Source organism: Acinetobacter sp. ANC 4216, from assembly GCF_004331195.1.
GTDB classification, from domain to species: Bacteria; Pseudomonadota; Gammaproteobacteria; order Pseudomonadales; family Moraxellaceae; genus Acinetobacter; species Acinetobacter kookii.
Genome location: NZ_SJOC01000005.1, coordinates 115,343 through 213,674, shown reverse-complemented (window position 1 = coordinate 213,674; position 98,332 = coordinate 115,343). Strand labels below are relative to the sequence as shown.

The window sequence follows — 98,332 nt, the reverse complement described above, 5'->3', positions numbered from 1 at the left end:
CTACACGATTAGCTATAGCAACGGCAATTTAATTGTTAGCCCACGTGCACTGACGATTACGGCCAATGATGCAGGCAAAACCTATGGTGAAACCAAGACATTCAATGGAACGGAATTCAGCGCATCTGGGCTGCAAAATGGAGAAACGGTTGGTCAGGTTAGCCTAAACAGTACAGGTTCGGCTGCGACAGCGGGTGTTAATGGTGGAGCGGCATATGCAATCACTGCCAGCAATGCTACAGGGGGTACCTTTGATGCGAACAACTACACGATTAGCTATAGCAACGGAAAATTGATTGTTGCTAAAAAAGACATTACGGTGACAGCAAATAGTTTAGCCACTACCTATAACGGACAAAACCAAACGGTTTCAGGTTTTACCGCTTCTGGCTTGGTCAATGGTGAAGATGAATCTGTGCTTGAAGATGTCAGTGCTTCTGTAGGTGCTCGAAATGCTGGTACATATACTAACAAGGTAACGGGTACAGATGACAACTACGAGCTGACTTTTGTAGATGGATCCTTGGATATTGCCAAAGCCCAAATTGATCAGGTGACTGGCATTACAGCCAACAATAAAGTCTATGACGGCACAACAGTTGCGAGCTTAAATACCGCTGCAGCAGGCTTTACGGGTATGGTTGCTGGCGATGACTTAACTGTAGCCAACTCTACAGCTAACTTTAGCGATAAAAATGTAGGTGTTGGCAAAACTGTTAATATCACAGGATTACGCTTAGGGGGAGCAGATGCGCAAAACTACACCCTAGTTAATACCACAGCGCTGACTACGGCAGACATTCAGCCGATGATATCCGCATCTTATTTACAGGCGATCCAACTCAGACGTCCACGCTACTTACCAGAAACCAATAATGCACTAAATACAGTCAACATTGAATTACGCCAGGGTGGGGTAAATACCTCAGGCATCCAGACACTTGCAGGGGAGCACTAATTGATGAAACCACAACTGAACCTATTGGCTTTATCCATTGGTGCATGTTTAGCTTTATGCGCGACCAGCAGTCAGGCTGCACCAGCACCGAATGCCGGACAGTTATTGCAACAGCAGCAACAGGGACAAATACCAGAACCGCAAGCTGCGGTGGAGGTAGACAGCCCGGCTGTGGGAACGGCACCGACTGCTACGGACATACAAGTTTCGGTACAGAAAATTGAAATATCCGGCAACAGCCGCTTCAGTACAGCCCAGCTGCATCAGCTGGTTGCCGATGCAGAAGGCCAGCAGCTGAACCTGAATCAGCTGTGGCAGGTGGCACAAAGCATCACCCAGTATTATCAGCAGCACGGCTATGCCTATAGCCGTGCCTATCTGCCGCAGCAAAACCTGAGTCAGGGCATTGTCCGCATTCAAGTGCTGGAAGCCTATTATGACCAAACCGTCATCAATAACCAGAGCCGTACTCAGAACTGGCTGGTGCAACACACCGTTGCCCCGTTGAAACAGGGTGAACGCATCAACAGCGATCAAATGCAGCAACAGCTTAAACTGCTCAATCGCCTAAAAGGGGTAACTACCCGCAATGTCCTCACGCCTGGAGCAACCGTTGGCAGCAGCCAGCTGAATGTGCAAGCTGAAAATAGCGCCCTGCTGGGCGGCTATGTCGGAGCGGATAACTTTGGTAATGAATACACCGGTCGTGCCCGGGCTAATGCAGGAATTTCTGCCTATAACCTTGCCGGTCTGGGGGATGAACTCAGCCTTGATGTCATGACTGCCGGAGAGCGCATGAACTATGGCCGGGTGGGTTATGCCTTTACCTTTACCGGCATGGGCACACGGGCTGGGGCGAGTTATTCCTATCTGGATTATGAACTGGGTAAAGAACTGAAAACCCTGGGTGCAGAGGGAAATGCCGCACAAAGCAGCGTATTTATCAGTCAGCCTGCATTGTTGACCAATAATGCTGAAGTGCTGTTCACCCTGCAATATGACCATAAACAGCTGGAAGATGACATCAACCTGAATCAATATTTTAAACACCGTGATATTGATGTACTGACAGCACGGCTGGATGGTTCGCAATTTGATACCTTGATGGGTGGTGGGCTGACTCAATATGGCGCATCCACCAGCTTTGGCCGGGTAAAATTCAAAAATGCCGATGCGGCTGCTTTGGATGCACAAACGGCCCATACCGCGGGGGACTATTATACGGCCAGCCTGAACCTTTCGCGCTTGCAGAATCTGGGCAGCAAAGGCACGCAGGGCTATCTGGGCCTGTATGGCCAATATAGCCCGTATAACCTGGACAGTGCAGAACAATATCTGGGGGGCGGTCCATTCAACGTTCGCGGTTATGAATCGAGCCAGTTTGCCGGATCAACGGGCTATTATGCGACGGCGGAACTCAGACAGCGCTTATTTGCCGATGCCCAACATCAGGTGGGTGGAAAAGTCTTTGTGGATACGGCAGAAGTGACCCTGAATGCAGAAAAATGGACAGGGGTGACTGGAGAGAACACAGCGCGGCTCAGCAGTGCCGGGCTGGGCTTGAACTGGAGCAGTGCATGGAATATCCAGGCCAATGCCGAAGTGGCCTTTCCGATAGGAAATACGCCAAGTCAGCTGGATGACCGGGATGATCACCAGTATTGGCTCAGTATCCGTAAATATTTCTGATCAGACATGACTGAATTTACGCTATGGCTCATCCAGAGTGTAAATTCATCTGAAGACTGATAAAAATCAAGAGCGATCAAAGTGCCCTTTCCGCATAGAAAGGGCCTTGTTTTATCTGGCTTACTGGAAAGAACAGGAGAGATAAGTTCGGTCTACACATTTTGGAAGGATAGGGCTGAATAAGCCCGTAATGCGAACTAATTCTGGCAGGCTAGGGTACTGGAGTCATCAAAATTGAACGGCCGCAAACCGGTGATAAATTAAAGTGCTTAACGTCCAGGGTATTATTAATGGAGAATTGATGGTGAGCTGGCTTAATTCATCTGCTGGACATTTAATCGCTTCCTGTTTTGACCGAATTTGAATAAATTCGGTCTTTTTTATCAAGTTGATTTATTGGCCAATAATACCTGCTTGCATGGTCAGATTTCGCTTCAAGCGTTATTATAGCGGTCTTCAAGTCATTGGAACGCGCTATGAAAATTGTCGCAGATGAAAATCTGGCATTTACTGAATATTTCTTTGCGGATTTTGGAGAAATTCAGCAGGCTGCAGGGCGAACCTTAACCCATGCGGATGTGAAAGATGCAGAAGCATTACTGGTGCGTTCTGTGACCAAAGTCAATGCTGAGCTGGTTCAGGACACAAAATTAAAATTTGTCGGCAGCGCGACCATAGGCACCGATCATCTGGATATAACTGCTTTAAAACAACATAACATTGCCTGGTCGAATGCCGCCGGCTGTAATGCGCAGGCCGTTGCGGAATATGTGATTAGCGCTTTATTGTATTTAAAACCTAAACTGCTGGATGCCAATGACAGCTTTACTTTAGGTATTGTCGGTCTGGGCAATGTCGGTTCGCGTCTGGCTGTTATGGCAAAGCTTCTGGGCTGGAAGGTGATTGGTCATGATCCCTTTGTGCAGCGCGAACATGTGCAGCAAGTTGAATTGGAAGAATTATTGAAAACAGCCGATGCCATATCAATCCATGTGCCATTGATCAAAACAGGCAATCATCCGACTTACCATCTCATCAATGCTGCAGCTTTGGCGAAAATGAAACCTGCAGCGATTTTAATTAATTCGGCACGCGGCCCGGTGGTCGAAGAATCGGCTTTAATTGCCGATATTCAACAGACCCAGCGTGCAGTGGTTCTCGATGTCTTTGAACATGAACCTGAAATATCAGAACAACTGTTAAATCTGGTACGTCTGGTCACGCCGCATATCGCGGGTTATAGCCTGGAAGGCAAGGCACGCGGTACGCAAATGATCTACGATGCATTCTGCCAAACCTTTCATTATCCGGCTGAAAAGCAATTTGAAACGCAATTGCCTATCTGTGAGCCATATTTTAAAGACCGTGAGTTAAAGGCGGTGTTAAAGCAGCATTTAACCCAAATCTATGATATTGCCCGGGATGATGCGAACTTAAGGTCCTGCCTGAAAGATGGCAAGGTTGATCAAAAAGCCTTTGATTATTTGCGTAAAACTTATCCCTTACGCCGTGAATGGGCCGCACATGGGGGACCGAAGGCATGAGTCAATCTATTGCTTATCAACCGACTTGTGATTTAAAGGCCATGCAGGCACGGGCCAAAATCTATGCACAGATCCGGCAGTTTTTTGCCGAACGGAATGTACTGGAAGTTGAAACGCCAATCCTGTCTCAAGCGGGAGTGACGGATGTACATCTGGCCTCAATCCAGGCACAGCGACATGTACACGGCAAAAAGCAGCCCCATTATCTGCAAACCTCGCCCGAGTTTGCCATGAAACGGCTGTTGGCCAGTGGCAGCGGTCCGATCTATCAAATCTGCAAAGTCTTCCGTGATGACGAACATGGTCGTAAACACAATAGCGAGTTCACCATGCTGGAATGGTATCGTCCCGGCTTCAGCCTGAAAGATTTGATGTTTGAAGTCACGGACCTGTTAAATGTCACCCTTAAAACCCGGTTTGGAGAAGTCCGTCCAACCATTTTAAGTTATAAGCATGCCTTTATGGAACGTTTGAATATCAATCCATTACAAGCCGGCTTAAAAGAACTGAAAGATTGCTGTAACCGGGTTGGTCTCAATCTGGACTTGGGTGATGATCGCCTGGGTTATATTGACCTGTTATTTTCACACTTTGTTGAACCGAGCCTGGGTTTTGACACGCCAGTATTTTTAACCGATTTTCCACCCGAACTGGCGTCATTGGCAAAAACCAAAGTTGATGAAGATGGGGAACTGGTTGCGGCACGTTTCGAACTCTATATCGAAGGTCTGGAGTTGGCCAATGCTTATGATGAGCTGATTGATGCCGATGTACTACGTTCCCGTTTTGAAGCGGATAATGCCGAACGTGCAAAACTGGGCTTACATGTTATGCCGATTGATGAATATCTGCTTGCTGCATTACCGCACATGACAGAGTGTTCTGGTATTGCTTTGGGTGTAGACCGTTTGCTGATGGTGGCAACTGAGCAAATGAAACTTGAAAAAGTGATTGCTTTCCCGGCGGATGTTTCCTGATTTAAGTGATTACTTATATTAGTTGACCTCCTGAAAATCCCCCTAACCCCCTTTATGAAAGGGGGAGTCTCTCTTTGGAAAAGAGGGATTTAGGGAGATTGATAGGGATCAAAAAAGAGCCCTCAGGTTATTAGTGTTACAGAGTTTGATTTAAGTAGGCTGTGGATACACGAGTGTGGCAAGGATGCCACACGTTACCCATCATAACAAGGACGTTACTGTATGGGTAATAAAGGCTTTTGCTTACTTTTGGCCTCTCAAAAGTAAGACATCGCCTACACAAATGCCTTTCAATTTTATTGAAAAATTGCGGCAGTGAAAGCTTCTAACTTAAATAGGGTGATTTGAATTAACTATTTTCTCAAAAAATAGTCCTTAATCAAATTATGGGACAACAATATCCTTGGATACTGTTGATATCTACCCCACTACAGCAACTTACCGAGCTTTCAGTTCTGCAATGGCTTGGATTCTACGCTCAATCAGCATTTCGCCAATATCGGGTCCCTGAATATCAGGCGGTAAATCCTGTGCCTTGATATTACGTACCACCTCCATTGCCTCAAGTACATAAGCTGCCTGCGGATATTCACGATCTTCCAGACCTAAACGGCCACGGGAGTCACATTCACAAGCCTGTATAAACGCTTCAACACGTTCAGGGCGGCGCAGCACATCCAGACGTTGCAATAAACGCCATAAAGTACCCGGTTTCAGGCTTAAAGCCTGATGGCATTTTAAATGTTCTTTACAGACCGCAATCGCCAGCTGTTTGGTATTGGTCGGGACTTTCAGACGGTCACAGAGCTCAGTCACCGGTTTTACCCCGCGTTCTTCGTGCATGATATGGCGCGGTAATTCATCAGTCGGTGTTAAGGCCTTGCCCAAGTCATGCACCAGCACAGCAAAGCGCACATCTAAAGAATAGTTGGCTTTACAGGCCTGTTGTAAGGACATCATGGTATGAATGCCACTGTCAATTTCCGGATGATATTCAGGACGCTGTGGAATACCGTATAAAGCATCCAGCTCCGGGAACAGGACTTTTAACGCACCACAGGCACGTAAAACAGCAAAGTATTCATCGGCATGCTCTTCCATCAGCGCACGGGAAGTTTCTTTCCAGACGCGTTCCGGGATCAGCGCATTGAGCTCGCCTGATTCCACCAATTGTTTCATTAAAGTGAGGGTTTCTTCCGCTATGCTAAAGCCTAAACTTTTATAGCGTGCAGCAAAACGGGCAATACGCAGCACACGTAGCGGATCTTCGACAAAGGCATCCGAAACATGACGTAGAATGCGTTGTTCCAGGTCCTGCTGGCCATGATATGGATCGTAAATATTGCCATCATGATCCATGGCCATGGCATTGATGGTCAGGTCACGACGGATCAGATCTTCTTCAAGGCTGACGCTTGAGTCTGTATAAAATTCAAAACCGTGATAACCATGACCGGATTTACGTTCAGTACGTGCCAGTGCGTATTCTTCTTTTGTTTCTGGATGTATAAATACAGGAAAATCCTTACCCACCGGCTGATAGCCCTGAGCAAGAAGTTGTTCCGGTGTTGCACCGACCACAACATAATCTTTTTCGTGATAGGGATGCCCGAGCAAGTGATCTCGAACCGCACCGCCTACTAAATAAACTTGCATGAAAAAACCTCTATTCTTCAAGCAATCATGCTACAGAATAGAGGTTTTCTCAAGTCACAAAATGTGATCTAGCGGACTAAATCAAAGTGCTGACTTTTCGTTTTCCTGAATTTCAGCAACGGTTAATGCTGTCATGTTCACCAGACGACGTGTAGTCGTAGTTGGTGTCAGGATGTGGACAGGTTTAGATGCACCTAACAGGATAGGGCCAATGGTGACGTTATTGCCTGAAGTTGATTTCAACAGGTTAAACGAAATATTGGCTGCATCCAGATTTGGCATAATCAACAAGTTTGCAGAACCTTTGAAACGCGAATTCGGGAATGCGAATTGACGGATATTTTCGTCAAGCGCCGCATCACCGTGCATTTCACCTTCAACTTCCAGTTCAGGCGCGATTTCAGACAAGATGTCATATACTTTACGCATTTTTTGCGCGCTTAAGTCATCTTGGTCGCTACCGAAGCTTGAGTGAGAGAGAAGCGCGATACGTGGTGTTACACCAAAACGACGTACTTCTTCAGCAGCCAGAATGGTCATTTCAGCAAGCTGTTCAGCTGTCGGGTTGCGGTTGATATAGGTATCTGCAATGAACAGGTTACGGTCTTCAAGCATTAAGGCATTCAGCGTGAAGAATGTGTTATGACCTTCTTTCTTACCAATGACGTTGCTTACAAAGTCCAGGTGGATGTCGTAGCTTGAATACGTACCACATAACATACCGTCTGCAAGACCGTGTTTGACCAGCATAGATGCGATTAAGGTAGAGCGGCGACGCGCTTCACGTTGTGCATATTCCGGTGTTACACCTTTACGTTGCATGATGCTGTAGTAGTCATCAGCAAACATTTCGTAATGTGGATTCTTTTCTTGGTCGATGATTGTGATGTTTACACCATCTTCAAGACGTAGACCCAATTTTTTAATGTTTGCTTCAATCACTGCAGGGCGACCAACCAGAATCGGTTTAGCCAAGCCTTCATCCACCGCAATTTGTACGGCACGAAGTACACGCAGGTCTTCACCTTCAGCATAGGCAATACGCTTAGGATCGGTTTTCGCCTGAGCAAAAATTGGTTTCATCATGAATGCAGAGTTATACACAAACTCAGACAGACGTTGACGGTATGCAGAGAAATCCTTGATTGGACGGGTTGCTACGCCAGAATCCATCGCTGCTTGTGCAATTGCAGGAGCAATTTCAAGAATCAAGCGTTGATCCAATGGACGCGGAATTAAATAATCACGGCCAAATGATGCTGATTTTTCACCATACGATGCGGCATCTGCTTCAACATGTGCCATGCGCGCAATGGCATGTACACAGGCAATCTTCATTTCTTCGTTGATGGTGGTTGCGCCAACGTCAAGTGCACCACGGAAGATATAAGGGAAGCAAAGTGCGTTGTTCACCTGGTTTGGATAATCTGAACGGCCGGTTGCCATGATCACGTCATCACGAACTTCATGCGCATGTTCAGGCAGAATTTCTGGATCCGGGTTTGCCAAGGCAAAAATAATTGGATCGGCAGCCATGGTTTTCACCATTTCTTTGGTGAGAATACCGGCAGCTGACAGACCCAGGAACATATCCGCACCTTCAAGTACTTCACCGAGCTGAGTCGCGGTGATGTCTTGCACGTAGGCTTTTTTAGATTCATCCAGACCTTCACGCTGAGTGGTTAACAGACCGCGTGAATCGGCAACGATGATATTCTCTTTTTTAGCACCCAGGGCACAAAGAAGATTTAAGCAAGACAGTGCTGCTGCGCCTGCACCTGAAGCGACAATTTTAATCTCTTCAATTTTTTTGCCGTTTAACTGTAATGCGTTTAGAAGTGCAGAACCCACGATAATAGACGTACCATGCTGGTCGTCATGGAACACTGGAATGTTCATGCGTTCACGAAGCTTTTGCTCGATATAGAAACATTCTGGTGCCTTGATGTCTTCAAGGTTGATACCACCAAAAGTAGGTTCTAGCGCAGCCACGATATCGACAATTTTGTCAGGGTCGTTTTCAGCAATTTCAATATCGAATACATCGACACCGGCGAATTTTTTGAACAGTACGCCTTTACCTTCCATCACAGGTTTAGAGGCTAGAGGGCCAATGTTGCCTAATCCTAGAACAGCTGTACCATTACTGACAACGGCCACAAGGTTACCACGAGCCGTATAAAGGGCAGCAGTTGAAGGATCACGTTCAATCTCTAAACATGGTGCGGCAACACCTGGAGAGTAGGCAAGCGCTAAGTCACGTTGGTTGACCAGTTGCTTGCTAGGCGTGACGCTGATTTTTCCTGGTGTTGGGAATTCGTGATAATACAATGCCTGTTGTTTTAAAGATTGATCTTCCATCTGTATCTCGTATGTTACTGGAGTAATTCAGCAAAGATGCTGGTTTCTGCTTGGTTCCATCGAATATAACATTTGTTGCGACCTTATCACAGTCGCGGATGTGTCTTTTTCAAGCAAAGTTAGGGGGGCGAGAGGTTGACTTATATCAAGAAGGTATAAGTCGGTGCTGTTCCAGGTATGTGGTTGCTTCTTTTTCAGGAAGCGGCTTGGAAAAGAGGAAACCTTGAGCAATATCACATTCCAGGTCTTGCAGATACTCTAGCTGTTGCTTGGTTTCAATGCCTTCTGCAACGACCATCATACCCATGGCCTTGCCCATGGCAATCATGGCACTGACAATGGCTTCCTGTTTGTTTTGTCCGATTTTGGATACAAAGCTGCGATCTATTTTAAGTATATCAATTGGAAAATCGGCAAGATAAGCCAGGGAAGAGTAGCCTGTGCCAAAATCATCGAGCGAAATGTGAATTTTACGTTTTTTAATTTCATTCAACAGGTTTTTCACCGTAACCGAATTTTCCAGTAACGATGATTCGGTAATTTCAAGTTCGAGGCTGGAACCGCAAATGTTATAGGTGTGGATGGCATGATCCAGGTCTTCCAGCAACTGTCCGCGTTGTAGTTGCTGTGCAACCACATTGACGGATACGCAAATATTGTCAAAGCCGATATTGTTCCAGTAGCGGATTTGTTTGGCAGTTTGTTGAATCACAATCCGGCCAATATCCGAAATTAAACTGGTCTGTTCTGCCAGGGGAATGAACAGGTTCGGTGGAATAATTCCCTTGCTTGGATGATTCCAGCGAACCAGGGCTTCAAAACCGTAAATATTTCGATCACTGAAATTAATTTTCGGCTGATAGTAAACGATCAGCTCATTATTATTGATGGCATGGCGCAAATCGCGTTCCAGATAAATGCCTTGCTCAATTAAAGCGGTATTGTTATTGGAATAAAAACGACAGGTATTGCCGCCCAGGTTTTTTGCTTCAGCCAAGGCCTGCTCAGCGCAATTATTCAGATAATCCAGCTGGCGTCCATTTTCTGGATAGAATGCAACGCCCATGGACAGAGTAATAATGTGGTCCTGACCGAAAATGTTAAACGGTAAGGAGAAAGCCTTGCTGATGTGCTCACAGTGTTGTTGAATCGACAGGTGAATAGGTGAAATTTCATACACAATTGCAAAATCATCGCCATTCAGATGTGCCACAAATAAGGCTTCGGCATTGGTCAGTCGCAGTCTCTGTGCAACTTGGCGTAACAGCTCGTCGCCGCCGCTATTGGTTAAAAATTCATTTAAAGGTCTGAAACGGTCGATATTCAAACGAATCACGGCCAGCTGCTTAATTGAATCCTGTTGACTGACTAAATATTGGTGTAATTGGTAGTTGTAATAAAAACGGTTCGGTAAATCTGTTAAAGGATCGTAATTCTCTAAGTAAGACAAACGTTGTTCTTGCAGTTTGCGTTCAGTTAAATCGGAAACGATCCCGATATAGTGGGTAACACGGTTCTGCTCATCGGTAATGGCATTGATGTGCATCCAGATGGTCTGTTCTTTACCGGAAAGGAATTCTTCATGCAGTTCACCATCAAACTCACCGATTTTTCCCAGCTGCTGAAGAATCGAGTAGTGGCTGCTTCTTTGTTGCGATTTATGATTCGCCGTAATATCAAATAAATTCTTGCCAATAATATGCTGGTGAGTAAAGCCGGTGAGCTGTTCATAGAAAGGATTGACATCGATATAGCATAGCTGATCATCAAGAATAAAAATGCCTTCAGCCGCTTGCTGAAGTACGCTGGCAGCTAATTTTAAGCGTTCCTGATCGGTACGTTCCTGATGAATGTCACGACGGATACCCACCATCCGTAACGGCTTTTTATTGACCGGATCACGCGCAATGACCCGGCCAATATCATGTACCCATTTCCACTTGCCGTTGCTGTTCTGAATTCGATAGCTTGCTTCATAAAGGGGGGACTGACCCCGTAAATGCTGTTTCATTGCATGCTTGAACTGTTCAATATCATCCAGATGAATAATATTTTGCAGCTGATAATGATGCAGTTTAGAGGGCTTCAGGATCTTTTGCTGTTTCGAGTCCGTCACCAGAATTTCACGATCTTTGATATTCCAGTCCCATGGGCGAAGTCCGGCAATTTCATGCGCCAAGACCAGATTCTGTTGCTGATTTTCCAGATCGGCATTCATTTTGGCAATATCAGCGGTTCGTTCTTTAACTTTTTGTTCCAACAGCTGATTGTTTAATTGTAATTGCAGCTCTATATCTTTTGATTTATTAATTTCAGCTTGCAATTGTCTGCATAATTCATCCGTCCATAACACCTGTTGTTTGGCATTTTCAACTAAACGGTTGTTTTTCGAATAAAGTGCAGAAATACGCTGATGAATACGCGAGGTGATATTGGCGCATAATAAAATGACAATCAGTGCAAAATTAATGGTTAGATGGAATAAAGGATCCGATGTTTCTGTGCTGATAAATTGTGAGGTCAGATAAGGAAAAATAGCAGGTATAAAGGCCAGACAAAAATAGGTTAAGCGCTGGGTTAAAAAGGTCAGTGCAAATGCCTGGCTCACAATCAGTAATAGTGCTGACAAAATTAAAGCATGAACATGACTAAAAGCAGGGTTGTATAGAGGTAGATAGTAATAAACCAGGCCCATGCCAGAAGCAATACAACTGCCAATCACTAAGTTTTGAACCTGTAGCCAGCGATGTGCATGAGCTAAGGAAAATTGATCGGGTTTAAAATAAACACTGTTAATCAGCAAACACAGGCAACACAAAAGTTCAGTGCCTATAAACCAAAGATTGAAATAGAAAGAAGGTTTTGCAAAATAAAATTGGTAAATGCCATAAACATATGCCGATACAATCAAAATACTGACAATAAAGAAGCGGCTAAGCCGAACCGTATTGTTAATTTGTGAAGCACTCACATGCTGTTTAATATACTCGTCTTGAATATCTGACATATAAGCAAAAACCTTATTATTGTTTTGCGAAAAATTACTTTATAAATATTGGCTGGGTTTAAAAACCTAAATTGTATTTTAAATATACATTTGTAACTTCAAATCAAGATTAATAATGTTATTAAAAAAAATCAATCAAATGTGGGGCTATTCATCCAAATTCTGATGAACTATACAGTTAAATTATAATTTAAAATAGATAAAGCAACGATCGGCGCCGTTTCTGTACGTAATACGCGATTGCCGATACACCAGTTTATAAATCCTGCATTGTTGGATAATTGTATTTCGGCTTCGCTTAGACCACCTTCAGGTCCAATTAATAGCACAATGTCTTGTGTCACATTTTCTAGCACATTCACTTGATCTTTATTGGGAGCAAGGACCAGTTTTGTGGTCGGAAGTTCACTGGCTAACCAGTCCTGTAAAGATACAGGCGCTAACACTTCAGGAACCTTGTTCATGCCGCATTGTTCACAAGCCGCGATGGCGATGCCTTGCCAGTGATCGATTTTCTTTTGGTCGCGATCATATTTAAGGCGCATTTCACAGCGTTCAGAAGTCAGTAGCTGGATTTTGGATACTCCAAGCTCAGTGGCTTTTTGAATGGCATAATCCATCCGGTCGCCTTTGCTCATCACCTGTCCAAGCAGGGTACTAAAAGCTGGAGTACGGTCATCCGGATTGAAGGAATCGACAGAAACACGGGCTGATTTTTTTGCGACTTCAATAAGCGTAACTTCATATTCACCACCCTGTCCATTGAACAAGGTGGCTTTCTCACCGGCTTGTGCACGTAATACTTTGACCCAATGATGAAAAACCGTTTCGGTTAATTCAACATGCATATCCACTGCCAAATCAGCTTCAATATAAAAACGCGGCATTTAAGTATTACTCACAAATCAGTTATAAAGTTAAGCTAGGCCAAGATCGGTCACGAGTTGACGTGTCGGATCTGTGGCATTCATGGTGTAGAAGTGCAAGCTCGGTGCGCCACCTGCAAGCAGGCGTTCACACAATTTCACTACGACTTCATGACCAAAGGCCTTGATGCTTGCCGTGTCATCGCCATAAGTGGCCAATTGCTTGCGAATCCAGCGTGGAATTTCCGCGCCGGTACCATCTGCGAAGCGAATCAGGTTGCTGGCATTGGTAATTGGCATAATGCCCGGCGCTACCGGGATATTCACGCCTTGTTTTTGAATGCGATCTACAAAGTAGAAGTAGGCATCCGGGTTAAAGAAGAACTGGGTTAAAGCGGCATTGGCACCAGCATTGGCTTTTTCAATAAAGTGTTGAATGTCTTTATCAAAGTTTTCTGCCTGTGGGTGCATTTCCGGGTAAGCGGCCACTTCAATCTGGAAGTGATCGCCTGAATGTTCGCGGATAAAACGAACCAGGTCCTGTGCATAAGGCAATTCACCCAGGCCAACCTGACCTGAAGGCAAGTCACCACGCAGTGCCACAATACGATTAATACCTTGCGATTTGTACAAATCCAGCAATTCTGCAATACGCTCTTTGCTATCACCAATACATGAAAGGTGAGGGGCGACAGGCGTACCTTTACCATTGAAATCAGCCAGTGTGGATAATGTACGTTCGCGTGTAGAACCGCCTGCCCCATAGGTCACAGAGAAAAACTCTGGATTAAGCAGTTGAAGTTCTTGATGAACCACTTTAAGTTTTTCCGCACCAGCATCAGTTTTGGTCGGGAAGAACTCAAAGGAAATCGGAATCTGTTTAGACATGTTTAAATCCTTTTTATAAATACTTATTTATATTTTTCACCTCTCCTAAATCCTCTCCTGAAAGGAGAGGACTTACCCTCAATAACATTCATTTTGTAACGAATATTCCCTCTCCCTATGGGAGAGGGTTAGGGAGAGGGATGAATTAATTAGTATTTATAAGTCTCAGATTTGAACGGACCTTCAACTTGCACACCTAAGTAATCTGCCTGTTCTTGAGTCAATTGAGTCAAGACACCGCCGAAACCGGCAACCATTGCAGCAGCAACTTCTTCGTCCAGTTTTTTAGGAAGCAGTTCTACACGAATCGCAGCCTGTTTCTGGTCTTCAGGAAGATCAGCAAATTTTTCAGCGAACAAATGCATTTGAGCCAATACCTGGTTGGCAAATGAACCGTCCATCACACGTGATGGGTGACCTGTTGCGTTACCCAGGTTCACCAAACGGCCTTCAGAAAGAAGGATCAGGTAATCGTTTTCATTTTCTGTACGATACACCTGGTGAACTTGAGGTTTAACTTCAACCCATTTGTAGCCACGTAAGTAGTTGGTATCAATTTCAGTATCGAAGTGACCGATGTTACAAACCACTGCACCTGCTTTTAATGTATCTAACATTGCAGAATCACATACGTGATAGTTACCTGTAGTTGTTACGATCAGGTCAGTATTTTGAAGAAGGTCAAGGTTGATGTCTTCTTTTTTGCCAGTTTGTACGCCGTTTTTGTATGGAGATACCACTTCGTAACCGTCCATACATGCTTGCATCGCACAGATCGGGTCAATTTCAGTAACACGTACGATCATACCTTCCTGACGAAGTGATTGAGCAGAACCTTTACCTACGTCACCATAACCAATCACCAATGCACGACGGCCAGACATCAACATGTCAGTACCGCGTTTGATCGCATCGTTTAGAGAGTGGCGGCAACCGTATTTGTTGTCATTTTTAGACTTAGTCACTGAGTCGTTTACGTTGATTGCAGGAACTTTTAAAGTGCCGTCACGTAACATTTCATAAAGACGTTGCACACCCGTGGTGGTTTCTTCAGTTACACCGTGGATTTTAGCAATCAGTTCAGGATATTTTTCATGAACAAGAGCAGTCAAGTCACCGCCATCATCCAGAATCATGTTGGCATCCCAAGGTTTGCCATTGACATTGATTTGCTGTTCAAGACACCACATGTATTCTTCTTCAGTTTCACCTTTCCAGGCAAAAACAGGAATACCGCGTGCAGCAATTGCAGCAGCAGCGTGGTCTTGAGTAGAGAAGATGTTGCAAGAAGTCCAGCGAACTTCAGCGCCCAATTCAACTAATGTTTCAATTAAAACAGCAGTTTGAATGGTCATGTGGATACAGCCGAGAATTTTCGCGCCTGCAAGTGGTTTTGCTGCTGAGTAGCGTTTACGTAAGCCAATCAGCGCTGGCATTTCTGCTTCAGCAAGCTTGATTTCTTTACGACCGTAGTCAGCTAGGGAAATATCGGCAACTTTATAATCTGTAAATGAAGCATTAACCGCGTTCATCACGATCTCCTTATAAAAACAAAAATTGATCATTCAGTTCGCGGATGCCGTTGTTGGTCTGTCTAGAAAAAGATAGACCGATCGTCGAGCCTGGCGCTTTTACATTTGGTACCTGTAAAACGTCGCAGCATCCCTCGACTAGCGAAGTATTGTACTTGGAAATTGATTTTGTTCCAATCTGAAATTGATTATTATCAGCACAATCATGTTTTTGAGTTTTTATTATGGCTTTAGAAATGCCTGAAGAATTAGCCCGTCTGGAAGCAAATGGCGGTATTTTTGCAGTATGGATGTTGCTGCAACATTTAGGGATTGATGCCGATATTCAGCAGCTGGTAGAGGTGTGTGGATATGATTCAGAAAATGGCACGACGACAATCGGCTTAGCTGTCGGTCTGAAAAAGTTTGGTTTTCATGTGCAGTTTTATACCGATCCTGACCCTGATCTTCAGGAGAGTGAAAAACTCAGTTATCAGGAAGCTGAACAGCTGAATTTACCCATTCTTCATGCGTTAAATTATCAGCAAATCCAGCAAGCTTTTGAGCAAAATAAATTTGTGATTGTTTATTACGATACCTTGGAAGGTGTGGGTAATCATTCCCTTGTTTATGATGTCAATGAAGATGAAATCTGTTTCTTTGACAGTTTCGATGCGATGCCTGCTTTAGTTTTTGAGCAGCAACGTCAAGTAGAGGGAATTTGTCGACAAGTGATTGTTGTCGAAGTAAATGATGATATCGAGCGTTAATATTTAAAAAATGTATAAAACAAAAGCCCATAAAATAATGGGCTTTTTCAATTTATTTTTCAGCTGCTTGTGCTTTTTCAGTCCAGAAATCCGCTTTTTCTTCATCTATTTCTATGCCTAGACCATTTTCATAGATAAAGGCCAAATCACGCATGGCTTGAACTTCACCCCATTCAGCAGCCTGTTTGACCAAAGATACGGACTTGGCCACATCTTTTTCAATCACATCACCACGGCGGAAATAACTCGCCAATTCTAAGGTCGCAGCAGGGTGCTTTTGCATATTGGCTTTGCTCAGCCAGTAATAGCCAAGTTCAAAATGGGCTTTAGATTCTTCCGGGTCTTCTTCAGCCAGGTCTTTGGCATAAACCGTATAACCTTCACCCAGCCAGTACATGGCTTCAACATTGCCATTTTCTGCGGCTTTTAGCGCCCATTCTTCGGCAAGAATAATGTCATCATCATGCTCGCTTTGCATATACAGCTCAGCCAGTTCAAATTGCGCTTTTGCATTTCCTGTAATGGCTAAATTCATCAGCGAGGCAGGTGGGGAAATTCGGTTAGACATACCTATATCCAAAAACTTTTGCTATAGCCTAAAAGGAATGAAATAAAAAAGCCAATCCGAAGATTGGCTTTTACAGTATCGCGACTAAAAACATCCACTCATGTCAGTGCATTTAGCACAGAGGGTGTTCACTAACACTTAGCTTTCTTGCTGAATACCGGCAACCAACCAGTCTTGATTAGAACCGGCAGGTTTTACAAAGTGCCAGATTTCAGTAAATGGTTGTGGCAAGCTATTTAAGTCTTCGCTTACTGTACCAGTGAAACGTACGCTAACAATGTACTGACCATTTTCAGTTGCAGAATCGACCACCATGGCATTCAGGTTAGAGAACTCGGCAACGTCCTGGTCTTGGTTCGCCATAATGTCGTTATACATGGACTGATACAGGTCCGGCGTTAAATAACGCTGAATTTCAGCAATATTGCTTGCTGTATTCATAGACTGAATATGGTTGAAGCGCTGACGGGCTACGCGCAGGAAAGCAGCAGGTTCAGTACCGTCTGGCAGCTGGTTGCCGCTTTGTGTTGAAGCAGCACCAAAAGGCGCTTGAGTTGCTGCACCTGCAGAACCACCTACAGACTGACCAAAAATGTTGGTGCTGTCATTTGAAGTACGTGGTGCTGCAGTTTGCTGACCAAACGGCGCTGTGTTACCCGCATTATTTGGCGCATAAGGGTTATTGGCTAATTTTTTTTTTGCTCCGAATTTACGGAACAAGAAGAAAGCGACTGCTGCTGCCAGAAGAATCCAGATCCAGCCCGGAATGCCGCCTTTTTCTTCCTCTTGCTGCGTTTGTGCTTCACTTGCAGCTTTGTCGTCTGCTAAAGCATTTGCCGCTACCGCACCAACTGCAGCACCAGCAACACCAGCAGCAACCATTTTACCTACACCTGAACCCGATTTTTGCTGGGTAGGGGCAACAGGTTGTTGAACAGGAGTAGCTTGACGCGGTTGTTGGTAAGACTGGGTTGGGGCAGCAGAACGGCTCATGCCATGGCTTTTACCGCCACCTGCACGTTTTGCTTCGGCCATTGGTGCAACCACCATAGCTGCCATTAAAATACCGGCCATCAAACCACGCTGTCGAACTTCCATCGATTTTTCCTAAATAAAAAAGTAAATTATAGCCTTATAGTTATGCAGGCATTTTCCCCGAATTTCAATATCAAATTGATGATTTTTTTTACATAACCTTTCATGTGTTTAAGCTTAAGCCAGCTCTTCACTCAAGTTCATCGCTTCCGTCAAGGCTTCATGCAAACGTGCTACTGAAATGATCTGTACATTCGGGACTGGTTTTTGCGGTGCATTGCCACGCGGCAAAATAATGTATTTAAAACCATGCTTAATGGCTTCTTTTAAGCGTTCCTGACCATTCGGCACCGGACGGATTTCGCCCGATAAACCCACTTCACCAAATACTGCCAGTTGTTGTGGCAGAGCTTTACCTCGTAAGCTGGATGCACAAGCCAGTAAAACGGCCAGGTCTGAACCGGTTTCGGTAATCTTTAAACCGCCAACAACGTTGACATAGACATCCTGCCCCGAGGTTTGCACCCCGCCGTGACGGTGCATGACAGCCAGCAGCATGTTCAGGCGGTTCTGTTCCAGACCAAGCGCCACACGACGCGGTTGTCCATGCGCATCATCCACCAGCGCCTGTACTTCAACCAACAGTGGACGGGTGCCTTCGCGGCTGATCATTACAATCGAACCGGGAATGGCTTCATCATAACGGCTCAGGAAGATGGCGGACGGGTTAGCCACTTCACGCAAGCCTTTATCGGTCATGCCAAACACCCCCAGTTCATTGACTGCCCCGAAACGGTTTTTCACGGCACGGATCATCCGGTAACGTGAGTCGGATTGTCCTTCAAAATACAATACGCAATCGACCATGTGTTCCAGTACACGCGGTCCTGCCAATGCGCCTTCTTTGGTCACATGACCCACAATGAACAGCGCCGTGCCACTATTTTTGGCAAAACGGGTCAGTAAAGCTGCCGATTCACGAATTTGCGAAACGCCACCCGGTGCCGACTGCAAGGTTTCGGTATATAGGGTTTGAATCGAATCCAGAATGGCCACGGCAGGGCGTTCTTGTGCAAGCACTTCGCAGATGCGTTCCACACAGGTTTCCGCCATGACTTTAAGATGTTCAGTTGGCAGCTCCAGGCGATGGGCGCGCAAAGCGACTTGCGACAGTGATTCCTCACCGGTCACATAGAGTGCAGAACTCTGGGCAGCTGCCATATGCGTCGCTGTTTGTAAGAGGATGGTGGATTTGCCAATTCCGGGATCCCCGCCAATCAGAACCACTGACCCGGTGACTAGACCACCGCCCAGAACGCGGTCAAATTCACCTATCCCCGTAGCCAAGCGTGTTTCATGTGAAACAGAAACTTTATTCAGGGTGGTGATGGTTGCTGCCTGACCAGCATAGCCGCCGCCCATTTTAGGCTGGGCACGGTGTGTTGTTGCGGGTGCAAGAGTGACTTCGAGCAGGCTGTTCCATTCACCACATTCTGAACATTGTCCCGCCCATTTCGGATGGTCAGTTCCACATTGTTCGCAACGGTAAACAGTTTTGACTTTGCTCATTTGAGTGGTATCTATATAAATCAGAAGATGGATGAAGAATGTAGCAATAGCTGTATGGAAATACAATTTTTTGAATATAATCTCGCCAAATTTTATCTTGGCACGTAAACTGCTAAATTGAAGGGAAATGCAAAAAAGGGATACAAAATGGACCGAAAGTGGATGAAAAAGCGACAAAAACAGAGTCGCACTTGAAAAATATTTAACAAACGCTCAAAAAACTTTATTTATTTATTTTAATTTGAGCTACTTTTATCACACGAAATTAAGAGACGAAAATAACAATGTCAAATGAGAATCATCGTTCATCGACTGAAGGTGGTGAACTGCAGCGGAGTTTGTCGAATCGGCATTTGCAGCTTATTGCGATTGGCGGGGCAATTGGTACAGGTTTGTTCATGGGTTCGGGTAAAACCATCAGCCTGGCCGGACCATCCATTCTGATCATTTATATGATTATCGGTTTTATGGTTTTTCTGGTCATGCGTGCGCTTGGCGAATTGCTACTGTCTAACCTGAAATACAAGTCTTTTATTGATTTTTCCACGGACCTGATCGGTCCCTGGGCGGGCTATTTTGTCGGCTGGACCTATTGGCTGTGCTGGATCACCATTGGTATTGCTGACTTGTCGGCCATTATTTATTACCTGCAATTCTTTAACGGAGGGCTGCCGTTTACGCCTGGCGAAGGGGTCATGATCAGTATTGCCGCCATTGTCTTTATTATGGGGCTGAATCTGGTTACCGTTAAATTGTTTGGTGAATTAGAGTTCTGGTTTGCTCTAATCAAGATTATTGCCATTGTGGTGCTGATTGCTGTTGGTTTGTGGATGATCTTTACCGGATTCACTTCTACCACAGGTCAAGTTGCTTCCTTTACTCATCTCTGGTCACATGGCGGTTTATTCCCGACAGGCGTGACCGGCTTCCTGGCTGGTTTCCAGATTGCCATCTTTGCCTTCGTTGGTGTGGAACTGGTCGGTACAACTGCGGCAGAAACCAAAGATCCTGAACGCAACCTGCCTAAAGCGGTCAACTCGATTCCGATTCGTATCATCATTTTCTATGTGCTGGCACTGGTCATTGTCATGTCCGTTACGCCATGGAACAAGATCGATCCGAACATCAGTCCATTCGTCAACCTGTTTAGCCAGGCCGGTATTGCTGCTGCAGCGATTATCATGAACCTGGTGGTGTTGTCTTCAGTCATGTCCTCTATGAACAGCGGGGTGTTCTCGACCAGCCGTATGCTGTTTGGTCTGTCACGTGAAGAGCAGGGCCCTAAAGCCTTCGGTCATTTGAATAAACGTGCTGTGCCTGCCAATGCGCTGTATTTCTCTGCGGTGTGTTTGCTCCTCGGCGCTGCACTTCAGTACTTTGTACCGAATACGGTTGAAGCGTTTACCCTGGCAACCACACTTTCAACCATCCTGTTTATCTGTGTCTGGCTGATGATTATCTGGAGCTATATCGTGTATTACAAAACACGTCCAGAATTGCATGCAAAATCGACCTTTAAATTACCGGGTGGTTTGTTGACCTGCTGGGTGGTGATTATCTTCTTTATAGGCATGATTTATGTGCTGTCTTTAGAAGCGGACACCATGAAAGCGCTGATGGTTAGCCCGATCTGGTTCATTATCCTGATTATTGGCTATTTTGGTTTCTACAAACCGAAACATAAATAATCAGGCTAAAAAATGAAAACGCCAGTTTGAAACTGGCGTTTTTTTTTATCTCACTATAATCTCTAGCGTTTAGTGCTTTGGTCATGTCCCATGATCAGGTTATACTTCTTCGAAAATATGAAATAGGTGGTCAGATGCGTCTTGTCATTTGCTGCATCAGTGTATTGGCGACAGGTTTTGCTTTAGTCGGTTGTGGTCAGTCCGGAGCTTTGCAGCTGCCGAGTGATCCGAATTACGACAAACGTGCAAAATATTTGTTATATCCCAATGTAAATTCAAACCAGCAATCCTCAAACAAGCAAGAAGCCGCTCCAGTAGCAGCAGAGCTTCCCGCTTCATCTGCTGAAACGAATTAATTTTCAATATCTAAACGCGTCATCGAAAGGATACATTCATGAGTTTTACCCGCATTAATGGGGTTTTGCATGCCGAGCAATGTTCTCTACAACAGCTTGCGCAGCAATTTGGCACGCCACTTTATGTTTATTCAAAAGCAACTTTTGAAAAGCATTATTTAGATATGGATCGTGCATTTAGCTTTATCGACCATCAAATTTGTTTTGCGGTAAAGTCTAACTCTAACCTTGCGGTGTTGAATGTACTGGCCAAGCGTGGCGCGGGCTTTGATATTGTCACCGGCGGTGAGCTTGCCCGTGTGCTGAAAGCCGGTGGTGATGCTTCTAAAATCGTGTTCTCGGGCTTGGGCAAATCTGAAGCAGATATCCAAAAAGCGCTAGAAGTGGGTATTGCCTGTTTCAATGTCGAATCTTATGCCGAGCTGGACCGCATTCAGAAAGTGGCGGCAAGCTTAGGTAAAAAAGCCCCGATTTCCTTGCGTGTAAACCCGGATGTCGATGCCAAAACTCATCCCTACATTTCAACCGGTTTAAAAGAAAACAAATTCGGTATTCCTTCCGATGCCGTATTTGAAACCTATCAATATGCAGCGTCATTGCCAAACCTGGACGTTGTAGGAATTGACTGCCACATCGGTTCGCAGCTGACTGAAACCCAGCCTTTTGTGGATGCACTGGATCGTGTCATTGTGATGATCGACAAGTTAAAAGAGATGGGCATCAATCTGAAACACATCGACATTGGTGGCGGTTTGGGCGTGACCTATAAAGATGAAACGCCTCCATCTGTAGAAGAATATGCCAATGCCTTGCGTCCAGGTTTAGAAAAACTCGGTCTAAAAGTGTATATGGAACCGGGCCGCAGTATCTCTGCCAATGCTGGCGTGTTGCTGACCAAAGTCGATTTGCTCAAACCGACCAATCACCGTAACTTTGCGATTATTGATGCGGCGATGAATGACCTGATTCGCCCTGCTTTATACGAAGCCTGGATGGATATTCAGGAAGTGACTCCGCGTACTGACGTGGAAGCGAAAGAGTGGGATGTGGTGGGTGCAATTTGCGAAACCGGCGATTTCCTGGGTAAAGAGCGCAAGCTGGCCCTCAAGGAAAATGATGTACTGGCCGTATTGGGTGCGGGCGCTTACGGTTTCGTGATGAGCTCGAACTACAACAGCCGTGGTCGTGCTGCTGAAGTGATGGTTGATGGTGATCAGGCACATTTGATTCGTGAGCGTGAAAGCATTGAATCTTTGTGGGAACGTGAACGCTTATTGCCATAATGGAGATGTCTGAGATGTTTTTAGAATTTACCAAAATGCATGGTCTGGGCAATGACTTCATGGTGGTTGACCTGATCAGTCAGCGTGCCTACCTGGATACTGTCACCATTCAGCGTTTGGCAGACCGCCACTTTGGCATCGGTTTCGACCAGTTGCTGATTGTTGAGCCACCAGACTTACCCAATGTCGATTTTAAATACCGCATTTTTAATGCCGACGGTTCGGAAGTGGAGCAATGCGGTAATGGGGTACGCTGTTTTGCCCGCTTTGTGCATGAACGTCAGCTCACCACCAAAACCAAAATCAAGGTGCAGACCAAAGCCGGTATTGTCGAGCCTGAACTCGGTGCAAATGGCTGGGTGCGGGTGAACATGGGTTATCCTAAATTCCTGCCCAATGAAATTCCGTTTTTGGCCGATGAACCGGAAAGCCTGTATGACATTGATTTGGCCGACAATGAAAAGCTGACTATTGATGTCGTGAATATGGGCAATCCGCATGCAGTGACCATTGTTCCCGATGTGATTACCGCAGATGTCGCACGTATTGGACCACAAGTAGAATCACATGAGCGTTTCCCGCAACGTGTCAATGCCGGTTTTATGCAAATTATTGATGAAAAACATGCACGTCTGCGTGTATTTGAACGTGGTGTAGGTGAAACTTTAGCCTGTGGTACAGGTGCCTGTGCCGCTGCGGTTTCCGGTATGCGCCGTGGTCTGTTGGCTAATAATGTTGAAATCGAACTGGCCGGTGGTAAGTTACAAATTGAATGGAAAGAAGGCGATGTGGTGTGGATGACCGGTCCAACAGCAAACGTCTATCAAGGTCGTATCGATTTGAGTTATTACCAAGGTTGAAATTAGAGCCCTGATTCGTCGGGGCTTTTTTATACCCTTAATAAATGAAATGATGGTTATTCAATATAATGAGAATACAACATGGAAAATAACGAAAGGAAATTAGAACATCTTCTTGTCAAAGCGAGTTCGGAGCCAAGTCAACGTCCGGAATTTTTAGAAAAATTATTGAACGCTGAGATTTATTGTATTGGATTTAGTGACAAGACCAGTCCACAGGGAAGTTCAGATGTACTTCCTGAAGGAAGCCAAGTGAGTTTGATACATTTTCAGAATGAAAAGGGTGAAACATATCTGCCTTTTTTCTTATCTTTAGAGAGTTTGCAAAAAGCGATTCAAGATGAACAATCATATTTACGTCTGCCTGCTAGAGGTTTCTTTGAACTGACTTTAGGGGCTAATTTAGTGTTAAACCCATACAGTGAATATGGGAAAGAGTTTTTCCCTCAGGAAGTGGAAGCTCTTTTACAAGGTGGGTATGGTTCGCTATTGGAAAGTTACGAGTATCAAGAGCAGAGGGAAGTATTGCTCGGTCAACCTGCAGAATACCCTCATGAAATGATTGATCAGCTACGAGTTTTACTTAAAACCAAACCTGAAGTCAAAATGGCATATCTTGCACAGATGCATGATCCAAAGCGTGATCAGGAACCTACATTGTTGATTGGTTTTGAAACAGATCAGACTATAAGTGATGAATCCTTTCAACGTTTAAAAAATCAGATTGGACACGTAGCGTATGAAAGCTTAGTGAGAAAAAGATTGATTGATCTTATACATTTAGATGATGTACACGCTACTAGCGGATTAGAGCATTACTTGCGTCAGGAAACAGCTCCGTTCTATGTACGGAAAAAACAGAAGGAAAAAGGATTTTTTGCTAAACTGTTTTCATAATTCAACTCATCATCTTGGAAACACAGTTTTAAATCTTTCTGTGCAAGTCTTTAAGCAGGGGCATCACCATGATCATTGATCAAAGTCAGTTACTTGTGATGTGGCTCAAAGAGCGGGAAATTCAAAATCAGTCCAGACATACCTTGCACGCCTATGAGCGTGATGTTTCCGATTTTTTAAACTTTTGTGAAGCTAAAAAACTGAATCTGGCCAATATAGAGACCACAGATCTGCGTGAATATTTGGCCTATAAAGTGGAACAGCAGCAGCTCAGCTCCAGCAGTTTGCAGCGCATGCTTTCGTCCATACGCCAATTTATGAAATGGGCCGAGCAGGGCCAGTATCTGGCGTTTAATCCGGCGGATGATTTTCAATTAAAACGTATTCCCAGACCGCTTCCGGGGATGGTTGACATTGAAACCGTGAACCAGATTCTGGATCAGCCCGCCCCTGAAAAACCCATTGAACAGCAAATGTGGCTACGGGATAAAGCCATTTTAGAACTGCTGTATTCCAGTGGCTTGCGTTTGGCAGAAGTGCAAGGTTTACGGATTAAAGATATCGATTTTAACCGTCAGCTGTTACGTATTACCGGTAAAGGCAACAAAACCCGGGTGGTACCTTTTGGCAGCAAGGCTCGAGATGCAGTGATGAAATGGCTGCAAGTCTATCCATTATGGTACGGTGATTTTGTCCTGGATGCCCATGTGTTTATTACCCAGAAGGGCAGTCCACTAGGAGCGCGGCAAATTGAAAACCGGGTGAAACTGCAAGCCCTGCGTGCCGGGGTAAATGTCGATTTGCACCCACATTTATTGCGGCATTGCTTTGCCAGTCATATGTTATCCAACAGTCGGGATTTGCGTGCAGTACAGGAAATGCTGGGACATAGCAATTTGACCACCACGCAAATTTATACCCATGTCGATTTCGATCATTTGGCTCAGGTGTATGATCAGGCGCATCCGCGAGCGCAGGTTAAAAAGTCGTAACTTAAAAAGTCGTAACAATGTTAAAATTTGAACCAAGCTGGCTTGGACTTTGCATAATTTTTTAGTGGCAGTCCAAGGAGTTCATTAAAGTTAAATGAGCATATGCAAAAATATCAGTCCATAAAGATGACATTTTGAACTATTGTCGGATAATAAAAAGTCAATTTATAAGGTATAAGAATCACCTCTAACCATACAGTGAATTGCGTGAATCATATATAGTGATGGAATGATTTATGTTTGCACTGCTGGTGGGTTAAATATTGGAAAGGAAAATGACAGGCGAATCAATGATTGCGGGAATTTTAGAGAAGTATGATCAGTTAACGGCTGCGCAAAAAGAAATTTTTGCAGGTTATGGACTTCGTCAAGTGAAACATTTTGTAGAAATTAGTTTGCCGAACATCGAACCGGTTTTACCTGCAGGTGCGCATGTACAAGGGATCAATTCAGAAGGTAAGGTACAGGCGATTAATGATGTGACTCACCAGACCTATCTATGGATTTCAGACCTGCAATGGCAAGAACGTCCCATTGCCACATCAAATGTAGATTTAAAAGAAGACTTTTTAGCAGTCTGGGAAATATTTAATCTTCAAGCTTACGATTTGATTGATTTAAGCCACATCCATCGTGACTTTTTGCAAAGCCAGCCTGTATAAGCAGCCTTTTAATTTGCAGACTTGATCAAGGGCTACCTGATTTCATGCGATATCATGAATGTAGCCCTAAAGTTTTATAAGATGATCAAGCGCAAAGCGAAGCAAGTTCTTGCTGCTCCACTTCAACTTTCTATCTAAGCAATAACAGATTTATGTGCACGGCAATTTTCAGCATGCTGAAAAATGATGAGCGTGCCTAAAGGTTATCAAGCGGTAATTGGAAACTCTGCTTAATAATCTGACTGGGTAAATCGGTTTTTACACTGGTGATGCCGTTTTTCTTGGTGAGATGCGCCGACTGAAATTTACGGTAACTTTCCAGATCGGGCACGACCACTTTCAGCATGGCATCGCATTCTCCCAAAATAATATAACACTCCATAACCTGAGGAAGCTCCTTCATGGCTTCAATGAAGGTATCAATGGTTTCGGCGTCCTGTCCGGTTAACCAGATTCGTGAAAACAGAATCAGCTGCAAGCCAATTTTTTGCGGATCGACCACAGTGGTGTAGCTCTGAATCACGCCTGCTTCTTCCAGTAATTTTACCCGCCGTAAACAGGAAGAAGGAGACAGTCCGATTTCACGGGCCAGATCGTTATTTTGCATACGGCCATTATTTTGCAAGGCTTGAATGATATTTTTATCAATGCGATCCAGTTTTACTGAAACAGACTTGGAAGATGGTTTCATAAATTAGAATATAATTCGAAAAATAATCATAATTATAGAATATTTGAAATCCTATTTTGTACTATTTATTCGATACTAATTTTCACTTTCAAGGCATGGAAAGGGAAAGGAAATGTCTGTATTTGCACTGTTCGCTTTAACGGTTATCCCGCTTATTTTCACCCCTGGGCCAGATATGCTGTTTATCCTGTCACAAGTGATGGGTAAAGATGCAAAAGCAGGCATGCTGGCCACTGTAGGGATTTGCCTGGGCTATTTAGTCCATTCTGTGTTGGTGGCTTTGGGTATTGCAGCCATTATTGTCTCGTTCCCGGTGTTATTTGAAAGCATTCGCTGGCTCGGGATCGCTTATCTCTTATTTCTGGCTTTTAGCCTGATCAAGTCGGTGTTCAGTCAAAATAAAATCACGATCGAGAAAAAATTGTCGTCCAGTCCGATCAAAAAAGGTTTTTTTACTGCACTCTTGAATCCCAAAGGCATGCTGATCTATTTTGCAATTTTACCGCAGTTTATTGATAAGACCGGGAACACGGTAAACCAGGGTTTAATCCTGTCCTTGATCTTTATTGGACTCATCTTTGTGGTGTATGGCAGTTTGAGCATAGTCTTTGCCAAAGTGACCCAAAAAGCCGATATTGATGAGCGTAAGCAGAAATGGATTGATGGCGCTTCAGGCGGCTTGCTCATGCTGGCGGCAACCTGGCTGATCATGAATTGATAAATGTCAGGGAAGCATGTTGTCGGCATGCTTCCCTGTAGGACAGGGTATTTATCTTTAAAAAGTAATTTGTTACATCTTTAACTTAAAAAAGCGCTCAATTTTAGGGCAAACGGGCTAAAAAAATTTGGGTAAGCTGTCTTAAATGACAAGGCATTAATTTGGCTATTTTGTCAGCCATATGCGCCAGACCCGCCAGAAACTCATCGAAAATATGTATTAAATCAGAACTTTTGATGAAGTTAATCAGATAAAAAAATACTAAAAATCAATGCTTAAAAAATAAATAAATATTCAGGAATTTCATCTTAATAAAAGTATTGGAAAAAAATATGAACGCCAAGTTCAAGGAAAATGATGCATTTTTACAGCTGTTTCGATAATTGTGACTTGACCGAAATGCCGTACACATTGCAAGATAGGGCACCTAAAAAAATTTAAGTGAAGAGTTATTATAACTTTTCTCAACATTTACATTTGCTAAAACAGCCGAGGATTACATGAAGGCTCTTGTTGCTGTAAAACGTGTGGTTGATGCCAACGTTAAAGTTCGCGTTAAACCGGACAACAGTGGTGTTGACTTAACAAACGTTAAAATGTCAATTAACCCATTTTGTGAAATCGCGGTGGAAGAAGCGGTTCGTTTAAAAGAAAAAGGAACTGTTTCAGAAATCGTTGTTGTTTCTATTGGTCCTAAAGAGGCGCAAGAACAAATCCGTTCTTCTATGGCACTTGGCGCTGACCGCGGTATCCTGGTTGAAGCTGACGACAGCCAGCTCGGTGCTTTGGAAGTGGCTAAAATCCTGAAAGGTGTTGTTGATGCTGAACAGCCACAACTCATCCTTCTAGGTAAGCAAGCCATTGATGACGACTCTAACCAGGTGGGTCAGATGCTTGGCGCTTTACTTGGTGCAGGTCAAGGTACATTCGCATCAGAAGTGAAAGTTGAAGGCGACAAAGTACAAGTGACTCGTGAAATTGACGGTGGTTTACAAACTGTTGAGCTTGCACTTCCAGCAATTATTACGACTGACTTGCGTTTGAACGAGCCACGTTATGCGGCTCTTCCAAACATCATGAAAGCGCGTAAAAAACCGCTTGATACCAAATCTCCAGCAGATTTCGGTGTTACTGCGACAACTAAACTGAAAACAGTTAAAGTTGAAGCTCCTGCTGAACGTAAAGCGGGCGTACAAGTGAAGTCTGTAGACGAGCTTGTAGAAAAATTGAAAAATGAAGCGAAAGTGATCTAATACAGAAGGATAAAAATCATGAGTATTTTAGTTATCGCTGAGCACGACAACAAAGCATTAAACGCTGCTACTTTAAACGTTGTTGCTGCGGCGCAAAAAATCGGTGGTGATATCACTGTATTGGTAGCTGGCTCGAACGCGCAAGCCGTTGCTGACCAGGCAGCTAAAGTTGCGGGTGTAAGTAAAGTATTGCTTGCAGACGACGCTGCTTATGCAAACCAGTTGGCTGAAAATGTGGCTAAACTTGTTGCTGAATTGGGCAAAGGCTATAGCCATATCCTTGCTGCTTCTACCACAACAGGTAAAAACATTCTGCCACGTGCAGCTGCGCTTCTTGATGTGAGCATGATCACTGACATTATCGCTGTTGAAGGTCCTAAAACCTTTAAACGTCCAATCTATGCAGGTAACGCAATTGCCACTGTAGAATCTGGCGAAGCAGTTGTTGTTGCAACTGTTCGTGGTACTGCATTTGATGCTGTAGCAAGCGATGGTGGTTCTGCTAGCGTTGAAGCTGCTGCGTCTACTGGCGATGCAGGTATCTCTAAATTCGTTTCAGAAGAAATTGTGAAATCTGAACGCCCAGAATTAACCGCTGCACGCATTGTGGTTTCTGGTGGTCGTGGTGTAGGTTCTGGTGAAAACTATCACAAGATCCTGGATCCATTGGCGGACAAGCTTGGCGCTGCTCAAGGTGCTTCACGTGCTGCGGTTGACGCTGGTTTCGTTCCAAACGACATGCAGGTTGGTCAAACGGGTAAAATCGTTGCGCCTGAGCTATACATCGCTGTCGGTATTTCTGGTGCCATCCAGCATTTGGCGGGTATGAAAGAGTCTAAAGTGATCGTTGCGATCAACAAAGATGAAGAAGCGCCAATTAACGCAGTAGCTGACTACTGGTTAGTTGGTGACTTGAACACTGTAGTTCCAGAATTGGTTTCTAAAATCTAATTCTCGAAATCAGTTTCAAAAAACGCTCTTGTGCAAGCAGTGAAAGCAATGCTTTTCTGCTCAGCTCGGGGGCGTTTTTTTATGGCTGGATTTCTTCATTTATTCATTTTTATGGCTTGAAGAGTCAAGCGATGGCGTAAATGTGCCCGAAGCTGATGAGCGTCTGTATGCGCTTAAAAAGGGTAATGTAGGGTGCTTGTATTTGCATAGCTGGGATATAAATGAGATTTGATTGATTTCTATCTTTTTTAAAGTGAAAAGTGCATTTTAACTGAATAAGCTGCATAAACATAGAACGCTAAATTTTTCGATTCAACCTCGAATAAAATGAACGAATTCACATAAAATTCCGACAAATGAAAGTGCTGAAAAAATAAACGATAAATTATAGAAAATTAACAAGATTAAGATAAGAGATATGGCACAAAAACAGCAGAATTTATGCTATAATTTATGGCTGTATTTAGACTTTAACTCAGCTTATTTTGGGTTAATTTTTTGCTAGATTGATTATATAAAACGAACAGTCTGAATGGCTGTTTGTAATAAGGAGTATGCATGAGCGTATCGGAAATCCGACCGATTGCCATTGAGGATGAACTCAAAAGCTCGTATCTCGACTATGCCATGAGTGTTATTGTTTCTCGTGCATTACCTGACGTGAGAGACGGTTTAAAGCCTGTTCATCGTCGTGTGCTTTTCGCTATGCACGAATTGGGCAACGACTACAATAAAGCATACAAAAAGTCAGCCCGTGTCGTCGGTGACGTGATCGGTAAATATCACCCGCATGGTGACTCAGCTGTTTATGAAACCATTGTCCGTATGGCGCAAGACTTTAGCCTGCGTTATCAATTGGTGGATGGTCAGGGTAACTTCGGTTCAGTCGATGGCGATAGCGCAGCAGCAATGCGTTATACCGAAGTACGTATGCGTAAGCTCACCCATGAACTTCTGGCTGATCTGGAAAAAGACACTGTCGAGTGGGAAGACAACTACGACGGTTCTGAACGTATTCCAGAAGTGATGCCGACACGTGTTCCCAACTTGCTGATTAACGGTGTGACCGGTATTGCGGTTGGTATGGCGACCAATATGGCGCCACACAACATGACCGAAGTCATCAATGCATGTTTGGCTTATGCGGAAAACCCGAATATTTCCATTGAAGGCTTGATGGAGCACATCTCTGGTCCGGATTTCCCTACAGGCGGTATCATTTACGGTAAATCGGGTATTGTCGATGCTTACCGTACCGGTAAAGGCCGTCTTCACATCCGTGGTAAATACCATATTGAAGAAGACCAGAAATCTGGCCGTAGCACCATCGTGTTTACTGAAATTCCTTATCAGGTCAACAAGGCAAAAACCATTGAGCGTATTGCCGAGTTAGTCAAAGAGAAAAAACTGGAAGGTATTTCTGAACTTCGTGATGAGTCAGATAAAGAAGGCATGCGTATTGCCATTGACCTGAAGCGTGGTGAAAACGCTGAAGTGATTGTCAACAACCTGTTCCTGAATACCCAGTTGGAAAATTCATTCAGCATCAACATGGTCTGCCTGGACAATGGCCAGCCGAAGTTGATGAACCTGAAAGACATCATTGCGGCGTTTATCCGTCACCGTCAGGAAGTAGTGACTCGCCGTACCATGTTCGAATTGCGTAAAGCACGTGAACGTGGCCATATTTTGGAAGGCTTGACTGTCGCACTTGCAAACATCGATGCGATTATTGAAACCATCAAGACCTCTGCCAACCCGGGCGAAGCGCGTGAGCGTTTACAGGCGGGCGAGTGGGCTGCGGGTGGTGTGGTTGCCTTACTGGAAAAAGCAGGTTCGGTTTCTGTACGTCCTGACGAGATTGAAGGTGAAGATCCAAGCCGTCCATTCGGTTTAGATGGCAGTGTTTACCGTTTATCTCCGTCACAGGTCGGTGCAATTCTTGAATTGCGTTTACACCGCTTAACCGGTCTGGAACAAGACAAGCTGCATGCAGAATACAGCGAAATTTTGGGTCAAATTGCTGAATTAACGGCAATCCTGAACGATTTCAACCTGTTGATGGGCGTGATTAAAGAAGAGTTGGCGCTAATTCTGCAACAGTATGGCGATGCACGTCGTACCGCGATTGTTGAATCACGTATTGATTTCTCTCGCGAAGATCTGATTCCAGAAGAACAGGTGGTATTAACCGTTTCTAAAACCGGTTATGCAAAAACCCAGCCGCTTTCTGATTACGCTGCACAGCGTCGTGGTGGTCGAGGCAAGTCTGCAACTTCAATGAAAGAAGATGATTATATCCAGCATCTGATTGTGACCTCGAACCACGCAACCGTGCTTTGCTTCACCGATGTCGGTAAGGTCTATCGTCTGAAAGTGTTTGAAGTGCCGCAAGCTTCGCGTGGCGCCAAAGGTCGTCCAATGGTGAACCTGTTGCCGCTTGAAGCCAATGAAACCATTACCGCCATTCTTCCGGTGATTGATGCGCCGAAGAAATTCAAAGAACGTCTGGCAGATTTCAAGGCATTTGTAAAAGCCAATGCTGCAAAACTGCAAGAAAATGAAATCATCAATGCGCACTATGCTGAACTTCAAGCAGCACTTGCTGAACTTGAAGAGGGTGCAGATGACTTGTCGGATGCATTACGTATTCAATTGAAGCAATTGGGCATTGAACTTTCAGCAAGCGATCTGGATGATGAAATCATTGCCGACTTTGCGCAGCAAGCCGAAGCGGTACGCAAAAACTTCTATGTGTTTATGGCGACCGAGTACGGCACGATCAAGCGTGTAGAACTTGAACAGTTCAGTAATGTCCGTTCAAACGGTTTGCGTGCCATTGAACTGAATGGCGATGACACTTTGATTGGCGTTGCGATTACCGATGGCGAACAGCAAATCATGTTGTTCTCGAATGAAGGTAAAGCAATCCGTTTTGCTGAAACCGATGTACGTTCAATGGGACGTTCAGCCAAGGGTGTACGCGGTATGCGCGTGACCATTGGTGCAGCGCAAGTTGAAGATGCCGAAGATGCCGATATCGATTCAGATGACGAAGATGCTTCAGATTCAGCCTTAATCAGCCGTATCGTTTCATTGGTGGTTGTCCCTGAAACGGGTGAAGTGCTGTGTGCTTCTGAAAATGGTTACGGTAAGCGTACCCCGGTAGATGACTTCCCAACCAAGAAACGTGGCGGTAAGGGTGTGATTGCGATCAAGACCTCTGAACGTAACGGTCAGTTGGTGGGTGCAGTTGCGATTGATGCCTCTAAAGAACTGATGTTGATTTCTGATGGCGGTACACTAGTTCGTACCCGTGCTTCTGAAGTTGCTCAAACTGGTCGTAACGCACAAGGTGTACGTTTGATCCGTTTAGGTAATGACGAGTTACTTGTAGGCGTAGTTTCGGTTGAAGCTGTAGAAGAAGATGAGTTTATTGAAGCAGTGGAAGGCGAAGAAGTTGTTGCCTCTACAGCTTTAATTGATTCTGAAACTTTGGTGGATGATGAAACGATTGCTGATGAAGCTGATAATGAATCGGATTTAAGAGATTCTGAAGACTAAGTTTTGATATCAAAAAGAAGGGCGCTTAGGCGCTCTTTTTTTTATAAAAGAAGATAATCTAATAAATATTAAAATGGTGGGGATATGGATCAAAAGACATTGGAACAAATAGCAGAGTTTATTTGTGGAACAGATGAAGAAATTTACCCTCAACGTAGGTCGAGTTCTCAACTAACTAGCTTCTTTTATCGAGTTGGATTGCCATTTAATCATGATGGTTCAACACGTGCTAAATGGGTATTTGAAAAATTAAATAGTTTAGATAAAAATCAATTAGCAGATGTTTTAAGAAGGTTAGCATCTCCTAAAGAGTATGGCGGGGACAAAGTTAAAATTACTAAAGCCCTGAATGTTCTTAATTCAATTTTGTATGTGGAAGGGTTTGAAATCTATTTAGATGAAATTTCTCCTAAGTTTAGAAAGATTCAAAGAGATTTTAATGAAAGCAAATTAGAAAAGGAAAGAGAACTAAAACCATTACCTGCACCTGATTTTCTTGCACTGGGTTTGGACGTAGGTGTAGGCGAAATTCTTCAAAATAGATGGAATGAAACTCAAAAATGTATAGAGTCAAAGGCATATTTAGCATCTATAATTTTAATGGGTAGTATTCTTGAGGGAGTACTCTTGGGTGTTTTTCAAAAAAATATGAAAGAAGGTAATCAAGCTAAGAATGCTCCAAAGGATAAGAATGACAAAATAAAAAATTTTGCTGAATGGAAGTTAGCAGAAATGATAGATGTAGCCCATCAGCTTGATTGGATAGGAATTGATGTTAAAAAATATTCACATTCTTTACGAGAGTTTCGAAATCTAATTCATCCCTATGAGCAAATGATGTATAGATTTAACCCAGATGAAGATACAACAAATATTTCTTGGTTGGTTGTACAAGCAGTTATTAATGACTTGGCAAATAAACTTAAGACATAAAAAAGGAAGCCGAAGCTTCCTTCTTTCGATTTATAAATTATGCTGCTTCTTTGATTTCAACAGCATAATTTTTTTGCTTTTCAGCATCGAACTGACCTTCCCATTTACTGATCACAAGAACAGCTAACGAGTTACCAATTACATTCAATACAGTACGAGCCATATCCAGAATACGGTCAATACCGGCAATAAATGCCAAGCCTTCAAGCGGAATACCCACACTACCCAAGGTTGCCAACAATACAACGAAAGATACGCCAGGCACACCGGCAATACCTTTAGAAGTAATCATCAAGGTTAACACCAGAATGATTTGCTGAGTCATGCTTAAATCAATACCGTAAAGCTGCGCAATAAAGATGGCTGCAATACTTTGATATAAGGTCGAACCATCCAGGTTAAATGAATAACCGATTGGAATCACAAAACTGGTAATGGATTTCGGTGCACCATAGGCTTCCATTTTTTCCATCAGGCGCGGTAATACTGTCTCGGAACTTGCAGTTGAATAAGACAGAATCAGCTCATCTTTTAGAATTTTAATAATTTCCCAAATACTGAAACCGCAGAATTTGGCGACAAGTCCTAAAATGACAAAGATGAAGAAGAAAATAGCACCATAAACCAGAAGCGCCAATTTCACTAATGGCAGCAGTGAGCTAAAGCCAAAGTTGGCAACGGTTGCCGCAATCAGGCCAAATACGCCGAATGGTGCAAAAAGCATGATCATATGGGTGACTTTGAACATGGTTTCAGAAATCGCATGCAATACATCAATCAGCGGTTTTCTGGTTTCTTTCGCCAAAGATCCCAAACCAATACCGAAGATCACGGAGAAGAAGATGATTGGCAACATATGCCCATCGGTCAGTGATCCAAAAATATTAGACGGGATTAAAGATAAAATGGTGTTGACCAGACCATGCGAGTGGCTACTCACTTCTTGGGTGGTTTGCTGATATTGGGAAATATCGGTTTGAGTTAGGCTCGACATGTCAATACCGGCGCCCGGCTGGAATATATTCGCAGCAACCAGACCGACAATAATCGCAACAGTGGTAATAATTTCAAAATAAACAATGGTTTTGAAACCCAGTTTACCTAGGTTTTGACCATGACTTGCATTTGCAATACCGAGTATCAGCATTGAAAGTACAAGTGGAACAACAATCATCTTAATCAAATTAATAAAGATTGCGCCCAAAGGGCTCAGCAGATTATTAATCAGAGTTTCACGATATTCGGGAGAATAATGTAGAAAGGAGCCTACAAGCACACCTAAAATGAGCGCAATGACGATTTGCCAAGCAAGACTAATCCTAATCTTTTTCATGCTAAGCCCTTAAAATCAAATTTTAATAAAAAAGCTGCTATAACACTGTCGATATCACATCGGCATGTTAAAGGGGAGCGTGGGAATGAATAATATAAAAAATATTCATGAAATATAAACAGGGGGCTATTTTGCATCGATTAATATATTCAATCTAACTTTTTTCTTCATAATTGATTCAAAAGGTCAAAAAAAAAGCAGTATTGGTATAAAAAACAATCAAATTGTAAGGTTTCATTTAATAAGCTTATAAGCTCATATCTAAAAGCTTACTTTATGTTAGATCGGGTCAGGCGAAAAAATGCCCAAATCAGACAAATACCGGCAAAGGTGGCCAGATAAATCATTTTTGGAATGACCAGCTGGGTATGCACTCCCATCTGGTTCAATTGAATAAACATCTGTATTCCTTGAGTAGAAGGCAGCGCTTGGCCTAGCCACTGCATCCACACAGGCATTGCGGCATGCGGCCACGCCGTACCTGAAAGTAAGAACAGCGGAATAGAGGTAAATACAATCACGTGACCTGCACGTTCCGGCATATCCAGAAAAGAGGCAATCAGCATGCTGAGGCCAATCACGCAGCTCACAAAGATAGGGACCGCAATGAGCATGCCCCAGAAGTTACCACCCCTTGGATAGTCATTCAGCCAAAAAGTAAATCCAAATAAATATAAACAGCCCAGAAAACCAATGGTCAAAATGGCACTGAATAATGCCCAGAATTCGGTTCGACTCGGTGTCCAGTGCTTTTCACGATAAGTCGCAATTAACATGCACAAACCCAGCAAAATGGTTTGATGGATAATCAGTGGGGCAACCGCAGGAAAAATATAACTGCCATAGCCAGACAGGGTATTGAACAAGGGAATTTGATGAATAGACAGCGCAGGGGAAAATTCGGAAATATGCTGAAATTTTTCGGCTTGTTCAACCAGCGCATATTCAACCGATGCAGCCAGTCCCAAACCAATCTTTTGGGTTTTCAAGAAATTGGCGGCACTTAAATATAAACCAATGCCCCCAACTTCACCTCGACGCAGACTGCCAGATAAGTTATCTGGAAGTAGTAAAATTCCGTCCGCCTGTTGCAGCCTGATCATCTGCTCTGCTTCGGCAAAATTCCCGGTGACTGCACGGATTTCAACATTGGGACTTTTAGCCACTTCGCCAATAATACTCGAGCTCACCAGGCTTTGTTCTTCATCGACAATCACAATCGGTAAAGATTCGGCATGTTCTGCCTTATAAGCCGTTGGGTAGAAGAAACTATATAAAAATACCGAAAGTACCAATGTGGTCAAGATCGAACTGTTACGTGCAATATCCTGAAAGGTTTTAAAATAAAAGTACAAAAAGTTTTTAAGCGTTTTCATGCCTGTACTCCCTTTACATATTTTTTAAGGAAGAAGTAGGCTGTGCCCAGATAAAACAGGCAATACACGGCTAAAATTGCAAGCGGTAACAGTGAAATGGATATGGGACTGCCCACCACCCATTGTTCCGTCTGTAATTTGGCATAAGGCGTATAGGGAATAATATTGGACCAGAACTGGGTGAATAAGGGGGCATTGTTCAGCGGTAAAGTCACGCCGGCAAAACTTAAAGATGACCCGCCATAGACCGCAATAAAACCAAAACTTTTCGCCAGATCACGGGTGGCCAAAACCACGCTGCTGCTGATCAGGGCATAAGCGCTATAGAGCAGAAATTGTCCCAATAAAATGGGCCAGAGCTGTCCCTGTACAAACCAGCCACGCATTTCAATCATCCAGAACATCCATAACCAGGTCCAGAAACTGAAAATCAGCACATAGGTCATATTTTTGGAAAGCAGGGCAAGCCATAAATTTTGACCATCGAGCCATGTTTTGGCCGTACCAAATTTCAGCCCCTGTCCTACGGCAAAAGCCACGCAACAGCAGAGCAATAAATGTAAAATTGCCGGAATCATGTAAGGTTCCAGATAGAACTCATAACTGAGCCCCGGATTAAACAGCGGCGAAATTTTGATATTGGGCGTTGGTGCATTCAAATAGGGAATCTGGTTTTCCAGATAACTGTGCCCGGTAAAATCGGCCAGTGCCTGCAAGGTGCTGACCAGCATCGCCGATGAAATGCTATTGCCGACACTAAAATAGCTTTGGTTATAGGCAATGCTGATTCCAGCATCCTTGGCTTGTACCAGGCGTTGTTCGGCACCTGCGGGAATAGTGATATAACCCCAGATTTTGTTTTGATTGAGTAACTGTTCAACCTCATCCTGACTGCTGGAAATACTGTTGATGCTCAGGGTGTGATTCAGACTGGCATGATGAATAATCGTCCGGCTCAGTTCGCTCTGGTCCTGATCAATAATTGCAATTGGCAGATGGCTCGGTTTCCCGGCAGAAAACATACTGGCAAACAGCACAATCACAAAGACAGGTGCAAGCGTGATCATGCACAAGTCCCACTTATGCCTGAGCAAATAGCCGAGTTCGCGCAGTATGCCCTGTAGCATGATCAAGACTCTTGTACTTTAAACAGCACACTCATGCCGACTTTTAAATCTGCAATTGGCTGGGCAGGGGTGAGCTGAATCTTGAAACTGCGAATATCATAGCCACCGGTTTGGCGCGTGGTTTTAATGGTGGCAAATTCACCCTCGGCATCAATCTTTTTGATCTTGAACAGGGCCTTTTTGTTTAATGCAGGAATAAAGCCTTCAACCGATTTGGCCTGATAGACCTGCGCGTATTGATCTTCACGGATATTCAGGCTGACCCAAAGCTCATCCTCCTGAATAATACTGACCACGGGTACACCCATAGCCACCAGTTCCGACACCTTGCCATAGGTTTTAGACACTGTGCCGTTGATCGGGGACACCAGTTTGGTTTCAGCTTCCAGTGCATTGGCTTCTGCAACGGCCGCTTTGGCAATCTCCACCTGGGCATCGGCGGAGGATTTCTGTTCTGGCGTGCTGCCGCGTTTGGCACGTGCATATTGCTGATAAGCCGCTTCGGTCATTTGTGCGGCAGATTGAGCCGCGGCGTGCATTTCATCGCGGCGCTGGCGTGAAATGACGCCTTCCTTAAACAGGTTGGCACCACGCTGATAGGTGGTTTGAGCCAGGTCTTGCTGGGCTTTCATGGCCTGCCAGTTGGCATATAGACTGTCGATATTTTCCTGCTGGGAACCGCGCTCCGCTGTGGCTTGCAAGGCTAAAGCAGATTGCAGGCTGGCCAGCGCCTGCTGTTTTTTAGCTTCGACTTCCGGACTAAACAAACGGACCAGTGGCTGGCCTTTAATCACTTTTTGTCCGTCGTGGATATATATTTCTTCAATGCGGCTCGGCACTTTGCTGCTGACATGGACAGTTTCAGCTTCAACACGACCTTGCAGCTCGACTTCCTTGGGCTGATAGCTTTTCCATAACCCAAAGCCAATCAGGCCTAAAAGCAAGATCAGTATGATGATGCCAACCATTTTAATGGTAGCTGAAGATTTTGAATCGGTATTTTCTGTGGCCGGCGCTTGTTCTGAATAACTGAAAAATGCTGAATCTGTAAGATTTGGCTGTTCGTGAGACTGCTCTAAAGTGTTCAATTCACTTTGCTGAGCGGATGGATTGCAAGCAGCCTCTTTTGATGAGGCATTTTCTACATCTTGATCAGGCCTGTTTTGATCTTGTGTCATGGTTTTCCCCATCAAAAATTAACGAATATAACTGCTATTGCTTTGGCTGACATAGCTTTGAAACTGCTCAATCGAGCCATGGCTTTGCAGTAAAGTGGCCAGTGACATAATGTATTTATAGGCATTCAGCGCCATTTCGCTTTTTAAAGCATTCAGGCTGTTTTGTGCATCAATCAGCTGGGTGGCCGTTCCCATATCTTCCTTAAAAGACAAAGTTTGAATACGCAGGTTTTCCTCGGCAGCTTTCATGTTTTGCTGTAAAAGCTGATGACTTTGCTGGGCTGAGGTCATTTCATTGTAAGAGCGATAAATGATGTTTTCGACTTCCTGCTTGGTACGCTCGGTTAACAGTTCAGAGGCATAGCGTTGCAACTCTGCTGCCTGAACATTTTTATTCTTGTCTATTCCGGAAAACAGGTTGTAACGCGCCGCGACACCGACAATCCAGTTTCGCTTTTCATCCAGACTATATTCGCCAAAGGCGAACAAATTAGGTTTTTTCGCGGCACTTTGCGCCTTGACATTGGCATTGGCCAGCTGGGTGTCCATCTGCATTTTGCGAACCAGGGAAGATTGGTCCGGGTAGCTTTTTAACAGCGCATTCAGGTTCTGAGTCTGGGTAGCGTTGACAAATAGGGGAGTGCTCAGTTCGGTAATCTGACTTTGCTGTAACAGGTTGTTGAGCTGAAACAGGCTCGATCTTAAATTGGCTGCTGCATTTTGCACGCTACGCTCGGCATTGTTCTTTGCCACTTCAAATTGCATGCGCTGTCCTTTGCTGATGAAACCTTGGCGTTCCAGCTTTAAAGCATTGCCGTAATGCATTTGCATGGCATTGAAATTGGACTGACTGGAGGCTAAAAGCTGCTTTTGCAGTTGGGCATTAAAATAGGCCTGAATCAGTTCAAAGCGTTGCGCATCTTGCTGTTGCTTGCTATTGAGTTGACTGCGCTGAGCCTGAATCTGAGCCATTTCCTTGGCACTTGAGGTCAGGCCACCGGTATATAAAGGCATAATGACGGACACGGTTGGACGTATCACCTGATCATCCAGGCGAACGGTTGACTCATCTGGAATTAATCCCACGCCATCATGTATCGGTTGTTTTAAACCCTCTTTCAACGGATCGGCAAAGCCACCTAAATTCAATTCATCAATCTTATTATTCAGGCCATTAGTCAAGGACTGTTCTAGATTGTTTTTTAAAGCCCCAAGAGGAAGATCCACTTCATTATGAAAAGCGTAAGCGCGGACATTTAAATCGACACGGGGCAGACCTAAACCCTTGACCGCTTCAGCTTGTAATTGTGCAGATTGTTGCAAAGCCTGACTGGCCTGCGTGCTATAGGAATCCTTTAAAATCGACTGTTCAGCCTGGGCATAACTGATACTTTCGGCGAATACTGGGCCAGCAAAAACCAGACTAGCCGTACAAATGCCAATACGAAAATTTTGTTGTATGAGGAGTGCAATTTTTTTGGGTTGTGCCTGTAAATGCAATGACATCACTCAGCTCTCAATTTCTTTGTAATAATTATATTGCATAGATTGAATTGTATGTCTAATCAATAAGTTGTTGTATTGTTTAATATGCATCTGTATATCAATCACCTGATCAGGTTTTTGATCTTGACGACTTGCATCGCCAATTTGAAAAGACCAGAAATAAGATGCAGTTGCTCCTTTAAGCCGAATGTCAGGGATTGTACAGGCTGTATTCAAATCCGCTCTTTATTGAGATTTTGACTTTAAATGTCCGACAGCATTGAAATATTTTCAGGATAATTTACTGCAAGCAACGCCTATCTGTGGTTAAATGCCATCATTTTATTGTGTTTCACTTTGAAAGGAAAAATCATGCGCGCGTACAACTTCTGTGCTGGTCCTGCTGCATTACCTACTGCCGTTTTAGAAAAAGCTCAGGCTGAATTGCTTGATTGGCATGGCAAGGGTCTTTCGATCATGGAAATGAGTCACCGTAGCAGTGATTATGTGGCTGTGGCAGAAAAAGCAGAAGCAGATTTGCGTAAATTGATGAACATTCCTGAGAACTATAAAGTATTGTTCTTGCAAGGTGGCGCTTCACTGCAATTCTCTGCCATTCCTTTAAACCTGTTGGGTAAAAACAGCAAGGCTGACTATATTCATACCGGAATCTGGTCTGAGAAAGCGTTAAAAGAAGCAAAACGCTATGGCGACATCAATGTTGTAGAAGCAGGTACCAGCATTAACGGTAAATTGGCCATTACAGAGCAAAGTACCTGGAACTTGTCTGACGATGCGGCCTATGTCCATTATGCAGATAACGAAACTATTGGCGGCCTTCAGTTTGCAGGTATTCCTGAAACAGATAAACCTTTGGTATGTGACTTTTCATCAAGCATTTTATCTGCGCCATTAGATGTATCCAAGTTTGGTTTAATTTATGCAGGTGCGCAAAAGAATATTGGTCCTGCCGGCTTAACTTTGGTCATTATTCGTGAAGATTTGCTTGATCAGGCGAAACCTGAAATTCCAAGCATTCTGAAATATTCAGATCAGGCGAAAAACGGTTCTATGGTCAACACACCATCTACCTATGCCTGGTACCTGTCTGGTCTGGTATTTGAGTGGTTGCTTGAAAATGGCGGAGTCGATGCCATGCATAAAGTGAACCTTGAAAAAGCCAAATTACTGTATGGCTACATCGATGCTAGCGATTTCTATGCCAACCCGATTGCAGAAGCCAACCGTTCTATCATGAATGTACCGTTTACCTTGGCAAAAGCTGAGCTTGAGAAACAATTCTTGAAAGAAGCCGAAGCGAATCATCTACTTAACTTGGCAGGTCACCGTTCAGTGGGCGGTATGCGTGCCAGTATTTACAATGCTGTACCTTTAGAAGGCGTACAGGCTCTGGTTAACTTTATGGATGACTTTGCCAAACGCAATGCTTAATTGCTAAAGCTAAAAAAGCCCATCACATGATGGGCTTTTTGTTGACTTGAATAATGTTAAAGATAAAATCGTTAAAATAGGCTTAAAAAATAAAGTGATGCAAAAGATAGGCAGACATAAACATACCCAGGACAAAAAACAGGCATGAGATGGTGTCTAACTGGAAGCGTTTAACCAGTTGATGTTCAACTGTTCGTATATTTTCTTCTTGCACGATTTTCATGGAAACTCTATTCCGATTTATTTATCGTTAATTTATATTGCTTGTATTTATTTTTATCATAAAAAATTGATTAAATAAAGTACTAAATAAAAATATGTAATTAAAATATTTATGGTATTGGACAGAGTATCTGATTATTTAGCAAATTATTGTCACTACAGGGTTGTGCTGGAGAAAAGACTTCAAAATGCCTCATAAAAATATAATCGGTGCACTATTTATTTAAAATAAAATTTTGAATTTAAAACTGTGGATAAGTGCATTTTAATTTGAATTTAAAATCGTTAAATATAATAGGCTTCTGTGGATAATTTTTGATCAGAATGAATGTGCAGATAATAAATACATAAGCATAAAAAAGCAGTGCCATAGCGTGAAGAGATAATCAGGCTATAGCACTGCTTTTTAGAGAGGATTATTTTTTAGCGTAAATATTCACTTGAATCCATAAATTGCCACGAATGAATTGGCCAATTGCAAAGTCTTTATACGCCGGATTCTTGGTGGCAATGCGAATCAGGGTGGCTTCCTGGTTTTCATCATGAATTAGGGCAACATCATACAGGGTGTATTCCTGATCCATAAATGACATGGAGGTTTTACCAACAATATTGCCTTGGAACCAGGCTTCATCTTCCTGTCCCATGTTTTCACCATACAGATAAGCGACCATCTTGGAAAAATCGACCGTAACCGGTTCTTTGTCATCTTCCGATTTGGGTTCCCAGGCATCAATCTGTTCTTGCAGGTTGGCAGGTGCCACGCCGTTATTGGCCGCCAGAATGTCATTCAAGGCACGGTGATGCTTGATTGAGGCAGGATCATCCACCACCAGGTGTTCATGGTCTGACACCGCTTCCAGCTCATAGGCCCAGGCATTGAGCTGCGCAAGATAGGGTTGATCTTTTTCATACTGGTCATGATTGACGCTATACAGTGTATCAAAGGCATAGACAATGGTATTGGCACCCAGATTCAAGCGCAGTACCGCCTGAGTGTTGGATTTACAGGTAATAATCCGTTCAATGGTGGCCTTGACTTTGTAGGGGCTTTCAAAGCTTGGAAATGCCGTTTTTAGCGCTTGGGGCTTGTTGTTTTCAACTGCAATCACCTGGGTCAATTGTACTTTTGCCTGCTTGGGCCCTTGAATGAGCCAGGCTGATGCGTCCATGTCGCATTCTTCTTTACATAAACCCATGGGCATGACCGGCGCATCAAGAGCCAGCCCCAACCACTTGGGCACATCTGTAGCCGGATTTTCTGTGAGCAGATTCCAATGTTCGACATGACTGCCAAAGTTCTGATCTTCAATGGTGATCAGTTCCGGTCTATTTTGATTTTTCATATTCACAATTGATGTTGGGCTGTATTTATCTATTAAATCGAGGGTTATTGTTAAATTTCAAGTCAAATGGCCAAATTTAACCATTAAAGTCACTGAAATAGACTCAAAATCCTGAATTTAGATGTGATGCGATCTGAAACTATGATGATTGAAGAGTAAAGCTAAAAACAAGCAAGAGGCACAATAGATTTAGCCATCCTCCTGTCACATGGAATTTGCTAAACTAGGCGCACTTCTTTTTTGACTATGGATGTGGTGTGCTGCCATTTAAACTTTGGGTTGATGCCGATGCATTGCCTAAAATCCTGCGTGATGTGATCATTCGCGCTTCCGACCGTTATCAGCTGGAAGTCACTTTTGTGGCCAACCAGAATGTGGGTATTACCCCGTCCGTACGGATTAACTCCATCCAAGTCATGAGTGGCGCAGATGCGGCAGATAAAGAAATTATCGAGCGCATGAAAGAGCATGATATTGTCATGACCCAGGATATTCCCCTGGCTGCTCAAGTCATTGAAAAGGGGGGAATTGCCATTCATCCGCGCGGTGAAATCTATACTGCTGCCAATGTAAAAGCACGTCTGCATCTACGTGATTTTATGGATACCTTAAGAGGGGCGGGTGTACAAACCGGCGGACCTCCTCCGATTTCCGAACGAGACAAGCGCGAATTTTCCAGTGCACTAGATCAAACCATTCAGAAACAGAAACGTAAAACCGCAGTCTAACTTGAGCTCTTCATGCCGTCAAAAACCAACATTATGTCCACGTATGCCTTATTGGTGTTTATTTGGGCAACCACGCCTCTGGCAATTGTCTGGAGTGTTTCAGATCTGCATAGTTTGTGGGCTTTGGCACTGCGCTTTTTTATTGCCTTGCCTTTAGCCTTGGGTTTGCTGGTTTTACTGAAAACCAAGTTGCCTCTCAATGCCATTTCCCTGCATAGCTATGTTGCAGGTGCCTGCAGTTTTATTGGATCGCAAATCTTTACCTATCTGGCAACGGCTTATTTAAGCTCAGGTATTATCGCCTTGATGTTTGGTTTGGCTCCGATCATGACCGGATTAATCGGACGTTTTGCTTTTAACATTCATTTACATCGCCTGCAGTGGCTGGGCATGTGCATTTCAGTATTGGGGCTGGGGATTATCTGTCTGGGTGGCAGTGACCAGCATGTCCAACCGATGGGCATAGGACTGATGTTGATCAGTGTTTTTGTGTATTGCGCATCCATTTTTTGGGTCAAAAAGGTCAATGCACCACTGAAACCCATGGCCCAGGCAACGGGATCGATTCTGGTCTCCAGTCTGTTTGCACTGGGCATGCTGCCGTTGATCTGGCAGCATGCGCCAGATCATATCCCGAATACCAAGGCATTGATCGGTTTGTTTTATGCGGTGATTATGGCTTCACTGCTGGCGATGTTCTGTTATTTCAAACTGGTACAAAATATTAAGGCGACAACCTTATCCTTAACCACAGTGTTAACGCCAATGCTGGCCATGCTGTTTGGAGCGATGCTGAATGATGAAAAATTATCGGTGATGGTTTTTGTCGGTGCTTTTATTTTATTGTTTGGCCTGTTTGTTTATTTCTATCGCGATCTTAAGGCGAGTCGGAATCTCGCCACCAAGATCAAGTCCAACAGTTAAATTTTTAGTCTTTATTTTTGCTGAGGTTGACACATTCGGCAAGTTTGACCCGGTCTTGTGGATGCAAGGTAATAAAATAAGCGCCGGTGCGGAACTTGCCGTTTTCTTCCGTTCGGCTATAGACCACCTGGGCAGTTGCAGCAATATGGAAGAAATTTTCAGGGTGACTTAAGGTCACATGAATATAGGTGCCTTCCTGAATAGGGTGATCACTAAAGAAACTGAAACCGGTTTCGGAAAAATTGACATGTTCCGGGATTGGTAACATGGATTGTACAATTGCATCGTATAAAGAGCCGGTAATGAGGTTTAACTTTTGGTTAAATAAGGATAATATTCTAGCAATTTGTTGATCTTTTTCATTTAATTGTTCTAATTCGTAGTTTACAGCGTGATCAAATTGATCTAATTCTGCGAGTAGTAGAAAATAGCGGGGCAGCACAAAGTTAGGATCATAAGGGTCATTAAGCGCGACATCATCAGAAATAATCTGATAATTTATTCGCAAAGCAGCATCGATACGCGACATAACGCGGCGTTCCTTATTGCCGCCTTGATGCTGTAAATTTTCCATAATTATTCCTCGGACTAAATGGTATGTTTAAACCAATCTCGCTGTACATCGGGTTGAGATATACTCGTGCACGGCGTAGCAACCACTTTATTTCTTTTATTGCTCTGGTTTCAATGATCGGTCTCACCTTGGGTGTGGCCGTACTGATTACAGTCTTATCTGTAATGAATGGCTTTGACCGCGAGCTGAAAAACCGTGTATTGGGAATGATACCTCAAGCTACTGTTTCTTCAACACAAATATTAACAAATTGGCCGGAACTTGCAAAAAAAGTTGAACAGCATGAGCATGTCAAGGGTGTAGCGCCCTTTACCCAGTTACAGGGCATGCTGACGGCACAGGGGCAAGTGGCCGGAATTATGGTCACGGGCATCGAACCTGAATACGAAAAGAACGTGTCCATTATCCAGAATCACATGATTGCGGGAAGCATTGATAGCTTGAAAAAAGGTGAATTTGGCATTGTTTTGGGTAAACAAATGACCGACTCACTGGGTTTGGGATTAAACGACAATATTACCTTAGTGCTGCCTGAAGCTACGCCGTCGCCTGCAGGGGTGGTGCCACGTTTCAAGCGCTTTAAAATTGTCGGTATTTTCAGTATCGGGGCGGAAGTGGATTCCATGATGGGCTATATCGCCCTGAACGATGCCTCCACTTTATTGCGCTTGCCGGACGGTGCCCAAGGGGTGCGTTTAAAACTGGATGACATTTTCCTGGCACCTGAAGTGGCGGATGATATTGTCAAAGACCTGCCAAGCAATTTCTATGCATCGAACTGGACCTTTACCCACGGCAATTTGTTTAGTGCGATTCAGATGGAAAAAGCCATGGTCAGCTTGCTGCTGTTCCTGATTGTACTGGTGGCTGTATTTAATATTGTGTCCTCACTGGTGATGGTCGTCACCGACAAGAAATCCGACATTGCCATTTTGCGTACGCTGGGGGCTTCACCTGCAACCATTACCCGGATTTTTATGGTACAGGGCACCATTATTGGCGTGATCGGGACAGTTTCCGGTGCCATTCTGGGAATTATCTTCGCTTCAAGTATCAGTGGCTTTATTGGCTGGTTGAATACAGCATTTGGTTTGAACCTGTTTGATGCCTATTTCATTAATTACTTGCCGTCTTATCTGCGCTGGCAAGATGTGGTGGTGATTGTCAGCCTGTCACTGGTTTTAAGTTTCCTGGCTACAATTTACCCGGCACTGCGTGCTGCAAAAACCCAACCAGCAGAGGCCTTACGTTATGAGTAATCTTGTCCTCGAAGCGAAAAATATCTCGAAAAGTTTTACCGATGGCAAAACCACCGTTGAAGTGATTAAAAACTTGTCTTTAGAGGTCAAAAAAGGCGAGTTTGTGTCCATTGTCGGTTCGAGTGGTTCGGGTAAAAGTACCTTGCTGCATGTGTTGGGCGGGCTGGACTGTCCAACAGCAGGGCAGGTGTTTTTAAACGGCAAGCGCTTCGATAATTTGGGTGAAGCCGAGCGTGGCTATTTGCGTAACCAGCATTTAGGCTTTGTTTATCAGTTCCATCATCTGTTGCCTGAATTTACCGCACTGGAAAATGTGGCCATGCCGCTGATGCTGCGCGCAGGAACGACCTATAAGCAATCTAAAGAGCAGGCTGAATATTTGCTTAATCGTGTCGGACTGTCGCATCGCATGACGCATAAACCGGGCGAGCTGTCTGGTGGTGAACGTCAGCGTGTTGCCTTGGCACGTGCTCTGGTGGCAAAGCCGGAACTGATGCTGGCAGATGAGCCGACAGGGAATCTGGACCGTAAAACGGCAGTGAAAATTTTTGAATTGCTGAGTGAATTACGTGATGAGTTCAATATGGCGATGCTGATTGTGACCCATGATGAACAGCTGGCCCAGACTGCCGATTCGATTTTGCATATGCAAGACGGTGTCTGGATTGATGATTAAGGCTTTGTTGACATTTCATAAATGGTTTGCGTTGTAAGCTCCAATTAAACAATGAGATGTATACAGCGTAAAAAATATTCGTTGTCACAAACAAGGATGAAGTGTCAACCAACCCTAGACACTGATCGATAAATTTAGAAAATGATTGAAGCTCACTCCGGTGGGCTTTAATATTGCCAAAAATAAAAAAAATTATAATCACAATGATTCAAATAATCTGTATCGGCTGGGTGCTGGGGATTGCCACAATGGGAAAAAACTACCCGATATTGCAGTCTTTACTCATTCCATGTATCACTCTTTTTATCGTGCTTTTCCTTTTAAAGCTGACTGTTTTCAAACAGGCGTATTCCTTAGGATTTAAGTTTTTACAGCTTTCTCTGGGACTGAGTCTGGGAATTGTACTCGGCTATAGTTATGCTGATCATCAATTAAATAAGCGTTTGCTGTTTCGGGAACAACAGCCTGAAGCAATCGAGGTGATTGCCTATATTAAACATATCAATGAATTAGGCGATCAGACCATCCAGCAAAAAATTCAGGTGTTGAATCGCCATACACAAGTGGTGCAGTGGCAGGCATTTTTAAAAAATGCAGCAGATTCAAGTTCATCTGCGGTACTTGAGCTAGGTCAATATTACCGTTTGCAGGGACAAATTCTGCCTGCGCATAGCTATGCCACTGAAGGTGTGTTTGATCAGGAACAATGGTATATACAGCAAAATATTATGTCCGGATTTAAAGTTTCATCAATCCACAAGCTGACTGAACAAGAAGTTTATGCTTTAGGGCATGGACGATACCTCAGGCAACATGCTTCTGTTTCCAGTCAGATTCAAATCTGGGTTGAGCAGCAGCGTTTGGCATTACGCAATTTTCTCCATCAGCAGCCCGTGCAGCATAAAGGTCTGATGCTGGCGTTATTGACCGGGGACAAGAGTTTGCTGGATACAGACACCGAGCAACTGTTTCAGCGCTTTGGCATGAGTCATCTGCTCGCCATATCCGGACCGCATGTGCTGATTTTTGCCGTACTGCTGTGTTGGAGTCTGCATCAGCTGATTGCTCATTATCGACCGCAACTCTATTTGAAATGGCCTAGGCAATATCTGCTGATCTGGCCCTTTTGCGCGAGTGTAGCGCTGTACTGTGCATTTGTGGGCTTTGAAATCCCTGCGCTGAGAACGCTGTTGAGCTGTGTATTGATCAGTGTATTTATCTTGTTCAAACAAAAGATCCGGCCGTTTAATATTTTGCTTTCTAGTGCCTCTATCCTGTTAATTTTTGATCCTTTCAGTATTTTATCGGCCGCGTTCTGGCTGTCCTATGGCGCATGTTTTGTGTTGCTGCGCATTTACCAGACTATGCAGCAGCAAAGCGGCACGGATGAGCTCAAGACTCGAACACACTACCTCAAAATGCAGCTGAAACTTTTAATCGAATCGCAGTGGAAAATATTTCTGGCCTTATTTCCCCTGATGGTGCTGTTCTTTAAACAGATGGCATGGATTACGCCACTGAGTAATCTGTTTGCCATTCCCTGGATTGGTCTGGTGATTGTGCCCTTGGATCTGTTGGCAGCGCTGTGCTATTTCATTGCTGAACCTTTGGGCGGACTGGTTTTTCAAATCAACGATCTGTGTCTTGCTGCCTTGCTGGGGTTGTTGCAACTTTTAGATCGGCTGTTTGCCCCGACCTTACAGCCGATTGCCATGAACTTTGCCGTGTGGCTCAGTGTGTGTCTGGGATTGATGATCCTGTTTTTACCGCGTGCTGTATTGCCTAAAGCGTGGTCTATCTTGTGCTTTATACCTTTAATTGCCCTCGATGCCAGTAAAAATGAATTTGAATTGAATGTCTTGGATGTTGGACAAGGACAGGCGATTTTTATCCGCGATCAAGACCAGACCATGATGGTTGATATGGGCGGAAATTATGAAGAAGCTAAATTCAGTGTGGGCAAGCAAATCATTTTGCCCTTTTTATCGGTGAAGGGTGTGAGCGAATTGAATCAGCTGATTTTGACCCACTTAGACCAGGACCATAAAGGCGGCTATGAGTCGATCAGACAGCAGTTCCCCATCAGGCAGGTCTATTCAAACGAGAAGCTGAAAGTCGCGGATTCCAGCAAGTTTGATTATTGTCATCAAGGGCAAAACTGGCAGTGGCGTGATCGCGTAAACATGACCGTGCTGTCGCCCAAAACCGAAAATTTGGCCTATGCCAACGCTGAGAAAAATGAAATGTCCTGTGTGATTTATCTGCAGGTGAAAAATGCCCAACCCTATCAAAATTTTTTGCTGATGGGAGATGCCGGTTGGCAAACGGAATATCAAATTCTGCAGGATTATCCCGATTTAAAAGTCGATGTGCTGGTTTTGGGACATCATGGCAGTCGGCATAGCTCGGCCTATGCTTTTTTAAAGCAGTTAAACCCGAAAATCGTAATCGCATCGGCAGGCTTTCACAATCGCTATGGACATCCCAGTAAAATGACGCTGCAACGTCTAGGGCAGCTGGATATTCCTGTATTGAGCACAGTACAGCAGGGCAGTATCCAGTTTAGCAGACAGGCCAATGGACAAATGCAATTACAGTATGCGCGTGAACAACGGCAATGGTTAAAACGTGCAGCAGTAAAGCTTAAATCCTAAGGCCTGATAATATGACCTGACTATATGACCTGTTCATTTTCTACTGGAATTGCAGGATTTTGAGCTGCAGCTTCTGCACGGACTTTAGCGACCAAGGCCAATGCCTCTGTTTTATTGAGATAATACAGTCCATCCAATTCAGGGCTGGCTTTAAAGCGTTTATAGCTCCAGTGGTAATGTTCAGGATAACGGCGGATCAGGTTTTCAATGGCTTGAAAAATAATGCCTGTGCCTTGATTGGTATCGACTGAATAGATGCGTTCATCAATTGCTTCAAAATATAGATCAAAGCCCTGATCCTCATTACGTAGTGCATATAAAAACAAGGTTTTAGCTTTGGTTTTTTGAATCAGTTTGGCACTTAAATTACTGGTGGCCAACGGCAGTCCAAAATAAGGAATCATTTCACCGCCAACGTTTGGGGTGTGGTCTGGCAAAATCACCGTTGTTCCACCCTGTTTCAAGGCCTTGAAAATCTGGCGAACTCCGGATTCATCGGTAGGGACCAAGGTTGCCTGTTCGCGACTGCGCGCGTTCCGGACAAACAGGTCGGCCGCCTCATTTTTGACCGGCTTGTACATGATGGTCATTTTGGTAAATTGGGCAATATAGGCATTCATGATTTCCCAGGTGCCAAAATGTGGAACGATTAAAACCACACCTTTGTTTGCGGCAAGTGCATCCAGCAGCAGCTGCTTACCATGCACTTTATGAATGCGTGCAAGATTGGCTTCATTGCTGGAACCCCAAATACTGAAAAACTCAAAATAAGAGATCAGCTCATTGCGGATGGCTTGAGCCGTAATTTTTTCCCGTTCTGCATCGCTCAGTTCAGGCAGGGCGATATTTAAATTCAACCGAATGGTTTCTGAAGTTTTGGAAATTTTGAGAGCATTGACCAGACCAGCTAAACCACGCGCTATAAATCGAGAAATTTGAATAGGTTGTCGGCTAATAAACTGCAAAAGACGATAGGTTGTATTCTGGGAGCTTCGATCGGTCATTGTTGTATTGTCAATTGCATCGTGAATGGAAAAGATAAATTTATTATAAGTGAAAACAGATAATTTAGACAGATTTAACCCGATCAGTGTATATAATGAGTCCAATTTAACTCAACAGTGGATCGTTTTCCATGTCCGATTGGCCACCAAAACCAGAAAATGAAATTCAAAATACACCACATAATTCACAAAATATAACTGGCAAAGAATGGCATATTTTAGAAAAAGCCGTTTTAGCCTCTGTAGAAGAACAGCGCCGTGCGCGTCGTTGGGGAATCTTCTTTAAATTTCTCACTTTTGCTTATATTCTTTTTATTTTGGTGCTGATGGCGAAAAGCTGCAGTACATCAACCACAGATCCTACGGCAACGACCAGTTCGCATATTGCCGTAGTCGATATTATTGGCACCATTGCTGCAGACAAGCAAAGTGTGAATAGCACGGATACCGTTAAAGCGCTCAAGAAAGCCTTTGAAAACAAGCAAAGTAAAGCCGTGGTTCTCAATATTAATTCACCAGGTGGCTCACCGGTTCAATCGGATGAAATCTGGCAAGAAATTCAATATTTGAAAAAAGCCCATGCAGATAAAAAACTGTACGCCATCATTGGGGATACCGGTGCTTCGGGTGCATATTACATTGCTTCTGCTGCCGACGAAATTATTGTCAATCCTTCAAGTCTGGTTGGCTCTATTGGGGTGATTATGCCGAACTATGGCGTGAATGGCTTAATGCAAAAATTAGGCGTTGAAGACCGTACTATGACGTCTGGTGAAAATAAGGCACTTTTATCAATGACTCAGCCGGTGGATGCTGCACAAAAAGCGCACGTGCAAGGAGTATTGGATAATGTACATGACCACTTTATCAATGCTGTGAAGCAAGGCCGTGGTAAAAAATTGAAGTCGAACGATCCTGCAATCTTCTCAGGTTTGTTCTGGACGGGTGAACAGGCCGTGAAACTGGGCATTGCAGACCGTACCGGCAGTTTAAATAGCTTGAAACGAGAACTGAAACTGGAAAAAGCAGTCAATTACACCATTGAATATAATCCTTTCGATTCAGTACTAGGACGTATGGGAAGTTCAATGGGGCAAGGTTTTGCCAGCTCAATTTCACAACAGGTCCAATCTGAACAAACGACAAAATTGCAATGAAACCCGTGATCCACTTTGCGCACGCCAATGGCGTGCCATCAAAAGTTTATCAAAAGCTGTTTGATGGACTGAAAGATGAATATGACATTATTTATGTGCCCTTGCTTGGTCCAGACAAGCGTTATCCCATAGACAATCACTGGAACAGCCTGACCAATCAGGTCATTGACAGTATTGTGCGACAGGCCAATGGCAGTAAAGTCATCGGCCTCGGTCATTCTTTAGGATCGGTGCTGACTTTTCAGGCAGCCTTAAAACGTCCAGAGCTGTTTCAACAGGTCATTATGATTGATCCACCCTTAATTATGGGTAAAGATGGCTTTGCTTTACATGTAGCCAAAACCTTGAAGCTAAAAGCCGTGGATAAAATGTCGCCAGCCTCTTTATCTTTACGTCGCAGAGATCATTGGGAAAGTCGTGAACAGGCGGCAGAATTGCTTCGTCCCAAAGGCTTTTATCAACACTTTGATGCGGACTGCTTTCAGGCCTATATCGATCATGCTTTAACTGAGGATAAGGTGCGGGGCGGTGTGGAGTTGACCATTGCAAAAATGGATGAGGTGAATATTTTTAGAACCAATCCATCATTATGGTGGCTGCCGCAGCCGAAACCTCAAGTGCCTGTCCAGCTGCTAATGGCGGAACAAGGGCCGTTTATTGGGCGGGGCTTTCCGCAAATCGCGAAAAAGAAGTTTGGTATTCCATATACGGTTGTTCCGGGAAGCCACATGTTTCCACTGGAAAAACCGCTAGAGACCGTCGCGTTGATCAAGCAACTGATTCAGCAGCCGGCAGTGTAATTTCTGCTCCAGTTAATGATTAAAAAATAAAGCAATAAAAAACGCATCCTCGGATGCGTTTTTTATTCTTTAAAACCTGCAGAATTGCACGGGCTCTTTTATTGCCTGACCACGATACAGCACACCCTGTTCAGTATGCTGGACTGCGCCTGTACAAATCCATTCCACCACTTGCGGGTAGATTAAATGTTCAAGCACATGAACCCGATTTGCTAAAGAAGTAGCATTATCATGCAGATTTACTTTTAGCACACCTTGCGCAAGTGGCTGACCTGCATCCAGTTCGGCAGTGACGTAATGCACCGTACAGCCATGCAGTACATCACCTGTGTTGAGTACCCGTTGATGGGTGTGCATGCCTTTGTAGTACGGCAGCAGGGAAGGGTGAATGTTGAGCATTTTCCCTTCCCAGGCTTTGACAAACTTGGCACTCAAGATGCGCATAAAGCCTGCAAGGACCACCAGATCAACATCCCAATCGAGCAATTGCTGATGCATCACATCATCAAAGGCTTCACGGTTAGGATATTGCTTGTGTTCAATCACTGCAGTTTGAATTCCTGCTTTTGCAGCACGCTCTAAAGCATATGCTTCCGGTTTATTGGAAATCACCCCGATAATTTGACCTGAGAGATTGGCATCAATCAGGGCTTGCAGGTTAGATCCACTTCCTGAAACAAGAACAGCAATTTTAATCATGCGAAGTACTTATGCAAAAACCACACGGATTTTTTCGTCTGCGCCTTCAACTGACTCGGCATTGTCAACGATATGACCCATGGTCCATGCTTTTTCGCCAAGGCCATTGAGGATTTCAACAGTTTTGTCTGCATCAGCAGCGTCAACAGCAAGCACCATACCTACGCCACAGTTGAATGTGCGGTACATTTCAAATTGTTCAACACCACCTTCTTTTTGAAGAAGTGTGAACAGTTCAGGCCATTGCCAAGAAGATTCATTAATCACTGCCTGAGCACCGTTTGGAAGTACGCGAGGTAAATTACCCGGTAAACCGCCACCCGTGATGTGTGCCATCGCGTGAACATCGACCTGTTTAAGCAATTCAAGAATTGGTTTGACGTAAATACGTGTTGGTTCCATTGCCGTGTCTGCAAGTGGACGACCGTCAACAATTTGAGTGAGGTCAACGTTTTTCACGTCAAGAATTTTACGAAGAAGAGAGTAACCGTTGGAATGTGCACCTGAAGACGCAACACCCACTAAAACGTCACCCGCTTTGACTTTAGAGCCATCAATAATTTTGCTTTGCTCAACTACACCTACACAGAAGCCTGCCAGGTCATAGTCTTCGCCTTCATACATACCTGGCATTTCAGCAGTTTCACCGCCTACAAGTGCACAGCCAGCAAGCTCACAACCCGCGCCAATACCTGTCACTACATTTGCTGCAACGTCTACATTGAGGTGACCCGTTGCATAGTAATCGAGGAAGAATAATGGTTCTGCACCACATACAAGAAGATCGTTGACACACATTGCCACCAGGTCCTGACCAATCGTGTCATGACGGTTCAAATTCAATGCCAAACGTAATTTTGTACCAACACCATCTGTGCCAGATACGAGAACAGGTTCTTCATAACCTTTAGGGATTTTACAAAGTGCGCCGAAGCCGCCTAGTCCGCCCATGACTTCAGGACGGGAAGTACGTTTTGCGACAGATTTGATACGATCGACGAGTAAGTCGCCCGCTTCAATGTCGACACCCGCATCTTTATAGCTTAAACCAGTGTTAGGGGAAGTTGAGTTGCTCATAATGAAGTCTCCGCATTCGCGCCGCGATTATACCCGAATATACGAAACTCTTATGTTATTTATGCGCTAAAATGCTATCTTTATTAAAATATTTTACTGTCTAGAACAAATAAACCGAAAAAAGGCGAGTTTCTATGGTCGATCGCACCTCACGACGCATTTTTATACTTGCAGCAATCGTATTCCTCCTGTGGGTTCTGTATCTGCTTAAACCGGTGGTATTACCCTTTATCGGGGCATTTTTAATTGCCTATTTATTTAGTCCTTTGGTGGATAAGTTACATAATATCGGTTTGCCGCGCTGGATGTCGATTAGTGTGGTCTTTATCGGTATTGGTATCGTGCTTACCTTGGCAATGTGGTATCTGGTCCCATTGGTCTGGAAACAGCTGATGTATGCTAAAACCAGTATTCCTGCAGGTATTCACTGGGTAAATTATACCTTCCTGCCGTGGTTATCCAATACATTCAATCTGGTGCCAATGGAAATAGATACCGAGCAGATGTCCTCGGCCATTATGGATTATATTCAAACTAATTATAGTGCAGACAGTATTCAGGCGGTCGTGCTGAAAGTTGCCCAGTCGGGTCTGAATTTTATTCAGATTGGCGGAACGATCATATTAATTCCAATTATTGCCTTCTATTTCCTGCTGGATTGGGACCGTATGCTAGACAGCCTGCGCCGCCTGATTCCGCGTCCCTATGAAAAGACCACCTTAAATATTGTAGCGGAGTGTCATAGTGTTCTAGGTGCCTTTGTTAAAGGTCAGTTCTTGGTGATGTTTTTGCTGGGCGTAGTGTATGCAGCGGGCTTGCAGCTGATCGGACTGGAAGTTGGCCTGATTATTGGCATGATTGCAGGGCTGGCCAGTATTATTCCTTATCTGGGTTTTGCAGTAGGAATAATCGCTGCTGTTATTGCGGCCTTATTTCAATTTGGTCTTGACTGGGTCCATCTGGCATTGGTCGGTGTGGTTTTCATGGTGGGTCAGGCTGTAGAAGGTTATATTCTGCAACCCTTCCTGTTAGGTGATAAAATTGGTTTATCTCCGGTTGCTGTGGTGTTTGCGGTATTGGCTGGTGCCCAGCTTGCTGGCTTCTTGGGAATGCTGATTGCCTTGCCTGTAGCAGCCATCATCGTTGTCCTGTTGCGTCACGCACGCGAGTGTTATGAAAAGAGCCATATTTATAAGCAATCTACACTGATCATACAAGATGCTGGAGCAAGCTCAATTTCGATTGAAGCTGATCAAGTAGATGTCGATATTGAAGTGAAAAATCAGGAATCAAAAAATCTGCAAGATGCTGAAAAATCGAGTAAGATTGAACTGATAGACAATAAAGAACCTTAAGGTTAAAGCTCATATATGCGTCAACTGCAACTCGATATAGAACCGCAACTGGATGCCAGAATTAGCGATTTTTCTGGGCCGGGATGGGGACATGTGATCGATGCAGTTCGACAACTCCATGCCGGTTTAATGAATCGCTTTTATGTCTATGGCGGCGCAGGATCTGGCAAGAGTCATTTGCTTTCTGCTATTTGTGATTCTTATCTGGAAATAGGCAAATCGGCAATTCAGGTTTCACTGCTTGAATTGCTGGATGCTCCTACTGAAGCGATTACCTCATTAGATCAATATGATCTGGTCGCACTGGATGATATTGAAGCGATTAGTGGTGTTCCACATTGGCAAAAAGCAGTCTTTCATTTAATTAATTATAATAATGAAGGTGGGGGGCAACTGGTTTTTTCATCCCGTGTTGCACCGATTGAATTGAAGCTTGAACTTCCGGATTTACAGTCTCGCTTGACTCAGGCAGTCAGTGTGAAGGTGCCATCGGGGAGTTTATATGCTGACCGTTATGCATTGGTGAACTCGGTATTATCGCGTCGGGGAATTCATATTGACCAGCAGATTATCGATTATTTGTTGGCGCATGGACCTCATCAGACTTCGGTTTTACTGCAAACCTTAGAACAGCTTATTCAACTGTTAAAAGGGGAAAAAACCAAAATCAGTCATGCGAATTTAAGACAAATTTATGCCCTGATCGATGAATATCGGTAAACAATAAAAAATCTTGAGAAATTATTCAAGCTGTGACAAAGTACATCAAAATAGTTCGATGTTGCAGGGATATTGCAACTAAAGAATAAAAAAAATTAAAGAATATAAGGAGAGTAATATGCTCAAACGGAGCATAGGTATAGGGATGTTATGCTTTGCAGGACATGCTTATAGTGCGGACATTATTGTAAATACCACTGAAGATACTAAAAAAGATGATAAAGAATGCTCATTACGTGAAGCAATAGAATACGTTAATCTGGGGTTGCCTAAACAAGGTTTTTATGGATGTGGAGGAGAAAACTCTACCTCAACTATTCTGTTAGATAAATTAAAAATCTATACGCTGACAAGCAAAATTAATATTACATCAGCACTTAATCTGAAAACTTATTATGAAACTAACGTGAGTGATACTGCTGTTGCCGGTTTAAACAACGCGATTATTCGTATGACAGGCCAAGATCAAATTTTTAATATTGATGATAATGCCAAAGAACGCGTTACGGTAAACATACAAGAAGTCAGTTTTGAAGGTTGCCAAAAGAGCGTCTGTGCCGATCGCGGTGGTATTTTATACAACAATGAAAACCTGGTTCTAAAGTATGTCAAACTCACGGGAGGAATAGCGCGTTTAGGAGGAGCTATCTATAATGTGGGTGAAAATGCCGATGCCGACGTATATAGTAGCCGTGTATCGATTAGCAACAGTTTGATCGAAAATAACGAAGCGATGAGTGGTGGTATTTTATACAGCCAACGTCCAAATTTCACCATCACGAATGTCGTTTTTAAAAATAATAAAACCACGTCGAGTACGGCTAATATTTTTAGCGAAAAGAATATTCTAGACCCCTCTAAACTGACCTTTCCCTCTAAGATCAATATGATTACCAATAGTACCTTTGTGAATAACACAGGCTATGCTGTTAACATTCGGGATGGGGTAGGCTTAAATAACCTCACCATTGTTGCAAATACCGCTGGGGTGCAATTTGAAGCACCAAATGCTCAAGGCTATATGGCTAACAGTATTGTGATTGGTAATCCAAACGGAACAAATAATAATTGCCAATTTAGTGGTGATGATAAAAGTATTTTGCAAAATAACCTGGTTACTTCTGAATGTAGAAGTGGTGATGTCAATTATCCGAATGAATTTTGGACTGGAAATAAAGTTTTTGCAGGAGACAGTAGCGAGGGCAGTTGTAAATCACTTATTGCAGACCAGGAAGCTTTACTTTGTCCTTATGCAACACCAAAAGATAGCTTTTTAGGATATATACGGCCACGTATTTTACTGAGTGCAAAGAACATGTTTGATACGCTCATTTTAAATAAAGGGCGAGTTGATTCAAATACTGAGCATGTTCAGGTGATCTGTGAAGGATTAGACCAGCGTGATATGAGCCGAACCACTGATAACAGCTGGTGTGACCGCGGTGCTATCGAGATTATTGTACCCACGACTATTTCACGTATTGGACAGGATTTAAAAGTAGGTGAAACAGCGAAAATCAATATTTTGCAATATCTGGGTGATAGCGATTTATATCCAAAAGAAAAATGTGAAGCGTTATTGGGTAAACATCCTGAGGGTGAACAATGGCAAGATGGCTGTCTATATGTTGATCAAACCTTAACGGAGAGTAAAGGTTCACTGACTTTAGATATTGATGGTAATTTGGTTTACACGCCAAATGGTAGTTGGCGCGGTGCGGATATTTTTGAACTGCGTGTCGTTACATCTTCTACACGTTTTAATGAAAATAAAAAATATCTGGTGCTTAGTGCAAATATCGTGCAAGAGCAAAGTAATGCTATGGAAAGCAAGAGCGTCAACACATCAGGTGGTGCATTGGGGCTGTTGAATATATTGGCTTTATTAGGTCTAATGGGTCTACGTCATTACAAAAAATAAGAAATAGGGAAAAGTGATGCACAATTATAAAAAAGGATTGCTCTGTGTGATGGTTTTATCCGCTATGTCATTAATGGCAGCAGAGGATAAAACCATTAAAGTCACAACATTTGTAGATGAAAATGGCGAGAACACAAATGCTTGTTCATTGCGTGAAGCAATCATTACTGCGAAAAAAAATACAGCTTATGGGGGGTGTACTCCCGGAAATACACTGAATGGTGTAGCGGATAAGATTCAATTAGAAGCTGGTACATATAGGTTAAATTCAGAGCTGGTGCCAGAATCGGCTTTGGTGATTAGTGGTATTTCACGTTTTAACTATGATGAAAAAGATAAACTGACGCAAAAATATCCTGCATTTGAACAGATCAAAACTATTATTAGTGGTGAAAATCGTTCAAGAATTTTTAATACCAGCGAGAGTGAAAGCAGTCTAACGCTAAATGATATTCAACTTGAAAAAGGTTATGCTGAAAATGGTCGGGGTGGAGCATTATTACTCGGTGGGACTTTAAGCTTCAATAAAGGTGCAATTCTAAACTCGAAAGCAGATATTGCGGGTGGGGCAATTTATAATATTGCGCAAAATATTGAAAAAGAAGTCAAGATAAGTAACAGCTTAATTCAAGGAAATCAGGCCAATAAAGGCAGTGTTATCGCAATGGATTGTTATAGCAATCTGGGTGATACCAAACCTGCAGTGACTATTTCTCAAAGCAGTATTATTCAGAATGGTTCGACCGCCAGTGCCAGTACATTGGATTTTTGTGGTGTTGCAAATATAAACTTATCTGCGAATACGATTGCACAGAATATAGCAAACCCAAGCAGCGGTAGCATTCTACGGGCAGTAAGCGACGGTTTAGATCGTTTTAGCCCTTATTCGACTTTTACTGCTATCAGTAATACGATTGTAGAAAACTCGGGATATAGCACGTTTTTATATGATGAGTCGGGCGCCAAAGTTTTCGCATTTAATATCTTAGCTTTTAATAATTCGGATAAATCTTGTCGTTATAACTCGGATAATGGTGTTCCGAGTGAAAAAATGATCTTTGTTGCAAGCAATAATGCCTTGAACTTGGCGACAGGATTAAATCAATGTGTGTTACCAAAAATTGCTTTAGAATCCACGATTGAAAGTTCGAAAAACTTAGATGTCTCTAATATCAGTTTTTCTAGCTTACTGTCTAGGATGACAGAATCATCAGCATATAATATGTTCTTGCCTTTATATTATCCAAGAGATAATCAAAATGCAGCAGATTTAATTGATGTCAATCGTTCAGGTTGCAGTGATTTTGATCAACGCGGTTTAAGCCGTTTTTTAGATACGGTTTTACAACTTGAACCAAGCAAAAAGAATAGCTGCGATATTGGTTCGGTTGAACGTATGAATTTATCCGCTATAGATATTACAGATTTAAAAAATAGCTCGATTATTAGTTTATTGGAATTTTATCAGTCCAATATTGATGAACTTAAGGCATTAATTGCAGAAGGAGTTAAAAACTCAACCGGGATCAATGATTTCAAAGAGGAATTAGTTCAATATGAAAACCTGTTGACATATACCAAGCAGCACCAAAAATACCGTGCAATTTATTTTGATCCATTTGTACTGGCGATTCCTACAGAAGAGCGGGTAAGTGATACATCGGGTGAAGATTATCGCATCAAGAGTTTAAATGCCGATAACTATACCGTTGAAGTTGAGCCTTATGGCATTGGCACACTCACCGTCACCGGTGGTAATGCTGTGCTAAAAGGTGGACTGGATGACTTAAAATGCGAATGGAATGCAGATTTTAAACAGATCATGATCTATCGCACACGCGGTGAATTGCTGAATCCTGCTGATTATGCCTACTGTAAATACACGCTTAAAGAGAAAGGTGGTGAAGCCAAGCAGTCTTCAGGTATTTTACAGGCAAGTTTTGTCAATATTACTCCTGTTGCAAAGAACGATATCTATTCAATTAGCTCAAGTTCTAATCTGGAAATAACCGTTAATCCTCTGGAAAATGATCATGATGATGGTGATGGCCTGACTTCTACTTTACCTGCAGCAAAACCAGCATTTTACCAGGATAAACAAGGACAAGAGATTCCAATCCAAATTGAGAAGTTACCAGCTGGGTTGACTATGACGGCAGAGCGTCAGGGTCCTTGTCCTGGTAATGATGTCAGCAATATATGTTATGGTGGAAAATTACATTTTGCAGTTAAGAATAATTTCAGTCAGTTCGATTATCCGGTGACTTATAAAATATATGATGCTGAGGGATTGGGATCGAATACGGCAACTATTTATTTAAACAACACTGCCCAGAATACCAATTCAACATCGAGTGGTGGGGGTTCATTCGGAGTGTATGGGGTATTTGCTCTTCTAGGTTTAACTTTATATCGACGTTATCGCATGAAGTGATAAAAAAGCCGCTGACTTCAGCGGCTTTTTTGACTTTAACTTTTTAAAAATAATCACATGATTAATGAATGGTAGTCGTTTGTGGGAAATATTTACTGATATATTCTTCACGAATGAGGGGGCGCTCTTCGGGTGTCGCCTTTTGCATACGGAGACCTAATTCTCTACGTTCCTGGCTGCTCATTTTCTGCCAGGTTTCACGCATTTTTTGTTTTTCTTGCTCTGGAAGCTGGGTAAACCAATCCATACGTTGCTGTAAGGTGGTACTTTGGGCTTCAGGTAATTCTTTCAGCGATTGGTAACGTTGAATGAGTGCACGTTGTTCACTATCGGATAATGTTTCCCAGGTTTCTGCAACTTGAGTATCGGCATCTTTGGAAAAAATCCAAAAACGTTCGAAACCAGCAAAACTGGTTTGTAAAAATCCGAGTGCACAAAAAGCAAATGCTAATTTTTTAGCTGCCATGTGGAACCTTATCCTCACCTAATACCAGTAACATTTCCAAATCTTCAACCATTTGAGGGGATAGTTTTGGAGTCACCACCACTTGATTTTGAGGTTTTGTTGACATTTCAAAGGAGTCTGGCAACACCACAAATCCAGCTATGGCTGCAGCAAGAGCAAAACCTGACATTTTCCAAAGACCATAACGGGATGTTTCCCGTGCTTGAATTTCTTCGATCACGTGATTCATCACCACAGGTTTAGCTTGGTGATGTTGTGCGAGCCCATCGAGTTTGGAAGTAACTTGTTTTAAGAAATCATCTTGTTTCATTCGGATGACCCTCCACGATATGGATTCAAATGTGCTAAAGCAGCCCGGAGACCTTGAATAGCACGGTGATAATGAGTTTTTACACTACCTTCACTGCACTGCATGATTTGTGCCGTCGTGTGTGTATCAAAACCTTCCCAGGCACGAAGCATAAAGGCTTGTTGCTGGCGAACAGGAAGCTGAGCGATGGCTTCTTTTATTTCTTCGGCCGTCACGGCTTGATCAAGAAAATCGAAGGGACTGGGAGTGTTTTCATCGACAATATCATTCAGCTCAATATCATCATCATCCAGACTAACTTTCTTGAAAAAAGAAAAAGGTTGCGCCCGACGGGCTTCCTTTCTGCGCCAGTCCTGCAGTTTATGGTTTAAGATGGTATAAAACAGGGGATACCATTCATCAGTCGATTTATCGGCATAGGCTTTGTGCAAGGAAATAAATGCTTCCTGTACCAAATCCATCGCAATGCCTTGTTGACCTTGGGTCGCACTTTCCATCATGACCAGGGCACGTCCAGTCACATCCTGCATAAAAATCTTCAGGCGTTGTTCAGCCGTACTCTTCAAAGTACTTAAATTTTCCGACTGAGACTGTTTCGGTGCTGAATCCATAGAGATGGAAAATCCTGTCATTGGATACCCACCATTATTTCCAATTTCATAATTATATAACGTTGGAAATAATGGTTTGGTTGACAAAAATAATATTATTTTTCTAGTGTAGTCTATTTTTAAACATCCACCAGTGATGTTTAAAATAAAGTAACGAAAGAGCTGTTTATAAACGCTGGCGAACCATCTCGAAGAAACAGACTGAACCGGCGATGGCAACGTTTAACGATTCCTGTCCGCCAGGCTGGGGAATTGAAACCGCCTGTGCATGTGCAAGCGCATATTCAGAAACACCTTGGCCTTCGTTGCCTAAAATCCAGACACAAGCTTGAGTCAAATCTTTCGTATACAAGCTTTCTGATTCATGTGAACTGGTTACGTATACCGGAATCTTGAATTGAGACAAAATATCTTCCAGTGCCACATTTTCATAAGTATGCAAGGAAAAATGTGCGCCCATTCCGGCACGGAGTACCCGTGGCGACCAGAGCGAAGCTGAACCTTTGGTGCAGACAATTTGGCGAATACCAGCGGCGGCGGCAGAGCGGAGTAATGTACCAACATTGCCCGGATCCTGAATATTTTCCAGAATCAAGGTGTCTGCTGTGAAATCGAGTGCATTTCGGGAGCTGGGTAAATCGACGATGGCAAGACAAGCCAGTGTGGTACCGAGCGTACTTAAATCCTTATACAGGGATTCACTAATAACAAAGACTGCACCCTGATATTGCTCGGCAATACGGTCAAAATCGGGATGGCTTAAAGCCTGTTCGGTAGTAAAAATAGATTTGATTTTTCTATCTTCTGCTAACCAGGCCAGACACAAATGGGTACCTTCAAGTACGGTTTGACCTTGTTTTTTACGATAAGAATTTTGCTCAATTAAGCCACGCAAGTGCTTAATTTTAGGATTGTCTTTTGATTCTAGAAAAATAGTCGGCATGGGAGAATAAATCCACGGAAGCAAGTCATGAGGACTTACTTCCGCTATAAAAAATTAATTATGATAGCCAGTTACGAGGTCAACTTCGTTTTTAGAACCAATCACAACAGGAACACGTTGGTGAAGTTCAGTCGGCTGTATGTCCAGAATACGTACACGCCCCGTTGTTGAAGCGCCACCAGCCTGTTCCATCAGCATACTCATAGGGTTGGCTTCATACATTAAACGTAGACGACCGGCTTTTTTCGGGTCTTTAGTGTCATATGGGTACATAAAGATACCGCTACGACAAAGAATACGGTGGATATCACCCACCATACACGCCACCCAACGCATGTTGAAGTCTTTTTCACGCGGGCCTGTTTTACCTGCAAGCAACTCGTCGATATAACGTTTTACCGGTGCTTCCCAATGACGTTGATTCGATGCATTGATCGCATATTCTTTGGTATCTGCTGCAACCTGAATATTTTCAGAAGTCAGCAAAAATTCTTTAGATTCTGGGTCGAAAGTAAAGAATACCACACCCGCACCTACAGTCAGCGCCATCATGGTAGATGGACCATAAAGAACATAACCTGCTGCGACCTGGTTGGTACCTGCCTGCAAGAAATCTTCTGCCTGGGTTAGCGCATGTTTTGTTGGAAGAATCGAGAAAATAGTCCCGACACACATGTTGATATCAATGTTGCTAGAACCATCAAGAGGATCAAACAATACCAGATACTTGCCGTTTTCTTGAGCTGGAGTGAATTCGTCCAATTCTTCAGAAGCCAGACCACCCACGTGTGGATGAACTTTTAGGGCATCAATTAAATAATCATTTGAAATAATATCAAGTTTCTTTTGTTCTTCACCCTGAACGTTTTCGTGTTGTGCACTCCCTAAAACACCAGCCAAAGCACCTTTTTGCAATAATTGATCGATGTCTTTACATGTATTGCCAATTGTTTCAATAACTTGAGCTAATTCAGGTGTAAGATTCCCGTTTTGTTGTTGTAAATACTGGGAAAGGGTGAGGTATGACATGACAGGAAAGCTCCAATTAGAAAATGATAAAAAATTATCAAAAGAATATGGGCAGCTATTTTAGATGAGAACGCGGCAAAAGAACAATTAAACTCGACTATTTGTCGCGATTTTACTCTTGTAAGTTCTGTGGAAAATGCTATGTTGGGGTCTATAGGTTATGGAAAACGTGATAGGAGCATAATTATGACAACGCAAAAGTTTGATGCGACTCCAACGCCAAATGAAGCTATGAGTTTAGATGATATTTCTGCCGAAAAAGTGAAAGAAGCGTGGAAAGCATATGAAGCTAAACCTGAATACAAAAAATTCAACAAGCATGATCTGATTGAATCCATGCAGCATCCGCAAGAAGCCTCTCAGGCATCTGAGAAAGCTTAAAAAAAGCGCTCGAAATTGAGCGCTTTTTTATTGGAACCCTTATTTTAATAGAGGGGGAACGGCTTCATAGTTGATTTCTACGCGGCGGTTTTCTTTCCATGCATTTTCGTCATGACCTGGATTAATCGGCATTTCCTTACCATAGCTCACGGCTTCCAATTGGGTTGCAGCAACACCGTTCGTCAGCAGGAAACTTTCTACAGCTTTGGCACGGCGTTCACCCAAAGCCATGTTGTATTCACGGGTACCACGTTCATCTGTATGACCGGTCAAAGCAACTTTTGAATTGGCATTGGCGACAAGAAATTGGGCATGTGCCTGAAGGGTTTGATAGTCTTCATTTGAAAGTTCACTGCTGTCATAGTCAAAGTGAACCACACGCTTGGCCAAGAACGCCTTGTTCGCAGCAGTGACCCCTTTAGATGATGCACCTGCCAGGTTCTGTGCATTCAAGGCTGCATCTTCACTTAGACCCTCAGTACTGACGCTAATGGCCTCACTCGGATTTTGCCCTGCCTGGATTTCAGCAGCCGGTTTGCGGCTGGCACATCCAGTCATCACCAGCGCTGTAGCAAGTACAGGAAGTACCAATAATTGAACTGCTTTCATCTTTATCTCCATGATTATCATTACTTTAGATTAATAAAATTAAATTGTTATTTTGGTGCCCAAGCCGGTTCGCGAACTTCGCCCTGTTCACTTGGCAAGTTCATGCGGAAACGGCCATCCAGTGACATGATGGACAATAAGCCTCGATTTCCTTCACGGGTTGCATAGACCACCATTTGACCATTTGGAGAGAAACTTGGTGACTCATCCAGACTGGTCGGGGTAAGAATGTTGGTAATACCGGTGTTGATGTCCTGAATGGCAACTTTGTAATTGCTGCCACTTGGACGATGGACCAAAGCAATTTTTTTGCCATCTGCACTTAATGTACCACGGGCATTAAATGCGCCCCGGAAGGTCAGACGCTTACTTGTGCTATTGGCAAAATTATAGCTATAAATCTGTGCTGAACCACCGCGGTCAGAGGTGAAAATAAAGGATTTACCGTCAGGAGCATAACGCGCTTCGGTATCAATGGCACTGTCACTGGTCATGCGCTGTAGTTCACGCGTATCCAGGTTCATTTGATAGATTTCAGGATTGCCATGCATGGAAGCCGTAAACAACATGTTTTTGCCATCTGGTGAGAAGCTCGGTGCACCATTCAGCCCACGGAAACTGGCCAGTTTTTCACGTTTCCCTGTAGCCAGGTCCTGTACGTAAATGGCCGGACGTTTGGTTTCAAATGAAACGTACGCAATTTTTTTCGCGTCTGGGGTCCAGGCCGGTGACAGGATAGGATCACGGGAAGTCAGAATGGTTTTCGGCTGTTCACCATCGGTATCGGCAATTTGCAGGGTATAGCGCTGTTCCGGGGTGGCAGGGTTACGCAGTACATAGGCGATACGACCGCTAAAATCACCTGGAATACCGGTTAATGCCTGATAAATGGCATCACTGATCATGTGGCCGGCTTGACGAATACGTGAAGCAGGTACAGTCAATAATTCATTTAATAGGTATTGCTGTTTTTCTACATCATAGAGCTGATAATGAACTTCAAAACTGCCATTGTCCGTTGTTTTCACTGTTCCGGTCACCACATAGGGAACACCGGCAGATTTCCAGGCTTCTGCATTTGGAGCATTCATGCTTGCTGTTGCAGGAAGATTTTTGGAAGCACTGGAAAATTTGCCGGAACGGTTCAGGTCGTTTTCGACGATTGGATAAATACTTTGATCATTATTAAATGGAATAATGGCAATTTTTGGTGCTTCTTCAGGGGCCTTGGCAATCTCCAGATGTAACTGAGCATGAGATTGGGTGGCTAATACCGGGTTTAAAGCGGTCAAAATGGTCAGGCAAAGTAGATGTTTACGCGTCATTTCCATCATCTGCTACGTACTCTAAAAGATATAAATTATTGTGAATTTGCTTGTGTCACATAATGGCATGATTTTGAATGATTGAAAGCACATCATGATGACTAAACTGTTATAAGACTGTGAAAAGTGAATAAAATTTTATCTGTTTTATCGGCTGTCCAGTTTAAATGCCAAAAAAAGCCACATCAATCAAAATTTGATGTGGCTTTTTATACTATTTCGCCATAAAGCTCGAAGTAAAGGTTCTTGCTTCACGTCGTGCATCTGGATCGGATGGCATAGGATAAGGTGCAGCTGCCCGAACTGCGGCTTCTACGCTGGCTTTCATGTCAGGGTCACTCGAGTTGACAATCACGGATTGAACCGAACCGCTATCACTTAAAGTCACACGGGCAGTAGCTTTTTGACCTGATGAACCACTTGGAATGTCCCATGCACGTTTGATTTTATTTTCAAAATCACGTTTTGCAGTTGAGGCAATTTTCTTTGCTTCAGCCTTTTTGGTTGCCGCTTCTTCTGCAGCCTGTTTAGCAGCTGATGCTTTGGCTTCTTCCGCGGCACGTTCACGTACTTCCGCATCTGCTTTCGCCTTTGCAGCGGCATCAGCCTTGGCTTTGTTAGCGGCCTCAGCTTTTGCCTTATTAGCTGCATCTGCTTTTGCTTTTGCAGCGGCCTCAGCTTTGGCTTTATTTGCTGCATCTATTTTAGCCTTGGCAGCAGCGTCAGCCTTAGCTTTATTTGCAGCATCAGTTTTTGCTTTCGCAGCTGCATCTGCCTTGGCTTTATTCGCTGCATCTATTTTAGCTTTAGCAGCGGCTTCAGCGCGTTGTTTATCCGCTTCCGCTTTTCTTAGTGCATCCGCCTTTAATTTTTCTGCTTTCGCACGTTCAGCCTGATCTATTTTGCGTTTGGCATCAGCTTCTGCTTTGGCAGCTGCTTCTGTCTTGGCTTTATTTGCCGCATCAGCTTTGGCTTTTTCAGCAGCCTCCGCTTTAGCTTGGGCTTTTAATTTATTCGCTTCAGCAACTTTTGCATTTTCAGCGGCTTGTTGTTCAGCTTTTTGCATCGCTTCTGCAGCCGCCTTGGCTTGCTGTGCGGCTTTATCAGTATCAGGTTTTACTGGTGCTGGAGTAGGGGGCGCAACTGGAATCACCGGAGCAGGTTCCACACTTGGTTCAGCCGTTTGGGTAATTTGCTCGGCGACATTTTTGTGGGCTGTTTCATCAAACTCTGTGACTTCACGTGTCATAGGTTTTAAATCTTCAGGTTTAACTAAAACCGTCGTGATTTTTTTGGGAGGCTCAGGTGGTTTACTCATGCCTAAAAAAAGTAAGCCAGTCAGTGCCACCACATGGACACCGATGGTAAATCCAAGCGCAATCGTTTTTTCTTTAGATTGTGGCTTTGTGAAATCTTTCATAAATTATTTTAATGGCTCAGTCAGTAAACCTACTTGAGTTAATCCTGCATCCTGTAAGGCAGACATGAGTTTCATGACTTCACCATAAGGACGAGATTCACTGCCGTTAATCAGTACACTCATCTGTTTTTTCTGTGCTGAAGCTTCGCGTTGCGATTCAGTCAGTACCGCTTTTAATTCGTCCAGTGTAAGTACATCATTATTATGTGATTTATCTTCAAGTTTAATGGTGCCATCCGTTTCAAGCGTAACAATGGCAGGGCGGTCTTCGGCCTGCATGGGTGTGCCATTGGCTTGAGGCAAATCAACTTTTACACCGGTCGTAATCATGGGGGCAGTGACCATAAAAATCACCAGAAGTACCAGCATGACATCAATATAAGGCACGACATTCATGTCGCTTTTTAACGGTTTTTTGATACGCTCAAAGCGTCCGGAACGTTGAATCGCCATCAGTCATTTTCCTGTGCAGAATCCACAGTTTGACGTTGTAATAGCGCCACCATTTCTTCAGCAAATAAAGCACGGTCTGAATAAACTGCTTCACCTTTTGCAGTGTAATGGTTAAAGGCCAAAACGGCAGGAATGGCGGCAAACAGGCCAATTGCAGTTGCAATCAGTGCCTCGGCAATACCCGGAGCAACAGTGGCCAGCGTCACCTGATCGACATCTGCCAGGCCAATAAAGGCATTCATGATGCCCCAAACCGTACCGAACAGTCCGACATAAGGAGCAACGGAACCAATGCTCGCCAACGCACCCAAACCCTGCTCCAGATTGCCTTGATCACGGCTCAAGCCAACGCGTAAAAGGCGTTCTGTGCCTTCAATGCTTTGCTGGGCAGGCGCATTGCGTTTTTTGAGTTTTAAAAATTCACCCAGGCCCTGATAAAAGATATCTTCCAGACCTACACGTTTGGAATTGAGCTGGGCATTGTTATACAGGGTGTTTAATTCGGCGCCCGACCAGAAGATTTTTTGAAAGTGTTGATCTTCGGCCTGGGCTTTTTTATAACTCATATGTAACTTAGCAATCAGATACCAACTATATAGTGATGCCAGAAGGAGCAGCAGCATTACCAGTTGAACGACAGGACTTGCTTGTAAAATAAGATCTGATACGTGTAGCGAAGATTCTAGTTGTGTTGCCATAGTTACAATGTGCCAATAAATTTTTTTAGTCTTGTCCTAACTCTTTCAGAATTAGTGAACGGATTTCCTCAGGAAGTCGTGTTGGACGCATGCCGTCTACACTGATACATGCCAATTCGACTTCACCAGATGCAAGCATGATTTCACCACGATAAATATTCTGTTGCAATACAAATGATGTCGCTTTACACGAAACTACACTCGCGGTAACAGTAATCAGGTCATCCATCAGGATAGGGCGTGCATATTTTACGTTAATTTTATGGACCACAAAGTGATAATCTTTTTGGTGCCAGTAATGTTCAACACCCGCCGCACGTAACCATTCAGTACGGGTACGTTCCATAAAACGAATATGGTTAGCATGATAGACAATGCCACCTGCATCGGTGTCTTCAATATATACACGAATGTTGAATTCGAATTTATTCGCCATGATGGATCCCATTTTTCAATTCAGTTTTATGGTTTTAGCTGTACTTTTAGCAGGTTAAAAAACTGTGAGAAATGACGTTTTTTCTGCCAAGAGTCAAGCTGTGTAACGCATTGCAGTTTATCATTCTGAGATTTGAGTCCAATGGCACAAGGTTTCAAATGAAATCTATTCTGTGTTCAATCGTCAAGACCTTTACATAGATGTAAAAAAAGTGAGCAAAGGATGCTCACTTTTTTAAAAATGGACTTTATTTTTTTGCAGCTTGCATCTTTTTCCAGTCTGCCTGTACCTGTTCGGCAACTTTTGGATAATCCAGGATAAAGCGCACATGGCTTTCTACCCCGGTTTTTAAGGTCGCATTATCGACGATAAATAACGGGTTATGGTTCGGCGCGGCTTTGGTCATGTCCTGATCGGCAGGCGTTGCGCCTACAAAGACAAACAAGGATGGCATCAGCTGACCATAATATGAAAAATCTTCGCTGGCACTGGCATTGTTGTCCAGCACATGCAGTTTGTCTTCGCCATTCACCTGAGCCAGTGTGGGTTGCATCAGTTTTGTTAAGGTTTTGTCATTGGTGGTCACAGGCGCGTATGGCGCAATTTCCACTTTTGCAGTGACATTATTTGCAGCAGCATTATGTTCTAGCATTTTAGGCAAATTTTTTAAAATGCCCTGGCGGACATCTTCACTGTTAGAACGAATGGTGCCGACCATATTCACCTGATCGGGAATGACATTCCCCGTTGTTCCGCCGTGAATGCTGCCAATACTGACTACGCCCATGCCTTTGGTCAAATCTGCATTACGGCTGATCAAACTTTGCATGTTGTTGATCATTTGCGAAGAAGCATAGATTGGATCGCGACCCAGCCAAGGCATGGAGCCGTGGACTTGTTTGCCATTCACTTGAATGCGTAAATGATCGGCACTGTTCAGAATCGCGCCATCTTTATATAAGATATTGCCGCTTGGCATACCTGCCATGACGTGCATACCAAAAATCACTTCCGGTTTTGGATTGTCCAATGCACCATCGGCAATCATTTTACGTGAACCGATTAAATGGCCTTGGCTAAAGTTATCGACATCGGCACCGCCTTCTTCAGCCGGCTGGAATACGAATACCACTGTACCTGCAATTTTATCTTTATTGGCTGCCAGGGCTTTGGCTGCACCCAGTAACATCGCGGTATGCGCATCGTGACCACAGCCATGCATGACGTGCGTTTCTGCACCCTGATACATGGCTTTGGCTTTGCTGGCATAAGGGAGTCCAGTTTTTTCTTCAATCGGAAGGGCATCCATGTCGGCACGGAGTGCCATGACCGGACCCGGTTTCGCGCCTTTAAGCACCCCAATTACACCTGTTTTGGCATAGCCTTTGCGCACTTCAAAGCCATAAGATTTCAACTCTTTTTGTACCAGCTCAGAAGTTTTGAATTCCATATTGCCAAGTTCAGGATGTTGATGAATATGTTCCCGCAGCTTAATGGTGTGGGCTTCTACGTTTTTAACGGAATCATCAATCCAGTCAGCAAGGCTGAGTTGGCTACAAAAGAGAAGTGGAAGACAAAGGGAAATCTGCTTGTACATGTTCATATCTTGGGAGAACCTTAAGAGTTTGAAATAGTTAAAGTGACTTTCTAGAATTGCATATTGTTTTAAATTTAATCAAAACCCTCTAAGTATTTGTTTATACTTTAAAAGTATATTAAGTATTAATGTTTGTTCTAAAAGGGCTTTATTCGCTTTTTTACATTGTAAAATTATGTATTTCATGTGAGAGTGAGTTTATAAAATTTGTATATAACACTTACTTTTTGAATCTATGCTTAGCGATTTCATTTGATTCAATCTATGGATGGCGCATTGCATGACGGGTAAATATTAGAGTTTAAAATGAACCGTTTTTTGAAATATCTCATCATTTTCGCCATTGGTTTTGCACTTTGGTCATATTGGCTGAAACCGGATAAAGGTATTTCAGATGCTGCTGATTATCAAACCACAGCGGGGATTCATCAGTTTAATGGCTATAGCATGACAAATTTGCAGCCTTATGCTGGCGAGTTTCGGGTTCTATCCAAAGAAGACTATAGTTTTGGGCGAGAGGCGGAACTCAGTCCCGTTGATTTTGCTTTGGGATGGGGCAGCATGACCAATCCTGCTGTTTATAAGCAGTTGTCGATTAGTCAGAGTAATCGCTGGTATTACTGGCGTTATGAAAATGCACCCCCTATACCTGTGAATGAAATTTCAACGCACAGCGCCAATACACACTTGATCCCGGCCTCGAAACAGATTGCAAAACAGCTGAAAGAGATTGATCAGGATGATTTGATTTATTTGAAAGGACAACTGGTTGAGGTCTCGGCTGCTGATGGCTGGAAGTGGCGCAGTTCTTTGAGTCGTGAAGATACAGGGAATGGTGCGTGTGAGCTGATGTTGGTGGAAGAGGTACGTGTCATCTCTAATTTATAAGTATCTAATTAATTTAAATTAAAAAGAAAAAACCTTTAAGATAACCCTAAGGAATATTTAAAAATAAGTTGGGGGAAAGATGGCAGAACAAGAAGGCAAACAAGCGTTAATGATCCAGCTTCCATGGACAGTACCGCAACAAGAAAATACACAAGCTATTATTTTGCAACAGCCAAATGGGCAGAAAGTGTATTTGGATTTAAATCATTCCACAGATACAACCGCAATTTCCTCTTTTGCACTATCGGTAATTATTGCCCTCATTCTTGGTGGTTTTGCAACATGGTTAGCATATTGGTATGGGCGGAGAAGTTTTGATTTAACGAGACAGTCTTTCGATACTGTGATTGCTCAAATTAAAAGTTCTGAACAAGTAGCTTTAGATTTAAATCAAAGATTATTTGAACAACAACAAAAACTTCAGAATGATCAAAACAAAAATGCTCAAAATACTGAAAATCTAAATTTATTACATAGTTCGATAGTAAGATTTATAGTAGAAGCTGAAAATTTTCTTTTGAAGATAACCTTGTTGGAGCAAAAGCATAAAGGATATGATTTTCTAGAAAAAATAGAACCGAATTCTTACCAAGATTTGTTTTTTAATGAGATTGGAAAGTCCTTTGAAGTACTAGGAATTGAACGATCAAAAATCATACTTTATTATTTGCGAATTAGTAAAAAGGATTATGAGGAAATAGCAAATACTCTTAAAGACGTTTATATGTCGGCTTTAGATGTTCGTAATTCTTTAATTAGAGGTAGAGATAATTTTGGAAATTATTCAATAGATTGTATGAAAAAAATTGAGAAAGCGAAATTTATACTGAATGAAATTTTAGAAATTTACTAAAATTAAAGCCCAATTAATGGGCTCTAAAATTACTTATCCTTCGGCTCTGGCGGTGTCATTCCAAACTGCAAATACGCCATATTAGTCGCAATACGACCCCGTGCTGTACGCATGGTATAACCTTGCTGAATCAAGTAAGGTTCAATCACATCTTCCAATGTACCTGAATCTTCAGCCATAGCGGCAGCTAAAGCTTCCACACCGGCAGGACCGCCATCAAAACGTTCTAACAGCATGCTCAAGTAACGACGGTCTAAAGTGTCTAAACCATCTTTATCGACATTCAGCATATCCAGTGCACGTTGTGCCATTTCCTGAGTCACTTCACCGGTACCTTTGACTTGGGCATAGTCACGCACACGACGCAGCAGACGGTTGGCAATACGCGGTGTACCACGTGCACGACGGGCAACTTCTTTAGCCCCTTCTTCAGTGATAGGCACATCCATTAAATTCGCTGAACGCGAAACAATATGGGTTAGGTCTGCAACCGAATAAAACTCCAGACGTTGCACAATACCAAAACGGTCACGCAGTGGAGAGGTAAGCAAGCCCGCACGTGTGGTTGCAGCGACCAAGGTAAATGGTGGCAAATCCAGTTTAATGGAACGTGCGCCAGGACCTTCACCAATCATGATATCCAGCTGGTAATCTTCCATGGCTGGATACAGGATTTCTTCAATTACTGGAGAAAGACGGTGAATTTCATCAATAAATAAAACATCGCCTTCTTCCAGGTTAGTCAGCATGGCGGCCAGATCGCCTGCACGTTCTAAAACGGGACCAGAAGTCGATTTTAAATTACCGCCCATTTCCCGCGCGATAATATTGGCAAGCGTGGTTTTACCCAGACCGGGTGGGCCAAAAATCAGGGTGTGGTCAAGTGCTTCGCCACGGCCACGGGCTGCGCCAATAAAGATTTCCATTTGCTCGCGTACCACAGGCTGACCAATGTAGTCTTCCAGGGAAGTGGGGCGAATGGCGCGATCAAAATGATCTTCGGGTTTTTCAGAACCACTGATGAGACGGTCTTGCATATCTATTTAACTTAATTTCTTTATTGGAGCTGTTTGATGCTGCATAAAGCACAGCCTCAACTAATGATTTGTGTTTAACTACCATTGTGTAGGCATTGTTTTACTTTTGAAAGATCAAAAGTAACAAAAATCTTTTGTTAGATTGAGGATATATCCTGAGCAAGCTTTAAGCACTGCTTTAAAGCGTAGCGCAAGTCAATCTAACGGCGACATCCATGTCGCCTACGTGTATCCAAGATTGTTGGACATTTTTATTTATTCATCGACTTTAATGCAGCACGGATAATGTCGCTAGCTTCAGTATAGTCAGCTTTAACGGCATTAATCAGTTTTTGTGCTTCTAAAGGTTTATAACCTAATGACTGTAACGCCGCTTCTGCCTCGGCGACAGCGGAGTTACCACTAAACTGGATTTGCTCTACGGTAGAATTGCCTGGTGTCGTGCCAGCTGACATGGCTTTGAAGCGGTCACGCAGTTCAATCATCAAGCGTTCAGCGGTTTTTTTACCCACCCCTGGAACTTTGACCAGGGTATTTACATCTTCATGTTCAACAGTATGAATGAGCATTTCTACACTTAAAGTCGACAGAATACCCAGTGCCATTTTAGGACCCACGCCGTTGACTTTCAGCAGGGTACGGAAGATGGTTTTTTCCTGTGCATTCAGGAAGCCATACAGAAGCTGCGCATCTTCACGAACGGCCAGGTGCGTCCATAGTGTAACTTTCTGGCCTTTTTGTAATTGGCAAAATGTTGAAAGCGGGGTGTCGATTTCATAGCCCACACCATTTACATTTAATAATACTGTCGGTGCTTCTAGAGCCAACACCTCGCCAATAAGACATCCAATCATGTTAATTTATTCACTTATCTATCGTTGGTTGCATAGTAGAGAGCATTTGTCATAAAGGCAAAATGCTCAGGCATAATGGTTTAAATTTAGCAGAAATTCCAGTCAGAATAGCTGCAACATCTTTACATCAAGCCGGCTTTATTGCCCTGTAACTCTTGCGACAGGTTGTAGGCCTGATGGTCTGAGAATTTAGAAATAATGTCCAGCACCTGCATAATATTTTCATAGTGGTTGCTTTGAAAATTGACACCGGCACGTTGCAGCATGGACATCAAGCGCTGTTCTTTAAAGCTTAAAGTCTTATGCGGTGTCGTCAGCGGAATAAAGGCATCCAGAATGTTTTGCAGACTTTGATGGGCGATAATTTCCAGACCCGCCTTTTGCGGATGTTCAAAAATCTTGTCACGCGCCAGGTTTTTTGCCCGTTCAATGCCATGTTCAATATCTTCTGAACAATATTGCAATAAACTGCCTTTCAGTTGACCCGATAAAATTTCAAAGTGATGTTTGGCAAATGCCGTGGTGACTTCATCCACCAGCCGTTTCATCACCCGGCCACGTAAAGCGGCAATTTTTTGCTGCCATGTGGTGGTTGGCATGGACAGTTCTTCGGGCTTGCCATAATCCGAGATTAAGTCGAGAAAAATCGGTTCGACTTCTTCATAGGACAGCATATTTAAAATAATGCCATCTTCCAGATCAATCAGGGCATAACAGATGTCATCGGCGGCTTCCAGTAAATAGGTGAGCGGATGTCGGCAATAATGATATTCACCGAGCTGAATTAAACCGAGCTGTTCAGCAATTTGTTTCAAGATCTCTCTTTCAGACTGGTAACAGCCAAATTTTGCCCGCTGACTGGCCGGGCGATCCCCTTGCGAGGCAATGGTTTTAGACAGCCACGGATATTTGAGATAAGCCCCTAATGTGGCAAAAGTCAGGCGCATACCACCGTCATTCGGATGGTAATCAATTTTGGTCAATAAACGTAGGCCTTGGGCATTGCCTTCAAACTGGCGTACATCGGCCTGTTCTTCCGGTGTCAATTTTTCCAGAAAATTGCCATGAGATACATCATCAAACCATTCACGAATGGCGTATTCACCGGCATGCCCAAAAGGGGGATTGCCAATATCATGCGCGAGGCAGGCGGCCTGAATAATGGCACCGACATCGGCAGGGGAAATCCACACAGGGAGTTGATCTTTAATTTTTTCCGCTGCCAGCATGCCCAGTGAACGGCCAATACACGACACTTCCAGCGAATGGGTCAAACGGGTGTGAATGCCATCGTGCTGAGTTAACGGATGCACCTGGGTTTTACGGTTTAACTGGCGAAAACTTTGTGAAAAGATAATACGGTCATAATCTTTGTGAAATGGGCTACGTGCCTGTTCTGAACTTTGTTTTTTGCTACCAATACGAACTGTCGAAAGCAGTTCCAACCAACGCATTTGTTCCATTTATCATTATTCAGTGAAGACCTGAATTCATCATGCCAAAAAAAAGTCTCACCGACTAGAGTAGGGCGACATGATTTGTCTTTCTAATAAAACAGTCTATAGATGGATTCATGACAAGTTATATGAAGGAGTCGACAGCAGGGTATTTGTTGAGATAAAAAATAAGATTCGAATACTATGCCTTAAAATCAATGGCCCATACAGGATTCGGAATAAACTCAAGTTGTTGCGATAATATTTAGAAACAAGATATTCATCGATTAAATCTTCATGAGTTTTAAAATTTTTATCTGAAAAATAAAATATTCTTCTCTGTTCTTGAGTGAATAGATGCCACATTCGTGAATTTCTATCTAGCTGATTTTACCAATACACAGTAGAATATGCGCTCTCTCTAAGTCACATTGGCGGTAGGGTCAAATAGACCTGCCCGTGGAGCCAAAATCAGCATGTTTATCGTGGCCGGTGCACCAGCACACTCTTCTTTTAAGAAAACTCAACTCTTAAACCGTCTTGCGTCAATGAGTTCTGTTCAATCAATTGAAAGTCAATGGATTTATCTGTTTGATCAAGCGCTCAACGAACAGCAGCATCAATCTGCATTACAATTATTAAATGATGGTGCTTCTTTTGAAGTTCGTCAGGCAGCAAGTGATGAAATTCAGATTCTTGTAACGCCACGTCTAGGCACGATTTCTCCGTGGTCTTCTAAAGCGACTGATATTTTTGCCAACTGTAATACTCCGATACACCGCCTAGAACGCGGTGTTTTGTTTACTTTAAAAGGTATCTCTGAAGTATCCAATGAAGTTAAACAGGTTTTACATGACCGTATGACTGAAAGCGTGTTCAATCATATTGATGACGCTGCGGCTTTGTTTGTCGAAACTGCACCAAAACCTTTAAATAGCATTGATATTTTAGGTCAAGGCAAAGACGCATTGGTTAAAGCCAACTCTGAATTTGGTTTTGCCTTGTCAGATGAAGAAATTGATTATTTAACCGCAGCGTTTAACAAGCTGGGTCGTAATCCGCACGACATCGAACTGATGATGTTTGCTCAAGCCAACTCTGAGCACTGCCGTCATAAAATCTTCGGTTCTGAATGGACCATTGATGGTGAAAAGCAGCCATTGTCATTGTTCCAGATGATCAAAAACACCTATAAAGAATCTCCAACAGACGTATTGTCGGCTTATAAAGACAACGCTTCTGTGATCGTGGGCTTTGACACGCAGCGTTTCTATCCTAAAAAAGACAATGAAACAGGTCATCACGTTTATAAATACAAGAGCCAGGCTGCTCACATTTTGATGAAAGTGGAAACCCACAACCATCCAACCGCGATTGCACCATTTGCCGGTGCTGCGACCGGTTCAGGCGGTGAAATTCGTGATGAAGGCGCAACTGGCCGTGGTGGTAAACCAAAAGCTGGCTTAACCGGTTTCACGGTATCTAACCTGAACATTCCAGGCTTTGAACAGCCTTGGGAAGAAAACTACGGCAAGCCATCACGTATGGCATCTCCACTTCAAATCATGATTGAAGGCCCATTGGGTGGTGCTGCGTTTAACAACGAATTTGGTCGTCCTGCCTTAAATGGTTACTTCCGTACTTTTGAACAAAACGTCAATGGCGAAGTGAAAGGTTTCCACAAGCCAATCATGATTGCTGGCGGTTACGGTAACATCCGTCCTGACCATGTGGAAAAAGATGCGATTCAACCGGGCGATTTGTTAATCGTGCTGGGTGGTCCTGCCATGCTGATTGGCTTGGGTGGTGGTGCAGCATCTTCTGTAGACAGCGGTAAATTGGGTGAAAACCTCGATTTCGCTTCGGTACAACGTGAAAATCCGGAAATGGAACGCCGTTGTCAGGAAGTGATTGATGCCTGCTGGCGCATGGAAGATTTCAACCCGATCGTATCTGTACATGACGTGGGTGCGGGCGGTATCTCCAATGCCATGCCTGAGCTTGTGAATGATCATGAGTTGGGTGCGGTGCTTGACCTGCGTAAGATTCCATCACTTGAGCCAGGCATGTCTCCAATGGAAATCTGGTCAAACGAAGCGCAAGAACGTTATGTCCTGGCAATTCGTCCAAGTTCTTTAAGCCTGTTTGAATCTCTTTGTGCACGTGAACGTTGTCCGTTTGCGGTGTTGGGTGAAGCGACTGAAGCACGTCACTTAACCGTTGAAGATCCATTGTTTGAAAACAAAGCCGTGGATATGCCAATGCAGGTGATGCTTGGCGGTACACCGCGCATGAGCCGTTCATATGAAACGATTGAACGCAAAGGCGATGACTTCGATGCAGCTAAAGTCACTGACGTGAAAGATGCGATTTTCCGCGTTCTGAAAAATCCGACCGTTGCTTCTAAATCGTTCCTGATCACGATCGGTGACCGTTCAATTACCGGTATGGTTGCGCGTGACCAGATGGTCGGTCCTTGGCAGGTTCCTGTAGCGGATGCTGCGGTCACTACCACCAGCCTTGTGGGTTACACTGGTGAAGCGATGGCGATGGGTGAACGTCCGCCAGTCGCATTGTTAAATCCAGCGGCTTCTGCACGTTTGGCTGTGGCTGAGTCAATCTCGAACATCATGTCTGCAAAAATTGACCAGATTAGCGACATTAAACTGTCTGCGAACTGGATGGCGGCTGCAGGTCAACCGGGTGAAGACCAGGCTCTATTCGAAGGTGTGAAAGCCATCGGTATGGAAATGTGTCCTGCGCTGGGTATCGCGATTCCTGTTGGTAAAGACTCGTTGTCTATGCGTACCACCTGGAACGACGAAGGCGAAGACAAGTCTGTAACTTCTCCAATGTCTGGCGTAATTACCGCATTTGCACCGGTAACCGATGTACGCAAAACCTTGACGCCTGAACTGAAAAATGAAGATTCAGTACTGGTACGTATCGACTTGTCTAAAGGTCAGTTCCGTTTGGGCGGTTCGATTCTGGCTCAGGTGTATAAAGCGATTGGTTCGGTAACGCCTGATGTAGACAGCTTCGAAGACTTCAAGGCATTCTTTGCATTGGTTCAGGACTGGAACAACCGTGGCTTGATCAAGGCTTATCATGACATCGGTGATGGCGGTTTACTAGCCACTGTTGCAGAAATGATGTTTGCTTCACGTCTGGGTGTAGCGCTTGAAGATCAATCGACTGAGGCTTTATTTGCCGAAGAAATTGGTGCAGTTCTTCAAATCAGCAAATCTGATTGGGCAGAACTTCAAGCAGAAGTTGCAGCATCTAGCTTAAAAGATGCAATGTCTGTAGTAGGTACAGTCAACAACACTGATCAGTTAACTGTAAATGGTCTGGTGCTTGAACGTGCTGACTTACAAGTGGCTTGGACTGAAGTTTCGCATCAAATCCAGCGTCTACGTGACAACGTTGAAACTGCGGATTCTGAGTTTGCTTTAATCACTGACAAGAACCACAAAGGTATTATTGCTCAGCCGACATTTGACCTGAATGAACCTGTAGAAGCGCCGTTTATCAATTCACGTCGTCCAAACATGGTGATTTTACGTGAACAGGGCGTAAACGGTCATGTTGAAATGGCTGCAGCATTCGACAAAGTGGGCTTCAACACTGTTGACGTGCACATGAGCGACTTGCTTGCTGGCCGTATCAGCCTGGATGACTTCGAAGGTATTGTGGCTTGTGGCGGTTTCTCTTACGGTGACGTAATGGGCGCAGGCGGTGGCTGGGCGAAATCCGTCTTGTTTAACCCTAAGCTGCGTGACCAGTTCGAGAAATTCTTCCATCGTCAAGAAACCTTCTCTTTGGGTATCTGTAACGGTTGTCAAATGTTGTCGCAATTGGCTCCACTGATTCCGGGTGCAGAAAACTGGCCTCGTTTCCACCGTAACACTTCAGAAGTGTTTGAAGCGCGTGCAGTCAACGTACGTGTTGAAAAATCTCACTCTATTCTGCTAGATGGTATGGAAGGTTCGATTCTTCCAATCGCGGTAGCACATGGTGAAGGTCGTGTGGTTGCAACTGAAGACAAGATTGCTGCGTTAAATGCAGGCAGTCAGGTCAGCCTGCGTTATGTAGACAGCCTGGGTAATGCTACACAGCAATATCCATTGAACCCGAACGGTTCACCAGAAGCAATTACCGGTGTGACCTCGCAAGACGGTCGTGCAACGATTATGATGCCGCACCCTGAACGTAACTTCCGTGCTGTTCAGCATTCCTGGAAACCTGAGGAATGGACTGAAGATGGTGCATGGTTACGCATGTTCCGCAATGCACGTAAGTTCATTGGTTAATCATTTCAAAAATAAAAAAGGGTTGCTAATGCAGCCCTTTTTTATTAATTAAAATAAGTGTTTTAATGAAAATATTTGACCAAATGGAAAAATAATTTAAAATAGTACCGTTAGTAGCGCCACCTTTAGGGTGGCTTTTTGTTTTGTAAGTTTTTTTTTTATTTTATTTCTCCAGCTGGACTTGGTTTGGATTTTGCTTTTATATTGGTGTGAAGGGGTATTTGTGTGTTTTATGCCCAATCTCGATGCAATATGGAAGAAAGATGGTTCACTAAATACAAGTTCAGGATTGAATCTCTAAGCGAGGTGACACAATGCCAAAAACTGTAATCTATACAAATATTGATAAAGCGACTTTACGTAAGAAAGGCTGGATGTTTTTTATGGCAGTCGTAGGGCTACAAATGTTGTTCTTGATCGGTAATTATTTGCTGCAAAATTCTTAATTTTTAAATTGAAAAAGCCACCGTGAGGTGGCTTTATTCTTTTGAATAAAATGTCATTTTGTGTAATATAAAATTATCTAATTTCAATATTTTATAAAATGTCAGATTTGCTAATAAAAGTTGAGACTTTACAAAATATTCTAATATCCCAAGCTACCAATGGGAGTGAGTCTGATGAGGAATATCAAAAGTTAAGACAGGAAATCATTACTGAAAATTCTATACAAAACTACATTCCAAAATTTGTAAGAACCTGTCGAAATTTAAGTCAATTTTGGCAATTCATTAAATTTGAGTATAAGTCATATGCTGAAAGACGAAATTTTATCTGGACTTCATTTCAACCAGTTTTAGATATTCTGGAACAAAGTACTTCCTCTCCATTAGACCAAATAATAAATCAAACAATTTTTGAGATTGATTCAAGTTATATTCATACTGCTTGGAATAAGGCATTAGAACGACGTACAGTTGATCCAGAGGGTGCCATCACTATTGCTAGGACCCTATTGGAATCCACGTGTAAGCATATTTTAGATGAGGCAACTGTAGAGTATGGTGATGCTCCTGATTTAAATCATTTATATAGATTGACTGCGAAGCAACTTAATTTGTCTCCTTCACAGCATACTCAACCTGTATTTAAGCAAATTTTAGGTGGATGTACATCAGTAGTAGAAGGCTTGGGCGCATTAAGGAATAAAATTAGTGATGCTCATGGTCAAGGAAAATTAAATGTTAAACCTTCTCCAAGACATGCCGAATTAGCAGTTAATTTAGCTGGGACAATGGCTGTATTTTTGTTTTCAACTTGGGAACTAAGGAACGAATCTATCATTGAACCTTAGAGAATTGTATTTGTAAAAAAATTGGTAAATTATTCATCTTAATTGATTATAAAAACGGCCTTACTCAGCCGTTTTTTTGTTTCTAAATTATTTATGGAGATAACGGTTCCTGCTGCTTCGGATCAGGCATAGGAGCGGATTCTTCCTCATAATTATAAGGATTCTCCAGTTCCAAAGTTTGATCAAGCTCAGAATCAAAAACATCGGTCAGCATACTGTCGTAGCGTTTAGCATTATAAATTGCTAGTTTGGATGCTTCATCTTCAGTGATAAAACCGATTTCTACCGCATCTGCAAGACGTTCATCAAAAGTTAAGCCTCTAAATTTACCTTTAGATTCAGCCTTTTTAAATTTATCCCAAAGAGGTTCTATTTCTAAGAGCATGTTAAAGGTGGATTCCATACGACCAGTCACATCATTTTCCGCAGTGGTGTAAAACACATGTTTTTTCAGTTCACGACGGAAGACATTTTCCTGCATCATGATATCGCCTAACTCACGTTTTAAGCTGTCACTTGGTTTTTTCAAAGGTCGGCCCAACGGGAAACAGATAAATTTGATCAGAGCTGCTGCCATACCTACCGGAAAGTTTTCAAACAGGCCATAGAAAGCTTCCTGAGCGTTGTAAAGAGATTTTTGCAAAGCCAGTTTGGCATGGACTTTTTCAGTTTCAGTCTTCTGGCCGTGTTCATAATATTTAAGAATCGCGGTACTGATAAACAGATTGGCATGAATATCTGCCAAGCGACCCGAAAGCATTTCTTTACGCTTAATATCACCGGCGAGCAGTCCCAAACACATATCGGCAGTCACTGAAAAATCGGCACTTAAACGGTTAACAATCTTGTAATAAGGACGGGTAAATTCATCTACATTTTTGGGTGCATCTGACGAGCCACCCATATAGCCATAGGCAAATGCACGTGCGGTACGGTTAAAGGTATAGCCTAAGTGCTTGAACAGCATATCGTTAAAGCTTTTTAGTGCTGTGTCCTTATCCTTGGCTTGCAGCAGTTGCAATTCCTCAAACAGATAGGGATGGCAGCGCATCGAACCCTGACCAAAGATCATCAATGAACGACTGAGGATATTGGCGCCTTCAACGGTAATAGAAACTGGAATAGCCAGATAATACAGCGCCAGAAAATTACGTGGACCGAGCTGAACCGCACGACCGCCGACCACATCCATCCCATGATTGACCACGCGGCGCATGGCTTCGGTGGCATAGTATTTGGCCATGGCTGTCATCACCGCAGGTTTACCGCCTTGATTCAGCCCACAAGTCACCAGATAACGGAAAGCTTCCAGCATATAGGTATCACTGGCAATCTCGCTGGTGGCTTCCTGTACCCCTTCAAATTTACCCACGGAAATCTTGAATTGCTGACGGATTTTGGCAAAAGCGCCTACGTTTAGATAGGTCATTTCACTGGCCGCAGTGGATAAGGCAGGCAGGGAAATACCACGACCGACTGCCAGACATTCCATCAGCATGCGCCAGCCTTTCCCAATATTTTCAGCACCGCCAATAATCCAGTCCAGTGGAATAAACACATCCTTGCCATCTACTGTTCCGTTCATAAATGGAGATCCCGGATTGTGCCGTGCACCGACTTTCACCCCTTCATGGCTGGCAGGAATCAGGGCACAGGTAATGCCATAGTCCATCTTGTTTTTATCGCCTAATAATCCATCCGGATCATATAGCTTAAAAGCCAGACCAATCACGGTCGCAATCGGGGCAAGGGTAATCCAGCGTTTGGAAAAATTCATGCGTAGGCCAAGCACTTGCCGGCCATCAAACTCGCCATAACAGACCACGCCGGTATCGGGAATGGCACCGGCATCGGAACCTGCTTCAGGACTGGTGAGGCCAAAACAGGGGATTTCTTCGCCCTTGGCTAAACCCGGTAAGTAACGGTTCTTTTGTTCTTCAGTGCCGTAGTGCAGTAACAGTTCACCTGGTCCCAAAGAGTTGGGTACCATACAACTCACGGCAGCGGTCAATGAGCGAGAGGCAATTTTGCTCATAATCCGGCTTTGCGCAAATGAACTAAAGTCACGGCCACCATATTCTTTGGGAATAATCAGTCCCAAGAAACCATTTTCACGAATGTAGCTCCATACTTCTGGGCTTAAATGTTTGTAATGATGATGGATATCCCAGTCATTCAGCATGGTGCATAAGTGCTCTACTTCATGATCTAAAAAAGACTGTTCTTCTTCTGAAAGGGTGGGATAGGGATAACTTTCGAATTTAGACCAGTCCGGTGCTCCCATAAACAGGTCTTTTTCCCACCAGCTGGTGCCTGCATCCAGAGCTTCGCGCTCAGTGGTGCTCATAGTTGGCATGGCATTCGCCAGAGCCTTATAGGCAGGCTTGGTAATCAATGCCATTCGCAATGCATCAATCATCACAATTAAACTGATGAGGATGAGCGGAATACCAAAAATCAGCGACCAGGGACTAATAAAGGCGCTGACTACTGCAACAATGATTGTCGTTATTGCTCCGCTATTACGGCTCAATCCAAAAAAGAAAATTGCCCAGACTGCAAAAAATTGAATAAGCACACTGATGATGAATAACATTTATTTTCTCCAGTTGCTTACACCCGATCAAAGCCAGAGAAACAGTAAAGGGTATCTGGAAATCGCAAGATAGCTTATTGCACTGTTTTATTAGAATGACTTTAGGTGTAATAAAAATATTGTTGTTAAGACCGGGAGGTGAATGGAAAACTTCCATCCCGAATTTATAAAATTAAATCCCGTTTTTAACATAGAAGGTTTTTTGAGCAGTGTAAAAGATTGAACTGTAAGATAAATGTCACGAAAAGTAATAACGACTTGTATCTCTATCTATTTAAATTTTTATTATCTTTGAATAGCTAATAAAGCATATAGAGAGATGCGCACGTATGTAGTATTACTATAACAATCAATGAATCTAGAGAAACACTGACATGCTTAAACTGATCTACTACGTTCCCGAATCTCATCTTGAATCGACCAAAAATGCGGTCTTTGACGCAGGCGCAGGGGGGATTGGCAATTATGAACATTGTGCCTGGCAGGTTTTAGGAACAGGACAATTTAAACCAGTGAAAGGGGCAAATCCTTTTATTGGCGAAGTCGGAGAGCTAGAACAGGTTGAGGAATGGCGAGTGGAAACCATTGTGCCGGAGCATCAAGCAGCAAATGTAGCAAAAGCACTCCATGCCAGCCATCCTTATGAAGAGCCTGCATTCGAGTTTATTCAGATGGTAGAGATAAATTATGAATGATATTTGCTGGAGGAAAGGACGATATAGAGGTCATGCGCTAGATAGAAAAGTTCAGGAATGAGATTTCTGGCGAGCTAAGGGTTTATGATCCATTATGAGGATGGTTAAAATCTTAGTTATAAAAACGTAACTTAAACATAATAGTTTAATAAGCTCTCTTGAATTTTTAAAATACCCAATTCCAGTGATATACCGCATTAAAGTGCAATGTTCTAATTATCGATTAATGCTTGAATTTTCCTGAGATTAATCATGAACAGATTCTATAGAGTGGTTTGGAATAATAAAATGCACTGCTGGCAGGCAGTATCAGAATCAGCAAAACGCCATTCTGGCAATGGAACTGTTTCAGATTCAAATAAAAATACGATTAAAGTGCTGATGTGCTGTGCTTTAGGCACCGTTTTACTCACCCTCAGTAGCAGCATTTTTGCTGCCATCAATGAGACAACTTTGCCAACAGGACAGCAGGTGATGTCTGGCAGTGCTGATTTTACCCAAACAGGCAATACGCTAAATATTAATCAACATACGCAAAATCTTTCAACCCATTGGAACACTTTTAATATTGGTAGTCATGCAACAGTCAATTTTAATCAGCAGAATCAATCTTCGGTCGCATTAAATCGTGTGCTGGATAACAACGCCAGTCAAATTATGGGCCGGTTAAATGCGAACGGTCAGGTTTTTCTGATTAACCCAAATGGTGTAATTTTCTCTAAAACCGCTCAAGTCAATGTGGGCGGCATCGTTGCTTCTACCCTGGATTTACAAGAACACGATTTATTGCAAGGCAAGTTTACTTTTGCAGGTCGTGGGGGAAATGGCGCAGTTGAAAATCATGCGGATATTCAGGTCGCAAGTGGCGGTACGGTTGCGCTCATTGCACCTGTTGTAAAAAATACGGGTTCTGTTACTGCACCTAATGGTCAGGTCAAATTAACTGCGGCCGATAAAGTTCGTGTCAGTCTGCAAAATGGAAAACTCGTAAGCTATGACATAGACCAAGGAACATTGCAGGGCTTGGTTGATAATGGCGGCGCCATTATTGCAGATAATGGGGTAGTGCATTTGACCGCAGTTGCAGAAAAGCAGCTGGGCAGAGCAGTAGTGAACCACACGGGCTATATTCAGGCAAACCGTTTGGAAACCAATGCCAAAGGTGAAATTGTACTGTTAGGCGATATGTCTAAGGGTGCAGTCAATATTTCAGGCAGTTTGGTAGCTGAAGGTAAAAATGGGCAGAATGGCGGTTTTATTGAAACGTCTGCTGCCAGTGTAAATATTGCTGACCTAGCGCAGGTAAGTACAAAGGCCGGTACACATGGAAAAACGGGAACATGGCTGATCGATCCGGTAGATTTTGTGGTGGCTGCTAAAAATGGAAACATGACCGGTGCAGCACTGAATGCCGCCCTAAAAAATACCGATGTAACGATTCAAACGACAGAAACACAGGCGACAGGGTTGAACAATTCCGCCCTGACCCAGAACGACAGCGCCGGAAAAGGCGATATTTTAGTGAATGATGCCGTTCAATGGGACAGTGGAAAAACACTGACACTGGATGCTTATAATAATATTTATATCAATAATGTGGTGGATGCCAGTCAGGGAGAAGGTGGAAAACTGGTACTGAAATACGGACAGCAAAGTGCGGATGGCAGCAACGGTATCATTTATAGTGCTATTCATGCTCAGACCATGCCAACCTATGCGGATTATTTTATACAAGCTCCGGTCCATTTGCGGCAAGGTTTAAATTTCACTACACAACGTGGCTCGGATGTTGCGAATTTAAAAGAATTTCAAGTCATTACTGATGTGACAGCTTTGCAGGCAATGAAAGATGATTTGGTAGCTAACTACGCACTAGGCACTAATCTTGATGCAGGCAGTATCGCTAATTTCACCCCGATTGGCAGCATGATTGAAGGTAGTGGACCAAATGCAGGAAACAGTCCGTTTACAGGATTGTTTGATGGTTTAGGTCATGTAATTGAAAATCTGAAAATCGATAAGCAGGGCTACCAAGGACAAGGCAGCTATGTGGGCTTATTTGGAAAGATTGAGGATGCGGATATCCGCAATGTAGGTTTAATCAATGCACAGATTCAAGGGAGTGAGTCAGTAGGCGGACTTATTGGCAGTATGGCTAATTCAAAGCTGAGCAACAGTTTTGTGCAAGGGAGTGTGACAGGAGACTTTAATGCAGGAGCTTTGGTTGGCGCTAGTTATTACAGCACTGTCGATCGGGTGTATAGCTCGGCTCAGGTGAATAGTGAAAATGGCCCAAGTGTACTGATTGGAGATAATTGGGGATCTTCCATAAGCAATGGTTATTTCACTCAGGCAGATGGCGATATAACAGTCTGGAATGATGCCGGAGCGGAAAGCACCTTAACGGACAGTCAGGCTAAATCAAAACAAAGCTATCTGGATTTAGGTTGGAACATTAGTGATATGGCGGGCAGTGGTGCAGCATGGCGGATTTATGAAGGACAGACAGGGCCACTACTGCGAGCATTTTTAACCCCATTGGCAGTTAAAGCAGATGACTATCACACTGTATATAATGGTTCAAATCAAAACAGCAGCAGTTATGCCAATTCTGTACAGAATGCGGATACTTCAAAGATAACGGGAAATGCTGTTTATGAGGGCGGCGGCAAAAATGTAGGTGTTTATAAGTCACAATTAAGCGGGTTGTATTCTGAACAAAATGGATATGATCTTGCATTTGAAGCGGCCGAGGTGAAAATTGATAAGGCCACTATCAATAATATCACCGGAATTAGCGCAAATAATAAGACCTATGACGGGACAAATTTAGCGGTAATTAATACATCCAATGCCGTTTTTGATGGTCTCTTGCAGGGAGATCAGCTCGGTATTATCGGGCAAGGGATATTTTCTGATGCTGCTGTGGGAAACAATAAGCAAGTCAATATTCAGAACCTGGTGTTGACAGGTGACGATGCACAAAACTATCAGTTAGCTAATTTACAGCTTACTGCACAGGCCAATATTACTGCGGCTAGCAGTGCAAATAGAAGTGATTTAGCAACGCCAGGCAGCACGCCTAATCTGAATAATATCGGTGCGATTTCGCCAATAAATCTGTCTGGAATGGATCTTGAAAGTGCATTAATGGCTGTTCAAAGTCAAAGAGCGAACTTATTGGAAAGTCAGCTTCGAGATCAAATGGCGGGAGTGCAGGCCAGGAATGAGCAAATTGGCAAACTCAATACGACATTGAATAGCTTGCAAGCTTTATTGGCGATATTTTCAACAACACAAAAGTCTATCCAGCTTACTGCCGGATCAAATATCGACAAGCTGTTCCAGAAGCTTAAAGTTGATGCTCAATCTGCTGGTGTAGATATTGGAAGCCTATTGAAAGGCAATATTTTAAATAAAGCAGATATAGAGGCATTGCAAGCAGGAATTAAAGGTCAAATAGATTCAGCGTCAAACTCTCAGCAAATGGATATGTTGCGTTTGCAAAGTTTAACAAATAAGCGCAATGAAGCCTTTGATGTTATGACGAACTTCATTAAGAAAATGCAGGACAGCCGAAGTTCTATTATTGGCAATATGCGTAATGTTGCTCAGTCACCAGAGGTTTCTGTCATGAGCAATAATGGAAACTTATCTGTTCCAGCTGCTACAAATGCTGCGCTTCCAGCAAGTATTTTACCTTCTGCAAGTACGGGGGGAACTCAGAGTCTTCCATTGCCCTTAGATACTTCAAATACGAATAATGTTAATAATGCAGCAGTTCCACCTGTATCTGGATCTTCTGTACCTGGGTTATCCGTACAAGTTATTGATGGCCAAATACATCTATCTCATTCTAGTGGCGCCCTTAATTTATCACCGGGACAATTTGGTTACACACTAACACAGATGCCACCTCCAATTATCGTTCCTGTGAATCCATCAAGTACATTTATACCTCCTGTTTTGCTTCCAACAGGTATGTCTCCTGCTACAGAGCTTCCAGCAGCTGTTTTACCTTCTACAAGTACGGGGGGAACTCAGAGTCTACCACTGCCTTTAGATAATTCAAGTACCAATAATGCTAATAACCCAGCAGTTCCAGCTGGAATAGCTTCTAATACTGGCAGCTCTAATAATAGTGCGAATCGACCAAAGACTTCTGCTGATTTTAGTGATTTGAAAGATCTGGATGCTGCGACAAAGGCAAAGTTTGATGCATTAATATCTGCTGGGGTTTTTGATGGAGTCAGTGGCAATGCCTTGGGTTCTGATGAGATGAATCGAACGGTATTTGCCAGAGTGGCTGCATTAATTGGAGGAGCAGACTCAAGCACGAATGGTGGCAGTTCAGCTTCGAGAACTAACCCGAGCAACGAAGCCATACAGCAGCTCTATATGGCATATTTTGGACGACCGGCTGATGAGGCCGGACTTGCCTCTTGGAAAGCACAATTAGCTTCTGGCAGCAGTACCCTCAGTCCTCAGTCAATTATTGATGATCTGAGTAAAGTCAGTGGTATTGACAGCGGGACGTTTAATTCAAAAAGCAGCGAGCAATTGGCCAAGCTTCCAAATTCGAATAGCGTGCCTAAGCCTGTGCCGAATACTGGCTTAACTTCACCTGATGCAGCAAAGCCGTCATCCTCAGGTATAAACAGCTCAGATATAGAGCAATTGAAAAAGCTCTTAAATCAAATGAATTCAGGCAGTGATGGATCAGCAGCATCTAAGCAGGCGTTGCTTGAAAAATTGAAACAAGCCACTCCTGCAAAATGAAATTGAGCTCTAAGGACATATGATGCAGGCCCCATTTCGGCAGCACAGCGATTTAAATCATTGACTGTGCTGCAAAAGGGGGTCTGAAGTTTTGCAGAGGTTGAAAATACTGAAAAAAAGACTTTGAATTTTCAGTAAGGATGCCCAGAAATCGGCATGGGTATATAGCCTTTTCTATAAGTGGAATAACGGTCTCTTTTTAAGATTAAATATTGGGGTTGAAATGAATAACAATTTAATGATGATTGCTCGTCCTAGAACGTTGCTTTTATGCAGTTTAATCGCAACAGGGCAGCTTTGTTTTGCAGAAAACATCCCAAATGCAGGTCAATTATTGCAGGAAGCAAAAAGCCCGCAGATTCAGCCTGCACAAGAAAATAAAACTCTGCAAGCACCAGCGCCACAACATGCTGTTCATGGGGAGCAGCAAGTGTTTGTTCGCCAATTTGAGATTCAGGGCAATACGCAGTTTTCTGAATTGATACTTCGCCAACAAATTCAAGCCTATGAAGGCAAGCAGCTGACATTGACGGAATTGCAGCAAGCAGCAAACAAGGTCAGTGATTATTATGCACAAAATGGCTATAGCTACAGTTATGCATTTTTGCCGGCCCAAACGCTGAATGGGGGAATTGTTACCCTTCAAGTCGTAGAAGCGCAATTGAATGGCGTGCATTTAAGCAATGCGTCGAATACCCAGTCGTGGCTGGTAAATCAAATGATTGCACCATTGCAAAATAAACAGCTATTGAGTGATCAATCTCTAGATGAAATATCATCCCGTCTGAATCGGCTAAATGGAGTGAAAAATAATCTGTCTTTTACTGCAGGACAGTCACAAAATGAAACTTTACTGAATGTCGAGCTGGCTCCCGCACAAAAATATCAGGCATATGTAGGTGCAGATAATTTCGGCGGTAAATATACGGGTAAAGTCCGTGGTACAGGCGGTGTACGTGTGAACAGTCTATTGGGGCTGGGGGATCAGCTGTCATTGGATGCCATGAGCAGCGGTCAGCGGATGAACTATGGAAAAATCGGTTATTCAGCATTGGTACATGGTTCAGGAACACAACTAGGGGTGAGCTATTCATATTTGGAATATGAATTAGGTCAAGATCTAAAAGATGCAGGCTATGAAGGTAATGCTAAGGAAACTTCTGTTTGGTTGCAGCAGCCAGTCATGCAAAGTACAAAGCAGCAAACCATGCTGTCCTTAAACTATACCTATAAACAATTAGAAGATGATGTTAAGACAGTTCAAAATTACAACCACCGTAATGTCGAAAGCTTCCAGCTCGGATTAAATCATTCATCCTATGACTCAGTGGGTGGCGCGGGCTTTAATGAGTTTGCAGTAATTAATTCATTTGGACATTTAGACATTAAAGATGACGCGGTTAAAGCTGCAGATGCACTTTCACGTCAATCTGATGGTGACTATTTAAGTGTATTGCTGAAAGCATCACGCCTGCAAAAAATTATGAAGAGTAATGAATTATTTGCATCTGTAGAAAGTTTTTATAGTCCTGACAATCTGGACAGTTCTGAAGCTTACTATGTGGGTGGTTCAAACTTCATGCGCGGTTATAAGAGCAGTGTATTTTCTGCCTCGCAAGGTTTGGCATCAAGTCTGGAGTTTAGGCAAGACTTATGGTCAAACGCGCAAAATCGGTTAAACGGAAAACTATTTCTTGATATGGCTAAATTGAAGTTGAATGCACAGACATGGGTGGGTTCTACTGAAAAGAATACCGTATCGCTGAGAAGTGCGGGAATTGGTTTCAGCTGGGACAATCGTTATGCAGGCAGTATACAAGCTACATTCGGATTTCCTTTAGGTGACAAGCCTGTACAAATGAATGAGCGTGATGATTATCAGGTATGGCTGAATTGGCAGAAGACTTTTTAATTGAAAAATAAGTTTTCTGCTGCCAATTGCCTTAAATTTGCAAAGATTAAGTATTCAAATAATGTCTTTTGTGCTTGTTCCATTGTCAACCAGGACGCAATCTTTTGGTTAGGCTGATGGTAGGTCCACATGCTACAGTCTGATGGGCGACATCCATGTCGCCTTGCACGTATCAAATACTGTATCAGCGGGATATGGATTATACCTTCTGAATAAACAGCTCACGATCAAAACGGTACTGCGGGAAGAACACGCCGTCTTTAGCCCGTTCACCTGCACCAATCACCATTACGGGATACTGTTCATCATTTAATTTCAGAATTTCACGAACCATCGGCTCATCAAAACCTTCCATCATGCAGCTGTCAAAACCATAAGCACGTAAGGCTAATACCAGATTTTCACAAGCCAACGCTGTAGTTTTGCTTGCCCAAAGTTTCGCATCTGCGGGGTTAAAAGCAGTTACTGGCAATTGCTTATCCAGTGTACGTGCAATTTTGAAAGCCACTTTCTTAAAGTTACCCAGGGCATTGAAATAACCCGTTTTATAATTATATGGAATAAACTTGTAATACTTTTGCACAGCAGCAGGCGCTTCAGGAAATGGAAACTCGGAAATGTTCATCTTCGCCATTTCATCAATACGGTCGGTACGTGCCACACAGACAATTAATTCCGAAGCTGTTTTTGCTGCCAGTTGGCTTAAACAGGCTTTGACCAACTGTTTCTTTTTGGAAGGGTTCTGCACCACATAAAAAGTCCAGGGCTGTAAATTGGATGAGTTTGGCGCAAGCAAAGCCAGATCTAAACATTCATCCAGAATATCGGCAGGAATGGCTTTGTCCGTAAATTTGCGTACTGAACGACGGCTTTGTACAACTTTCTTAAAGTTTTCGACATCAATATCTTGTGGGGCTGGCTCAAAATAACGTTTCTTTTCAGTTTGGGTATCGCTTGATTGGGTCATCTTTATCTACTCAGCTTTTAAAACTTGAAATTTATATCTATTAAAAAGCATAAAGCCACCAAATAATGTCATCATTCAGTGGCTTTTCATTTAACGATAAAACAATTAATTAAATTGGGCAAAATCTGGTTTACGCTTTTGCATGAATGCGGAAACAGCTTCCATCATTTCAGCTGAGCCTACCCGATTCATGAAAATTTCAGCTTCATGATCAATCCATTGCACAATCTCATCAAGATTGTGTTTCATTAAGGCTTTGGATTGTACTAATGAAGCCAATGGCAAGGCAGACAGTTGTGCGGCTTTTTGTGCAGCAGTCGCATAGACATCTTCTTCAATGCTATTAACCAAATTTGCAGCAACAGCAGTTTCACTGTTAAATTTTTGAGCTGTCAAAAGCAACTCTGCAGCTTTGTGATAGCCCGCCTGTTCAACCAGTAATTTGCTTGAAGCGCCTTCAGGCGATAGACCCAAGCTCACAAACGGAATCTGGAATAGGGCAGTGTTATCACTATAAACCAGGTCAGCATGCAGTAAAATCGTTACCCCGATACCAATTGCCACACCACGAACCGCAGCAATTAACGGCTTGGAAAATTTCGCAGCAGATTTAAGCAAAATAAAAGGCGCACCTTGCGAAGCCGGAGCCTGACCTTTCTGTGCTACAGATTTCATGAAATCCTGCATATCATTACCAGCACTGAAATCAGCATCTGAACCACGTAAAATCACTACACGAACGTCTTTATCCTGATCGGCTTCATCCAGTGCCTGGGCAATTTTTAAGTACAGCTCGGTATATAACGCATTTTTAGCTTCAGGACGATCAATAGCCAAGGTCAGTACGCCATTGTCTAAATTCGCATTTAAATGTTGATGTGGTTGTTGAATACAGCTCAGTGTCATCGTACTATCCTTGCTTTAAAACTTAATTTGATTTTATGGCGTTTATTATGTCGCATATTTATTGGGGCGGCACAACTCACGAGTCATAAAAAAACTTGATCTGTTATGAACTATACATTTGATTATCTGGTTTTCATTGGTCGCTTCCAGCCTTTTCACCTGGCACACATGCAAACAATTAAAATTGCATTGCAACAAAGCCAACAGGTTATTTTGGCTCTTGGTTCAGCACAAAATGAACGCAATATTAAAAATCCTTTTACTGCGGCTGAACGTGAACAGATGATTTTGTCCAATTTTTCAGAAGCAGATCAGCAGCGCATCAAGTTTGTACATGTCATTGATGTTTATGATGATCAAAAATGGCAACAACTGGTTAAATCGCTGGTGACGGAAGTTGCTGAATCAGATACCAAAATCGGTTTGATTGGTCATTTTAAAGATGAATCTTCCTATTATCTCAAGCTGTTCCCGGAATGGGAGATGGTGGAACTGGAAAGCCTGGTGGGGGCAATTTCAGCAACCCCGCTACGTGAAGCATATTATCGTGGTGAAATTATCGAATCTGCTTTTCCGCTGGGCACCAGCGAGTTTTTACACAAATTTCAAAAAACTTCGACTTACCAACAATTGCAGCACAAATACCTGACCCAAGATAAAACCAATCTGGAATAATCTTCAGTAAGCTACTAGGTCGAGGCAAGTAATTGCAGCGACCCAGGAGTGGATAAGATGAATATCCAAACCACATTGCAACGTATCCTGATTCTCGGGCTAATCCCTCTGGGTATTGTCACACAGGTCAATGCGCAGGAATGGACACTAACTCCACAAACCTATGTGGGCTTTGAAGTGAAGTCGATGGGCTTTTCAACTGTAAAAGGCAAGTTTGGTCAGGTTCAGTCCAGTATGAGCTTTGATCCGGCAGTACCTCAGAATGCCTCGGCACGGTTTGTCATGCAAGTAAATAGCCTAAGTTTGAGCAAGCCTTCACTAAAAGATATGATGATGGGGGAAAATTTATTCTACGTTGAAAAATACCCCACCGCGACTTTTAACAGTCGTGAATTTATTGCTTTGGGAAATCATCAATACAAGATTAAAGGAGATCTGACCTTGCGCGGTATTACCCGGCCGGTGATTCTGGATACTTCCTTGCAACCCAATTCAGCCAATCCACAACTCATGAATGTGGAATCAAAAACTGTGGTGAAACGTAGTGATTTTGGCATGAAAAAAGCCTTCGGCGGGATCGGGGAAAAAGTCAATATTGAAGTGTCTGGACAATGGCAAATGAAATAAAAAAGACATATCCATCTGAAAACCAGCTTTGTGAGCGTCTTTATTCATTCATCTGATGTTGAGCCTTTTCCAGCAAATCAATTGTCAATTGTTGCAGTAGTGCAGATTGCTGCTTCCAGTGATGCCAATACAGTTTCATCTCGGTTTTGGCATTTGGAATAATTTCAATCAATTTCCCGCTTTGCAGATCATCACCAATCTGATATTCCGGCACCAAACCAAAGCCTAAACCCAAATGCACTGCTTCCACAAATGCAGTGGAGGAGGGAATAAAATAATGCGGATAACTTTGCTGATTTAATCCAAACAAGTTCAGGATTACCTGATGATGCATCAGATCTTTACCATTAAAAATAATGGCTGGGGCATGTCTTAAGGCATCGCGGTGAATGCCATCTTTAAACCACTTTTCTACAAAGGAAGGTGTTGCGACCATGCGATAAGTCATCTGCCCCAGATAATGCACTTCACAGCCCTTCATGGCAGAGGATTCTGTGGAGATGCAGGCATTGACCAAACCGGTTTCAAGCAGCTGATGGGTTTGGGTCTGGTCATCCAGAGACAGTTTCAGGGCAATTTTATGCTCGATTAATGTGCTTTGCAGGACCTTGAGCAGCCAGGTCGATAAAGAATCAGCATTGGTGGCAATACTGAATTGATGAAACTCATGCTGGCTGGATTGACCCATGAATTGTTGTAATAGATTCTGTTCACGTAGGCGTTGATGCTGTAAATGCTCTAACAGCTGTTGGCCAGCTTGAGTGACCCGACAGGGGCGTTCGCGCAGCAATAAAATCTGTCCCAAATCTTTTTCCAAAGCCTGCACCCTCAAGGTGACTGCAGATGCCGTAATACACAGGCGCTGCGCAGCTGCATCAAAACTGCCTAATTCAGCCACGGCAAGAAAAGCTTCACAGAACTTACTTGAAAGCATACAGCACAACCTAAAAAAAACTGAGTTGAATTGATATTTTCTTAATTATACTTAATTTGTAGTGTGAACTGGGATAATTCAAAACATGTTTTTTGAATGACCTTAACGTTTTAATACCTATGTTAAATAGTGCCTTACATGGTTTTGCCATGGCTTTAAGTCTGATTGTACCGATTGGCGCACAAAATGCGTTTGTGCTGAAACAGGGTTTAAAGCAGCAACACGTCTTTGCCATTTGCCTGTGTTGTGCCTTGTCTGATGCGATTTTGATTTCATCCGGAGTGCTGGGCTTTTCAGAACTGGTCACGTTACATCCGCATTGGCTGAATATTGCCAGGTATTTGGGTGCAACTTTCTTATTGGTCTATGGTGCGCAACATTTTTATCAGGCCTGGAAAGGCGAGCAGCGTTTAGAAATCAGTTCAAATGAAGTCCCTTCTTTGGGCAAGGTCTTGTTCATCTGTTTAGGTTTGACCTGGCTGAATCCGCATGTGTATCTGGATACGGTGGTGTTATTGGGCTCGATCTCGACCCAATATCCAGACACGCAACTTTATTTTGCCTTGGGAGCAATCAGTGCATCCTTCCTGTTCTTTTTTAGCTTGGGCTATGCAGCACGTTATTTGCAACCGATTTTTCAACGTCCCAAAGCCTGGAAAATATTGGATATAGTGATTGGCGGTGTGATATGGTCCATTGCCATTTCTTTATTGAACTAAGGAAAATGTAAAAGAGCAGGCCAAAAGAAAAAGGCATGAGTCATCCTATTTCTGGTTTAAATCATGCCTTTTTATCAAAAGGAATTAAGCTGCTTGCAGGGCTTTTAAATCTTCAAGGACCTGTTCGGCATGTCCTGCAGCCTTGACCTTGCGATATTCTTTGACCAGTTTGCCGTTATGGAAAATAAAGGTGGAGCGCTCAATGCCCATCACCTGTTTGCCATACATGTTCTTTTCTTTAATCACGTCGAAAAGATTGCACAGTACTTCTTCTTTGTCACTGATCAGGTTAATGCTCAGATTCTGCTTTTCGGTAAAGTTCTGATGCGCTTTTACCGAATCACGTGAAATACCCAAAATGGTGCTATTTAAGGCATCAAATTGATCTTTTAAACACGAGAAACCGATCGCCTGTGTAGTACAGCCCGGAGTAGAATCTTTAGGATAAAAATACACAATCAGCCATTCTGTAGGAATTTCAGTCAGGTTAATTTCACCGGTTGTGGTCGGGAAGGCTTGATTAGGCAGCGTAATAGCAGACATGGGTTCATCCTTATAAAGTTAAATTGTCATATGAATGGTAAATTTATGCTGCCATGATAGCGAATTTAGCGAATTTAGCGAATTTAGCGAGGTTTAGGCTGAAGGCGGGAAGGTAATTTTTACCAATAAAAAAGCCTGCAACGATGCAGGCTTTTCTTCAACATAAAGTAATTATTTCTTTTGTTGAGCAGATTTCATGGCTTCTTCAGTCAAGCTTTTGAGTTTGCCTGTCAATTGTGGACCAAAACACGCTTGTAAATCTTTATTTTGTTTTTGCA

The 98,332-nt window shown here is 43.2% G+C and carries 83 protein-coding genes (1 of these 83 only partly in view); 41 read left to right on the top strand and 42 right to left on the bottom strand.

What is annotated here, in order from left to right; translation table 11 throughout:
* From E0H88_RS15880 to epmA, 4 genes are all read left to right on the top strand, one after another.
* Nucleotides 1-958: YDG domain-containing protein (locus E0H88_RS15880; protein WP_252151993.1), on the top strand; the 958-nt coding region annotated here is incomplete at its 5' end.
* Nucleotides 959-961: 3 nt separating this feature from the next.
* A complete protein-coding gene (locus tag E0H88_RS05920; protein WP_131273454.1) occupies nt 962-2,647 on the top strand; it encodes a ShlB/FhaC/HecB family hemolysin secretion/activation protein in 1,686 nt (561 codons plus the stop codon).
* A gap of 476 nt (nt 2,648-3,123) precedes the next feature.
* Nucleotides 3,124-4,191, top strand: a complete 1,068-nt coding sequence (locus tag E0H88_RS05915) for a 4-phosphoerythronate dehydrogenase (protein WP_131273453.1) — start codon at nt 3,124-3,126, stop codon at nt 4,189-4,191.
* Nucleotides 4,188-5,168: an EF-P lysine aminoacylase EpmA gene (epmA, locus tag E0H88_RS05910; RefSeq protein WP_131273452.1), complete on the top strand. Its 981-nt coding sequence runs from the start codon at nt 4,188-4,190 to the stop codon at nt 5,166-5,168. Before E0H88_RS05915 ends, epmA begins: the two co-directional genes overlap by 4 nt.
* Before the next feature lie 438 nt (nt 5,169-5,606).
* Here the strand turns inward: epmA and E0H88_RS05905 are convergent, their stop codons facing one another.
* The 6 genes from E0H88_RS05905 to ahcY all read right to left on the bottom strand — a co-directional run bounded on the left by E0H88_RS05905 (nt 5,607) and on the right by ahcY (nt 15,478).
* Complete coding sequence (locus E0H88_RS05905; RefSeq protein WP_131273451.1) at nt 5,607-6,824, bottom strand: multifunctional CCA addition/repair protein; 1,218 nt, start codon at nt 6,822-6,824, stop codon at nt 5,607-5,609.
* Nucleotides 6,825-6,905: 81 nt separating this feature from the next.
* Entirely contained in the window at nt 6,906-9,185 is a 2,280-nt protein-coding gene (locus E0H88_RS05900; RefSeq protein ID WP_092818682.1) for an NADP-dependent malic enzyme, read from the bottom strand.
* Nucleotides 9,186-9,330: 145 nt separating this feature from the next.
* Nucleotides 9,331-12,192 carry a bifunctional diguanylate cyclase/phosphodiesterase gene (locus tag E0H88_RS05895; protein WP_131273450.1) on the bottom strand — a complete coding sequence of 954 codons (2,862 nt, stop codon included), beginning with the start codon at nt 12,190-12,192 and terminating at the stop codon, nt 9,331-9,333.
* A gap of 170 nt (nt 12,193-12,362) precedes the next feature.
* On the bottom strand, nt 12,363-13,079 hold the full coding sequence (locus tag E0H88_RS05890) for a 16S rRNA (uracil(1498)-N(3))-methyltransferase (protein ID WP_092818680.1): 717 nt from the start codon (nt 13,077-13,079) through the stop codon (nt 12,363-12,365).
* A gap of 30 nt (nt 13,080-13,109) precedes the next feature.
* Nucleotides 13,110-13,946 carry a methylenetetrahydrofolate reductase [NAD(P)H] gene (metF, locus tag E0H88_RS05885; RefSeq protein ID WP_131273449.1) on the bottom strand — a complete coding sequence of 279 codons (837 nt, stop codon included), beginning with the start codon at nt 13,944-13,946 and terminating at the stop codon, nt 13,110-13,112.
* Between the two features lie 149 nt (nt 13,947-14,095).
* Nucleotides 14,096-15,478, bottom strand: coding sequence for an adenosylhomocysteinase (gene ahcY, locus E0H88_RS05880; RefSeq protein ID WP_092818678.1), 1,383 nt, complete (start codon nt 15,476-15,478; stop codon nt 14,096-14,098).
* Nucleotides 15,479-15,702: 224 nt separating this feature from the next.
* Here ahcY and E0H88_RS05875 point away from each other — a divergent pair, with 224 nt between their 5' ends.
* Nucleotides 15,703-16,227 (top strand): cysteine peptidase family C39 domain-containing protein, encoded by a 525-nt coding sequence (locus E0H88_RS05875; RefSeq protein WP_131273448.1) that lies wholly within the window; start codon nt 15,703-15,705, stop codon nt 16,225-16,227.
* 52 nt (nt 16,228-16,279) lie between these two features.
* Here the strand turns inward: E0H88_RS05875 and E0H88_RS16315 are convergent, their stop codons facing one another.
* The 3 genes from E0H88_RS16315 to radA form a co-directional block, all read right to left on the bottom strand.
* On the bottom strand, nt 16,280-16,795 hold the full coding sequence (locus tag E0H88_RS16315; protein WP_092818676.1) for a tetratricopeptide repeat protein: 516 nt from the start codon (nt 16,793-16,795) through the stop codon (nt 16,280-16,282).
* Nucleotides 16,796-16,933: 138 nt separating this feature from the next.
* A complete protein-coding gene (locus E0H88_RS05865; RefSeq protein ID WP_092818675.1) occupies nt 16,934-17,893 on the bottom strand; it encodes a Tim44 domain-containing protein in 960 nt (319 codons plus the stop codon).
* Nucleotides 17,894-18,007: 114 nt separating this feature from the next.
* Nucleotides 18,008-19,399, bottom strand: a complete 1,392-nt coding sequence (gene radA / locus E0H88_RS05860) for a DNA repair protein RadA (RefSeq protein ID WP_092818674.1) — start codon at nt 19,397-19,399, stop codon at nt 18,008-18,010.
* A 284-nt stretch (nt 19,400-19,683) separates the two neighbouring features.
* On the opposite strand from radA, the gene E0H88_RS05855 reads away from it, so the two are divergent.
* The 7 genes from E0H88_RS05855 to E0H88_RS05825 all read left to right on the top strand — a co-directional run bounded on the left by E0H88_RS05855 (nt 19,684) and on the right by E0H88_RS05825 (nt 26,137).
* Nucleotides 19,684-21,087: an amino acid permease gene (locus E0H88_RS05855; protein WP_131273447.1), complete on the top strand. Its 1,404-nt coding sequence runs from the start codon at nt 19,684-19,686 to the stop codon at nt 21,085-21,087.
* A 134-nt stretch (nt 21,088-21,221) separates the two neighbouring features.
* A complete protein-coding gene (gene lptM / locus E0H88_RS05850; RefSeq protein WP_131273446.1) occupies nt 21,222-21,443 on the top strand; it encodes an LPS translocon maturation chaperone LptM in 222 nt (73 codons plus the stop codon).
* Between the two features lie 38 nt (nt 21,444-21,481).
* Entirely contained in the window at nt 21,482-22,726 is a 1,245-nt protein-coding gene (lysA, locus tag E0H88_RS05845) for a diaminopimelate decarboxylase (protein ID WP_092818671.1), read from the top strand.
* 14 nt (nt 22,727-22,740) lie between these two features.
* Nucleotides 22,741-23,586, top strand: coding sequence for a diaminopimelate epimerase (gene dapF / locus E0H88_RS05840; protein WP_131273445.1), 846 nt, complete (start codon nt 22,741-22,743; stop codon nt 23,584-23,586).
* An 81-nt stretch (nt 23,587-23,667) separates the two neighbouring features.
* Nucleotides 23,668-24,483, top strand: a complete 816-nt coding sequence (locus E0H88_RS05835) for an enhanced serine sensitivity protein SseB C-terminal domain-containing protein (RefSeq protein WP_131273444.1) — start codon at nt 23,668-23,670, stop codon at nt 24,481-24,483.
* Between the two features lie 98 nt (nt 24,484-24,581).
* On the top strand, nt 24,582-25,475 hold the full coding sequence (gene xerA / locus E0H88_RS05830) for a site-specific tyrosine recombinase/integron integrase (protein ID WP_165493285.1): 894 nt from the start codon (nt 24,582-24,584) through the stop codon (nt 25,473-25,475).
* A 275-nt stretch (nt 25,476-25,750) separates the two neighbouring features.
* Nucleotides 25,751-26,137 carry a hypothetical protein gene (locus E0H88_RS05825; protein WP_228143239.1) on the top strand — a complete coding sequence of 129 codons (387 nt, stop codon included), beginning with the start codon at nt 25,751-25,753 and terminating at the stop codon, nt 26,135-26,137.
* Nucleotides 26,138-26,333: 196 nt separating this feature from the next.
* Here the strand turns inward: E0H88_RS05825 and E0H88_RS05820 are convergent, their stop codons facing one another.
* Nucleotides 26,334-26,828, bottom strand: a complete 495-nt coding sequence (locus E0H88_RS05820; protein ID WP_131273442.1) for an Lrp/AsnC family transcriptional regulator — start codon at nt 26,826-26,828, stop codon at nt 26,334-26,336.
* A gap of 112 nt (nt 26,829-26,940) precedes the next feature.
* On the opposite strand from E0H88_RS05820, the gene E0H88_RS05815 reads away from it, so the two are divergent.
* From E0H88_RS05815 to E0H88_RS05795, 5 genes are all read left to right on the top strand, one after another.
* On the top strand, nt 26,941-27,546 hold the full coding sequence (locus E0H88_RS05815) for a LysE family translocator (protein WP_131273441.1): 606 nt from the start codon (nt 26,941-26,943) through the stop codon (nt 27,544-27,546).
* 500 nt (nt 27,547-28,046) lie between these two features.
* On the top strand, nt 28,047-28,799 hold the full coding sequence (locus tag E0H88_RS05810) for an electron transfer flavoprotein subunit beta/FixA family protein (protein WP_092818665.1): 753 nt from the start codon (nt 28,047-28,049) through the stop codon (nt 28,797-28,799).
* 18 nt (nt 28,800-28,817) lie between these two features.
* Nucleotides 28,818-29,750, top strand: coding sequence for an electron transfer flavoprotein subunit alpha/FixB family protein (locus E0H88_RS05805; protein WP_131273440.1), 933 nt, complete (start codon nt 28,818-28,820; stop codon nt 29,748-29,750).
* A gap of 558 nt (nt 29,751-30,308) precedes the next feature.
* Entirely contained in the window at nt 30,309-33,314 is a 3,006-nt protein-coding gene (gyrA, locus tag E0H88_RS05800) for a DNA gyrase subunit A (RefSeq protein WP_131273439.1), read from the top strand.
* A gap of 84 nt (nt 33,315-33,398) precedes the next feature.
* Nucleotides 33,399-34,247 (top strand): hypothetical protein, encoded by an 849-nt coding sequence (locus tag E0H88_RS05795; protein WP_086196211.1) that lies wholly within the window; start codon nt 33,399-33,401, stop codon nt 34,245-34,247.
* A 37-nt stretch (nt 34,248-34,284) separates the two neighbouring features.
* On the opposite strand, the gene gltP is transcribed toward E0H88_RS05795, so the two are convergent.
* From gltP to E0H88_RS05770, 5 genes are all read right to left on the bottom strand, one after another.
* Nucleotides 34,285-35,580 (bottom strand): glutamate/aspartate:proton symporter GltP, encoded by a 1,296-nt coding sequence (gene gltP / locus E0H88_RS05790; RefSeq protein ID WP_131273438.1) that lies wholly within the window; start codon nt 35,578-35,580, stop codon nt 34,285-34,287.
* A gap of 269 nt (nt 35,581-35,849) precedes the next feature.
* The gene (locus tag E0H88_RS05785) at nt 35,850-36,956 is read right to left on the bottom strand and encodes an ABC transporter permease (RefSeq protein WP_131273437.1); all 1,107 of its coding nucleotides are present in this window, start codon (nt 36,954-36,956) and stop codon (nt 35,850-35,852) included.
* A complete protein-coding gene (locus E0H88_RS05780; RefSeq protein ID WP_131273436.1) occupies nt 36,953-38,083 on the bottom strand; it encodes an ABC transporter permease in 1,131 nt (376 codons plus the stop codon). Before E0H88_RS05780 ends, E0H88_RS05785 begins: the two co-directional genes overlap by 4 nt.
* A gap of 2 nt (nt 38,084-38,085) precedes the next feature.
* Nucleotides 38,086-39,261 carry an HlyD family secretion protein gene (locus tag E0H88_RS05775; RefSeq protein WP_131273435.1) on the bottom strand — a complete coding sequence of 392 codons (1,176 nt, stop codon included), beginning with the start codon at nt 39,259-39,261 and terminating at the stop codon, nt 38,086-38,088.
* 18 nt (nt 39,262-39,279) lie between these two features.
* The gene (locus E0H88_RS05770) at nt 39,280-40,767 is read right to left on the bottom strand and encodes a TolC family protein (RefSeq protein WP_131273434.1); all 1,488 of its coding nucleotides are present in this window, start codon (nt 40,765-40,767) and stop codon (nt 39,280-39,282) included.
* 351 nt (nt 40,768-41,118) lie between these two features.
* On the opposite strand from E0H88_RS05770, the gene serC reads away from it, so the two are divergent.
* The gene (gene serC, locus E0H88_RS05765) at nt 41,119-42,198 is read left to right on the top strand and encodes a 3-phosphoserine/phosphohydroxythreonine transaminase (RefSeq protein ID WP_092818657.1); all 1,080 of its coding nucleotides are present in this window, start codon (nt 41,119-41,121) and stop codon (nt 42,196-42,198) included.
* Between the two features lie 82 nt (nt 42,199-42,280).
* On the opposite strand, the gene E0H88_RS15875 is transcribed toward serC, so the two are convergent.
* Together E0H88_RS15875 and E0H88_RS05760 are read right to left on the bottom strand one after the other, a co-directional pair.
* Complete coding sequence (locus tag E0H88_RS15875; protein ID WP_165493280.1) at nt 42,281-42,421, bottom strand: hypothetical protein; 141 nt, start codon at nt 42,419-42,421, stop codon at nt 42,281-42,283.
* Between the two features lie 415 nt (nt 42,422-42,836).
* Complete coding sequence (locus tag E0H88_RS05760; protein WP_131273433.1) at nt 42,837-43,766, bottom strand: hypothetical protein; 930 nt, start codon at nt 43,764-43,766, stop codon at nt 42,837-42,839.
* A gap of 257 nt (nt 43,767-44,023) precedes the next feature.
* Between E0H88_RS05760 and E0H88_RS05755 the strand changes: the two genes are divergently transcribed.
* Nucleotides 44,024-44,494 (top strand): YaiI/YqxD family protein, encoded by a 471-nt coding sequence (locus E0H88_RS05755; protein ID WP_131273432.1) that lies wholly within the window; start codon nt 44,024-44,026, stop codon nt 44,492-44,494.
* A 12-nt stretch (nt 44,495-44,506) separates the two neighbouring features.
* Entirely contained in the window at nt 44,507-45,418 is a 912-nt protein-coding gene (locus E0H88_RS05750; protein ID WP_131273431.1) for a DMT family transporter, read from the top strand.
* 4 nt (nt 45,419-45,422) lie between these two features.
* Here E0H88_RS05750 and E0H88_RS05745 read toward each other — a convergent pair whose 3' ends face one another.
* Nucleotides 45,423-45,992, bottom strand: coding sequence for a PilZ domain-containing protein (locus tag E0H88_RS05745; RefSeq protein WP_131273430.1), 570 nt, complete (start codon nt 45,990-45,992; stop codon nt 45,423-45,425).
* Between the two features lie 23 nt (nt 45,993-46,015).
* On the opposite strand from E0H88_RS05745, the gene E0H88_RS05740 reads away from it, so the two are divergent.
* The 3 genes from E0H88_RS05740 (at nt 46,016) to E0H88_RS05730 (ending at nt 50,581) form a co-directional block, all read left to right on the top strand.
* Complete coding sequence (locus E0H88_RS05740) at nt 46,016-47,251, top strand: lipoprotein-releasing ABC transporter permease subunit (RefSeq protein ID WP_092818652.1); 1,236 nt, start codon at nt 46,016-46,018, stop codon at nt 47,249-47,251.
* Nucleotides 47,244-47,927 (top strand): lipoprotein-releasing ABC transporter ATP-binding protein LolD, encoded by a 684-nt coding sequence (lolD, locus tag E0H88_RS05735; protein WP_131273429.1) that lies wholly within the window; start codon nt 47,244-47,246, stop codon nt 47,925-47,927. The genes E0H88_RS05740 and lolD overlap by 8 nt, the downstream gene beginning before the upstream one ends.
* A gap of 203 nt (nt 47,928-48,130) precedes the next feature.
* On the top strand, nt 48,131-50,581 hold the full coding sequence (locus E0H88_RS05730) for a DNA internalization-related competence protein ComEC/Rec2 (RefSeq protein WP_131273428.1): 2,451 nt from the start codon (nt 48,131-48,133) through the stop codon (nt 50,579-50,581).
* A 20-nt stretch (nt 50,582-50,601) separates the two neighbouring features.
* Here the strand turns inward: E0H88_RS05730 and E0H88_RS05725 are convergent, their stop codons facing one another.
* Entirely contained in the window at nt 50,602-51,585 is a 984-nt protein-coding gene (locus tag E0H88_RS05725) for a lysophospholipid acyltransferase family protein (protein WP_131273427.1), read from the bottom strand.
* 131 nt (nt 51,586-51,716) lie between these two features.
* Between E0H88_RS05725 and sppA the strand changes: the two genes are divergently transcribed.
* Entirely contained in the window at nt 51,717-52,742 is a 1,026-nt protein-coding gene (gene sppA, locus E0H88_RS05720) for a signal peptide peptidase SppA (protein WP_131273426.1), read from the top strand.
* Nucleotides 52,739-53,542, top strand: a complete 804-nt coding sequence (locus tag E0H88_RS05715) for an alpha/beta fold hydrolase (protein ID WP_131273425.1) — start codon at nt 52,739-52,741, stop codon at nt 53,540-53,542. The genes sppA and E0H88_RS05715 overlap by 4 nt, the downstream gene beginning before the upstream one ends.
* A 69-nt stretch (nt 53,543-53,611) precedes the next feature.
* Here E0H88_RS05715 and purN read toward each other — a convergent pair whose 3' ends face one another.
* Together purN and purM are read right to left on the bottom strand one after the other, a co-directional pair.
* Nucleotides 53,612-54,241 (bottom strand): phosphoribosylglycinamide formyltransferase, encoded by a 630-nt coding sequence (purN, locus tag E0H88_RS05710; protein WP_131273424.1) that lies wholly within the window; start codon nt 54,239-54,241, stop codon nt 53,612-53,614.
* A 9-nt stretch (nt 54,242-54,250) separates the two neighbouring features.
* Nucleotides 54,251-55,318, bottom strand: a complete 1,068-nt coding sequence (gene purM / locus E0H88_RS05705) for a phosphoribosylformylglycinamidine cyclo-ligase (protein ID WP_131273423.1) — start codon at nt 55,316-55,318, stop codon at nt 54,251-54,253.
* A gap of 134 nt (nt 55,319-55,452) precedes the next feature.
* Here purM and cxpE point away from each other — a divergent pair, with 134 nt between their 5' ends.
* The 4 genes from cxpE to E0H88_RS05685 all read left to right on the top strand — a co-directional run bounded on the left by cxpE (nt 55,453) and on the right by E0H88_RS05685 (nt 61,748).
* Nucleotides 55,453-56,673 carry a chloramphenicol efflux transporter CxpE gene (cxpE, locus tag E0H88_RS05700; RefSeq protein ID WP_131273422.1) on the top strand — a complete coding sequence of 407 codons (1,221 nt, stop codon included), beginning with the start codon at nt 55,453-55,455 and terminating at the stop codon, nt 56,671-56,673.
* Between the two features lie 15 nt (nt 56,674-56,688).
* A complete protein-coding gene (gene hda, locus E0H88_RS05695) occupies nt 56,689-57,393 on the top strand; it encodes a DnaA regulatory inactivator Hda (protein ID WP_092818645.1) in 705 nt (234 codons plus the stop codon).
* A gap of 118 nt (nt 57,394-57,511) precedes the next feature.
* Nucleotides 57,512-59,314, top strand: coding sequence for a rhombotarget A (gene rbtA / locus E0H88_RS05690; RefSeq protein ID WP_131273421.1), 1,803 nt, complete (start codon nt 57,512-57,514; stop codon nt 59,312-59,314).
* Between the two features lie 16 nt (nt 59,315-59,330).
* Nucleotides 59,331-61,748 carry a CSLREA domain-containing protein gene (locus E0H88_RS05685; RefSeq protein WP_131273420.1) on the top strand — a complete coding sequence of 806 codons (2,418 nt, stop codon included), beginning with the start codon at nt 59,331-59,333 and terminating at the stop codon, nt 61,746-61,748.
* A 61-nt stretch (nt 61,749-61,809) separates the two neighbouring features.
* On the opposite strand, the gene E0H88_RS05680 is transcribed toward E0H88_RS05685, so the two are convergent.
* From E0H88_RS05680 to E0H88_RS05660, 5 genes are all read right to left on the bottom strand, one after another.
* Entirely contained in the window at nt 61,810-62,214 is a 405-nt protein-coding gene (locus E0H88_RS05680; RefSeq protein ID WP_092818642.1) for a DUF3106 domain-containing protein, read from the bottom strand.
* On the bottom strand, nt 62,204-62,524 hold the full coding sequence (locus E0H88_RS05675) for a hypothetical protein (RefSeq protein WP_092818641.1): 321 nt from the start codon (nt 62,522-62,524) through the stop codon (nt 62,204-62,206). Before E0H88_RS05675 ends, E0H88_RS05680 begins: the two co-directional genes overlap by 11 nt.
* A complete protein-coding gene (locus E0H88_RS05670) occupies nt 62,521-63,135 on the bottom strand; it encodes an RNA polymerase sigma factor (protein ID WP_092818640.1) in 615 nt (204 codons plus the stop codon). The genes E0H88_RS05675 and E0H88_RS05670 overlap by 4 nt, the downstream gene beginning before the upstream one ends.
* 166 nt (nt 63,136-63,301) lie before the next feature.
* On the bottom strand, nt 63,302-64,078 hold the full coding sequence (locus tag E0H88_RS05665; protein ID WP_131273419.1) for a TrmH family RNA methyltransferase: 777 nt from the start codon (nt 64,076-64,078) through the stop codon (nt 63,302-63,304).
* A gap of 54 nt (nt 64,079-64,132) precedes the next feature.
* Complete coding sequence (locus E0H88_RS05660) at nt 64,133-65,107, bottom strand: class 1 fructose-bisphosphatase (protein WP_131273418.1); 975 nt, start codon at nt 65,105-65,107, stop codon at nt 64,133-64,135.
* Between the two features lie 186 nt (nt 65,108-65,293).
* Between E0H88_RS05660 and E0H88_RS05655 the strand changes: the two genes are divergently transcribed.
* Nucleotides 65,294-65,488, top strand: coding sequence for an NF038105 family protein (locus E0H88_RS05655; RefSeq protein WP_086196183.1), 195 nt, complete (start codon nt 65,294-65,296; stop codon nt 65,486-65,488).
* 39 nt (nt 65,489-65,527) lie between these two features.
* Here the strand turns inward: E0H88_RS05655 and pal are convergent, their stop codons facing one another.
* The 7 genes from pal to E0H88_RS05620 all read right to left on the bottom strand — a co-directional run bounded on the left by pal (nt 65,528) and on the right by E0H88_RS05620 (nt 72,026).
* Nucleotides 65,528-66,097 carry a peptidoglycan-associated lipoprotein Pal gene (gene pal / locus E0H88_RS05650; RefSeq protein WP_131273417.1) on the bottom strand — a complete coding sequence of 190 codons (570 nt, stop codon included), beginning with the start codon at nt 66,095-66,097 and terminating at the stop codon, nt 65,528-65,530.
* Nucleotides 66,098-66,144: 47 nt separating this feature from the next.
* Entirely contained in the window at nt 66,145-67,428 is a 1,284-nt protein-coding gene (gene tolB / locus E0H88_RS05645; RefSeq protein ID WP_165493284.1) for a Tol-Pal system beta propeller repeat protein TolB, read from the bottom strand.
* A 208-nt stretch (nt 67,429-67,636) separates the two neighbouring features.
* Nucleotides 67,637-68,842, bottom strand: coding sequence for a cell envelope integrity protein TolA (gene tolA, locus E0H88_RS05640; RefSeq protein WP_131273415.1), 1,206 nt, complete (start codon nt 68,840-68,842; stop codon nt 67,637-67,639).
* 3 nt (nt 68,843-68,845) lie between these two features.
* Entirely contained in the window at nt 68,846-69,295 is a 450-nt protein-coding gene (gene tolR / locus E0H88_RS05635; protein ID WP_131273414.1) for a protein TolR, read from the bottom strand.
* Nucleotides 69,295-69,993, bottom strand: a complete 699-nt coding sequence (gene tolQ, locus E0H88_RS05630) for a protein TolQ (protein WP_131273413.1) — start codon at nt 69,991-69,993, stop codon at nt 69,295-69,297. Before tolQ ends, tolR begins: the two co-directional genes overlap by 1 nt.
* Before the next feature lie 25 nt (nt 69,994-70,018).
* Nucleotides 70,019-70,429: a tol-pal system-associated acyl-CoA thioesterase gene (ybgC, locus tag E0H88_RS05625; protein ID WP_092818632.1), complete on the bottom strand. Its 411-nt coding sequence runs from the start codon at nt 70,427-70,429 to the stop codon at nt 70,019-70,021.
* A 247-nt stretch (nt 70,430-70,676) separates the two neighbouring features.
* Nucleotides 70,677-72,026, bottom strand: a complete 1,350-nt coding sequence (locus tag E0H88_RS05620; RefSeq protein WP_165493283.1) for an amidohydrolase — start codon at nt 72,024-72,026, stop codon at nt 70,677-70,679.
* A gap of 306 nt (nt 72,027-72,332) precedes the next feature.
* Here E0H88_RS05620 and E0H88_RS05615 point away from each other — a divergent pair, with 306 nt between their 5' ends.
* On the top strand, nt 72,333-72,914 hold the full coding sequence (locus E0H88_RS05615) for a hypothetical protein (RefSeq protein ID WP_131273411.1): 582 nt from the start codon (nt 72,333-72,335) through the stop codon (nt 72,912-72,914).
* A gap of 79 nt (nt 72,915-72,993) precedes the next feature.
* Nucleotides 72,994-73,767: a hypothetical protein gene (locus E0H88_RS05610; protein ID WP_092818629.1), complete on the top strand. Its 774-nt coding sequence runs from the start codon at nt 72,994-72,996 to the stop codon at nt 73,765-73,767.
* A 29-nt stretch (nt 73,768-73,796) separates the two neighbouring features.
* Here the strand turns inward: E0H88_RS05610 and ruvB are convergent, their stop codons facing one another.
* The 3 genes from ruvB to E0H88_RS05595 all read right to left on the bottom strand — a co-directional run bounded on the left by ruvB (nt 73,797) and on the right by E0H88_RS05595 (nt 77,121).
* Nucleotides 73,797-74,804, bottom strand: coding sequence for a Holliday junction branch migration DNA helicase RuvB (gene ruvB / locus E0H88_RS05605; protein WP_092818628.1), 1,008 nt, complete (start codon nt 74,802-74,804; stop codon nt 73,797-73,799).
* A 251-nt stretch (nt 74,805-75,055) separates the two neighbouring features.
* A complete protein-coding gene (gene ruvA, locus E0H88_RS05600; RefSeq protein ID WP_092818627.1) occupies nt 75,056-75,658 on the bottom strand; it encodes a Holliday junction branch migration protein RuvA in 603 nt (200 codons plus the stop codon).
* Between the two features lie 122 nt (nt 75,659-75,780).
* Nucleotides 75,781-77,121 carry a deoxyguanosinetriphosphate triphosphohydrolase gene (locus E0H88_RS05595; protein WP_092818626.1) on the bottom strand — a complete coding sequence of 447 codons (1,341 nt, stop codon included), beginning with the start codon at nt 77,119-77,121 and terminating at the stop codon, nt 75,781-75,783.
* A gap of 449 nt (nt 77,122-77,570) precedes the next feature.
* Between E0H88_RS05595 and purL the strand changes: the two genes are divergently transcribed.
* The 3 genes from purL (at nt 77,571) to E0H88_RS05585 (ending at nt 82,701) form a co-directional block, all read left to right on the top strand.
* The gene (gene purL / locus E0H88_RS05590; protein WP_131273410.1) at nt 77,571-81,407 is read left to right on the top strand and encodes a phosphoribosylformylglycinamidine synthase; all 3,837 of its coding nucleotides are present in this window, start codon (nt 77,571-77,573) and stop codon (nt 81,405-81,407) included.
* Between the two features lie 314 nt (nt 81,408-81,721).
* Nucleotides 81,722-81,853: a KGW motif small protein gene (locus E0H88_RS16060; protein ID WP_252151992.1), complete on the top strand. Its 132-nt coding sequence runs from the start codon at nt 81,722-81,724 to the stop codon at nt 81,851-81,853.
* A gap of 98 nt (nt 81,854-81,951) precedes the next feature.
* The gene (locus tag E0H88_RS05585; protein ID WP_131273409.1) at nt 81,952-82,701 is read left to right on the top strand and encodes an abortive infection family protein; all 750 of its coding nucleotides are present in this window, start codon (nt 81,952-81,954) and stop codon (nt 82,699-82,701) included.
* A 91-nt stretch (nt 82,702-82,792) separates the two neighbouring features.
* Here E0H88_RS05585 and E0H88_RS05580 read toward each other — a convergent pair whose 3' ends face one another.
* Nucleotides 82,793-85,297: an acyl-CoA dehydrogenase gene (locus E0H88_RS05580; RefSeq protein WP_131273408.1), complete on the bottom strand. Its 2,505-nt coding sequence runs from the start codon at nt 85,295-85,297 to the stop codon at nt 82,793-82,795.
* A 374-nt stretch (nt 85,298-85,671) separates the two neighbouring features.
* On the opposite strand from E0H88_RS05580, the gene E0H88_RS05575 reads away from it, so the two are divergent.
* The 3 genes from E0H88_RS05575 to E0H88_RS05565 all read left to right on the top strand — a co-directional run bounded on the left by E0H88_RS05575 (nt 85,672) and on the right by E0H88_RS05565 (nt 92,683).
* Complete coding sequence (locus tag E0H88_RS05575) at nt 85,672-85,992, top strand: YqfO family protein (RefSeq protein ID WP_131273407.1); 321 nt, start codon at nt 85,672-85,674, stop codon at nt 85,990-85,992.
* Nucleotides 85,993-86,244: 252 nt separating this feature from the next.
* Complete coding sequence (locus tag E0H88_RS05570; RefSeq protein ID WP_131273406.1) at nt 86,245-90,771, top strand: two-partner secretion domain-containing protein; 4,527 nt, start codon at nt 86,245-86,247, stop codon at nt 90,769-90,771.
* A 223-nt stretch (nt 90,772-90,994) separates the two neighbouring features.
* The gene (locus E0H88_RS05565) at nt 90,995-92,683 is read left to right on the top strand and encodes a ShlB/FhaC/HecB family hemolysin secretion/activation protein (protein WP_252151991.1); all 1,689 of its coding nucleotides are present in this window, start codon (nt 90,995-90,997) and stop codon (nt 92,681-92,683) included.
* A 199-nt stretch (nt 92,684-92,882) separates the two neighbouring features.
* On the opposite strand, the gene E0H88_RS05560 is transcribed toward E0H88_RS05565, so the two are convergent.
* On the bottom strand, nt 92,883-93,650 hold the full coding sequence (locus E0H88_RS05560) for a nitroreductase family protein (protein ID WP_131273405.1): 768 nt from the start codon (nt 93,648-93,650) through the stop codon (nt 92,883-92,885).
* Between the two features lie 105 nt (nt 93,651-93,755).
* Nucleotides 93,756-94,556 (bottom strand): enoyl-CoA hydratase-related protein, encoded by an 801-nt coding sequence (locus E0H88_RS05555; RefSeq protein WP_131273404.1) that lies wholly within the window; start codon nt 94,554-94,556, stop codon nt 93,756-93,758.
* A gap of 105 nt (nt 94,557-94,661) precedes the next feature.
* Here E0H88_RS05555 and E0H88_RS05550 point away from each other — a divergent pair, with 105 nt between their 5' ends.
* Nucleotides 94,662-95,231, top strand: coding sequence for a nicotinate-nicotinamide nucleotide adenylyltransferase (locus E0H88_RS05550; RefSeq protein ID WP_131273403.1), 570 nt, complete (start codon nt 94,662-94,664; stop codon nt 95,229-95,231).
* A gap of 57 nt (nt 95,232-95,288) precedes the next feature.
* Entirely contained in the window at nt 95,289-95,858 is a 570-nt protein-coding gene (locus E0H88_RS05545) for a YceI family protein (RefSeq protein ID WP_131273402.1), read from the top strand.
* 40 nt (nt 95,859-95,898) lie between these two features.
* Here E0H88_RS05545 and E0H88_RS05540 read toward each other — a convergent pair whose 3' ends face one another.
* Nucleotides 95,899-96,792 carry a LysR family transcriptional regulator ArgP gene (locus E0H88_RS05540; RefSeq protein WP_131273401.1) on the bottom strand — a complete coding sequence of 298 codons (894 nt, stop codon included), beginning with the start codon at nt 96,790-96,792 and terminating at the stop codon, nt 95,899-95,901.
* A gap of 119 nt (nt 96,793-96,911) precedes the next feature.
* On the opposite strand from E0H88_RS05540, the gene E0H88_RS05535 reads away from it, so the two are divergent.
* Entirely contained in the window at nt 96,912-97,511 is a 600-nt protein-coding gene (locus E0H88_RS05535; RefSeq protein ID WP_131273400.1) for a LysE/ArgO family amino acid transporter, read from the top strand.
* 84 nt (nt 97,512-97,595) lie between these two features.
* Here the strand turns inward: E0H88_RS05535 and E0H88_RS05530 are convergent, their stop codons facing one another.
* Both E0H88_RS05530 and E0H88_RS05525 read right to left on the bottom strand, forming a co-directional pair.
* The gene (locus E0H88_RS05530; RefSeq protein WP_131273399.1) at nt 97,596-98,054 is read right to left on the bottom strand and encodes a peroxiredoxin; all 459 of its coding nucleotides are present in this window, start codon (nt 98,052-98,054) and stop codon (nt 97,596-97,598) included.
* A 171-nt stretch (nt 98,055-98,225) separates the two neighbouring features.
* Nucleotides 98,226-98,332: the end of a hypothetical protein gene (locus E0H88_RS05525; protein ID WP_092818615.1), read on the bottom strand. It continues 304 nt past the right edge of the window; the window shows 107 of its 411 coding nt (coding positions 305-411); the start codon falls outside the window, past its right edge — the gene reads right to left on this strand; the stop codon is at nt 98,226-98,228.

What these genes read in the sequence shown, in the direction of transcription:
- E0H88_RS05920 (WP_131273454.1), top strand. Translation starts at nt 962, where the DNA reads ATGAAACCACAACTGAACCTATTGGCTTTATCCATTGGTGCATGTTTA.
- E0H88_RS05915 (WP_131273453.1), top strand. Translation starts at nt 3,124, where the DNA reads ATGAAAATTGTCGCAGATGAAAATCTGGCATTTACTGAATATTTCTTT.
- epmA (WP_131273452.1), top strand. Translation starts at nt 4,188, where the DNA reads ATGAGTCAATCTATTGCTTATCAACCGACTTGTGATTTAAAGGCCATG.
- E0H88_RS05905 (WP_131273451.1), bottom strand. Translation starts at nt 6,824, where the DNA reads ATGCAAGTTTATTTAGTAGGCGGTGCGGTTCGAGATCACTTGCTCGGG.
- E0H88_RS05900 (WP_092818682.1), bottom strand. Translation starts at nt 9,185, where the DNA reads ATGGAAGATCAATCTTTAAAACAACAGGCATTGTATTATCACGAATTC.
- E0H88_RS05895 (WP_131273450.1), bottom strand. Translation starts at nt 12,192, where the DNA reads ATGTCAGATATTCAAGACGAGTATATTAAACAGCATGTGAGTGCTTCA.
- E0H88_RS05890 (WP_092818680.1), bottom strand. Translation starts at nt 13,079, where the DNA reads ATGCCGCGTTTTTATATTGAAGCTGATTTGGCAGTGGATATGCATGTT.
- metF (WP_131273449.1), bottom strand. Translation starts at nt 13,946, where the DNA reads ATGTCTAAACAGATTCCGATTTCCTTTGAGTTCTTCCCGACCAAAACT.
- ahcY (WP_092818678.1), bottom strand. Translation starts at nt 15,478, where the DNA reads ATGAACGCGGTTAATGCTTCATTTACAGATTATAAAGTTGCCGATATT.
- E0H88_RS05875 (WP_131273448.1), top strand. Translation starts at nt 15,703, where the DNA reads ATGGCTTTAGAAATGCCTGAAGAATTAGCCCGTCTGGAAGCAAATGGC.
- E0H88_RS16315 (WP_092818676.1), bottom strand. Translation starts at nt 16,795, where the DNA reads ATGTCTAACCGAATTTCCCCACCTGCCTCGCTGATGAATTTAGCCATT.
- E0H88_RS05865 (WP_092818675.1), bottom strand. Translation starts at nt 17,893, where the DNA reads ATGGAAGTTCGACAGCGTGGTTTGATGGCCGGTATTTTAATGGCAGCT.
- radA (WP_092818674.1), bottom strand. Translation starts at nt 19,399, where the DNA reads ATGAGCAAAGTCAAAACTGTTTACCGTTGCGAACAATGTGGAACTGAC.
- E0H88_RS05855 (WP_131273447.1), top strand. Translation starts at nt 19,684, where the DNA reads ATGTCAAATGAGAATCATCGTTCATCGACTGAAGGTGGTGAACTGCAG.
- lptM (WP_131273446.1), top strand. Translation starts at nt 21,222, where the DNA reads ATGCGTCTTGTCATTTGCTGCATCAGTGTATTGGCGACAGGTTTTGCT.
- lysA (WP_092818671.1), top strand. Translation starts at nt 21,482, where the DNA reads ATGAGTTTTACCCGCATTAATGGGGTTTTGCATGCCGAGCAATGTTCT.
- dapF (WP_131273445.1), top strand. Translation starts at nt 22,741, where the DNA reads ATGTTTTTAGAATTTACCAAAATGCATGGTCTGGGCAATGACTTCATG.
- E0H88_RS05835 (WP_131273444.1), top strand. Translation starts at nt 23,668, where the DNA reads ATGGAAAATAACGAAAGGAAATTAGAACATCTTCTTGTCAAAGCGAGT.
- xerA (WP_165493285.1), top strand. Translation starts at nt 24,582, where the DNA reads ATGTGGCTCAAAGAGCGGGAAATTCAAAATCAGTCCAGACATACCTTG.
- E0H88_RS05825 (WP_228143239.1), top strand. Translation starts at nt 25,751, where the DNA reads ATGACAGGCGAATCAATGATTGCGGGAATTTTAGAGAAGTATGATCAG.
- E0H88_RS05820 (WP_131273442.1), bottom strand. Translation starts at nt 26,828, where the DNA reads ATGAAACCATCTTCCAAGTCTGTTTCAGTAAAACTGGATCGCATTGAT.
- E0H88_RS05815 (WP_131273441.1), top strand. Translation starts at nt 26,941, where the DNA reads ATGTCTGTATTTGCACTGTTCGCTTTAACGGTTATCCCGCTTATTTTC.
- E0H88_RS05810 (WP_092818665.1), top strand. Translation starts at nt 28,047, where the DNA reads ATGAAGGCTCTTGTTGCTGTAAAACGTGTGGTTGATGCCAACGTTAAA.
- E0H88_RS05805 (WP_131273440.1), top strand. Translation starts at nt 28,818, where the DNA reads ATGAGTATTTTAGTTATCGCTGAGCACGACAACAAAGCATTAAACGCT.
- gyrA (WP_131273439.1), top strand. Translation starts at nt 30,309, where the DNA reads ATGAGCGTATCGGAAATCCGACCGATTGCCATTGAGGATGAACTCAAA.
- E0H88_RS05795 (WP_086196211.1), top strand. Translation starts at nt 33,399, where the DNA reads ATGGATCAAAAGACATTGGAACAAATAGCAGAGTTTATTTGTGGAACA.
- gltP (WP_131273438.1), bottom strand. Translation starts at nt 35,580, where the DNA reads ATGAAAAAGATTAGGATTAGTCTTGCTTGGCAAATCGTCATTGCGCTC.
- E0H88_RS05785 (WP_131273437.1), bottom strand. Translation starts at nt 36,956, where the DNA reads ATGAAAACGCTTAAAAACTTTTTGTACTTTTATTTTAAAACCTTTCAG.
- E0H88_RS05780 (WP_131273436.1), bottom strand. Translation starts at nt 38,083, where the DNA reads ATGCTACAGGGCATACTGCGCGAACTCGGCTATTTGCTCAGGCATAAG.
- E0H88_RS05775 (WP_131273435.1), bottom strand. Translation starts at nt 39,261, where the DNA reads ATGACACAAGATCAAAACAGGCCTGATCAAGATGTAGAAAATGCCTCA.
- E0H88_RS05770 (WP_131273434.1), bottom strand. Translation starts at nt 40,767, where the DNA reads ATGTCATTGCATTTACAGGCACAACCCAAAAAAATTGCACTCCTCATA.
- serC (WP_092818657.1), top strand. Translation starts at nt 41,119, where the DNA reads ATGCGCGCGTACAACTTCTGTGCTGGTCCTGCTGCATTACCTACTGCC.
- E0H88_RS15875 (WP_165493280.1), bottom strand. Translation starts at nt 42,421, where the DNA reads ATGAAAATCGTGCAAGAAGAAAATATACGAACAGTTGAACATCAACTG.
- E0H88_RS05760 (WP_131273433.1), bottom strand. Translation starts at nt 43,766, where the DNA reads ATGAAAAATCAAAATAGACCGGAACTGATCACCATTGAAGATCAGAAC.
- E0H88_RS05750 (WP_131273431.1), top strand. Translation starts at nt 44,507, where the DNA reads ATGCCGTCAAAAACCAACATTATGTCCACGTATGCCTTATTGGTGTTT.
- E0H88_RS05745 (WP_131273430.1), bottom strand. Translation starts at nt 45,992, where the DNA reads ATGGAAAATTTACAGCATCAAGGCGGCAATAAGGAACGCCGCGTTATG.
- E0H88_RS05740 (WP_092818652.1), top strand. Translation starts at nt 46,016, where the DNA reads ATGTTTAAACCAATCTCGCTGTACATCGGGTTGAGATATACTCGTGCA.
- lolD (WP_131273429.1), top strand. Translation starts at nt 47,244, where the DNA reads ATGAGTAATCTTGTCCTCGAAGCGAAAAATATCTCGAAAAGTTTTACC.
- E0H88_RS05730 (WP_131273428.1), top strand. Translation starts at nt 48,131, where the DNA reads ATGATTCAAATAATCTGTATCGGCTGGGTGCTGGGGATTGCCACAATG.
- E0H88_RS05725 (WP_131273427.1), bottom strand. Translation starts at nt 51,585, where the DNA reads ATGACCGATCGAAGCTCCCAGAATACAACCTATCGTCTTTTGCAGTTT.
- sppA (WP_131273426.1), top strand. Translation starts at nt 51,717, where the DNA reads ATGTCCGATTGGCCACCAAAACCAGAAAATGAAATTCAAAATACACCA.
- E0H88_RS05715 (WP_131273425.1), top strand. Translation starts at nt 52,739, where the DNA reads ATGAAACCCGTGATCCACTTTGCGCACGCCAATGGCGTGCCATCAAAA.
- purN (WP_131273424.1), bottom strand. Translation starts at nt 54,241, where the DNA reads ATGATTAAAATTGCTGTTCTTGTTTCAGGAAGTGGATCTAACCTGCAA.
- purM (WP_131273423.1), bottom strand. Translation starts at nt 55,318, where the DNA reads ATGAGCAACTCAACTTCCCCTAACACTGGTTTAAGCTATAAAGATGCG.
- cxpE (WP_131273422.1), top strand. Translation starts at nt 55,453, where the DNA reads ATGGTCGATCGCACCTCACGACGCATTTTTATACTTGCAGCAATCGTA.
- hda (WP_092818645.1), top strand. Translation starts at nt 56,689, where the DNA reads ATGCGTCAACTGCAACTCGATATAGAACCGCAACTGGATGCCAGAATT.
- rbtA (WP_131273421.1), top strand. Translation starts at nt 57,512, where the DNA reads ATGCTCAAACGGAGCATAGGTATAGGGATGTTATGCTTTGCAGGACAT.
- E0H88_RS05685 (WP_131273420.1), top strand. Translation starts at nt 59,331, where the DNA reads ATGCACAATTATAAAAAAGGATTGCTCTGTGTGATGGTTTTATCCGCT.
- E0H88_RS05680 (WP_092818642.1), bottom strand. Translation starts at nt 62,214, where the DNA reads ATGGCAGCTAAAAAATTAGCATTTGCTTTTTGTGCACTCGGATTTTTA.
- E0H88_RS05675 (WP_092818641.1), bottom strand. Translation starts at nt 62,524, where the DNA reads ATGAAACAAGATGATTTCTTAAAACAAGTTACTTCCAAACTCGATGGG.
- E0H88_RS05670 (WP_092818640.1), bottom strand. Translation starts at nt 63,135, where the DNA reads ATGGATTCAGCACCGAAACAGTCTCAGTCGGAAAATTTAAGTACTTTG.
- E0H88_RS05665 (WP_131273419.1), bottom strand. Translation starts at nt 64,078, where the DNA reads ATGCCGACTATTTTTCTAGAATCAAAAGACAATCCTAAAATTAAGCAC.
- E0H88_RS05660 (WP_131273418.1), bottom strand. Translation starts at nt 65,107, where the DNA reads ATGTCATACCTCACCCTTTCCCAGTATTTACAACAACAAAACGGGAAT.
- E0H88_RS05655 (WP_086196183.1), top strand. Translation starts at nt 65,294, where the DNA reads ATGACAACGCAAAAGTTTGATGCGACTCCAACGCCAAATGAAGCTATG.
- pal (WP_131273417.1), bottom strand. Translation starts at nt 66,097, where the DNA reads ATGAAAGCAGTTCAATTATTGGTACTTCCTGTACTTGCTACAGCGCTG.
- tolB (WP_165493284.1), bottom strand. Translation starts at nt 67,428, where the DNA reads ATGGAAATGACGCGTAAACATCTACTTTGCCTGACCATTTTGACCGCT.
- tolA (WP_131273415.1), bottom strand. Translation starts at nt 68,842, where the DNA reads ATGAAAGATTTCACAAAGCCACAATCTAAAGAAAAAACGATTGCGCTT.
- tolR (WP_131273414.1), bottom strand. Translation starts at nt 69,295, where the DNA reads ATGGCGATTCAACGTTCCGGACGCTTTGAGCGTATCAAAAAACCGTTA.
- tolQ (WP_131273413.1), bottom strand. Translation starts at nt 69,993, where the DNA reads ATGGCAACACAACTAGAATCTTCGCTACACGTATCAGATCTTATTTTA.
- ybgC (WP_092818632.1), bottom strand. Translation starts at nt 70,429, where the DNA reads ATGGCGAATAAATTCGAATTCAACATTCGTGTATATATTGAAGACACC.
- E0H88_RS05620 (WP_165493283.1), bottom strand. Translation starts at nt 72,026, where the DNA reads ATGTACAAGCAGATTTCCCTTTGTCTTCCACTTCTCTTTTGTAGCCAA.
- E0H88_RS05615 (WP_131273411.1), top strand. Translation starts at nt 72,333, where the DNA reads ATGAACCGTTTTTTGAAATATCTCATCATTTTCGCCATTGGTTTTGCA.
- E0H88_RS05610 (WP_092818629.1), top strand. Translation starts at nt 72,994, where the DNA reads ATGGCAGAACAAGAAGGCAAACAAGCGTTAATGATCCAGCTTCCATGG.
- ruvB (WP_092818628.1), bottom strand. Translation starts at nt 74,804, where the DNA reads ATGCAAGACCGTCTCATCAGTGGTTCTGAAAAACCCGAAGATCATTTT.
- ruvA (WP_092818627.1), bottom strand. Translation starts at nt 75,658, where the DNA reads ATGATTGGATGTCTTATTGGCGAGGTGTTGGCTCTAGAAGCACCGACA.
- E0H88_RS05595 (WP_092818626.1), bottom strand. Translation starts at nt 77,121, where the DNA reads ATGGAACAAATGCGTTGGTTGGAACTGCTTTCGACAGTTCGTATTGGT.
- purL (WP_131273410.1), top strand. Translation starts at nt 77,571, where the DNA reads ATGTTTATCGTGGCCGGTGCACCAGCACACTCTTCTTTTAAGAAAACT.
- E0H88_RS16060 (WP_252151992.1), top strand. Translation starts at nt 81,722, where the DNA reads ATGCCAAAAACTGTAATCTATACAAATATTGATAAAGCGACTTTACGT.
- E0H88_RS05585 (WP_131273409.1), top strand. Translation starts at nt 81,952, where the DNA reads ATGTCAGATTTGCTAATAAAAGTTGAGACTTTACAAAATATTCTAATA.
- E0H88_RS05580 (WP_131273408.1), bottom strand. Translation starts at nt 85,297, where the DNA reads ATGTTATTCATCATCAGTGTGCTTATTCAATTTTTTGCAGTCTGGGCA.
- E0H88_RS05575 (WP_131273407.1), top strand. Translation starts at nt 85,672, where the DNA reads ATGCTTAAACTGATCTACTACGTTCCCGAATCTCATCTTGAATCGACC.
- E0H88_RS05570 (WP_131273406.1), top strand. Translation starts at nt 86,245, where the DNA reads ATGAACAGATTCTATAGAGTGGTTTGGAATAATAAAATGCACTGCTGG.
- E0H88_RS05565 (WP_252151991.1), top strand. Translation starts at nt 90,995, where the DNA reads ATGAATAACAATTTAATGATGATTGCTCGTCCTAGAACGTTGCTTTTA.
- E0H88_RS05560 (WP_131273405.1), bottom strand. Translation starts at nt 93,650, where the DNA reads ATGACCCAATCAAGCGATACCCAAACTGAAAAGAAACGTTATTTTGAG.
- E0H88_RS05555 (WP_131273404.1), bottom strand. Translation starts at nt 94,556, where the DNA reads ATGACACTGAGCTGTATTCAACAACCACATCAACATTTAAATGCGAAT.
- E0H88_RS05550 (WP_131273403.1), top strand. Translation starts at nt 94,662, where the DNA reads ATGAACTATACATTTGATTATCTGGTTTTCATTGGTCGCTTCCAGCCT.
- E0H88_RS05545 (WP_131273402.1), top strand. Translation starts at nt 95,289, where the DNA reads ATGAATATCCAAACCACATTGCAACGTATCCTGATTCTCGGGCTAATC.
- E0H88_RS05540 (WP_131273401.1), bottom strand. Translation starts at nt 96,792, where the DNA reads ATGCTTTCAAGTAAGTTCTGTGAAGCTTTTCTTGCCGTGGCTGAATTA.
- E0H88_RS05535 (WP_131273400.1), top strand. Translation starts at nt 96,912, where the DNA reads ATGTTAAATAGTGCCTTACATGGTTTTGCCATGGCTTTAAGTCTGATT.
- E0H88_RS05530 (WP_131273399.1), bottom strand. Translation starts at nt 98,054, where the DNA reads ATGTCTGCTATTACGCTGCCTAATCAAGCCTTCCCGACCACAACCGGT.